107 protein-coding genes, 1 tRNA gene and 2 pseudogenes (1 of these 110 cut by a window edge) are annotated in these 113,553 nt (G+C 64.3%); 60 read left to right on the forward strand and 50 right to left on the reverse strand.

The window, feature by feature from the left end:
- Positions 1-35: the 3' end of a winged helix-turn-helix domain-containing protein gene (locus tag AB4Z44_RS02950; RefSeq protein ID WP_404712590.1), read on the forward strand. The gene continues 1,120 nt to the left of window position 1, outside the view; only the last 35 of its 1,155 coding nucleotides appear in the window; its start codon lies beyond the left edge, outside the window; its stop codon occupies positions 33-35.
- Here AB4Z44_RS02950 and AB4Z44_RS02955 read toward each other — a convergent pair.
- Genes AB4Z44_RS02955 through AB4Z44_RS02975 form a run of 5 tightly spaced genes read right to left on the reverse strand, consistent with a single transcriptional unit; the run spans position 32 to position 3,838 of the window.
- The gene (locus tag AB4Z44_RS02955) at positions 32-790 is read right to left on the reverse strand and encodes a copper resistance protein B (protein WP_404712591.1); all 759 of its coding nucleotides are present in this window, start codon (positions 788-790) and stop codon (positions 32-34) included. The genes AB4Z44_RS02950 and AB4Z44_RS02955 overlap by 4 nt on opposite strands.
- Positions 787-2,547, reverse strand: coding sequence for a copper resistance system multicopper oxidase (locus AB4Z44_RS02960; protein WP_404712592.1), 1,761 nt, complete (start codon positions 2,545-2,547; stop codon positions 787-789). The genes AB4Z44_RS02955 and AB4Z44_RS02960 overlap by 4 nt, the downstream gene beginning before the upstream one ends.
- Before the next feature lie 27 nt (positions 2,548-2,574).
- Positions 2,575-3,126 (reverse strand): RNA polymerase sigma factor, encoded by a 552-nt coding sequence (locus AB4Z44_RS02965; protein ID WP_404712593.1) that lies wholly within the window; start codon positions 3,124-3,126, stop codon positions 2,575-2,577.
- A gap of 2 nt (positions 3,127-3,128) precedes the next feature.
- Entirely contained in the window at positions 3,129-3,572 is a 444-nt protein-coding gene (locus tag AB4Z44_RS02970) for a Spy/CpxP family protein refolding chaperone (RefSeq protein WP_404712594.1), read from the reverse strand.
- Complete coding sequence (locus AB4Z44_RS02975; RefSeq protein WP_404712595.1) at positions 3,569-3,838, reverse strand: hypothetical protein; 270 nt, start codon at positions 3,836-3,838, stop codon at positions 3,569-3,571. The genes AB4Z44_RS02970 and AB4Z44_RS02975 overlap by 4 nt, the downstream gene beginning before the upstream one ends.
- A gap of 119 nt (positions 3,839-3,957) precedes the next feature.
- Between AB4Z44_RS02975 and AB4Z44_RS02980 the strand changes: the two genes are divergently transcribed.
- The gene (locus AB4Z44_RS02980; RefSeq protein WP_404712596.1) at positions 3,958-4,329 is read left to right on the forward strand and encodes a copper resistance protein CopC; all 372 of its coding nucleotides are present in this window, start codon (positions 3,958-3,960) and stop codon (positions 4,327-4,329) included.
- A gap of 103 nt (positions 4,330-4,432) precedes the next feature.
- Complete coding sequence (locus AB4Z44_RS02985) at positions 4,433-5,218, forward strand: ABC transporter permease (protein ID WP_404712597.1); 786 nt, start codon at positions 4,433-4,435, stop codon at positions 5,216-5,218.
- Positions 5,219-5,231: 13 nt separating this feature from the next.
- On the opposite strand, the gene AB4Z44_RS02990 is transcribed toward AB4Z44_RS02985, so the two are convergent.
- From AB4Z44_RS02990 to AB4Z44_RS03025, 8 genes are all read right to left on the reverse strand, one after another.
- Positions 5,232-6,419, reverse strand: a complete 1,188-nt coding sequence (locus AB4Z44_RS02990; RefSeq protein WP_404712598.1) for a serine hydrolase domain-containing protein — start codon at positions 6,417-6,419, stop codon at positions 5,232-5,234.
- The gene (locus tag AB4Z44_RS02995; protein ID WP_404712599.1) at positions 6,416-7,165 is read right to left on the reverse strand and encodes a GntR family transcriptional regulator; all 750 of its coding nucleotides are present in this window, start codon (positions 7,163-7,165) and stop codon (positions 6,416-6,418) included. Before AB4Z44_RS02995 ends, AB4Z44_RS02990 begins: the two co-directional genes overlap by 4 nt.
- Complete coding sequence (locus AB4Z44_RS03000; RefSeq protein WP_404712600.1) at positions 7,158-8,060, reverse strand: N-acetylmuramic acid 6-phosphate etherase; 903 nt, start codon at positions 8,058-8,060, stop codon at positions 7,158-7,160. Before AB4Z44_RS03000 ends, AB4Z44_RS02995 begins: the two co-directional genes overlap by 8 nt.
- 18 nt (positions 8,061-8,078) lie before the next feature.
- Positions 8,079-9,635, reverse strand: a complete 1,557-nt coding sequence (locus AB4Z44_RS03005) for a sodium:solute symporter (RefSeq protein WP_404712601.1) — start codon at positions 9,633-9,635, stop codon at positions 8,079-8,081.
- 71 nt (positions 9,636-9,706) lie between these two features.
- Positions 9,707-12,451 carry a TonB-dependent receptor domain-containing protein gene (locus AB4Z44_RS03010; RefSeq protein WP_404712602.1) on the reverse strand — a complete coding sequence of 915 codons (2,745 nt, stop codon included), beginning with the start codon at positions 12,449-12,451 and terminating at the stop codon, positions 9,707-9,709.
- Between the two features lie 230 nt (positions 12,452-12,681).
- Positions 12,682-13,770, reverse strand: a complete 1,089-nt coding sequence (locus AB4Z44_RS03015; protein WP_404712603.1) for an anhydro-N-acetylmuramic acid kinase — start codon at positions 13,768-13,770, stop codon at positions 12,682-12,684.
- Positions 13,771-13,780: 10 nt separating this feature from the next.
- Complete coding sequence (locus AB4Z44_RS03020) at positions 13,781-13,942, reverse strand: hypothetical protein (protein WP_404712604.1); 162 nt, start codon at positions 13,940-13,942, stop codon at positions 13,781-13,783.
- A 5-nt stretch (positions 13,943-13,947) separates the two neighbouring features.
- Positions 13,948-14,733: a hypothetical protein gene (locus AB4Z44_RS03025; protein WP_404712605.1), complete on the reverse strand. Its 786-nt coding sequence runs from the start codon at positions 14,731-14,733 to the stop codon at positions 13,948-13,950.
- Here AB4Z44_RS03025 and AB4Z44_RS03030 point away from each other — a divergent pair.
- Genes AB4Z44_RS03030 through AB4Z44_RS03040 form a run of 3 tightly spaced genes read left to right on the forward strand, consistent with a single transcriptional unit; the run spans position 14,725 to position 17,986 of the window.
- On the forward strand, positions 14,725-15,777 hold the full coding sequence (locus tag AB4Z44_RS03030) for an SIS domain-containing protein (RefSeq protein WP_404712606.1): 1,053 nt from the start codon (positions 14,725-14,727) through the stop codon (positions 15,775-15,777). The genes AB4Z44_RS03025 and AB4Z44_RS03030 overlap by 9 nt on opposite strands.
- Complete coding sequence (gene nagA, locus AB4Z44_RS03035) at positions 15,774-16,925, forward strand: N-acetylglucosamine-6-phosphate deacetylase (protein ID WP_404712607.1); 1,152 nt, start codon at positions 15,774-15,776, stop codon at positions 16,923-16,925. The genes AB4Z44_RS03030 and nagA overlap by 4 nt, the downstream gene beginning before the upstream one ends.
- The gene (locus AB4Z44_RS03040; RefSeq protein WP_404712608.1) at positions 16,922-17,986 is read left to right on the forward strand and encodes a beta-N-acetylglucosaminidase domain-containing protein; all 1,065 of its coding nucleotides are present in this window, start codon (positions 16,922-16,924) and stop codon (positions 17,984-17,986) included. Before nagA ends, AB4Z44_RS03040 begins: the two co-directional genes overlap by 4 nt.
- On the opposite strand, the gene AB4Z44_RS03045 is transcribed toward AB4Z44_RS03040, so the two are convergent.
- Entirely contained in the window at positions 17,973-18,845 is an 873-nt protein-coding gene (locus AB4Z44_RS03045) for a BadF/BadG/BcrA/BcrD ATPase family protein (RefSeq protein ID WP_404712609.1), read from the reverse strand. The genes AB4Z44_RS03040 and AB4Z44_RS03045 overlap by 14 nt on opposite strands.
- A 97-nt stretch (positions 18,846-18,942) precedes the next feature.
- Between AB4Z44_RS03045 and dld the strand changes: the two genes are divergently transcribed.
- Entirely contained in the window at positions 18,943-20,652 is a 1,710-nt protein-coding gene (dld, locus tag AB4Z44_RS03050) for a D-lactate dehydrogenase (RefSeq protein WP_404712610.1), read from the forward strand.
- Here dld and tcuC read toward each other — a convergent pair.
- Positions 20,576-21,877 (reverse strand): tricarballylate/proton symporter TcuC, encoded by a 1,302-nt coding sequence (tcuC, locus tag AB4Z44_RS03055; protein WP_404712611.1) that lies wholly within the window; start codon positions 21,875-21,877, stop codon positions 20,576-20,578. The genes dld and tcuC overlap by 77 nt on opposite strands.
- A gap of 157 nt (positions 21,878-22,034) precedes the next feature.
- On the opposite strand from tcuC, the gene AB4Z44_RS03060 reads away from it, so the two are divergent.
- The 4 genes from AB4Z44_RS03060 to AB4Z44_RS03075 all read left to right on the forward strand — a co-directional run bounded on the left by AB4Z44_RS03060 (position 22,035) and on the right by AB4Z44_RS03075 (position 28,474).
- Entirely contained in the window at positions 22,035-23,471 is a 1,437-nt protein-coding gene (locus AB4Z44_RS03060) for an NAD-dependent succinate-semialdehyde dehydrogenase (protein WP_404712612.1), read from the forward strand.
- A gap of 304 nt (positions 23,472-23,775) precedes the next feature.
- On the forward strand, positions 23,776-26,196 hold the full coding sequence (locus AB4Z44_RS03065) for a TonB-dependent receptor (protein ID WP_404712613.1): 2,421 nt from the start codon (positions 23,776-23,778) through the stop codon (positions 26,194-26,196).
- A 1,451-nt stretch (positions 26,197-27,647) separates the two neighbouring features.
- A complete protein-coding gene (locus AB4Z44_RS03070) occupies positions 27,648-27,890 on the forward strand; it encodes a hypothetical protein (protein WP_404712614.1) in 243 nt (80 codons plus the stop codon).
- Positions 27,851-28,474, forward strand: a complete 624-nt coding sequence (locus AB4Z44_RS03075; protein ID WP_404712615.1) for a hypothetical protein — start codon at positions 27,851-27,853, stop codon at positions 28,472-28,474. Before AB4Z44_RS03070 ends, AB4Z44_RS03075 begins: the two co-directional genes overlap by 40 nt.
- Before the next feature lie 167 nt (positions 28,475-28,641).
- Here the strand turns inward: AB4Z44_RS03075 and AB4Z44_RS03080 are convergent, their stop codons facing one another.
- Both AB4Z44_RS03080 and AB4Z44_RS03085 read right to left on the reverse strand, forming a co-directional pair.
- Entirely contained in the window at positions 28,642-29,133 is a 492-nt protein-coding gene (locus AB4Z44_RS03080; protein WP_404712616.1) for a hypothetical protein, read from the reverse strand.
- A gap of 127 nt (positions 29,134-29,260) precedes the next feature.
- Complete coding sequence (locus AB4Z44_RS03085; RefSeq protein WP_404712617.1) at positions 29,261-29,602, reverse strand: hypothetical protein; 342 nt, start codon at positions 29,600-29,602, stop codon at positions 29,261-29,263.
- Positions 29,603-29,791: 189 nt separating this feature from the next.
- On the opposite strand from AB4Z44_RS03085, the gene AB4Z44_RS03090 reads away from it, so the two are divergent.
- The 7 genes from AB4Z44_RS03090 to AB4Z44_RS03120 all read left to right on the forward strand — a co-directional run bounded on the left by AB4Z44_RS03090 (position 29,792) and on the right by AB4Z44_RS03120 (position 35,055).
- Positions 29,792-30,355 carry a hypothetical protein gene (locus tag AB4Z44_RS03090; RefSeq protein ID WP_404712618.1) on the forward strand — a complete coding sequence of 188 codons (564 nt, stop codon included), beginning with the start codon at positions 29,792-29,794 and terminating at the stop codon, positions 30,353-30,355.
- Positions 30,356-30,824: 469 nt separating this feature from the next.
- A complete protein-coding gene (locus tag AB4Z44_RS03095) occupies positions 30,825-30,995 on the forward strand; it encodes a hypothetical protein (protein WP_404712619.1) in 171 nt (56 codons plus the stop codon).
- 130 nt (positions 30,996-31,125) lie between these two features.
- Entirely contained in the window at positions 31,126-32,469 is a 1,344-nt protein-coding gene (locus AB4Z44_RS03100) for an erythromycin esterase family protein (protein ID WP_404712620.1), read from the forward strand.
- Between the two features lies 1 nt (position 32,470).
- A complete protein-coding gene (locus AB4Z44_RS03105) occupies positions 32,471-33,154 on the forward strand; it encodes a dienelactone hydrolase family protein (protein ID WP_404712621.1) in 684 nt (227 codons plus the stop codon).
- The gene (locus AB4Z44_RS03110) at positions 33,123-33,815 is read left to right on the forward strand and encodes a phosphoribosyltransferase (RefSeq protein WP_404712622.1); all 693 of its coding nucleotides are present in this window, start codon (positions 33,123-33,125) and stop codon (positions 33,813-33,815) included. The genes AB4Z44_RS03105 and AB4Z44_RS03110 overlap by 32 nt, the downstream gene beginning before the upstream one ends.
- Before the next feature lie 120 nt (positions 33,816-33,935).
- On the forward strand, positions 33,936-34,400 hold the full coding sequence (locus tag AB4Z44_RS03115) for a BLUF domain-containing protein (RefSeq protein WP_404712623.1): 465 nt from the start codon (positions 33,936-33,938) through the stop codon (positions 34,398-34,400).
- A gap of 148 nt (positions 34,401-34,548) precedes the next feature.
- On the forward strand, positions 34,549-35,055 hold the full coding sequence (locus tag AB4Z44_RS03120; protein WP_404712624.1) for a flavodoxin family protein: 507 nt from the start codon (positions 34,549-34,551) through the stop codon (positions 35,053-35,055).
- A 301-nt stretch (positions 35,056-35,356) separates the two neighbouring features.
- On the opposite strand, the gene AB4Z44_RS03125 is transcribed toward AB4Z44_RS03120, so the two are convergent.
- A complete protein-coding gene (locus AB4Z44_RS03125) occupies positions 35,357-36,004 on the reverse strand; it encodes a hypothetical protein (protein WP_404712625.1) in 648 nt (215 codons plus the stop codon).
- Between the two features lie 394 nt (positions 36,005-36,398).
- On the opposite strand from AB4Z44_RS03125, the gene AB4Z44_RS03130 reads away from it, so the two are divergent.
- Together AB4Z44_RS03130 and AB4Z44_RS03135 are read left to right on the forward strand one after the other, a co-directional pair.
- Positions 36,399-36,974, forward strand: coding sequence for a GNAT family N-acetyltransferase (locus AB4Z44_RS03130; protein WP_404712626.1), 576 nt, complete (start codon positions 36,399-36,401; stop codon positions 36,972-36,974).
- Positions 36,975-37,645: 671 nt separating this feature from the next.
- Complete coding sequence (locus AB4Z44_RS03135) at positions 37,646-38,185, forward strand: response regulator transcription factor (RefSeq protein ID WP_404712627.1); 540 nt, start codon at positions 37,646-37,648, stop codon at positions 38,183-38,185.
- Between the two features lie 89 nt (positions 38,186-38,274).
- On the opposite strand, the gene AB4Z44_RS03140 is transcribed toward AB4Z44_RS03135, so the two are convergent.
- A complete protein-coding gene (locus AB4Z44_RS03140) occupies positions 38,275-38,949 on the reverse strand; it encodes a Crp/Fnr family transcriptional regulator (RefSeq protein ID WP_404712628.1) in 675 nt (224 codons plus the stop codon).
- 238 nt (positions 38,950-39,187) lie between these two features.
- Here AB4Z44_RS03140 and AB4Z44_RS03145 point away from each other — a divergent pair, with 238 nt between their 5' ends.
- The gene (locus AB4Z44_RS03145) at positions 39,188-40,594 is read left to right on the forward strand and encodes a class I SAM-dependent methyltransferase (protein WP_404712629.1); all 1,407 of its coding nucleotides are present in this window, start codon (positions 39,188-39,190) and stop codon (positions 40,592-40,594) included.
- 481 nt (positions 40,595-41,075) lie between these two features.
- Here the strand turns inward: AB4Z44_RS03145 and AB4Z44_RS03150 are convergent, their stop codons facing one another.
- Positions 41,076-41,885 carry a universal stress protein gene (locus AB4Z44_RS03150; protein ID WP_404712630.1) on the reverse strand — a complete coding sequence of 270 codons (810 nt, stop codon included), beginning with the start codon at positions 41,883-41,885 and terminating at the stop codon, positions 41,076-41,078.
- A gap of 714 nt (positions 41,886-42,599) precedes the next feature.
- On the opposite strand from AB4Z44_RS03150, the gene AB4Z44_RS03155 reads away from it, so the two are divergent.
- From AB4Z44_RS03155 to AB4Z44_RS03170, 4 genes and pseudogenes are all read left to right on the forward strand, one after another.
- On the forward strand, positions 42,600-42,926 hold the full coding sequence (locus AB4Z44_RS03155) for a hypothetical protein (protein WP_404714336.1): 327 nt from the start codon (positions 42,600-42,602) through the stop codon (positions 42,924-42,926).
- A gap of 987 nt (positions 42,927-43,913) precedes the next feature.
- A complete protein-coding gene (locus AB4Z44_RS03160) occupies positions 43,914-44,258 on the forward strand; it encodes a c-type cytochrome (protein WP_404712631.1) in 345 nt (114 codons plus the stop codon).
- 189 nt (positions 44,259-44,447) lie between these two features.
- Positions 44,448-44,822 (forward strand): phasin family protein, encoded by a 375-nt coding sequence (locus tag AB4Z44_RS03165; protein ID WP_404712632.1) that lies wholly within the window; start codon positions 44,448-44,450, stop codon positions 44,820-44,822.
- 125 nt (positions 44,823-44,947) lie between these two features.
- Positions 44,948-45,316 (forward strand): annotated as a pseudogene (locus AB4Z44_RS03170) (phosphate acyltransferase); the annotation flags it as partial.
- Between the two features lie 102 nt (positions 45,317-45,418).
- Here the strand turns inward: AB4Z44_RS03170 and AB4Z44_RS03175 are convergent.
- Positions 45,419-45,495, reverse strand: a tRNA-Arg gene (locus AB4Z44_RS03175).
- An 80-nt stretch (positions 45,496-45,575) separates the two neighbouring features.
- Between AB4Z44_RS03175 and AB4Z44_RS03180 the strand changes: the two genes are divergently transcribed.
- Entirely contained in the window at positions 45,576-46,325 is a 750-nt protein-coding gene (locus AB4Z44_RS03180) for a queuosine precursor transporter (protein ID WP_404712633.1), read from the forward strand.
- A 7-nt stretch (positions 46,326-46,332) separates the two neighbouring features.
- On the opposite strand, the gene AB4Z44_RS03185 is transcribed toward AB4Z44_RS03180, so the two are convergent.
- Positions 46,333-47,331: a ligase-associated DNA damage response exonuclease gene (locus AB4Z44_RS03185; protein ID WP_404712634.1), complete on the reverse strand. Its 999-nt coding sequence runs from the start codon at positions 47,329-47,331 to the stop codon at positions 46,333-46,335.
- A 235-nt stretch (positions 47,332-47,566) separates the two neighbouring features.
- Between AB4Z44_RS03185 and AB4Z44_RS03190 the strand changes: the two genes are divergently transcribed.
- The 6 genes from AB4Z44_RS03190 to AB4Z44_RS03215 all read left to right on the forward strand — a co-directional run bounded on the left by AB4Z44_RS03190 (position 47,567) and on the right by AB4Z44_RS03215 (position 53,359).
- On the forward strand, positions 47,567-50,002 hold the full coding sequence (locus AB4Z44_RS03190; protein ID WP_404712635.1) for a ligase-associated DNA damage response DEXH box helicase: 2,436 nt from the start codon (positions 47,567-47,569) through the stop codon (positions 50,000-50,002).
- Between the two features lie 34 nt (positions 50,003-50,036).
- Positions 50,037-51,482 carry an FAD-dependent oxidoreductase gene (locus AB4Z44_RS03195; protein WP_404712636.1) on the forward strand — a complete coding sequence of 482 codons (1,446 nt, stop codon included), beginning with the start codon at positions 50,037-50,039 and terminating at the stop codon, positions 51,480-51,482.
- 15 nt (positions 51,483-51,497) lie between these two features.
- Positions 51,498-52,010: a sigma factor-like helix-turn-helix DNA-binding protein gene (locus AB4Z44_RS03200; protein WP_404712637.1), complete on the forward strand. Its 513-nt coding sequence runs from the start codon at positions 51,498-51,500 to the stop codon at positions 52,008-52,010.
- 17 nt (positions 52,011-52,027) lie between these two features.
- Positions 52,028-52,408 (forward strand): hypothetical protein, encoded by a 381-nt coding sequence (locus AB4Z44_RS03205; protein WP_404712638.1) that lies wholly within the window; start codon positions 52,028-52,030, stop codon positions 52,406-52,408.
- A 157-nt stretch (positions 52,409-52,565) separates the two neighbouring features.
- The gene (locus AB4Z44_RS03210; RefSeq protein WP_404712639.1) at positions 52,566-52,958 is read left to right on the forward strand and encodes a hypothetical protein; all 393 of its coding nucleotides are present in this window, start codon (positions 52,566-52,568) and stop codon (positions 52,956-52,958) included.
- Positions 52,955-53,359, forward strand: a complete 405-nt coding sequence (locus AB4Z44_RS03215; RefSeq protein WP_404712640.1) for a hypothetical protein — start codon at positions 52,955-52,957, stop codon at positions 53,357-53,359. The genes AB4Z44_RS03210 and AB4Z44_RS03215 overlap by 4 nt, the downstream gene beginning before the upstream one ends.
- 2 nt (positions 53,360-53,361) lie before the next feature.
- On the opposite strand, the gene AB4Z44_RS03220 is transcribed toward AB4Z44_RS03215, so the two are convergent.
- Entirely contained in the window at positions 53,362-54,264 is a 903-nt protein-coding gene (locus AB4Z44_RS03220) for a CmcJ/NvfI family oxidoreductase (RefSeq protein ID WP_404712641.1), read from the reverse strand.
- Between the two features lie 140 nt (positions 54,265-54,404).
- Between AB4Z44_RS03220 and AB4Z44_RS03225 the strand changes: the two genes are divergently transcribed.
- Positions 54,405-55,706: a hemolysin family protein gene (locus tag AB4Z44_RS03225; RefSeq protein ID WP_404712642.1), complete on the forward strand. Its 1,302-nt coding sequence runs from the start codon at positions 54,405-54,407 to the stop codon at positions 55,704-55,706.
- Between the two features lie 103 nt (positions 55,707-55,809).
- On the opposite strand, the gene AB4Z44_RS03230 is transcribed toward AB4Z44_RS03225, so the two are convergent.
- Complete coding sequence (locus tag AB4Z44_RS03230) at positions 55,810-56,331, reverse strand: hypothetical protein (RefSeq protein WP_404712643.1); 522 nt, start codon at positions 56,329-56,331, stop codon at positions 55,810-55,812.
- 49 nt (positions 56,332-56,380) lie between these two features.
- Positions 56,381-57,670, reverse strand: coding sequence for a phosphoribosylamine--glycine ligase (purD, locus tag AB4Z44_RS03235; RefSeq protein WP_404712644.1), 1,290 nt, complete (start codon positions 57,668-57,670; stop codon positions 56,381-56,383).
- Here purD and xseA point away from each other — a divergent pair.
- The 3 genes from xseA to AB4Z44_RS03250 are packed head-to-tail and all read left to right on the forward strand — an operon-like array spanning position 57,654 to position 60,228.
- A complete protein-coding gene (xseA, locus tag AB4Z44_RS03240; protein WP_404712645.1) occupies positions 57,654-59,084 on the forward strand; it encodes an exodeoxyribonuclease VII large subunit in 1,431 nt (476 codons plus the stop codon). The two genes, purD and xseA, sit on opposite strands and share 17 nt — an antisense overlap.
- Before the next feature lie 23 nt (positions 59,085-59,107).
- On the forward strand, positions 59,108-59,305 hold the full coding sequence (locus AB4Z44_RS03245) for a DUF2093 domain-containing protein (RefSeq protein ID WP_404712646.1): 198 nt from the start codon (positions 59,108-59,110) through the stop codon (positions 59,303-59,305).
- Entirely contained in the window at positions 59,302-60,228 is a 927-nt protein-coding gene (locus tag AB4Z44_RS03250; protein WP_404712647.1) for a M23 family metallopeptidase, read from the forward strand. The genes AB4Z44_RS03245 and AB4Z44_RS03250 overlap by 4 nt, the downstream gene beginning before the upstream one ends.
- Here AB4Z44_RS03250 and AB4Z44_RS03255 read toward each other — a convergent pair.
- Entirely contained in the window at positions 60,225-61,223 is a 999-nt protein-coding gene (locus AB4Z44_RS03255) for a TauD/TfdA family dioxygenase (protein ID WP_404712648.1), read from the reverse strand. The genes AB4Z44_RS03250 and AB4Z44_RS03255 overlap by 4 nt on opposite strands.
- 11 nt (positions 61,224-61,234) lie before the next feature.
- Here AB4Z44_RS03255 and AB4Z44_RS03260 point away from each other — a divergent pair, with 11 nt between their 5' ends.
- The gene (locus AB4Z44_RS03260) at positions 61,235-62,197 is read left to right on the forward strand and encodes a hypothetical protein (protein ID WP_404712649.1); all 963 of its coding nucleotides are present in this window, start codon (positions 61,235-61,237) and stop codon (positions 62,195-62,197) included.
- Positions 62,198-62,558: 361 nt separating this feature from the next.
- A complete protein-coding gene (locus AB4Z44_RS03265) occupies positions 62,559-65,684 on the forward strand; it encodes a TonB-dependent receptor domain-containing protein (protein ID WP_404712650.1) in 3,126 nt (1,041 codons plus the stop codon).
- 98 nt (positions 65,685-65,782) lie between these two features.
- Here the strand turns inward: AB4Z44_RS03265 and AB4Z44_RS03270 are convergent, their stop codons facing one another.
- A complete protein-coding gene (locus AB4Z44_RS03270; protein ID WP_404712651.1) occupies positions 65,783-67,438 on the reverse strand; it encodes a sulfotransferase in 1,656 nt (551 codons plus the stop codon).
- Positions 67,439-67,510: 72 nt separating this feature from the next.
- Here AB4Z44_RS03270 and AB4Z44_RS03275 point away from each other — a divergent pair, with 72 nt between their 5' ends.
- Positions 67,511-67,780: a hypothetical protein gene (locus tag AB4Z44_RS03275; protein WP_404712652.1), complete on the forward strand. Its 270-nt coding sequence runs from the start codon at positions 67,511-67,513 to the stop codon at positions 67,778-67,780.
- A 5-nt stretch (positions 67,781-67,785) separates the two neighbouring features.
- Here AB4Z44_RS03275 and AB4Z44_RS03280 read toward each other — a convergent pair whose 3' ends face one another.
- On the reverse strand, positions 67,786-68,856 hold the full coding sequence (locus tag AB4Z44_RS03280) for a hypothetical protein (protein ID WP_404712653.1): 1,071 nt from the start codon (positions 68,854-68,856) through the stop codon (positions 67,786-67,788).
- A 9-nt stretch (positions 68,857-68,865) separates the two neighbouring features.
- On the opposite strand from AB4Z44_RS03280, the gene AB4Z44_RS03285 reads away from it, so the two are divergent.
- Entirely contained in the window at positions 68,866-70,203 is a 1,338-nt protein-coding gene (locus AB4Z44_RS03285; protein WP_404712654.1) for an aspartyl/asparaginyl beta-hydroxylase domain-containing protein, read from the forward strand.
- A gap of 20 nt (positions 70,204-70,223) precedes the next feature.
- Here AB4Z44_RS03285 and AB4Z44_RS03290 read toward each other — a convergent pair whose 3' ends face one another.
- The 7 genes from AB4Z44_RS03290 to AB4Z44_RS03320 form a co-directional block, all read right to left on the reverse strand.
- A complete protein-coding gene (locus tag AB4Z44_RS03290) occupies positions 70,224-71,429 on the reverse strand; it encodes a GGDEF domain-containing protein (RefSeq protein WP_404712655.1) in 1,206 nt (401 codons plus the stop codon).
- A gap of 59 nt (positions 71,430-71,488) precedes the next feature.
- Positions 71,489-72,514, reverse strand: a complete 1,026-nt coding sequence (gene ruvB, locus AB4Z44_RS03295) for a Holliday junction branch migration DNA helicase RuvB (RefSeq protein ID WP_404712656.1) — start codon at positions 72,512-72,514, stop codon at positions 71,489-71,491.
- A gap of 33 nt (positions 72,515-72,547) precedes the next feature.
- The gene (ruvA, locus tag AB4Z44_RS03300) at positions 72,548-73,159 is read right to left on the reverse strand and encodes a Holliday junction branch migration protein RuvA (RefSeq protein ID WP_404712657.1); all 612 of its coding nucleotides are present in this window, start codon (positions 73,157-73,159) and stop codon (positions 72,548-72,550) included.
- 41 nt (positions 73,160-73,200) lie between these two features.
- Positions 73,201-73,692 (reverse strand): crossover junction endodeoxyribonuclease RuvC, encoded by a 492-nt coding sequence (gene ruvC, locus AB4Z44_RS03305; RefSeq protein ID WP_404712658.1) that lies wholly within the window; start codon positions 73,690-73,692, stop codon positions 73,201-73,203.
- A gap of 106 nt (positions 73,693-73,798) precedes the next feature.
- The gene (locus AB4Z44_RS03310) at positions 73,799-74,542 is read right to left on the reverse strand and encodes a YebC/PmpR family DNA-binding transcriptional regulator (RefSeq protein WP_404712659.1); all 744 of its coding nucleotides are present in this window, start codon (positions 74,540-74,542) and stop codon (positions 73,799-73,801) included.
- A 47-nt stretch (positions 74,543-74,589) separates the two neighbouring features.
- On the reverse strand, positions 74,590-75,297 hold the full coding sequence (locus tag AB4Z44_RS03315) for a hypothetical protein (RefSeq protein WP_404712660.1): 708 nt from the start codon (positions 75,295-75,297) through the stop codon (positions 74,590-74,592).
- A 23-nt stretch (positions 75,298-75,320) separates the two neighbouring features.
- Positions 75,321-75,560, reverse strand: coding sequence for a DUF2312 domain-containing protein (locus AB4Z44_RS03320; RefSeq protein ID WP_404712661.1), 240 nt, complete (start codon positions 75,558-75,560; stop codon positions 75,321-75,323).
- A gap of 204 nt (positions 75,561-75,764) precedes the next feature.
- On the opposite strand from AB4Z44_RS03320, the gene AB4Z44_RS03325 reads away from it, so the two are divergent.
- The 5 genes from AB4Z44_RS03325 (at position 75,765) to AB4Z44_RS03345 (ending at position 81,261) form a co-directional block, all read left to right on the forward strand.
- Positions 75,765-78,026, forward strand: coding sequence for an NADP-dependent malic enzyme (locus tag AB4Z44_RS03325; RefSeq protein WP_404712662.1), 2,262 nt, complete (start codon positions 75,765-75,767; stop codon positions 78,024-78,026).
- Between the two features lie 73 nt (positions 78,027-78,099).
- A complete protein-coding gene (gene nadA, locus AB4Z44_RS03330; protein ID WP_404712663.1) occupies positions 78,100-79,086 on the forward strand; it encodes a quinolinate synthase NadA in 987 nt (328 codons plus the stop codon).
- 19 nt (positions 79,087-79,105) lie between these two features.
- A complete protein-coding gene (locus tag AB4Z44_RS03335; RefSeq protein ID WP_404712664.1) occupies positions 79,106-79,630 on the forward strand; it encodes a DUF1993 family protein in 525 nt (174 codons plus the stop codon).
- A gap of 2 nt (positions 79,631-79,632) precedes the next feature.
- Entirely contained in the window at positions 79,633-80,472 is an 840-nt protein-coding gene (gene nadC, locus AB4Z44_RS03340; RefSeq protein ID WP_404712665.1) for a carboxylating nicotinate-nucleotide diphosphorylase, read from the forward strand.
- A gap of 57 nt (positions 80,473-80,529) precedes the next feature.
- Positions 80,530-81,261, forward strand: a complete 732-nt coding sequence (locus AB4Z44_RS03345) for a ribonuclease T (RefSeq protein ID WP_404712666.1) — start codon at positions 80,530-80,532, stop codon at positions 81,259-81,261.
- 31 nt (positions 81,262-81,292) lie between these two features.
- Here the strand turns inward: AB4Z44_RS03345 and arsC are convergent, their stop codons facing one another.
- The 4 genes from arsC to AB4Z44_RS03365 form a co-directional block, all read right to left on the reverse strand.
- Positions 81,293-81,628 carry an arsenate reductase (glutaredoxin) gene (arsC, locus tag AB4Z44_RS03350; RefSeq protein ID WP_404712667.1) on the reverse strand — a complete coding sequence of 112 codons (336 nt, stop codon included), beginning with the start codon at positions 81,626-81,628 and terminating at the stop codon, positions 81,293-81,295.
- Positions 81,625-82,986, reverse strand: a complete 1,362-nt coding sequence (gene accC / locus AB4Z44_RS03355) for an acetyl-CoA carboxylase biotin carboxylase subunit (RefSeq protein WP_404712668.1) — start codon at positions 82,984-82,986, stop codon at positions 81,625-81,627. Before accC ends, arsC begins: the two co-directional genes overlap by 4 nt.
- A gap of 5 nt (positions 82,987-82,991) precedes the next feature.
- On the reverse strand, positions 82,992-83,441 hold the full coding sequence (gene accB / locus AB4Z44_RS03360) for an acetyl-CoA carboxylase biotin carboxyl carrier protein (RefSeq protein WP_404712669.1): 450 nt from the start codon (positions 83,439-83,441) through the stop codon (positions 82,992-82,994).
- A gap of 129 nt (positions 83,442-83,570) precedes the next feature.
- The gene (locus AB4Z44_RS03365) at positions 83,571-83,978 is read right to left on the reverse strand and encodes an SRPBCC family protein (protein ID WP_404712670.1); all 408 of its coding nucleotides are present in this window, start codon (positions 83,976-83,978) and stop codon (positions 83,571-83,573) included.
- Positions 83,979-84,233: 255 nt separating this feature from the next.
- On the opposite strand from AB4Z44_RS03365, the gene AB4Z44_RS03370 reads away from it, so the two are divergent.
- The gene (locus AB4Z44_RS03370; protein ID WP_404712671.1) at positions 84,234-85,274 is read left to right on the forward strand and encodes an aspartate-semialdehyde dehydrogenase; all 1,041 of its coding nucleotides are present in this window, start codon (positions 84,234-84,236) and stop codon (positions 85,272-85,274) included.
- A 98-nt stretch (positions 85,275-85,372) separates the two neighbouring features.
- Here AB4Z44_RS03370 and AB4Z44_RS03375 read toward each other — a convergent pair whose 3' ends face one another.
- Complete coding sequence (locus AB4Z44_RS03375) at positions 85,373-86,425, reverse strand: Rieske 2Fe-2S domain-containing protein (RefSeq protein WP_404712672.1); 1,053 nt, start codon at positions 86,423-86,425, stop codon at positions 85,373-85,375.
- 82 nt (positions 86,426-86,507) lie between these two features.
- On the opposite strand from AB4Z44_RS03375, the gene AB4Z44_RS03380 reads away from it, so the two are divergent.
- The 4 genes from AB4Z44_RS03380 to AB4Z44_RS03395 all read left to right on the forward strand — a co-directional run bounded on the left by AB4Z44_RS03380 (position 86,508) and on the right by AB4Z44_RS03395 (position 91,104).
- Positions 86,508-87,044: a TetR family transcriptional regulator gene (locus AB4Z44_RS03380; protein WP_404712673.1), complete on the forward strand. Its 537-nt coding sequence runs from the start codon at positions 86,508-86,510 to the stop codon at positions 87,042-87,044.
- Positions 87,045-87,099: 55 nt separating this feature from the next.
- Positions 87,100-88,104 (forward strand): sulfur carrier protein ThiS, encoded by a 1,005-nt coding sequence (gene thiS, locus AB4Z44_RS03385; protein WP_404714337.1) that lies wholly within the window; start codon positions 87,100-87,102, stop codon positions 88,102-88,104.
- Positions 88,105-88,302: 198 nt separating this feature from the next.
- Positions 88,303-90,906 (forward strand): M16 family metallopeptidase, encoded by a 2,604-nt coding sequence (locus AB4Z44_RS03390; protein ID WP_404712674.1) that lies wholly within the window; start codon positions 88,303-88,305, stop codon positions 90,904-90,906.
- A 48-nt stretch (positions 90,907-90,954) separates the two neighbouring features.
- Positions 90,955-91,104: a hypothetical protein gene (locus AB4Z44_RS03395; RefSeq protein ID WP_404712675.1), complete on the forward strand. Its 150-nt coding sequence runs from the start codon at positions 90,955-90,957 to the stop codon at positions 91,102-91,104.
- Between the two features lie 226 nt (positions 91,105-91,330).
- On the opposite strand, the gene AB4Z44_RS03400 is transcribed toward AB4Z44_RS03395, so the two are convergent.
- Entirely contained in the window at positions 91,331-91,600 is a 270-nt protein-coding gene (locus AB4Z44_RS03400) for a hypothetical protein (protein ID WP_404712676.1), read from the reverse strand.
- Between the two features lie 126 nt (positions 91,601-91,726).
- Here AB4Z44_RS03400 and AB4Z44_RS03405 point away from each other — a divergent pair, with 126 nt between their 5' ends.
- The 4 genes from AB4Z44_RS03405 (at position 91,727) to AB4Z44_RS03420 (ending at position 95,820) form a co-directional block, all read left to right on the forward strand.
- Entirely contained in the window at positions 91,727-92,530 is an 804-nt protein-coding gene (locus tag AB4Z44_RS03405) for an HpcH/HpaI aldolase/citrate lyase family protein (RefSeq protein WP_404712677.1), read from the forward strand.
- Positions 92,531-92,608: 78 nt separating this feature from the next.
- On the forward strand, positions 92,609-94,069 hold the full coding sequence (gene guaB, locus AB4Z44_RS03410; RefSeq protein ID WP_404712678.1) for an IMP dehydrogenase: 1,461 nt from the start codon (positions 92,609-92,611) through the stop codon (positions 94,067-94,069).
- A gap of 21 nt (positions 94,070-94,090) precedes the next feature.
- Positions 94,091-95,275, forward strand: a complete 1,185-nt coding sequence (locus AB4Z44_RS03415) for an RsmB/NOP family class I SAM-dependent RNA methyltransferase (RefSeq protein WP_404712679.1) — start codon at positions 94,091-94,093, stop codon at positions 95,273-95,275.
- Between the two features lie 32 nt (positions 95,276-95,307).
- On the forward strand, positions 95,308-95,820 hold the full coding sequence (locus AB4Z44_RS03420) for a tetratricopeptide repeat protein (RefSeq protein ID WP_404712680.1): 513 nt from the start codon (positions 95,308-95,310) through the stop codon (positions 95,818-95,820).
- A 4-nt stretch (positions 95,821-95,824) separates the two neighbouring features.
- Here AB4Z44_RS03420 and rsmA read toward each other — a convergent pair whose 3' ends face one another.
- From rsmA to AB4Z44_RS03440, 4 genes and pseudogenes are all read right to left on the reverse strand, one after another.
- A complete protein-coding gene (gene rsmA / locus AB4Z44_RS03425; protein ID WP_404712681.1) occupies positions 95,825-96,673 on the reverse strand; it encodes a 16S rRNA (adenine(1518)-N(6)/adenine(1519)-N(6))-dimethyltransferase RsmA in 849 nt (282 codons plus the stop codon).
- A gap of 31 nt (positions 96,674-96,704) precedes the next feature.
- Positions 96,705-97,718, reverse strand: coding sequence for a 4-hydroxythreonine-4-phosphate dehydrogenase PdxA (gene pdxA / locus AB4Z44_RS03430; protein WP_404712682.1), 1,014 nt, complete (start codon positions 97,716-97,718; stop codon positions 96,705-96,707).
- A pseudogene (locus AB4Z44_RS03435) lies at positions 97,696-99,068 on the reverse strand (peptidylprolyl isomerase). The gene pdxA and the pseudogene AB4Z44_RS03435 overlap by 23 nt, the downstream one beginning before the upstream one ends.
- A 47-nt stretch (positions 99,069-99,115) precedes the next feature.
- Positions 99,116-101,374 (reverse strand): LPS-assembly protein LptD, encoded by a 2,259-nt coding sequence (locus AB4Z44_RS03440; RefSeq protein ID WP_404712683.1) that lies wholly within the window; start codon positions 101,372-101,374, stop codon positions 99,116-99,118.
- Between the two features lie 164 nt (positions 101,375-101,538).
- On the opposite strand from AB4Z44_RS03440, the gene AB4Z44_RS03445 reads away from it, so the two are divergent.
- Both AB4Z44_RS03445 and ndk read left to right on the forward strand, forming a co-directional pair.
- Positions 101,539-103,017: a leucyl aminopeptidase gene (locus AB4Z44_RS03445; protein WP_404714338.1), complete on the forward strand. Its 1,479-nt coding sequence runs from the start codon at positions 101,539-101,541 to the stop codon at positions 103,015-103,017.
- A 227-nt stretch (positions 103,018-103,244) separates the two neighbouring features.
- The gene (gene ndk, locus AB4Z44_RS03450) at positions 103,245-103,667 is read left to right on the forward strand and encodes a nucleoside-diphosphate kinase (RefSeq protein WP_404712684.1); all 423 of its coding nucleotides are present in this window, start codon (positions 103,245-103,247) and stop codon (positions 103,665-103,667) included.
- Positions 103,668-103,782: 115 nt separating this feature from the next.
- On the opposite strand, the gene AB4Z44_RS03455 is transcribed toward ndk, so the two are convergent.
- The 4 genes from AB4Z44_RS03455 to purM all read right to left on the reverse strand — a co-directional run bounded on the left by AB4Z44_RS03455 (position 103,783) and on the right by purM (position 106,561).
- Positions 103,783-104,415: a hypothetical protein gene (locus AB4Z44_RS03455; RefSeq protein ID WP_404712685.1), complete on the reverse strand. Its 633-nt coding sequence runs from the start codon at positions 104,413-104,415 to the stop codon at positions 103,783-103,785.
- Positions 104,412-104,732, reverse strand: coding sequence for an MmcQ/YjbR family DNA-binding protein (locus AB4Z44_RS03460; protein WP_404712686.1), 321 nt, complete (start codon positions 104,730-104,732; stop codon positions 104,412-104,414). Before AB4Z44_RS03460 ends, AB4Z44_RS03455 begins: the two co-directional genes overlap by 4 nt.
- 50 nt (positions 104,733-104,782) lie before the next feature.
- Positions 104,783-105,352, reverse strand: coding sequence for a phosphoribosylglycinamide formyltransferase (gene purN / locus AB4Z44_RS03465; protein WP_404712687.1), 570 nt, complete (start codon positions 105,350-105,352; stop codon positions 104,783-104,785).
- Positions 105,353-105,454: 102 nt separating this feature from the next.
- A complete protein-coding gene (gene purM / locus AB4Z44_RS03470; protein ID WP_404712688.1) occupies positions 105,455-106,561 on the reverse strand; it encodes a phosphoribosylformylglycinamidine cyclo-ligase in 1,107 nt (368 codons plus the stop codon).
- A 61-nt stretch (positions 106,562-106,622) separates the two neighbouring features.
- Between purM and AB4Z44_RS03475 the strand changes: the two genes are divergently transcribed.
- The 4 genes from AB4Z44_RS03475 (at position 106,623) to AB4Z44_RS03490 (ending at position 112,207) form a co-directional block, all read left to right on the forward strand.
- On the forward strand, positions 106,623-107,831 hold the full coding sequence (locus AB4Z44_RS03475; protein ID WP_404712689.1) for a heavy-metal-associated domain-containing protein: 1,209 nt from the start codon (positions 106,623-106,625) through the stop codon (positions 107,829-107,831).
- Entirely contained in the window at positions 107,828-108,448 is a 621-nt protein-coding gene (locus tag AB4Z44_RS03480) for a chromosomal replication initiator DnaA (RefSeq protein WP_404712690.1), read from the forward strand. The genes AB4Z44_RS03475 and AB4Z44_RS03480 overlap by 4 nt, the downstream gene beginning before the upstream one ends.
- Positions 108,449-108,460: 12 nt before the next feature.
- Complete coding sequence (locus AB4Z44_RS03485; RefSeq protein ID WP_404712691.1) at positions 108,461-110,632, forward strand: RNA degradosome polyphosphate kinase; 2,172 nt, start codon at positions 108,461-108,463, stop codon at positions 110,630-110,632.
- A gap of 78 nt (positions 110,633-110,710) precedes the next feature.
- On the forward strand, positions 110,711-112,207 hold the full coding sequence (locus AB4Z44_RS03490) for a Ppx/GppA family phosphatase (RefSeq protein WP_404712692.1): 1,497 nt from the start codon (positions 110,711-110,713) through the stop codon (positions 112,205-112,207).
- A 116-nt stretch (positions 112,208-112,323) separates the two neighbouring features.
- On the opposite strand, the gene rnd is transcribed toward AB4Z44_RS03490, so the two are convergent.
- Complete coding sequence (gene rnd / locus AB4Z44_RS03495; protein ID WP_404712693.1) at positions 112,324-113,490, reverse strand: ribonuclease D; 1,167 nt, start codon at positions 113,488-113,490, stop codon at positions 112,324-112,326.
- Between the last annotated feature and the right edge of the window lie 63 nt (positions 113,491-113,553).

Below are 113,553 nucleotides of genomic sequence, written 5' to 3' on the forward strand. Positions count from 1 at the left end.
CGGGCTGGCTGGGTCTCGATCGGTCGGCCACCTAAAACCAGAAACGCACGCCGGTAACAAAGCGCGCGCCGCCCTTCCGGTCACCGCCAAGACGATCCGTTCCGAACCGGTCGCGCCAGTCGACCCCGAGATAAGGCGCGAAGCGTGGCACGAACGCATAATGGAGCCGCAGGCCGAGTTCGATCGATCGATCGCCAATATCATGGTCATCCCTCGCCGCGCGGGAGCTGAGATTCAGCTCCAGCCGCGGCACAAGCAGCAGGCGTTGCGTCAGCCGCATCTCGTGCGATGCTTCGAGCCGCGCCAGAAGATCGCCTCTGGTCGAAAGAAAGACCATGGCTTCGGTCGCGATCTGCCAGCGTGCGAGCCCTTTGACGCCCAGCGCGAGTGAACTCGTCCTGCCGGGTTCGATATCCTGCCGCAGGCCGGCTTGCAGGTTGAACCAGGGGTTCACGGCGCGGCTGTAGAGCAGATCGACTTCGGCCTCGTCGGGGCGCTTGCCAAAATCGCCTTCGCCGCGCAGTTCGATCACTGCCCGGTTGCGATCACCGCCCCACCAGCCGTTCCCCTCGATCCGATAGCCGTCGCGGCCACTGCCGGGTACCAGTTCGAACAATTCGGTACCGATCATCGCATGGGTCATGCCGCCATGCTCTCGCGCCAGATCCGCCCGTACCTGTGCCATCACGGCGGGATCGTAGATCGCGTCCGCGGCATGATCGGCCGGAACCGGCGGCGCGGCGGCTACCACGTCGCTGCCCGCGAGCAGCAGTGCCAGAGCGAGGCTCACGCCGTCGCCTCGCGCACCGTTACCACGCGGAACATGCCCGCGTGCATGTGGAGCAGCATGTGGCAATGGAACGCCCAGTCTCCGAGCGCCGCGGCGGTGAGATCGAAGGTTACCTTGCCGCCGGGCAGGACGTTTACGGTGTGCTTGTGCGGCTTTTGCGTATCGTCCTCCTCGCTGGTGACCAGTTCGAAGAAATGGCCGTGCAGATGGATCGGATGCGGCATCATCGTGTCGTTGATCAGGGTCACGCGCACACGCTCGCCATGCGTAAACGCGATCGGCGTCGCGCCGTCGCTGAACTTCACCCCGTCGAACGACCACATGTAGCGATCCATATTTCCGGTAAGGTGGAGCGCGATCGCGCGCGTCGGCGTCCGCCGATCGGGATTGGGCGCGATCGACCGCAGGTCGCGATAGGTCAGCACGCGATGATCGACATCCTCCAGCCCGGTCGGTCGATCGCCGGTGCGATCGACCGGTGCGGCCGAGATCATGTCGATACCCGGGTTGAGCCTGAGATCGGGCGCAGCGGCGGGATCGCGCATGTTCATGCTGTGATGACCCATCCCGGCCTTGGGATCCGGCGCCGGCTTGCTGAGATCGAGTTCCCCGGCGGCATTGCCCATCACCATGCCGCCCATGCCCATGTCGCGCATCGTCAGCAAAGGCCGCTGGCGGCGCGGCGGCACTGTTGCTGTCATCCCCATATGCGGTGCCAGCGTCGCGCGGCAGAGACCCGATCGGTCGATCGCCTCGGCGATCACCCCATAGGCTTTGGCATCGGTGGGAGAGACAATCACGTCATAGGTTTCGGCAATGCCGATCTGGAATTCGTCGGTCTCGACCGGCACAATCGGCTGTCCGTCCGCTTCGATCACCGTCATCGCCAGGCCGGGGATGCGGACGTTGAAGTTGGTCATGGCCGAGGCGTTGATGATGCGCAGCCGCACACGCTCGCCCGGTGCGAATAGCCCGGTCCAGTTGCCCGAAGTCGTGCGGCCGTTGATCAGATAGCGGTAGGTCGCGCCGGCGACGTCGGCGATATCGGTCGGGTCCATCCGCATCCGGCCCCAGTCGAGCCGGTCGCGCAGCGGCTGATCCTTGCCGGCGATCAGGCCCGTGACGGTCTGCGCCTGTCGATTGAAATAGCCGGCTTCCTGCTTCAGCCGCAGCAGCAGTTCGTGCGGATGGAGGAAGCTCCAGTCCGACAGCAGCAGCACATAATCGCGATCGCACGGCTGCGGTTCGGGCTCGGCAGGATCGATGACGATCGCGCCGTAGAGGCCCATCGCCTCCTGCATGCCCGAATGGCCGTGATACCAATAGGTCCCGGCCTGCACGATCGGAAAATCGTAGGTGAAGGTCGCGCCGGGGGCGATGCCGGGAAAGCTGACCCCGGGCACGCCGTCCTGCTGGAAGGGCAGGAGCACCCCGTGCCAGTGGATCGAGCTCTGCTCGTCCAGTCGATTGGTGACGTGGATACGGACATTCTTCCCCTCGCGCAGACGCAGGGTCGGCCCCGGCGATCCCCCGTTGACGGTGATCGCATGCCCCGGCCCACCATCGAGGCTGATCAGCGAATGGTCGATCGCAAGCGCGATCTCGCTCCCGGACAGGGTTTCGGACATTGCACCCACATGGCCGTCATAATTCATCGCGGCCCAGGCGCTCGCGGGAAAACAGGCCGCGCCGGCGACGCCCTGAAGCAGGCGGCGGCGCGAGAGCGACAAGGATGGAAGGGGGGTGTGGTCGATCATGGCTTGTCGGGATACGCGCGCTATCGCTCAATCCCTCAGCATTTCGGTCAGTTTGATTCGCGCTCGATAGACACGCAGCTCGACCGCTTTCTCGCTGACGTCGAGCGTGAGCGCGGTTTCGGCCTGGGACAGGCCCTCGATCGTCCGCAACAGGAGGGGTGCCTTCAAGCCGGCAGGCAGCTTGGCGATGGCCTGTTCGAGCCGCTGCAAGGCGTCGCGATCTTCGGCCGTGCGATCCGGCCTTGGCGCGGGATCGCCGACGTGCAGCGCTTCGTCGATCGGGCGGGCACGGGAAAAGAAGCTGCGAACCGCGCGCCGTCGGGCCCAATCATGGCATTTGTTGATTGCAATCCGGCTCAGCCAGACGCGGAACGGCCGCGCCGGATCATAGCGCGCCAGCGCAGCAAAGGCGGCTGCAAAGACTTCCTGCGTGAGATCGAGCGCCTCGCTGGCGTCGCCGATATACGTGCGCGTCATGCGATAGACCGGCTCGCGATGTCGTAGCAGCAATTCCGAAAACGCCGCCTGCCGCCCGGCGCGCGCCTGCGCAACCAGATCGGCGTCGGTCGTGTCCCCCACCACTAATTTGCCGGCGCGGTCAGGGCCTTTGCCACGGCCTGATCGTAACGCGCGGTCTGCCCGGCATCGAGCAGGCCGCGCATGGCGAAAACGTGCTCGAGCGTGGCTTTCTGGAGCGCGCCCATATCGTGGTGCAGCCGGTCGACTGCTTGACCGACCTGCGGGCCATAACCATGCTCGCTGGCCATGGCCGACGCCAGTACGGCATTGTCCGCCCGCATCGCCGCCTCGAGCTTTTCCTTTCGATCGGCATAGCCGCGATTGAGCACGGCCAACCGACGTCGCTGATCTTCGGTGAGTGCGAGATCATGATAGAGGACGCGATGGAGTGCGGTCTCGGGCGGCTCGGCCGGCGGCCCGATGATGGTGCGGCCGAGCCATGCACCGGCAAAGGCAGCCACGCCGGTGACGATGACGACCAGCAGCAGCCAGCGGCCGCGCGTCACAGATCGACCGCGAGCAGGTGCGACGGCGCAAGTGCCAACGGCTGCGCGAGCGGCACATCGCCGCGCGGCACGAACGGCGCCGGCAACGTGGCACCGACAGCGCCCAGCCCCAACGCCGCTATCGCGACCGCGCAGAGCGCGCGCCGCCGGCTCGTGCGCTCACGCCGGACCGCAACACCGCGCATCACGCCAGGCTCGATCATGCCTAGTGCTACCGGCACTTCGGCACGTGCGAGCGCATCGAGCAAGGGATCGATCTCCATCATGTTCGCCTCCAGTCGACTCTCATACGCGCCCTGTCGGCCCACCCCTCAAACCAGTTGCGCGAATGGAGTTTTGAGGGGTGGGGCAGGCGCATGCGTATAGCCGGGGAAGGAGATTTAGCATGAGACTTTCGTTTGTTGCCGCCGTCGGCTTTGCAGCCCTGACGATCGCGGCGCTTCCCGCGCGTGCGGAGCTTCAACTGGTCGAGGCGACACCCGCACCGTCAGCAATCGCCAGCAAGGTCGACAAGATTGTGCTGCACTTCGGTGCGCCGATCGTGCCGGGGTCGCTCGCCGTCGATCTGACCATGACCGGCATGCCAGGTATGGCGCACCACAATCCGATGAAGGTCACCGGCTTCACGACCACCGTGTCGCCCGATTCCACCACCGCGACCTTGGGCTTGCCGCGTGCGCTGCCGGCCGGGACATACGAAGTCCATTGGCGCCTGTCGCCGTCTGGGGAGGGCACTTACGGGTTCACCGTCCGCTAATTTGCGGCCTTATGAGCGCCGCGCGATAGCCGCCGAGAAGAACTGGATTGTCACAGCGCGCAAAATTGCCTTGGTGCCGATCGGATTTTCCGGAGGAACGGTCATGACGACGCGGCAATCGAGCGGTTGGGGGCGCGTGCTGCGATCCCGTTGGGTGTCGCCGATCGTGTTGCTCCTTCTGTGGGAGCTGGGATCGCGTGTCGGCGTGATCCCGCCGCGCACGCTCGCAGCGCCGTCTTCCGTAATCGTGACCTTGATCGACATGATCGCGTCGGGGGAGTTGCCGCACAACCTGATCGTTTCGTGCGGGCGCGCCGCAATCGGCCTGGCGATCGGTTCCGTGCTCGGGATCGTACTAGGGCTCGCCGCCGGGCTATCTCGGCCGGGCGATGCCGCGATCGATCCGCTCATGCAGATCAAGCGCACCATACCCGTAGTGGCGCTCTCGCCGCTGTTCATCATCTGGTTCGGGATCGGCGAGACTCCCAAGATCGCGCTCATCGCCTTTGCGACCGTCTTTCCGATCTATCTCAATCTCTATCAGGGCATTCGCGGGGTCGATGTCCGGCTGATGGACGCGGCGCGCAGCTTCGGGCTGAACCGCTGGGAGTTGATCGTCCACGTCGTGCTCCCTGGCGCGCTGCCCTCGCTACTCGTCGGCTTCCGCTATTCGCTGTCGATCGCGGTGCTGATGCTGGTCATCGCCGAGCAGATCAACGCTTCGTCAGGGCTCGGCTACCTCATCAACAATGCGCGCGATTTCATGCGTACCGACATCATCGTAGTCTGCCTGATGGTCTATGCCGCCCTCGGCCTGGCGGGCGATCTGCTTGTGCGCGGGATCGAGCGGCGGGCGCTGGTGTGGCGGCCGACGTTAGTGGCCGCCTGAGTCGGCTTCCCCGTCAGTGGGCTCGCTCGATGCCATCAAGAGCCGCCAGCACAGCGGTATGGATCGCGGGCCGAGCCTGGGTGATGAGCGTGTTCGTGCGTGTCGGATTAACGCGATTGGTCAGCAGGATGACGAAGGCGTCTCGATCGGGATCGATATAGATTGAGGTGCCGGTAAAGCCGGTATGGATGACCGCGTGCGGTGCGGCGAGCGGTCCGGCGAAACTGCCCGGGGCCGCCATATCCCAGCCGAGCGCGCGCGGACTGCCGGCGGGTATGCTCTGGGCGGTCATGAAGAGTGCCGCCGTAGACGGGCGAAATAGTCGAACGCCACGATAACGACCGCCATCGAGATAGAGTTGGGCCAGCTTCGCTAGGTCGCCCGCGGTGGAGAACAGGCCGGCATGGCCGGACACCCCGCCCAGCAAGAAGGCATTCTCGTCATGCACCACGCCATGCACCAGCGTGTGGCGCAGTATGTCATCCTGCTCGGTCGGCGCGATGCGATCGAGCAATGAAGCGGAAGGCCGGAAGCCGGTGTCGGTCATGCCGAGCGGAGCGAACGCTTCCTTTTGCAGAAAGCGATCGAGCGGCAGACCCGAGATGCGACGCACGATCTCTCCCATCAGGATCATATTCTCGTCGCGATAATGATAGGCGGTCCCCGGCGCCTCGGTGACCTGCATCGTGTAGATTTGTCGAAGGATGCCGTCGCGATCGGTCGCATGCTGCCAGAGCGTGACCGGCGGCGTCAGCCCCGAACTGTGGGTCAGCAGATGGCGGACGGTGATCCTGTCATGCCCGGCGGTCCCGCCGAACTCGGGCAGATAGCGTACCACCGGCGCGTCGAGATCGAGCTTATGGCGATCGTACAGGATGGCGGCGGCGGTGGTCGTGCCGATTACTTTTGTGAGCGAGGCGAGGTCGAAGATCGTGTCGGTCGCCATCGGCGGTGCATCGGGTGCGGTCGACATGCGACCGAATGCCTTGAGCGCGATCAGCCGGCCATGCTGGCCGACGGCCAGCACCGCGCCGGGAAAAGCCTTCTGTGCGACCCAATTGTCGACTTCGGCGAAGGCATGGGCGAAGCGGCTATCCTGATCCGCCGTCGCGACCGACAAAGATGTGTCACGATTGGCCGCAGCCACCGGCTGGCAGCATAGGAGCAACCCTGCAGCAGCGGCTGCGAGCCTGCGTCTCATCCGAGCTTCGATGATGTCTGATTCCCCTTGAGATCCGAGACGAAGACGTAGCGATCGCCGCGATAGGTCGATCGGGTGAATTCGACCGGTCGGCCCGCCGCCGTCAAGGTCAGGCGCTCGATCCGCAGGACCGCCGCATCGGGCTCGGTTGAAAGGATGCCCGCTTCGGTCGGCGTCGCAAGCGAGGCGCGGATGCGCTGATTGCCCGATACCGGGCGTACGCCATTGCGATCGAGCGCGCTGTAAAGCGAGTCGCCGATCTGCTTGAGATCGGGGAGGAATTCCGCCGGTACGACAGCATGCTCGATCGCCAGCGGCTCGCCGCCCGACAGGCGGACGCGGCCGAGCCGGGCGACCTGCGACGAGGCAGCGATCTGCAGCATCGTCGCCTCCTCGTCGGTCGGCTGAGCATAGGCCTTCATGATCCAGATCACCGCCGGATCCTCGCCGCGTGACCGCGCATCGTCGCTGAAGCTGCTCAACACCGATCCGGGCGTCTCGATCCGCCGCGTGACGAAGGTGCCCGAACCCTGCTTGCGCTGGAGAACGCCCTCCTCGATCAACTGATCGATGCCCTTGCGGATCGTGACCCGCGACAGGCCGGTCATCTCGCTGAGATCGCGCTCCGACGGCAAGGCATTGCCCGGATCGATCCCGCCATTGGCGATGTGATCGCGCAGATTGCGCGCGAGCTGGAGATAGAGAGGGGTGCTGTCGTCGCTCCGCGCGGCGAGGAGTTCACGCATCGACGACGGCGTCTTTCCGCAAGGCGCGGATCGCGCCGCCGAGACTGTCGTCGTTTTCGGTCAGCAAGGTATGCGCGGCCGCGGGCGAGGCGCCGAGTGCCACCAGTACTGCAGGCTTGATCTCGAGATCGGCCGCGTCCAACGCGCGCGCGGCCGCGGCGCCGTCCACGTGCGCGATATCGCGCACCATTTCGCGCGCGCGATTGAGCAATTTATCGTTCGAAACCCGCATGTTCACCATCCGCCCCTGGTGGACCAGCCCCCGGCGCAGCATGATCGCGGTCGAAACCATATTCAAGATCACCTTCTGGGCGGTGCCAGCCTTCATTCGGGTCGATCCAGCGACAATCTCCGCTCCGGTATCGATGACGAGCCCATGTTCGGCGGCATCGAGCAAACGTGCGTTCGGATTGTTGGAGATGCCGATCGTGAGCGCGCCGGCTTGGCGCGCGGTCTCGATCGCCGAGATCGTATAGGGCGTGCGGCCGCTGGCGGCGACGCCGATCACGACATCGTTCGGGCCGACTTTTGCGTCCGCAATCTCCTGGCGGCCGGCAACCACATCGTCCTCGGCGCCTTCTGCGCTCTCCGTCAGCGCGCCGAGGCCGCCCGCCATCAGGAAGACCAGCCGCTCCTGCGGCCAGTTATAGGTCGGAAACAATTCGACGCCGTCCTGCACCGCGATCCGGCCCGACGTGCCCGCGCCGACATAGACGAGTCGCCCGATGCGGCCGAGCCGCTGGGCGGCGGCATCCGCGGCGCGCGCGATCGCGGCGACCTGGCCCTTCACCGCAGCGACGGCAGCAAGCTGGCCCTCGACCATGGCTTCCATCGCGGTCTCGGTCGGCCATTGGTCGACGTCGATATAGCGGGGGTCGATGATTTCGGTGCTCATGATGTCCTCAGTTCATACTCAAGCGACGGCTACGCGGCTGCGTCCGGCGGGGGCCGCGCAGATCAGGAAAGCGACGAAGGTGGCGATGCAAAGCTGGAAGGGGAAAGCGAGCGCGGTCAGGGCCGTGGGCAGGCCGATGATCTTCGCGATGCCGGGCTGGAGCAGCAGCACGACCACGAACCCGCCGAGCAGGGCGGCGATGACCGATCCGGTGGTCCCGCGCTGCGTGAAGATCGCGGTGAAATAGACACCAAGCAGCCCGGCATAGGAGAAGACCATCACCTGCAGCGCGAATTCGAGCAGCCCCATGCTGGTGTGGTGCTGCCAATAATAAGACAAGATCGCCGTACCGAACATCGCAATCCCGATCAGCCCCATGCCCCAACGCCCGGCATGGACATAATGATGCTCGGAGGCACCCCCGCGACGGCTACGCCATGGACGGTAAAAATCCTGCACCACCACCGCCGACATCGCGTTGAGCGCGCTGTTGGTGGTCGCGACCGCGGCGGCGGTCACGCCGACAGTGACGAGCCCGCGCAGGCCGGGCGGCACCTGCGTCAGGATATAGTGCATGAAGATGCTCACCTTCTCGCCGGCGAACTGGCTGTTGGCGGCATTGGTCGCGCCGCCCATCAGATCGGGCCGATCGTAGAAGACGTAGAGCAACAGCCCGATCGTGACGAAGATCGCCACGACCGGGATCGTCGCCACTACCGACATATAGAGCCCGCGCGCACCGGTGCGCGCATCGCGGCAGGCAAGCAGGCGCTGGGTGGTGTCCTGATCGAGCCCGGCATTGCCGACATAGAGCAAGGCCACCCCGGTGACGATCGCGAGCAGCGAGAAGGGCTTGGACAGGTCGAGCGAGAGATCGAACAGGCGCAGCTTGTTGATGCCTTCCGGCGTATGCGCCAGTCCATGGATGATCTCGGCATTCGAGGCCGGGATCGAGAGGCGCAGGAACACCAGAACCGCGATCGCCGCACCCAGATAGATGGTGAACTGGATCAGGTCGTTCCACAGGACCGATTTGAGCCCGCCAACGAAGGTGAAGAGGAAGCTAGCGATCATCAGTGCGCCTGCGGCCGCCATGATACTGCCCGCGCTGACGGTGGAGGTGACCACCATCGAGATTGCGATCGCGGCGAGATAGACGCGCGCGCCGCCCGCCAGCACCCGCCCGGCGAGGAACATGCCGCCAGCCCAGCGGGTCGCGCGCATGCTGAAGCGCTGGGTCAGCAATTCGTAGGCGGTGGTGGCGTTCAATGCATAGAAACGCGGGATCAGCACGCGCGCGACGAACACCGCGCCGATCAGGCCGCCGAGATTGGTGCCGAGGTACGAATAATCGCCGCGATAGCCATAATCGGGGCCGCCGAGGAAAGTCGCCGCAGACTGGGTCGCCGACAGCACGGAGATCGCCGCAAGCCATGCCGGCACCGCGCCGCCCGCCAAAAAGTAGTCGCGGGTGGATTTGGTCTTGCGCGGCATGAAAAACCAGCCGCCCGCGAACAGGATGCCGACATAAGCGGCGATCACGATCCAGTCCGCCAACGTGAAAGGCAGCGTCATCCGATCCTCTTCCGGCCTGAAAAATACGGCCCGGCGCGGGGGGAGCGCCGGGCCGATCCCGTCTCGCGCGTTTAGAAACGCGCGGTCAACGAGATGCCGTAGGTCCGCCCCAGCACATCATACGTGTCCGGGAAGGTGTTGAACACACCGCCGGCCGCGACGAACGGCGGGGCCTTGTCGAACAGATTGTAGATGCCACCGGTCGCGGTCAGCCATTTGGTGACGTCGTATGAGCCGCTCAGATCGAACGTATTCTGCGCGGGGATACTGTCGGTGGTGCCTGGCGCGCTATCCTTGACCTTGCCGATCCGCTGCCAGTTGAACTGGACGAAACCGCGCCCGAACGTCCACGCGACCGAGGCGTCGTGGCGATAATCGGGTTGGACCAAAGTCGTGCCGTCGCTCGAGCAGGTCGCACCAAAAGTGCCCTTGCACTGGATCCGCGCGGTCGTCGGATTGGCCTGGATGATGTAGCTGGTGACGATATTGCCCTGATAGGACAGGCGCACGCCACGGCCCGGCAGCCAATCGGGGCGGATCGTGTAGGTCGCGCCGATATCGAGGCCGCGCTGGATGATGCGGCCAAGATTCTGGTTGTTCACATAGGCATTGAGGAAATGCCCGTTCGACGGATCGCGGCTGACGAGCGCGCAGAGCGGGTTATCCGCGGTCGGGTTGGTGATGTAGCAGCTCGTGATCGCGGCGACCGGCTGGATCACCCCGACCGCACCCTTCAGGTTGAGCTCGTACCAGTCGACCGTGACGTTGAGCCGCGGAATGAAGGTCGGCGTGAAGACGACGCCCAACGTCTTGGTACGGCCGATCTCTGGCTTGATGGCGGCGTTGCCGCCATAATAATAATTACCCTCGAGGTAGCTGGGATCGAATGAATTGGCTGATCCCACCGCCGGCGCATGGAAGCGCGCGCACTGCGCGGCATTGCCCGTCCCGAGTACGCACGGATCGCCGGCATAACGCGGGGTCAGGCGAGCGACGGTGACGAGGTTGTTGAACGGCAGCGACGAGGTGGTCGCCGCGAATTCGCCGAAGTTCGGCGCACGCAAGACGCGCTGATAGGTGCCACGCAGGCGAATGCTATCGTTCACCGCCCAGTTCGCCTCGGCCTTCCAGGTGCCGTGGGAGCCGAAGAGGTTGTAATCGGAGTAGCGATAGGCGCCGCCGATATCGAGCTTCTTGATGAACGGCAGATCGTGCAGCACGGGGATCAGCAGTTCGCCGTAAAGCTCCTTGACATCGAACTCGCCGCTATAAGCCGCCTGCACGCCCTCGCGGAACGTGTTGCCGGTCAGCAGCGCGCTATCCTGCGTGATCTTCGCGGTCTCGCGGCGATATTCGGCGCCGAGCGCGAAGCCGATCGGGCCGGCGGGGAGCGCGAACAGATCGGCCGAGGTGCCGCTGATATTGGCCGAGGTGACGAGCTGGTCGCGCTTGCGATCGAAGCCGTTGATGGTCTGGCCGATCGCGCTCGCCAGCGCCGACTGGTTCGGGCCGAAGATGTTCACGGTGTTGGCGATCGAACCGAAGATGTTCTGCCCGGCTGCGTTGGTGACGAGGCCGTCGCCGGTGATCGGCGAATTCTCGGTCGAGCGGCCGTACTGGCCGTAGACGTTCCACTTGATGTTGTCGGTGATCGGCCCGCGCAGGCCGAGCTGACCCTGAAAGGTGTTGCGCTCGGTATGGTAAGTGATCAGCCCGAGCTCGGCGAGCGAGCGCGAAACGCCGACCTGCGCGACCCCGTTCACGAAGGTGAGCTGGTTGCGGATATCGCTGGTCAGGAACGGGTTGGTCGAATTGATCGCCACGGTCTGGTTGATCGTCGGCGGGTTCGGCCCGGGCGTGCCCAATTCCTGCGTGCGCGCATTGGTGTAGAGTGCGCGGCCATAGACCTCGACCGTCGGCAGCAGCTCATAATTGAACAGGGCGGCGACGTTGATGCGCTTCAGCGGCTCGATCAGCGGGTAGGAGGCGCTGATGTTCGAGGTTGCCGAGGGGCTGGTGGTGAACTGGCCGCCGTCGGTAAAGCCGAACTTGCGGCCGCTGGCGATGTCGGTGAACACGCCGCCGGTGCTGGGGATGGTCGAATTGGGGGTGATCGCCCAGTCGCGCGTGCCCGAACGGGTCAGGTCGCGCTGGGTGTAATCGAGCGCGATGACGACATGGCCCTTGTCGCCCAGCTTCGTGCCGAGCATGACCGATCCGCCATATTCCTTGCCCCCGGCCTCGGCGAAACGCCCGCCGGCCGAGACCTGCAGGCCCTCGAAATCATCGTTGAGGATGAAGTTGACGACGCCGGCGACGGCATCGGCGCCATAGACCGCGGCGGCACCGCCGGTCAGCACATCGACCCGCTTGATCAGCGAGGCGGGCAGTGCGTTGACGTCGACCGAGTTGCGGAAGCTGAACGGCACCGCGCGCGTGCCGTCGATCAGGACGAGCGAGCGGCTCTGGCCGAAATTGCGCAGATCGAGCACGTTGGCACCGAACGAGTCGCTGCCTTGCGATGCCTGGCGGACGCCGCCGGCGAGTTGGGGCAATTTGGTCGAGAAATCCTCGATCGTGAGCGCGGACTGGCGCTTGATATCCTCCTGCGTGGTCGATGCGACCGGGCTGGTGGAGGTGAGGCCGGTGCGGGGGATGCGCGACCCGGTGACGACGATCTCGGCTTCCGGCTTGGCCTGATCGGCGGCGGCTGGCGCGGCAGAGGCATCCTGCGCCACGGCGATGGCCGGCGTCTGTGCGAGGGCGACGGCGAGCACGACCCACGCACTCGCGTGGTGCAGTTGACCCAGCTTCATATCCCTTTTTCCTTCCCGATGATCCTGACTCGGCACGCAATACGTTTATAAGACCAATATGCGTGATTGGTCACATACCTGTAAAGATGTTTTGTGGCGGATGGGCTGCGCAAAGCCTTCGTCATCCCGGGCTTGACCCGGGATCCCGCTTCTTTCTCGAGCGAGAAACTCGATGATCCGTCTGGCAAAGGCAGGGGGATCCCGGGTCAAGCCCGGGATGACGATTGGTGTTATCCGCCCGGCTGGTACAGCTTGCCGCCAGTCATCGGCTGCGGCACCCCGGTCGTGCCGGGGAAGGTGATCGGCAAATCCCGAATCGATCGCGCCGCCAGGAACGCGAACGCCTCGGCCTCGATGAAATCGCCGCGCAGGCCGCAATCGTCCGCCGAACGCCATGGGCCGACCCGTTCGCCGAACATCTGCATCATCGTCGGATTGTGCCGCCCGCCACCACAGATGATCCATTCGTTGGGAGGAGCGGGCAAGGCGGCAGCAGCGATCGCGACGGCTTCCACGGTGAAGGCGGTCAAGGTGGCGGCGGCGTCTTCCAGCGAAAGGCCGGAGACCGCCTCGAGCGGGAAATCGTAACGATCGAGCGACTTGGCCCCGGTGCGTGCGAAGAAGGGCGAGGCGAGCAGGGTGTCTACCACCGCCTGATCCACCGTCCCGGCCGCGCCGAGGCGGCCACCATCGTCATAGCGCCCCGCGCCGCGCTCCTGCACGAGCAGGTCGATCAGGCCGTTGCCAGGCCCGGTATCGAAGGCGCGAACATCATCGTCGTCGCCGAACCAGGTCAGGTTCGCGACGCCGCCGATATTGAGAAAGGCGGTCGGCAAGGCCGCGCCGATCCGCTCCGCCAGCGCGCGGTGATAGACTGGCACGAGTGGCGCGCCCTGGCCGCCGGCCACGAGATCCGCCTGACGCAGATCGGCCACGACCGGAACGCCCAACGCGCGCGCCAACGCCCCTGCGTCGCCGAGTTGGACCGAAAGCTTGCGCTCGGGGCGATGCAGTACCGTCTGGCCATGGAAGCCGACCAGCGCGATCGGCGCCGGATCGGCCGCCAGCACCTCGCGCGCGGCGCGCAAATGGGTGTCGAGGATCACCGTCTCTGCCGCCGCGAACGAGGCGGGGCGAGGGCCGTTTCCGTCCCAGCGCAGCGCATCCTCGGTCGCCCCGATCAGGATCGCGCGCTCTTCGCCGCTGAACGGCAGCAAGGCGGCCGGCCCGAAATCGCCGACCCGCACGCCATCGGTCTCGATGATCGCCGCATCGACACCGTCGAGCGAGGTACCGCTCATATACCCAAGCACCCGCATGGCCGCTCCGTCAGATCTCGAGGTTGAGGAAGGTGGCATCGTCATGCACCTTCACCCGTGGGTAAAGATGGCTTGGCGCCTGCTCGATCTCGCGCAGTTGCGCCAGCCAGTGTTGCCACGAGGCCGGCGTGTCGATCGCGATCAGATCGTCGAGCGAGGCGATGTCGAACACTTCGATCAGCCGCAGGAAACCGTCGCTTGCCAGCGCGAATCTTGGCCCGGCCGGGCGGGCAGGGTGAGGGTGGCAAGATGATCGGCGGCGGCCGGCTCGGTGCCGAGCACCCAATAGCCGCCGGGCTGGTTCATCTGCCGGCGGTTGGCCTGCAATTGCGGCAACAGGCGTTCCACCAGGGTGGCGGAGGATATTTCGGGTTCGGCGGTCAGCAGTTCGCGGGTCAGCGCCAGGGTGCGCCCCTCGATCGCGTCGAACGTGGTGGAGGCGAACAATTGTGCCATGCCGTCGGCGTCGCGATAGGCGATCTTGCAGTCGGCCAATGCGGTGAGTTCCACGGAATCGCCGATCCGGCGCAGCATCGTGAAGGCGGCGGAAGGATGCTCATGCGGGCCTTCGGCGTCTCTGACGGAATTGGTGGCCAGGGCATCGCGGCAGAGGGTGATTGCTTCGCGTACCAGTTCGCGCGTCGAGATCGCTGGATCATCGCTCAGCAGAGTGCGGAAGGCTGCATCGGCGGTGCGGGCGAGCCACGATGCGTCGCTCGGCGCGTCGAGCAAAGAGGCGCCGATGCCGGTTGCACCATCGATCACCCAGGCGGCATCGCCGAAATGGCCCACGGCATCCTCGTTGATCGGCGCCCGACTGTCGGTGGCCGCAACATGGATCTTGAGCATTACCGTCTCCAGCAGCAGAGTGCGCGCTCCCTGCGCTCTTGCCGTCTTTTCTGCAACCACAATAATACCATTGTAAGCGCGTGAACCACTGGTATTAATCAGATCATGTCTCATGAACTCCTGCCGATGACGCAGATGCTGGCCGAAGCGCTCGAAGCGCCGGGGCGCTGCGAAGAGCAACTCACCCGCAACGCGAATTTGGTGCGCGAGGCCGGCGAACGCCTTCGTGCGCTGGCCCCACCCTTTGCCGCGACCTTGGCGCGCGGTAGTTCGGATCAGGCGGCGGCATTCGCCAAGCATCTGCTCGAGGTCCATGCCGGCGTGCCGACCCTGAGCCAGTCGCCGTCGATCGGATCGCTTTATCACGCCACCTCGCCGCGCTTCCGCGACGTACCGCTGATCGCGATCTCACAATCCGGACGCAGCCCCGATCTGATCGCGGCTGCCGAGGATGCGAAGCGGCAGGGCGCGATTGTGATTGCGGTGGTGAACGACGCGGCGTCGCCGCTGGCGGCATTGGCGGACATCACTATCCCGGTCCATGCCGGGCCCGAAACCAGCGTTGCCGCGACCAAGAGCTTCATAACAACCCTGGTGGCGCTGACCCATCTCGTCGCCGAATGGACGCAGGATGCAGCGTTGCTGGCGGCGCTCCCCCGCATCGGCGCATCGCTCCGCGCCGCCGCCGCGCAAGACTGGGCGGCGGCGGTGCCAATCCTGCTGCGGGCCAATGATCTGCTCGTGCTCGGCCGTGGCCCGACTTTGCCGGTCGCTGGTGAAGCGGCGCTCAAGCTCAAGGAAACCTCGGGTCTCCACGCCGAGGCGTTCAGCATCGCCGAGGTTGCGCACGGCCCGATGACCCTGGTCGAGGCGAACGATCCGGTGCTGGCCTTCGGGCCAACCGATGTCGCGGCGGAGGGGCTTAGCGATCGCCTCGCCGATTTCGCCGCGCGCGGCGCGCAGGTGATCGCCGCCGGTGCCTCCCGCGATATCGCTGCGGCGTCTTTGGTGCTGCCGACCATCCCGTCGGGCCATGCCGCGATCGATGCTATCGCCGCGATCCAGAGCTTCTACGGTCTCGCCAATGCACTCGCTGTGGCGCGCGGCCGCGATCCCGATCGCCCGCCGCATCTCGCCAAGGTGACGAAGACATTATGAGCCGGTTCGCTCTCTCAGGTGCGCGCATCGTCCTCCCCACCAGCGAGCTCGCCGGGCAGGCGCTGCTGATTGAGGCGGGCCGGATCATCGGCTGGCTGCCGGTGGGGCAGCTTCCGACGGATTGGGATCGAATCGATCTCGGCGGTGGCTGGCTCGCGCCAGGCTTCATCGACACGCAGGTCAATGGCGGCGGAGATGTGCTGCTCAATGACAGCCCGACCGTCGAAGGCATTCGCGCGATTGCGGCAGCGCATCGCCTGTTCGGCACCACCGGTATTCTGCCCACTCTGATCAGCGACTATGCGTCCGTCGTCGATACAGCGATCGAGGCAATGGAGCAGGCGCTCGCGGCGAAGGTCCCGGGCGTGCTCGGAATGCATATCGAGGGGCCGCACCTCAATCCGGTTAAGAAGGGCATTCACGACGACAAGCGCTTCGCGCCGATCGACGATGCGGTGCTCGCGCGACTTTCGCAGCCCAGCCAGGGTGTGCGCCTCGTCACCCTCGCGCCCGAACTCGCGCCGGCCGGCACAATCCGGCACCTGCGCGACAAGGGCATCTTTGTTGCCGCCGGCCACAGCATGGCCGACTACGACCAAACCCGCGTCGCGCTGACCGAGGGGCTGTCGGGCTTCACCCATTTGTTTAACGCGATGACCCAGCTTGGCAGCCGCGAGCCCGGCATGGTCGGCGCCGCGCTCGAGGATCGGGCGACGCAATTCGGGCTGATCGTCGACGGGCTTCATGTCCACCCGGCCGCGCTCAAGGTCGCGATCGCCGCGCGCGGGATCGACGGCGTGATGCTCGTCACCGATGCCATGCCCCCGGTGGGCGGCCACGCGACCGAATTCACCTTGTTCGGCCAGCATATCCGCGTCGTCGACGGCACCTGCCGTGGCCCCGACGGCACGCTCGCCGGATCGGCATTGAATATGGCGCAGGCGGTGCGGAACGCGATGGACATGCTCGGCTGCACTTTGGTCGAAGCCTCGCGCATGGCGAGCGGTACCCCGGCGGCGTTTCTGGGGCTTGCCGGCGAGACCGGATCGATCGCGGAGGGGCTGCGCGCCGATCTCGTCCATCTCGATCGGGATCGCCGCGTCACCCGCACCTGGATCGCCGGCGAGGTCTCGGAGCAAGGCGAGTGATTCCCGAACTCGGGCTGATCGAGGGGCGGTTCGGCCGGCCATGGTCATGGGCGGAGCGGGCCGACGTAATGCAGCGGCTCGCCGGCGCGGGTTATGCCTTCTACCATTATGGCCCCAAGGCCGATCGCCATCTGCGCCGGACATGGCGCGAGCCGCATCCCGCCGATGAGGTGGCGGCACTGGCCGCATTCTCCGCCCAGTGCCGGGCTGCCGGCATGCGCTTCGGCATTGCGCTGACCCCGGTCGGCGCGACCCATCCGTTCGACGCGGCCTCGCGCCACGATCTGCGCCAGCGCCTCGCCGCGTTCGATGCGATCGGGATCGACGATCTCGCCATCCTGTTCGACGATCTGCGCGGCGACCTGCCCGATCTCGCTCGCGCGCAGGCCGAGGTTGTCGATTTCTGTGCGAGCCGCACGCGGGCCACGCGCATCTATTTCTGCCCGAGCTATTATTCGGACGATCCGGTGCTTGATCTCGTCTTCGGCCAGCGCCCGCCCGATTATCTCGCCGAACTCGGCCGTCTGCTCGATCCGGCGGTACGGGTCTACTGGACCGGCGAGGAGGTCTGCTCGCGCGAGATCGGCGTCGCTCATCTCGACCGGGTCGCGGCCGATCTCGGCCGGCCGGTCTGCTTGTGGGACAATTATCCGGTCAATGACGGCGCGCGCATGTCGCGCTTCCTACACTTGCGCGCGTTCACCGGACGGCCGGCGACGATCGCCGATCGGATCAGCGGCCATGCGATCAATCCGGCGATGCAGCCCGTTCTCTCCTGCATTCCGGCCCTGACCCTTGCCGCCAATTATGCCGAGGGCGAGCAGTATGCATACGGCGCCGCCTTCGCCACGGCGGCAAGGTCGCTGCTCGGCGATGTGTTCGCCGCGATGCTGCAGCAGGATCTGCCGGCTCTACAGGATGTAGGCTGGGAGCGCCTCGGTCCACGCCGCGATCGGCTGCGCGAACGTTATGCCGCGATCGATCATCCCGCCGCGCGCGAGATCATCCAGTGGCTCGCCGGCAAGGATCTGATGACCGATGACGAGGTCAAGACCCAGTGACCGGCGTATAGCCGGCGAGCCGGAGTGCGCCATCGAGCGGATCGCCGAGCGGCTCGCTCAGCCGCGCCACCGTCCGCGCGCGCAGCCACGGCTCCATGCGCGGTGCGAGCCCGCCGACCAGCACGCAGCGTGTGGCACCGCGCTTGAAGATCGTCTCGACGAAACGCTCGATATGCAGCGCGGCATGCTCGACGATCGAGCGCGCGATGGCATCGTCGGCCTCGGCATAGTCCATCACCAGCGGAGCGAGGCTGCCATAATCCTTGGGCGTGGCCTTATCCATCCAGGCAATGGCGGTAGCGGTATTGTGATCGAACCGTTCGGCGACGGCGGTGCTCAGCGGGGTCGAGACCGTGCGCCCGTCGAGAGCGCGCAACGCATGGCGCATCGCGCTCAATCCGAGAGCGGCGCCGCTCCCCTCATCCGAAATAGGAAAGCCGTAACCGCCGATCGTGAAGCTCTGATCGGCAAGCCGGACATGTGCGATGCTGCCCGTGCCGATGATCAGGATCGCCCCTTCGCCGCCGGCATTGGCGCCGAGGTTGGCGATGTAAGCATCGGTCTCGTAGGTGAAGGACGCGAACGGGAAGGCGAATTCGTCGAGCCCGGCGCGGACGCCCGGCCGCGAAATGCCGGCAATCCCCATGCCCGCCCGGATTTCGCGGACCTCGGTCTTGCTCAAGCCCGCCTCGGCGATCGCCTGGTCGGCGACATCGCGAAGCGCGGCGTAGAGTTTCTCCAGCCCGATGCGGGCATTGGCCGGGCCGGTCGCGCCGTGGCCGATCACCGTCCCGTCCGCCGAGATGAGCCGGCTGCGGCAATTGCTGCCGCCCGCATCCACACCGAGGTAGAAGGTCATGTCCGTCCGTATCTGCTGGAAGAGTGCAGTTTCCTAAGCGCCCGGCGCCGATTCGACGCAACCCTAGAATTGGTGCGATAATCTTTTGGACTTTGTGATGAGCGACACCCAACAGACCCTGATCGCGCGCCTGCGCGGAATCGTCGGCCGTCGGCACGTGCTGACCGATCCGCGCGCGACCGCGCGTTTCCGCCGCGGCTATCGTACGGGGGAGGGCGCCGCGATCGCGGTGGCGCGGCCGGGTAATCTGGTCGAGCAATGGCGCGCGGCACAGGCCTGTGTCGCCGCGAATGTGTCGATCATCGTGCAGGCGTCGAACACCGGGCTGACCGGCGGCTCGACCCCGGACGGCAACGATTATCCCGGCGGGGTCGTGATCATCAACACCAGCCGGCTGAAGGGCGTGCACCTCATCCGCAACGGCGAGCAGGTCGTCTGCCTGCCCGGTGCGACGCTCGACGCGCTCGAACGTGCGCTGCTGCCGCTCGGTCGCGAGCCGCATTCGGTGATCGGCTCGTCCTGTCTCGGTGCATCGGTGGTCGGCGGGATCTGCAACAATTCGGGCGGTTCGCTGATCCAGCGCGGGCCGGCCTTCACCCAACTCGCCCTGTTCGGCGTCGTCGGTGACGACGGCCGGCTGCGGCTGGTCAACCATCTCGGGATTGATCTCGGCGACGATCCGGAGGCCATGCTGCGCCGGGCCGAGGCGGGCGATTTCGCGGACGTGGATGCCTGCGCCGATCGCTGGGCGCACGATCACAATTATCGCGATCACGTCCGCGATATAGAGAGCGACCGGCCGGCGCGGTTCAACGCCGATCCGCGCTGCTTGTTCGAGGCATCGGGCAGTGCAGGCAAATTGATCGTCTTCGCCGTCCGGCTCGATACGTTCCCCAGCGAAAAGGGAAGTGCCACCTTCTATATCGGCACTAACGATCCGATGCGGCTGACCGAATTGCGGCGCACGATCCTCGGCAGCTTCGCGGCTTTGCCGATCGCGGGCGAGTATCTTCATCGGACCGCGTTCGACATCGCTGATCACTACGGGAAGGACATGTTCGCCGCGATCGAACGGATCGGAACGCGCCGCCTGCCACGGCTGTTCGCGGCCAAGGCGCGGGTCGATCGGATGCGGCTGTGGGGGCCGGACTTCAGCGATCGCCTCATGCAGCGGATCGGAAGGCTACTGCCCGATCACTTGCCCCCGCGCATGCGCGCGTTTCGCGATCGCTACGAACATCATCTGATCCTGAAGATGCCCGCCGCCGCGATCGCCGACACCCGAGCCTTGCTGGCCAATACCCTCGATGGCGACGATGCCGGCTTCTTCGAATGTACCACCGACGAAGCGCGCAAGGCTTTCCTCCACCGGTTCGTCACCGCCGGCGCGGCAGTGCGTTACCGCGCCGTCCACCTCGATACGGTCGAGGATATCGTTGCGCTCGACATCGCCTTGCCGCGCAATACGCGCGAATGGCGTGAGGCGCTGCCCGCCGACATCTCCGCCGGGATCATCCACGCCCTCTATTATGGACATTTCTTCTGCCACGTCTTCCATCAGGATTATATCGTGCGGAAGGGCGTCGATCCGATCGCGCTCGAGCACCGGATGTGGGCTTTGCTCGACGAACGCGGCGCCGAATATCCGGCCGAGCATAATGTCGGCCACCTCTACCATGCCAAACCGGGCCTCGCCGATTTCTACCGGACGCTCGATCCGTGCAACCAGCTCAATCCCGGGATCGGCCATACCCCGCGTCATCGCGGGTGGAGTAACGACGGCTCAGCAAAGCAGCGCCAAGGCTGATCGCGGCGATCAGGGTGAGCCACGCGCCGGGCATCGCCGGATTGTGCGTGGTCGAGATCAACCAGGTGACGATGAAAGGGGTGAAGCCGCCGATCGCGGTGGCGAGACTGTAGGCGAGGCTGAAGCCCGACGCGCCCGCCTCCTGCGGCACGATCTCGGTCAGGTGGACCACCATCGCCGAATTGTAGCTCGCATAGAGCGCCGACAGCCACAATTCGACCAGCAGCAGGCGCAGCACGCTCGGGCTGCCGGCGAGCCACGCCATCGCCGGATAAGCGGTAAGGATCGCGAGTGCGGTGCAGGCGAGCAGGATCGGCGTGCGCACGATCCGATCCGACAGCGACCCCATCAGCGGCAGCCAAATGAGGTTGGACAGGCCGACTGCGGCGGTGATCGCCAGATTGGCGCGCTCGGGCAGATGGAGCAATTTGCCGAAGGTCGGGGTGTAGGCGGTGATCATATAGAAGCTCACCGTCGTCATCAGCACCAGGGCCATGCCGATCAGCACGCGCCCGCGTGCGCGCCACAGAAAGGCAGCGATCTCGCGCAGTTCGGGCTGGTGCGTGCGTGCGGCGAAGGTGTCGCTTTCGCGCAAATGACGCCGCATCAGGAACAGCAAGGGGATGATCAGGCAGCCGATCGCGAGCGGGATGCGCCAGCCCCAGGCGTTGAGCTCGGCTGGCGACAGCGTCATCCCGAGGACGACACCGATCAAGGCCGCGACGACGACGGCGACCTGCTGCGACGCCGATTGCCATGAGACGTAGAAGCCCTTGGCATGCGCAGGCGCGATTTCGGCGAGATAGACCGAGACATTGCCCAGTTCCGAGCCGGCCGAGAAACCCTGCAGCAGGCGCCCGAACAGCACGATGACCGGCGCCAGAATTCCGATCGTTGCATAAGCTGGCGTGAAGGTGATGGTCGCGATGCCGATGCTCATAAGGGCGAGGGTCAGGATCAGCCCCGCGCGTCGGCCGTGGCGATCGGCATAAGCGCCGAGGATGATCGCGCCCAAGGGCCGGATCAGAAAGCCGACGCCGAAGGTCGCCAGCGATTTGAGCAGGGTGCCGATCTCCGAACTGCCGGGAAAGTAGGCCGATCCAATCGCGGCGGCGAAATAGCCGAACACCATGAAATCGAACATCTCGATAAAATTACCGCTGGCGACGCGGATCACGTCCCAAGCGCGGCCGGGGCGCTGGCTGCTGGTTGTCGGGTCGGTCATCGTCGCCATTTGCCGTCAACGTCTATAGGAGCGAGCGGGTTTGTCGATCGCCCCGCTTTCCTTCGCGCGAGGCATGATGCGGTTCGCGCGCGACATCGCGGCTTTGCATGATCGCGCGCTACTTGTACCCGACGGGTAAGCCTTGGGAGATGATGAAGTGAGCGATTATAGCGCGAGACTCGGCCTCTATATTGGTGGCGAATGGCGCGGCACGGAGGGGCGCGAGGCGCAGGCCGTGCACGATCCGGCGACCGGCGCCGTGCTCGGTCGGCTCCCGCTCGCGACGACCGCCGATCTCGACGATGCGCTCGCCGCCGCCGAGCGTGGCTTCCGCACATGGCGCGCGACGCCCGCAGCCGAACGCGCGGCTGTGCTCGACCGCGCCGCTGCGTTGGTGCGCGAACGCGCCGCAGAGCTCGCGCGGATCGCAACCCTCGAGCAGGGCAAGATCGCGGCCGAAGCGAAGACCGAGCCGGGTTATGCCGTCACCCTGCTCGAATGGCATGCCGCCGAGGCCCAGCGCATCTACGGCCGCGTGCTGGAACGCCCGACCGGCACGCGCAGCTTGGTGCTACAGCAGCCGATCGGTCCGGTTGCGGCCTTCTGCGCGTGGAATTTCCCGATCGTGAACGTCGTGCGCAAGATCGCGCCCGCGCTTGCGGCCGGCTGTTCGGTGATCCTCAAGCCGAGCGAGGAGACGCCAGGATCGGCGGTTGAGATCTTCCGTATTCTCGAGGAAGCCGGCCTGCCCGGCGATGTGGCGCAATGCGTGTTCGGTGTCCCCGATACAGTCTCGCGCCACCTGCTCGCCTCGCCGGTGACGCGCAAGCTCAGCTTCACCGGATCGGTGCCGGTCGGCAAGCATCTCGCCCGGCTCGCTGCCGATACGATGATGAAGACGACGATGGAACTGGGCGGTCATGGCCCGGTGATCGTGTTCGACGATTGCGATCTCGATCGCACGATCGAGCTGCTGGTCGGGCACAAATTCCGCAATGCCGGTCAGGTGTGCGTGGCGCCGACGCGCTTCCATGTCCAGGCGGGGATCTACGATCGTTTTGCCAAGGCTTTTGCCGAGCGCGCGCAGGCGATCCGCACCGGCAGTGGTCTAGCGGCTGACAGTCAGATGGGGCCGCTCGCCAACCCGCGCCGAGTGTCCGCGATGGAGCAGATGATCGCCGATGCCGAGGCGCAGGGCGCGCGGCTACTCGCGGGCGGCGCGCGTACGGGCGACCCTGCCGCCAATTTCTTCCAGCCGACCGTCGTCGCCGATGTGCCAATGGCGGCGAAGGTGATGAGCGAGGAGCCGTTCGGCCCGATCGCTTTGCTCCATCCCTTCGAGACCGAGGAAGAGGCGATCGCCGAAGCCAATCGTTTGCCTTACGGTCTCGGCGCTTATGCCTTCACCGAGAATGGCCGCCGCCAGAACCGTATCGCCGATGCGATCGAGGCGGGCATGGTCGCGATCAACGGGGTGAGGCTGTCATGGGCCGATGCGCCGTTCGGCGGGTGGAAGGATTCGGGTTTCGGCTCCGAAGACGGTCCCGAGGGCGTCGCCGCACATCTGGTGACCAAAGCGGTCCATGTGAGTTGATGGTCGAGAGGTTGGATCCGAATCACATACAACCTTTACCGTCACCCCGGCTTTGAGCCGGGGTCCCGCTACTTTTTGCAAAACGGACGAAGCGGACCCCCGGGTCAAGCCTGGGGTGACATTTTGAAATCAATAACAGTCCAACCCTACAGTGAATGAAATATACCTATAAGCACTGCTCATTGATCAACAGCGTATAAGAATAATAAATATGCAGTTTTGCTTGGCATGGGACCAGATCATTTAAATTGTCGCTGGCTGATGGCCGCCACTACGGACCTTTTAAATCAAAAGGGACGTGGTGATGAACTTTCAGAATGCGATTTTCCGTGCGCGTCAGGTGAGGGCGGCATTGCTCTGCGGCGGTGCGCTCCTGGCGATGACCGGACCGGCGCAGGCTGCCAGGGATGCGGCGGGGGCGGATGCGGCTGCTGCGGCGCCGGCCGCGGCCGATGCGTCCGGCGATGGCGTCGGCGAGATCGTCGTCACCGCGCGATATCGCCAGGAGAGCGCGCAGAAGGTGCCGATCGGCATCACCACATTGTCGGGCGATACGATCAGCCAGCAGGGTGCCTTCAACCTCAAGCAAGTCGTCCAGCAATTCCCCAGCCTCAACATCCAGGGCTTCAGCGGCCGCAACCAGACGATCACGATCCGCGGACTCGGCACCAATGCCGGCGGCACGAATGATGGGCTGGAGCAGGGCGTCGGCCTCTATGTCGATGGCGTCTACCGCCCGCGCACCGGATCGGTGATCACCGATCTGGTCGATATCGACAATATTCAGTTGCTGCGCGGGCCGCAGGGCACCTTGTTCGGCAAGAATACGGTGGCGGGCGCGGTCGATATCAAGACGCGCCTGCCGACCTTCGAGCCCGAGGTCGTCGGCGAGATTTCCTACGGTAATTACAATGCGATCCGCGCTTATGCGAGCGTCGATGCCAAGGTGAACGACGATGTCGCCGTGCGCGTCAGCTATCTCCACTCTTCGCGCGACGGCCTGATCTACAATACGGTCTACAAACAGGATTGGGATAACTTCAACAATAACGCGGTGCGGTTCGACGCGCTCTACAAGCCGACGACCAACTTCAAGCTGCGCATCATCGCCGATTACAGCAAGCAGACCGGCGACATGGGGTTCCAGAGCGTTGCTGCGGTGCTGCCGACCGTGCTCGCCAGCGGCACTGAAGTGCGCGGCTTCTACCGCCGATCGGCCGACGTAGGCTATGTGCCGATCGCGATCGATCCGTTCGCGCGCAAGGTCGACCTCAATTCGGGCCAATATGACAAGATGCCGAGTTGGGGCGTCCAGGCACAGGCCGATCTCGATCTCGGCACGTTCAACCTGACGTCGATCTCGGCATACCGGAACTGGAAATGGCTGCCCAATTATGACGGCGATCAGTTCGGCGCCGATATCGCCACGCAGGGCATCGTCACCACCCGCCAGCAGCAGGTGAGCCAGGAATTCCGCATCACCTCGCCTGCGGGCAAGACGATCGAATATACCGCAGGCCTCTATTATTTCTGGCAGAAGGCGAATGACGACCAGCTGTCGCTCTACGCGACCGATGCGTCGGGATGGCTGACCACGCCCAATACGACCTCGCCAACAGCCGCCGCATCTGCGTTGCCCGAGGCGGCGCTCAACGGGCTCGGCGCTTATTCGAAGGTGATCCCGCAGACCTGGAGCTATGCCGCTTATAGTCAGGCGACATGGAATATCTCGCCGCGCTTCCGCCTGACCGGGGGCCTGCGCTTCACATACGAGCACAAGACCGGATCCTATAACGCTTTCCCGACGGGCACCTACGCCTCGCTTGACAGCTTCCCGCTCGCGCAACAGGCGGCGATCGCCGCACGACGCAATGTGCTTGCGCCGACCGGATCCTATTCCGCCTCCAAAAATACCAACAATCTGTCGTGGAACACTGTCGCGGCCTATGATCTCGGCGACAATATCCACGCTTATGCGAGCTACTCGCGCGGCTACAAGTCGCCCGGCATCAATCTGGTCGCGCAATCGAACGGCGTTAGCATCTTCGTCAAACCCGAGCGCGTCGACGATTATGAAGTGGGTGTGAAGAGCCGCCTGCTCAACGGTCATCTCGAGCTCAACGCCGATCTGTTCTGGGCTGACGACAATAATTATCAGGCCAATTTCGTGAACACCACAGTGACGCCGAACGTCCAGTACATCACCAATGTCGGCAAGCTGCGCTCCCGCGGTGTCGAGGTCGATGCCCGCGCGACCCCGTTCGACGGGCTCAGCCTGACGCTTTCGGGCATCTACAACGATGCTTATTATGTGAGCTACAAGAGGGCGCAGGCCCCTTATCTGCTGACGGGATCGGCTGCGTTCGTGGATCTCTCCGGTCGCCCCGCATCGGGTGCGCCCAAATGGTCGGTCAATGGAACGGCAGAATATGTCCGCCATGCCGGGCCGGTCGATGTCTATATCGGCGGCGACGGCAGCTATCGCTCCGGTTTCTATGCGGCGGTCAACCTCGATCCTTTCTCTTACGTTCCGGGCTACGCGCTCTTCGGTCTGCACGCCGGCGTGCGCGCGCAAGGCGGACGATGGGACATCTCGGGCTGGGTCCGCAACCTGACGAACAAGGACTATTTCAATACCAAGACCGTCAACAGCACCTATGGCATCGTTACTGCAGCACTCGGCGAGCCACGTCTCTACGGGCTGACGCTACGCACGCGTTTCTAGACTGACTCGGTACCCGCTTGAGGTTCAGTACGAGAGCGCTGGCGCCCAGACGGGTGAGGAGCAATGCACAGGGCCGGGAAGCGCATGTCGCTCTCGCTGAGAATGGCGGTGGTCGTCCGGCCGATCAACCGATCAGAAAAAGCAAAGAGCTGCCCGTGGTCACGGGCGGCTCCAATCACGTGGGCTGGGATCAGTAGCCTATGACGATCTTGTCCTCGACTTTGGTGACGCCGGGTACCGCCCAGGCGGTGCGTTCAGCGATATCGCGCTCGTTCCAGGCCTTTACCTATCATGGCCCGTCGAGCGGGCACGCGGGTATTGGGCGAAGCGCAGACTTAAAAAGATCGGATGGGCTGCTCGCCCCCCCTGCGACGGTCAATCCCAGAGCGTGATGAGATCTGACGTTTCCACTGTTTGGTCGGTGGATCTTCGTATAATTACTTATGTTCAGCCACGCGCGAGCTTCGCTAATTTGATTTTGTCGGTATCGAGCTGAACCCCGTTTTGGGTTGGCTGCGTAAGCAGCAACCTTGGTCAGGTACGACGCGATGAGGAACCGGCAAGGCTTGCGGCGTCTCCGAAAACATCGCCTCGCATGGGGTGACGACCACGGAGGCGCCGCGGTTCTCGATCTGCTGACGATCCGGATTTCGCAAATCTCGCGGATGGTATGAATTGATGGGATCAAGGGTGAGAAGTATGGCCTCACCAGCGCGACGGCGGCCGCCGCCAACCTCACAAGCTAAAACAGACGTACAGCCGAAAGAGCGGCTGTGGTAATGGGGGGGCGTATTGGAAGGTACGTCCTGATCCACATCATTTTCGATCCCGGTCCCCTCGACTTAAGTCCTCTTCGAGCGAAACGTAGCAGAGAATGATCGCGAATAATGCGACGCTGGCGAGCGCGCCGTAGAGATATAGGTCGCCCGTCGACATGCCCATGTCTACCTCCATGGAGATGCTTGACGCTGTCTGCCGGTAGCGGCGACATCGCTTTGACGCCGGTCAAAATCCGGGCCTTTGCACAGGATCGATGCAGCCTCGTCAGTCAAAGCAGCGCTTGAAGGACGAAGGTCGCGAACTCAGTTTGAGCCGGAAATGACGTCTCGCGACGCGCTTTACCATCGCCAAAAGGCGCGACGGCAATACTTGCTCGCGTTATCGGCCACACCCTGACTGTGGTTACGGTGGACCCCTGCGATTGCGCGCTCACGCGGCGCGTCGCTCCGACAGGCGATTTCGGGCCGCGGATCTGTTCCACGCCCTATGTCAGGAGGAAAGCCTGCTGTGGTTCGATCGACGGCCTCGGCGCGGGCGTCTGACGCAAGATCGGGTTCGCTCGGAGGGGGGCGTTGGTCCCGTCAAGTAACTAACGGAGTCCGTAAAACTGCGTATGAACTTGGCGAAGCGATCGAAGTAGCTCCGTGTTTTGCAGGATCTGGAGCTTTGCCATGATTCGGGATGTGATGGTTCTGCTTGATGGCGATGCGCCGGACCCAGATCTCACGGCGCGTTATCCGATCGCTCTAGCTGCGCTTCACAAGGCGTATCTGACCATCGCTGTACTGTCCGAGCGCCTTTTCCTGACCGCGCCGTTCAACCCGCTGCGCCCCTTTTTCCCGATCGGGAGAGCGATGATGCGCATGAGATCAGGATGCATGCGCTACAAGTCGCGGTGGACAATGCTCCTATAGAGGTGTCGATTCTCGATATCCATGTCGAGGCGTCAAGTTTGCTCGAAAGTGCCGCGTCCGCCGGGCATGAGGTCGATCTGGTCTTGATCGGTCCCGATCCGCATTGGCAAAGCAGCGCAACGCGCCGGAAGGTGATCGATGCGCTGCTCTTTCATTCGGGCAGTCCTTGCCTGCTCTATCCCGCTGACGGCACGGCGGCGCCATTCGCGCGAGCCGTCCTCGCTTGGGACGGGACGGCTGGCGCTGCGCGCGCGGCGCGTTTGCTGCCCTCGGTGATCGCGCCCAAAGCGCATGTCGACGTGCTGGTCGTCGATCCACCGACGACCGATGCCGCGGCCGAGGAACTGGCGGGCGCCCGCATCGCCGCGCATCTTAGGCGCCACCATTTCGAGGTCGATCTGCACCTCTGCCCTGCTGGAGGACGCAGCATTGCCGACGTCATCCAAGGCTTTTCGGCCAGCCGCTCGGCCGATCTGCTCGTCGCGGGGGCTTACGGGCATTCGCATTGGCGAGAAAGGCTGGCAGGCGGGGTCACGCGCGATCTGATCGACGGTCAACGGATACCTACCTTGATAGGCGGTTGACGGATACGGTGGATCGCGAATGTTCCACGCCCTGCCACTCATCTAACCGACGAATGGTTCGGCGGTAGGCCCATCGTTCAGGCGACGCGAAGTGGATCGTTGGGTTTGGCCTCGACGGCTGTGCCCGCGTGCTGGTGTTGATCGAAGGAAATTTGCCCTTCCAGCATTTATTCGACGGGCTTCGGGTCGGGGTACCAGAAGCGCAGATGGCAGGCCTCGCATACCTCGTCGAGCCGGGCTGCAGACTCACCCAGTAAGCCTGCGTCATGTGTGTTGGCCGCGCGTTTGAACTGTTCTGCGATATGCCCCAAATCACGTGCGCGATCAGCAAAGCCACCACGATCCCGATCAATGTAGCGCTTGATCTCGTTCGCTGGCGACGCCCAGGCCGATCCGTCGGTCTCGATCCTGGCCTGGGATCCCACAACATCGATCTGTGCAGGTGAGGCAAGATCGGAGGCCGCTCTGCTCAGCCTGTCTGCGCTCCGCCAGACGCGTGCCCAGTCCGCCGCCGAAAGCTTCGATGCGTCGGGCATGCCATCGGCGTTACGTGCCTGGTTACCCAATTCGGTGAGGTGCTGCGCTTCGACAGTCATCTCCCCTCTCATCATCGGGAACAGGACGACATGAACTGCCTGGCCGCTGGCGATGACGGTCATGGGTAGAAGCAGAATGCCAAGGAATAATTTTCGCATCATCTTTCCAATTGGTGCCACGCCTTTTTGCGCGGTTAGGGCAGGGGCCGAACAGGCAGGGCGCGGGTTTAAGCCCGCACGCGAAACCGACTCATCGCGTGGCCGGATCAGACGATGGGTCGGACTGCATTGTTGCCGCCCACGCCCGGTTGACGATGTTGCACGCGAACTGGGTCAATCGAACGCAAGTCTCGCGCTCCTGCAGGATAAGCTCGATCATCGGCCCACAATCCGCGTGGAAGCCGACCTCGAGAGCAATGAAGCGTTCGATCTCCTCGGGCGCCATGGCAAGCAGCGTTGGCAATGCACCGACCGGGACGGGGTATCGTTCGCTCGCCAGGGTAAGCAGCGCACTCAGTTCACGGCGTGTCGTCCCCGGCAGCTCCGTCGCCAGCCTTTCCAGCACACGTTCGATGCGGACTGCGGCACCCATGATCTCCTCCATTTGTGAGAGACATAGGCCGGGACGGGCATCATGGCGCTACGTAATGGTCACAAGCGCCCAGCCTCGCTCATATCCGGTCATCGGCGACGTGCCCGCGCCCGCCTTATTCGTAATCTACCGGATTGGCCGGCTCTGTAGCTTCGACGATCCTGGTGTCTAGTGTTTGAGGAGCCCATAATGAGCGCAGACCATGCCGCCTTTGCCGATCGGCGCGCCGCCGGACGAAGTCTTGCGGTCGAATTAGCCCACTTCGTGATCTTGCCGCCCTGCGTATTAGCCTTGTCCAGCAACGCGCTCCCGGTCGCTTTCGAGGTCGCTCGGGAATTGAGCGGGCGGCTCGGCCTGATCGGCAGCGGCGATCCTTCATCCGCATGGCGGACGGCCCCGCCCGATGATGACGAAACGGTCATTGTGGTCGACGACGGCGCGGCGGACCCCGCGACCATCCATGACGTCGTCGCAGGGCTGCGGCGAACGGGCCCGAAGACGCTGATCTATGCCACGCCGATCGCGTCGGACGAGGCCATCGCCACTGCAGCACTCTATAGCAATCTGCTAATATGCCTGCGCAAGCCGAGGCCGTTCCGCGACGCACGAACCTATTATGGCGAGTTTCACCCTGTCGAGCCTGGTGAGGTCAGACGCCTCCTCCGGGAGGCGTGCGATCCGCATGCGGCTCCCGGACCGCCGTTGGAGGCGACCACATTACACGGTCCGGTCGAGCCTCGTCAGGCGCTATGACTAACCCTGCAGTATCACATCCACGGCCACGTCATGCGCAGTCGAAATACAACCGGCCTTTCGACTTGGCTGGACGGGCGTTCAAACCTCCGGAACGGTCGCCGCCGGGCCACGTGGTTTGTCGTTCAGTCGCTGCCGCACCGCCAGCGTCAACCCGCTAAGCCAGACAATGCCGAACAAGACGTTCGCGCAATTGGCGCCCATCGCACCCATCGTTGTGACCAGCGGCCCGACCAGACCGTAGAACGTCGCGGTGGCTGCGAGAACAATCCGTAATATTGTCCGCTGATCGCCCATCGCAAGGAGGGCGGCGCGGCAACAGTGTCGACTATGTTGGCATCTACTAGGCGGCTGAAGATGGCGACCGCAGCATTGATCTGTCCGGAACCGGGGCCCGCAATATCTCCCAGACCTTCGACACGATCGCCGGCAGGACCGGCTCTACACGCGACTGGAAGCCGAGTTCGAGTTGGGCGAAAGGTCGCTCGCGATCGAACGCAAGCTGGAAGTGATTGGCGATGTGGCCGATGTGCTCCTGAACGTCGTGATCGAAAAGCGTTCCTATCGCCTTGAGATCGCTGTCATATTGCTCATCGCCTTCGAGATTGTCGTAAGTCTCGCAAGCTGGGGCAGCGCATGAGACGCATCGCCGCGTTTCCGCGAATCTACGTAAAGACGACGGGCCGGTGCCGTGGCAGGCATCGCGATGCAGGCGTTCAGATCCGGATGCGTTCCCGAACAGCGAGTTCGGGTTGAGGACGGAGGATGGTGTGGCCCAATTCGCCTTGAAAGATGCGCAAGCGCCGGACCTTTCCGATCCGCTGGTCGCGGCGCTTCGGCGATTTGCAGAGCCGTTGCCCGATCCGAGCGAGTGGGACGCCTTCGCCGCGCCGTTCGATCGTTTCGCCGATGCCCGCGTGGTGCTGCTGGGCGAAGCTACACATGGCACATCCGAATTTTATCGCGCCCGCGCCGCCATCACGCGCCGGCTGATCGAGCGGCATGGTTTCTCGATCGTCGCGGTCGAGGCGGACTGGCCCGACGCTGCGCGCATCGACGATTATGTCCGCCACCAGGCGCCGCGGCCACGGCTGGGCGATCCGTTCGTCCGCTTTCCGACCTGGATGTGGCGCAACGCCGAAGTGCTGGCATTCGCCGACTGGCTGCGTGGTTACAATGCCGCTTTGCCCGAGACCGATCGCGCATCCTTCCATGGCCTCGACGTGTACAGCCTGGGCGAATCGATCCATGCGGTTCTCGCCTATCTCAGGCGCGTTGCGCCCGAACGGGTGTCGGCTGCGCGAGCCCGCTATGCGTGCCTCGCACCTTGGCAGGAAGATCCCGCGCGCTACGGCCGCGAGGTGCTCCATGGCCTCGATACGTGCGAGAGCGGTGCCATCGCGCAGCTGCGCGAACTGCTCGACCGGCGCGTGGAATTGATACGCGCGTCCGACGGCGAGGGATGGTTCGATGCCGTTCAGAACGCGCGGATCGTGCGTGCCGCCGAGCGATATTACCGAGCGATGTATCGGGGCGCTGCCGAGAGTTGGAATTTGCGCGACCGCCACATGTTCGCCACCCTGCAGGCCCTGCTCGCGCACCGGGGCGACGGTGCCAAGGCGGTGGTGTGGGCGCACAACAGCCATGTCGGCAACGCCGCTGCGACCGCGATGGGATGGCGTGGCGAGTTCAACATCGGCGAGCTGTGCCGGATGGCGCATGGTGACGACGTCGTGGCGATCGGTTTTGGAACCGATACCGGCACCGTCGCCGCGGCAACCGACTGGGACGGGCTGATGGAGGTCAAGACGGTGCGCCCAGCGCGTAACGACAGCTACGAGCACGCCTTCAGCCGGACCGGGCTCGCCCGTACGTTGACGGAGTGGCGAGCAAAGGACCATGCGCTGCTCGCGGACCTGCTGCGCGGACCTCTGCTCGAACGTGCGATCGGGGTGATCTATCGCCCGGAAACCGAGCTCACGAGCCACTATTTCCAGGCCGTGCTGGCCGAGCAATTCGACGCATGGGTCTGGTTCGCGGTGACGACGGCAGTGACACCCCTCGGACCGGAACGTCCGCAGGGCGCTCCTGAGACCTATCCGTTCGGGCTGTAAGATGGTGAATAGCTCCAACAGGCGCCCAGTCACCGCCGTCTCGCCAAACGGCCTCGCCGCGCTCCTGGCAGTCCCCGTGCAGCCGAGTGGCATCGTGGTCTTTGCGCATGGCAGCGGGAGTGGTCGGCTCAGCCCGCGCAACAACGAGGTCGCCGATCGCCTGCATGAGGCGGGCATCGCGACGTTGCTGCTCGACCTGCTCATGGCTGACGAGGAGGAGGAGCGCGCCAATGTCTTCGATATTCCGCTTCTCGCCTCGCGTCTTGCCGGCGCCGTCGACTGGCTGACCGGATTGCCTGCGGTCAAGCATCTCCCAATCGGCTATTTCGGCGCGAGCACAGGCGCCGGTGCGGCTTTGCTGGCCGCTTCCGGCCCCGACCGTCGCATCCGCGCGATCGTCTCGCGTGGCGGGCGCCCCGACCTGGCAGGCGCGCGGGCGCTCGCGCGCGTCGAGGCGCCGACGCTGCTGATCGTCGGTGGTCGCGACACTCCGGTGATCGCGCTGAACAGGGCCGCGATGCGTCATCTGCATTGCCCAACCAAGCTGATCATCGTTCCGGGTGCGCATCATCTGTTCGAGGAACCGGGCGCGCTCGATGCAGTGATCGGTCATGCGACGCGCTGGTTCTCCAGCCATTTCGAGGAGGCATGCGATGCCATCGTCGATCAAGCCACTCTTCGCTGATAGGCGCAGCGCTGGCAAGTCGCTGGCGGCTGCGCTCCAGCGGTTCCGTTCCGACCGTCCGTGCGTGCTCGCGCTGCCGCGTGGCGGCGTTCCGGTCGCTTACGAGGTGGCGCACGCGCTTCAGGCCGAGCTCGACCTGCTGATCGTGCGTAAGATCGGCGCGCCCGGGCAGGAGGAGTTTGGTATTGGCGCGGTAGTCGACGGCGCCGATCCGCAGTTGGTGCTCGACGACGAGGCGGTACGCCAACTCGGGGTCTCGCCGGACTATATCCGCGTGGAGGCACAGCGCCAGTTGGCAGAGATCGAGCGCCGCCGCTCGGTGTATCTTGGTAGCCGCGCGCCTGTGCCGATCGCCGGGCGAACGGTGATCCTGGTCGATGACGGTATTGCCACCGGAAGCTCCATGCTCGCGGCGCTGCGCGGCGTTCAGAAGGCAGGTGCAGCCAGGATCGTGCTCGCGGTGCCGGTGGCGTCATCCGACGCCCTGCTGGCATTGCGAAGCGCCTGCGACGAAATCGTCTGCCTTGCCCAACCCGATCCCTTTTACGCGGTTGGCCTGTACTATATCGATTTTCGTCAAACGACCGATGCCGAGGTGGTGTCGTTGCTCGCCGAAGCGTCCCGTAAGCGCTCGGAGGCGCCACTTCGCGCGCAAGCATAGCCTTGCTGTCGGAGAAGTCTCGCGAATGCATCCTTTGCGATGCAGCGCGATCAATAGAATCACAGCTACTTACGTAGCGTTACGAATATTTTCGGTGCAGCGCGCGCGATAGATTTGCGAATGGTCGACGCCGTGTTGTATGTTAGTCGCAGTACGATCCCGGAAGCGGGAGCTGTCGAGCAATTTATGGACATAAAATTTACTTCACTCGCGCGGAACTCGGCACTCGACCTTACGGGATTCCTGATTGCCACGCCGGTTTATTTCGCGCAATTTTTGCAAGGAAAGGGATCATCGCTCGGCTGCGTCATGCAGAGCATTCGGCGGGACGAGCGCCACACCGAAATTGATGAGGCGCCTCTTCTCCATTTTGACGAGTTGCTTTTCCCGCGATGGCAAACAGGCTGGTTCGGCCCGGGCAGTTTTACCCATAATTACGTCGAGCGGTTGTTGGGTGAGTGTCATGGGCATTTGGCGGAACAAGGCGCCGCCGCGCTGCTTCGCTCGATGAAAACCATACTTCCCGCCGGAACATCGCGGCCATTCTGTAGGCACTCCTTCGCAAAACTCTGTAAATTTGTTTAAACGGGCACCGATGACGGCTGGGTTCCAGGCCTCGCGCTTGGGGCATGGCGTCACACGAGCCGTCTGTACTGGAGATTACGGATATTCACGGATCCAGCGCCCCATAGTTTTCCGCCATGTTCGCGTGGAAGGGGATTCGAGGATCGATATGGCACGAATTCTGGTCGTCTATTATTCGCGGACCGGGCGAACCCATGACGTCGCGCTGACCATCGCGCGTGGGTGTGGCGCCGATACGGAGCGCATTTACGACGCACGCCCGCGCGGAGGGTTGAGAGGCTGGATTCGCTCGGCCTGGGAGGCGGTGCTGCAAAGGCCGGCTGGAATCCTCGCGACCAACCGCAATCCAGCGGACTACGATCTCGTCATACTAGGCTCGCCCGTTTGGGTGGGGCACCTGTCATCGCCGATGCGACGCTACCTTAACACCCATTGTGCGGATATCGCTCGCGCCGCGCTGTTCGTTACCGAAGGGGGCCGTGGTGGTTCCGGGGCGCTCGCCGAGATGGCGGACTATTGCGAAGGGTCACCGCTCGCGACGGTCGAGCTCAGGGACGAAGATCTCGGCAGCTCGGTGTCCCGCAGACTCGACGCCTTTGTCGAGCGGATCCGTAAAGCGGTCTCTGTCAGTCAAACAAAAGAGCAGTATTTGTAAAATGGGCAGCGGCAATTGATCTATTCTACGCTTGGAGGTGGGAGTCTCGTTGTATTTGGGTTGTCTCGCGCAGCTAAGTTATATGAAATACTTAAGTAATGTCAGTGATATAAATCGCCTGAAAACGGCGTAACTTGTATTGCCTGGCTCATGGCCGCCATGCCCCAAGAAGCCATGTTTCAGTGTCTTGCCGCTATGGGGATTGGGATAAGCGTCGCAATTATAAGGCGTCGGCACTGCGGGTCGCGAGAAGCTTCCGGAGAGATGCCATGGCGCATTGGTCTATAATATGACGCTGACCTTATCCACTGCCGGGCGAGGCGACAGCCACGATCCGCGCGGGAATGTCGATCAGGGTGGCAAACGCCGCGGGCCAGAGAATGACGGTCGACGCGAAGCCGGCGAGAAGGAACATGGTCGCAAAAGCGAGGCCGTAGAGCCAGCGCCTCCCCCGCGCTTGATCGCTGCCCTGCCGCGCATCGATATGAACCGGCGCCGGGCTGGGCGCGGCAACCTCCAAATCGCCCAATTCCGTCGCATCGACGGCAGAGGCCCGCTCCGCCGGCCCGTCACGATCGGCCGGCTCGTCGGCTGGCGCGACGGCGGCCGGTCTGCCGATGCTGCGCGCGTCGCCACCCGCGAGCCCATGTTTCTCGGTCGCGATCGCGGACTTCTGGTGCCTGATGAAGGCGGACAAGGGGCCGTTGCCCGAAGCGACACCTGCCGGGGCCGCCGCCAATCCCTCGATCTCCGCGTCGAGATCGAGCAAGTCGTCGAGCGCCTGCATCGCAACGTGCCGGTTCGATTTGTGAAGGGCGAGTTGAAACCGGAGCATCGTCAGCTGGCTGGCCCGCGCCAGATCCATGCGGGTGCGCAGCGCCTGCAGGCTGTCGATCGGGGGCTCCATCGCTTCGGCGGCGGTCGACGCAGTGCTGCTTGGTGGGTTCACGAATGCCGTCCTCGATGAGATCACCCGGCAGATAGATTCCGCGCCGCTGCAAATGGAAACCGCAATCCGATCATCCGGTTGAGGATCGCGCCATGTCGCGTCCCGGCGCTATCCGGCGAGATTGCCTCATGATTTTGCGCATCGAGCGAAGAAGAGGAATGAGCAACGATTGCGCACCGGCAGCACGCACGATCGCTTCCTCTGGAAATCGGGTGCGGGCGATGATAGCGACGTGATCGTGACCAACTTTTGGGCCTCGCTCCGAAACCAAGAATCCGCTCCCATCCGGGGCGGCGAAGGTTTGCGTGCGTAGCCACTGATCCTTCCCGACCCCGCCGCTTTCGGCAGGGTCGTCACGTCTCCGAGAGCGGCAATTTCCGACCGGAGACCGTCCATGATCGATGGGAAATTCGCGCTGGCACAGCCGACATTGACCATGCTGCCGAGTTATATTGCTGCACTCTCCACGGGCTACTCGCCCGACAATATCCGCGGGCGTGTCGCCGCCGAAGAGCAGCTTGCGCGGATCGCGGCCGATGCGGCGGGCTTCGTCGCGCAGATGCAGGATCCTGAAGGGAGCGGCCCGCCGGTGCGACTGCTCGACGGGACCATGGTCCCTCGGTTGCCCGGCCTGGTCCGCTGGATGTGGGACGGCGAATTCGCCGGATCGATCGGGCTTCGCTGGCAGCCGGGGAGCAGCGAGCTCCCGCCGTATGTGCTCGGCCATATCGGCTATTCGGTGGTGCCGTGGCGGCGCCGTCGCGGCTATGCTTCACGCGCTTTGGGTTTGCTGCTCCCGATGGCGCGGACGATCGGCCTGCGCCACGTCTATCTGACTGCCGCGCCGGCGAACGCTGCGTCGCAAAAGATCATTCTCGCCAATGGCGGGGAGCTGATCGATCGTATTACCAAGCCGGCGTCGCTGGGCGGTGGGGAGAGCCTGCGGTTCCGCATCCCGCTCTCCGACTGACCGGCCACGCGGCAGGACAGGAAGGGCACGGACTCGTCCGGCGCGAACGTTACACACGTCGGGACATGCGTAACCGCTGTAATGGCCAACAAACCCTGCGTGTCGGCGCGCCTCCGAAAGGGGGAGCAGGGCAGCCCTGCTTGTCATCCTCCGCTGCTGTTACGAAAGGGCCGAGACCGTCCGGCGGAAGCAGCCCAGCGAAATCGCGAAAAGCATTTTATCGGTTGAGAGTGCACCGGCCGTTTCGCTGGGCCGCTCGGTGGCCCTATCGGAAATGGGCAGCTATTTGGCCTCGATCCAATTCACGGCAACCGTGACTCGCGGGCCTGACCGCATCGTTTCAGCGCTCGCTCTCGTCTTTTGAAGCCCGAGCTTCGAAAATCTCCGCGAGCTCGATATGTCGCTCCCGGAGGTCCTCGTTCAGAGATGCTGCGGCCTTTGCTCGCTCCTGGGCAGCACGAACGCGATTGAACGTGACTTCTGGTTCGCACGGCTGTTTTTCCGTCATGTTGGTACCTTCCTGGGCGGCGCTCTTGGTTTTCGGGAATTCGTGGCTGCGATGTCCGCAATATGTACGATAACGTACATTTCAGGAAAGCGGGCGGCCTCGATATAAGTATATCTACGAGGCGCTTGGCCTGACACACTTTACCTTTTAGAATGACGATGCCTTGAGTGAGACCGTCGGGTACTCCGGCGCCCCGAGCGTGGAGGCGATGATGCATCCAGGCATAGTCCATGTGGTTGACGACGAGCCTGCAATCCGTCGCTCGATTGGCTTCATGCTAAAGGCGGCGGGGCTTCATCCGGTTCCATGGGAGTCGGGTGATGATCTGCTTGAGCATATCGACGACCTAGAACGGGGCTGCATCCTTCTCGACATGCGCATGCCGGGGGCAGACGGGCTCGAGGTGCAGCGCCGGCTTGCCGCCCGAGGCTGCAGTCTGCCGGTGATCATCATGACCGGCCACGCCGAGGCGCACCTCACTACCCGGGCAATGAGGGCTGGTGCGATCGATTTCCTGAACAAGCCCTTCGAACGCGCGGTGCTAGTCGCGCTATGTGAAGAGGCCGAGCCTAGCTTCGTTGCCGCAAAGCTTAGCCTATCTCAAAGCAGGATCAATCTACTCCGTGCCCATGCGGTTAGCAAACTGGAGGCGCCGGATTTAGACGGTGCGTTAAAGATAATGATCGCTGCAGGATTATGTTGATAAACTATTTATGTCGAAACCGAACATGATTAGCTGACGCTTGACATCTGATGTCCTGCCAATTCGAAGATCGCTGTTCCAACAGAGGCTTAAATCGGAGTGTAGCCGCCGGGAACGAGGCGCGTGAGCGCTTCTCTGTCGGTTATGACGATGACCCCCCTGCGGACCGTCAATGCGCCCAAGCGCACTAGCGACTGGATAGTCGTGGTCACGCCAGCGCGGCGCACGTTGAGCATGATCGACAAAAGGTCGTGCGTTAGCGCGATTTCGTCGCGTCCAACCCGATCGCTGCATATCAGAAGCCAGCGGGCCAATCGCTGCTCGACGGTGTAAGTGGCATTTGCGAGCGCGGTATTCGATACCTGGGTTAGCAGGCTATAGGCGTAACCGTTAAAAACGCGGCGCGCGTCTGCGCTGGCGTTTAGAAGCCCTTTTAGCGCATCCGCGGGGACGCGGTGCGCGTAGCCGGAAACCTGGATCACGCAATAGTTCGTGCTCGCGCCGATACCGAGCACGGTCGCCACGTCCACGACGCCGTCTCGCCCGACCACGCCGGCCTCGGCTTCATGGTCATCGGAGGACGTGGCCACGATTGAGGCAATGCCCTCCTCGGGGAACCAGCAGTGCTCGATCACCTGGTTGGGAAGAACCAACTCGCACCGACGCGGCAACTCGACCCTGGTCAGGCTAACCGCCAGAGTTGCAAAATCGGAGGCGCTCAAGGCCCGCAGGAGAAGATTGCTAAGCGAAGATTGAATGATCAACCAAGGGGTGCCCCATGACAACGGGGCGAGAGAACGATTTCTCCCAGCCGGCTGCGCCCACAAAACGGCAGCCAGTCACCACCACATGGGTGTCACAGACCTAGATTGCAAAGCGGCCCGTGTCGGTGCGGTGGCGTACAAATTGGCGGCCGCGCATTCCGTTATCGCGCTATCCGAAAGATGGATTCGGGGACCCTGCTGGCAGTCTCGTGGCATAGGCGGTCGCGCCGCCACGGCATTGTACGCGCAGTCCTCAGTGAGTTTACGTAGAGACGCACCATCTGACCGCGGCATACCCCCCGGGAAACATCTCAATAGCCGTGGGGTCCGGCCGCGCTGCGCATTTTGGAGGGTCGCGATGATTGGCAAGGATCGGTCCCGGGCAAGTCTTCCGCTTCTCGACAAGCTGCTCCCGGATCTCATCCAAGGCGGCACATTGACGATCATCGACGCGCGCGGGAGACAAAGTCGGTTCGGCCCAGGCGGAGCGGGGCCCCGCGTCGCGATCCGGTTGCATGATCGCCTGCTGCCGCTCCGCCTTGCGCTGGACCCAATGCTCGCCACCGGCGAGGCCTATATGGACGGCCGCCTCACCGTCGAACAGGGCAATGTCCGCGACTTCCTGCTCGTGGCGACGACCGGACTTGAAGCGATGCACAGCGTGCGGTCGAACTGGCTGCTGCCGAAGTTGCTTCGCTTGGGCGACAAGCTGACGCCGGCAAACAATCGACACCGCGCGCGGCGTAATGTCGAACATCATTACGACCTTCCAACCGAACTCTACGATCTCTTCCTCGACAAGGACCGCCTTTATTCCTGCGCCTATTTTCGGACAGGCCAGGAAAGCCTGGAAGATGCCCAGCAGGCGAAGATGAGACACATCATGGCGAAGCTCCTGCTGGCGCCGGGGTGCCGCGTGCTCGACATCGGCAGCGGCTGGGGCGCTCTCGCAACAACCATCGCCGAGGAGAGCGGCGCATCGGTGACGGGCCTGACCCTTTCCAAAGAGCAATTGGCCGCCGCGAACACCCGTGCCACGCGCCATAACGTCGCTGACAAGGTACGGTTCGCGCTACGCGACTATCGCGATGAGCCGGAACGCTACGACCGGATCGTTTCGGTGGGCATGCTGGAGCATGTCGGCCAGCATAATCTGGACACGTATTTCGCCAAGATTGCGGCCTTGCTCGAGGAAGAGGGCGTCGCTCTCATCCATTCAATCGGCTCCGGGATCGGCCTGTCGGATCCTCGCGCCAGCAAGGACCGCTGGATGGACCGCTATATCTTCCCCGGCGGATATATTCCGGCGCTGTCCCAGGTCATGCCCGCGGCCGAGCGCGCCGGGCTGTGGATCACGGATGTCGAGATCCTGCGGCTTCATTATGCCGAAACCCTGCGCGCCTGGTGGGAGCGCTTCCAGGCGCATCGCGCGCAAGCGTGCGAATTGATGGGCGAGCGGTTCTGCCGGATGTGGGAATTCTATCTCGCATCCGCCGAGTGCGGCTTTCGCAATGGGCGCCTAATGGTCTTCCAACTCCAGCTCAGCCGCAGTCGCGAGGCCGTTCCGCTCACGCGCGACTATATCGCCGAAGCCGAACGGCGCCTTGCGAGGCTGGCCCAGCGGCAACATGCGAGCGCGGCTTGACCCGGGGGAATGCGTGGGTTGCCAGCGCAAGACGTCACGCCTTGCAGAGTGCATGATAGATATGGTCAGCCCTTTGTTGGTTCGCTGCATCCGGGGTGGCGAGCCGGCCTCGACACCGGAACGTGCGGCCTTCGAAAAGCGTGTCCGTGGCGAACTGGGGCGCTCCCTCGAAACCCTGTCCCGTTCGTTTGGACACGCGTCGGCTGAGTTGATCCGGGGCCTGATAGAAGCAGCACTATATGGTGATCGCGACGAGATCGCCGGGGGTTAGTGGCGGGGCATACGAACCCCGCCAGCATTATTCTGCACGCGTGGAGATGGCGCGCGCAACCGGGAACGACCCCCCGATTGCGGATCGCCACAGTCGTTCCGAATATCGCTAAACTCTTGGTGCCACCGACTTGGCCGCCGGTCGCCGCTTGGAAGCGGGCCGCTCCAAGGTGGGCATCGTTACATAGTTCGTACGATGCCGGCATTCGTGTCAGCGTTTATGGACCAGGAGGATTGGTATCCGGCTCTTTTCGAGCATCGTCCGGGTAACCCCGCCAAAGATCGTCTCGATAGTTCGTGAATGGCCGTACCCGCCCATCACCGCATAGTCGTATCGCCCAAGTTCGGCCTCGACGCAAAGCATCCGGCCAGGCCGCTCGATCCCAACCGGAAGCTGCTTGATCTGCGGTTCAATGTCGTGCCGGGATAGATAGCACGCAGCCTCCTCCAGCGGCACCTTCAGCGACTTGTCGTTCGCATAGACGAGCGTGACGGAACTCGCATGTTGGAGGATTGGGATGCTTGCCTGCAGGGCGGCCGCTGCGTCCGCCGAGCCGTCCCAGGCGATCATCGCCTTTCCCTGCGGCCTGAAGCTGAGCACATTCGGCGGCATCATCAGGACCGGCTTGCCGAGTTCCACAAGGAGATCGCCGACGACCTCCTTCATCCAGGGAAATATTTCCCCTTCGGCATCGGCGCTAAGAACGATCAGATCGGCCAAGCCGGCATGATCTTTGATGGTTTCGCGGACGAAGCCGACATGATCGATCCAGTCGAATGGAACGCCCTCAGATTCAAGACGTGCCAACATGCGAGCCTTGTTCGTCGCTTCCCGGGTCCGCTCCTCCGCGAGCATGACCCCGCCATCGACCAGGGCAACGGCATCACCGATGAGTTCTGGCACCATGGCGACGTCGACGCATGTGAGATGTCCCCCGAGTTGACGCGTAACGTCGAGCGCGCCCTGGTAGCGGGCCTCCTGACCGGCATCATCGTGGACAAGCAAAAGCACATTCTTCATGATTCCGCCTCCGACAGAGTGATCAAAACCGATAAAAGTGCACCTTTTGCCTAGATATTCGTGAAGTTACGTAGCGAAATTCTGGTCATGGCCGGGGAGGTCCGCTACCGCCGGCTTGCCTCAGGTATGGCGACGTCTCACGCCGATCCCGATGTCACCGCCGATTAACTTCGATACGCCGAGTTCTGCTGACGTGGCGGAGTGCCAATTCAGTCGCGTCGTCCCGACACGGGTAAGGTTCCATCGTATGGAATGCGCCGTGCCAGGCTTCATGAGACGCGGGTTCGCCAGTGATGTTCATGTCGAGCTTCGGGCGACGCAACCAATACGTAGACTTCCTGCCCCGCGGCACCCCCTTCGTAACATTACGCATAGGCGGCCTTGGTCGATGTGCGCATCCTCGCGGCAAAGGAGCGTGGCATGCACACGTTTTTTCGTGCAGTGGCGGCGACTGGTAGAAGTGACGCCGCGCGATTGTCCACCCGCGTCCATCGCGGGATCGCCGTTCATGCGGAACTGAGAAACCGCCAATACCCTCGCATATGAGGAGCATTTATCATGCCACGATCGATGTTGGTTCGGCCGGCGATAGTTCTTGCGGCATCCTTGCTGGCGGCGGCTTGCACTACGACGGGGACAGGCGTGGGGTATTCCCGCAGCGGCGCAATTAGAGCGACTTTCACCTGGTCATCCGAGGATGGCGTCCATGGCGTGATGACGGCATCCCTGTCCAATGGCGAAACCTATCAGGGGCCCTATTTCCAGATTACGCGCGAAACGCATGCCGATACGCTGTCACCGCTCTGGTTTGGATGGGAGGGGCGCGGCCGTTGGCGCGGTTGGTCCGGGTGGGGTCCCGACGAAATAACGTCGACGACCTATTCCCCGCGCGTGTTTGCCAATCTGCAGAAGCCGTCGGGCGAGCATATGCGCTGTCGGTTCACGCTCGCTCGGCCCGGCAGCGGCATGGCGGGGGGCGGACAGGGGCGTTGCCAGTTGGCGGACGGAACCGTCATCGATACGGATTTCCCTCAGCATTGAGGTGAGGCGATATGGTTTGGCTGGTGGGAAAAGCGGGAGTGCTTGCGGTCGCTAGCTGGTTCCCGCGCGGACCGGCGTCAGCACCGACAGGTACGTCCGTGGACTGATGCGGGGAAGGTTCCAGGACGCCGGGACTAAGGTCAACGCCCCGGTGCCCTGAGAGGATATTCGATGAAGGAGACATGCAATGTCGAGGAAAGTCATTGAGGTATTTGCTCTTTCGCTGATTCTGGCCGTGGCACCCGTCGCCACTTTGAATTTTTCGCAGGCGATCGCTCAAACGGCGGCACCAAACGATTACCCGTCATGTTCCAAGAACCAGACCGATCGATGCACGCAGAAGCAGACGGGCCGGCCCCACATGCGCCGCCACTCGAAGCGTCCTGGCCACCGTCGCCATGTCAGGCGATAATTGACGGTCTTCGAAGCGGTTCACGCAACGGCGCTGCTGGCCCGGAGCGTGGGTTTTCCAATATGACGTGGCAGGCACGACCCGCCATGATGCGTAACATTGCCGAATGACTTGAAGCGGCCGTCGGATGTCCTTGAATCCTCCCGTAGAGGTTCAGTTAATTCATCGGTCGCATTGATCAGGATCATACGGCTCGGTCCGGTCAACCGTCCGAGCAGGGCTGAACCGGACCTCGTTCGCACAGGCAGAGGTGACCGATGACGCAATGTCGGAGAGTTATCGCAAACGTCACCAGTCGGCCCGTCTTTACCTGCTCATGGTCGGCTTGCACCGTCGTGGCGTCGATCGAGGAAGATGGCATTTATTATTGCTCCGTCCACGCGTTGGAAAGATTGCATGGGATGGGCGCCTGTCCGGACCGGCCCGTTCGGAGCCACGGCGTGGCGGCACCCCGTGCGGCTACCATGAGCGTCCTTGAGAAGGGCCTCTCGATCGATGGACGGCGACAGGCCGGCTCTCGCGGAATGAATTGAACGCGATCGTGACCGGCCCAAAGCATGAGAAGGGATAACGACATGAAACGGCACTCAATCGCCGCCGGTATCTTCCTGGCCTTGGGGCCGGCTACTGCCGGCGCGCAGGATATGTCCGGGCCGGGCAATATACGTGCGGGCCGGGAGCTTGCGATAGCACAATGTTCCGAATGCCATGTCGTCGTTCCGCGACGCGGCACATCATGGCAAACCGGCCGACCGCCTGATTTCACGCAAATCGCGAATATGCCTGGTATGACGAGAACGGCACTCCTCGCGTTTCAGCACTCACCGCACCCAAAAATGCCCAATCTGATCTTGTCGGATCGCAAGACCGATGACCTCATTGCCTATATCCTGAGCCTGAAAAATCCTGGAGTCCGGTGAGGTCGGCGGCTGACGATGGCACATCGCGGCGCCTCCGCGGCAAACGGAATCGTCGCGGACTTGCCAAGAGCGGCGTCGTTCCAGCGGCGATCATTTCAAGTCTGATCCGCGTATTATCCCGTATAGCGGGCGGGCCCGCACTCGACGCAAACCATGTGCTGTCGTTAGCCCCGAACTGATGGAGCATTTATGACTGACACGATCGAACAAGCGGAAAGTCCGCTAGCAACGCCAGCCGACATGCTTTCCGCTTTCACACGGGCTGCACCTGACCTGGCGAAAATGTCGCTCGTTGGTCCGCACCTTCAGGCGACGGTGTTGAAGGCTGTGATTGGCCAGCAGCGTGAGACGATCGACTTCCTTGCACGGCGCTTCGACGAAGAGCTCAAATTCGCCGATGCGATGAGCCGGGCAAATTCCGCCGGCGATCTTTATGCGGCGTGCGCGGGTTTTTACGCGCGGGCTGCAGCGCAATATGTAGACGAGGCCCGCAAGATCGCCGAACTGACGTCGCGCAACGCGGTCAGCGCTGTCCAGATGCCCCAGCCCGCGGCTGCCGCCTGAGCCGAGCGCGCGCGGTTCGGGCATGAGCCGGTCTCTCTGTGTTCTCCACGGTGCTGCTTTGCGTCGGTGGCGCCAAGGTGCGGTTGCGATCGAATTCCGTGCCAGGCGATTATGTAATGAACGTGCCCGATTACAGACGTCCGATGATCTAACCGACGCAGCGATCAATATCGCGCAATATCGCGGCGATGCGCGAAGACGGACATCATTCGCAACGCCATCGCGCTCGCGCACAGCATCGGCATTGTCTGCCCGCGCGTCGCGATCCTGGCGGCCATCGAGACCGTCGACCCGCGATGGCGTTCCACGCTCGATGCCGCGGCGTTGTGCAAGATGAGATCCTGGGAGGTGTGCTGGACGGTCCGCTCGCGCTCGACAATACGATTAACGCCGATGCGGCCAAGACAAGGGCAATTGTGTAGTCCGTTGCGGGTCAGGCGGATGTTCTGGTCGTTCCCGATCTCAAGGCCGGTAACATGGTTGCCAAGCAACTCACGGGTTCAATTTCGAGAGCCATTTGGAACATTAATAAGACTGGATTTGGGGGGGCGGGCGGCGATACCGCTCACAGGGCATGAAAATCTGCAAATGGGGAGTGGCGCGCCCGGCTGGATTCGAACCAGCGACCACAGGCTTAGAAGGCATGTGCTCTATCCAGCTGAGCTACGGGCGCCCGATGCGGCGATAGCGCAATCTGGTCGTTTCGCGATAGGGCGGATTGCACGGGCCGCGAAGCGCGATAGGGTGCGTGGCATGATCGATACAGGGGACGGGCGGCCGGTTGCGGTCGAAGCGGGGGCGCTGGCGGGGCGCCAGTTCCGCTATTTCGATTTCATGATGGCGGCGTTCGTGACCATCCTGCTGCTGTCCAACATCATCGGTGCGGGCAAAAGATCGGTGATTGATCTGCCGTTTATCGGCCCTTGGCCCTTTGGGGCAGGTATCCTGTTTTTCCCGGTTTCCTACGTGCTCGGCGACGTGCTGACCGAAGTCTATGGCTACGCCTATGCTCGCCGCTGCGTATGGGCCGGGTTCGGCGCGCTGCTGTTCATGGTGTTCATGAGTGTGGTGGTGGTGGCGCTACCCCCTGACGCCGGCTGGACCGGGCAGGCGGCTTATGAGGCGGTGTTCGGCCAGGCGTGGCGGATCGCTCTCGCGTCGATCCTGGCTTTCTGGGCGGGCGAGTTCGCCAACAGCTTCGTGCTCGCGCGCATGAAGATCATGACGCAGGGCAAGCATCTGTGGACCCGCACGATCGGCTCGACGATCGTAGGGGAGGGGGTCGACAGTCTTATCTTCTATCCCGTCGCGTTTCTGTATGCCGAGGGCTGGACCGGCGCGCAGGTGGGACAGGTGTTGCTTACCCAATGGGTCCTCAAGGTGACGTGGGAGGTCGTGCTGACGCCGGTCACCTACGCGGTCGTAGGGTTCTTGAAGCGGCGCGAGGGTGTCGACGTCTATGACACCGGGACGAATTTCTCGCCGTTCAGGACGCGGGTCTAGCGCCCCCTCAATCGTCCTCGTCGTCATAATGCGCGAGCGCCAGCGCGCGCGCCTTGATCTGGCGGGTCATGCACCAGTGGACGAGGGCTTCCTCGCGCCCGTGGGTGACCCAGACTTCGCCCGGCGCAAGTTCCGCGATTGTCTCGGTCAATTCATCCCAGTCGGCATGGTCCGATACCACCAGCGGCAGTTCGACATTGCGCTGCCGTGCGCGCTGGCGGACGCGCATCCAGCCGCTCGCCATCGCGGTGATCGGATCGGGCAGGCGGCGCGACCAGCGATCGTTGAGAGCGCCTGGCGGGGCGAGGACGATGCTGCCCTTCATCTCGGCTGCCTTGATGCCGGTCGCGGGGCGGAGCTCGCCGAGTTCGACGCCCCAATCTCGGTAGAGATCGCATAATCTCTGAAGCGCGCCGTGGATGTAGATGGGATCATGGTGCCCGCGTCCGCGCATCTCCATGATCAGCCGCTGCGCCTTGCCGAGCGCATAGGCGCCAACCAGCACGCAGCGATCGGGATTGGCGTGGAGCGCTGCCAGTAGCCGATCGATCTCCGATCCGGTGTCGGGGTGGCGGAAGACGGGCAGGCCGAAGGTCGCCTCGGTGATAAAGATATCGCACGGCACCGGCTCGAAGGGCAGGCAGGTCGGATCGGGGCGGCGCTTGTAATCGCCCGACACGATGATGCGCTCGCCTTTATGCTCGAGCAGGATCTGCGCCGATCCCAACACGTGGCCTGCCGGCACGAAGGTGACATCGACATCGCCGACGCGCAGGCTTTCGCCATAGGCGACCGGCTGCCCGTGCTGCGGGCCGTAGCGGCATTCCATGATGGCGAGCGTCTCAGGCGTTGCCAGTACCGCGCCGTGCCCGCCGCGGGCGTGATCGGCATGGCCGTGGGTGACGAGTGCGCGCGGGACCGGCTGCGACGGGTCGACCCACGCGTCTGCTGCGGGCAGGTAGAGACCATGCGGGTGGGGTTCGATCCAGGCGCCGGGGCGAGGCATGATGACAATATGATCGCATCGGGCCGGGGTTCCAGTGCCACATGCGGAAACCTGCGCCTTCTGCCTTGTTTTGATCTAGGCGATGATCAGGAGTGACCAAATTCTGTGAGAGCGGGTGAGCCTTTTCCAAATCCTCCCGGAACGGGGAGGGGGACCGTTCGGCGAAGCCGAATGGTGGAGGGGGCCCACGGCGAGGGATTCGTTGCGGGCGGGCCCCCTCCACCATCGCTGCGCGATGGTCCCCCTCCCCGTGCCGGGGAGGATCTTTCTGACGCTTCCCGTTGCACTGTCGGACTGGTTCTCTCAGCGTGGCTGGGCGCCACGGCGGTATCAGCTCGAGATGGTCGACGCGGCGCGTGCCGGCGCGCATGCCTTGCTCGTCGCGCCGACCGGCGCAGGCAAGACGCTCGCCGGCTTCCTCCCCAGCCTGGTCGACCTGACCGAACATCCGCAGGAGCGCCTCCACACGCTCTACGTCTCGCCGCTCAAGGCGCTGACGGTCGACGTCCGCCGCAACCTGCTCGGCCCGATCGAGGAGATGGGGCTCGATATCACGGTCGAGACGCGCACCGGCGACACCCCCTCCGATCGCAAGGCGCGCCAGCGCGTCCGCCCGCCGAACATGCTGTTGACCACGCCCGAATCGCTGAGCCTGCTGCTCAGCCATCCCGACAGCGCGACCTTGTTCGAGACGCTCTCGACGATCGTCGTCGACGAGGTCCACGCCTTCGCCACCGGCAAGCGCGGCGATCTGCTGTCGCTGTGTATGGCGCGGCTCCAGCATTTCGCGCCGCGGCTGCGTAGGGTGGCGCTGTCGGCGACGGTGGCGGACGCCGACGCCTATCGCGCCTGGCTTGCGCCCGGCGGCGACATCGATGCCGTCACCCTCGTCAATGGCGATCCCGGTGCCGAGCCCCGGCTCCGCATCCTGCTGCCCGAGGATCGCGTTCCCTGGTCGGGCCATTCGGGCCGCTACGCTGCGCAGCAGGTGATGGCTGAGATCGAGACGCACAAGACGACGATCATATTCTGTAACACGCGTAGCCTCGCCGAGCTGATCTTTCAGGATCTGTGGCTGGTCAACGATAGGAGCCTGCCGATCGGCATCCATCACGGCTCGCTCTCTGTCGAGGCGCGGCGCAAGGTCGAAACGGCGATGGCGACGGGGCGGCTGCGGGCCTTGGTGGCGACTGCCAGCCTCGATCTGGGCGTCGACTGGGGCGATGTCGATCTCGTCATCCAGATGGGCGCACCGAAGGGGGCGTCGCGGCTGACCCAGCGGATCGGGCGGGCCAACCACCGGCTCGACGAGCCGTCCGAAGCAGTGGTCGTGCCCGGAAACCGCTTCGAATATCTCGAGGCGCGCGCGGCGCTCGATGCGATCGAGGCGGGCGAACTCGATCGCGATATCTTCCGCGAGGGCGCGCTCGACGTGCTGGCCCAGCACGTCATGGCCTGCGCCTGTGCCGCCCCGTTCGAAGAGGCGGCGATGCTGGCCGAGGTGCAGGACGCCTTGCCCTATAGCGCGCTGACCCCGGAGCGGTTCGGGCAGGTGCTCGATTACATTTCCACGGGTGGCTATTCGCTCAAGGCCTATGACCGCTTCAAGCGCCTGACCCGCGATCCCGACGGTCTGTGGCGCGTCAGCCACCCGCGTTTCGTCGACCAGCATCGGCTCAATGCCGGGATCATCGTCGAGGCGGACATGCTCACCGTCCGCTTCAGGAACGGGCGCGCACTTGGCAAGGTCGAGGAGGGGTTCGCCGCCACTCTCGTCCCGGGCGATACCTTCTTCTTCTCGGGGTTGGCCCTCGAGGTCGAGAAGATGGATACCGAGGATCTGATCGTCCACGCCACCCGCAAGCCCGCGCGTATCCCGACCTACGGCGGCGCGCGCATGCCGATCTCGACCAATCTGGCCGAGCGGGTGCGGGCCTATTTCGCCGATCCGGCGCAATGGGCGCGTTTCCCGGGCGACGTGCGCGAATGGCTGGAGATGCAGGGCCGCCGATCGGTTCTGCCGCATCCCGACCAATTGCTGATCGAGACCTTCCCGCGCGAAGGCCGCCACTACATGGTCGTCTACAGTTTCGAAGGCTGGAATGCGCATCAGTCGCTCGGCATGCTGATCACGCGGCGAATGGAGACCGCGGGGCTCAAGCCGTTGGGCTTCGTCGCGAGCGATTATGCCATCGCCACCTATAGCCTCGAACCCGTGACCGATCCGGCGGCCTTGTTTGACAAGGAGGTGCTGGAGGACGAGTTCGTCGATTGGGTCCAGCAATCCAGCCTGCTCAAGCGCGCTTTTCGCGAGGTGGCGGTGATCGGCGGGTTGGTCGAGCGCCAGCATCCCGGCAAGCGCAAGACCGGGCGGCAAGTGACCTTCTCGACCGACCTGATCTACGATGTGCTGCGCCGCTACGAGCCCGATCACCTGCTGATGCGCGCGGCGTGGGACGATGCGCGCGCGAAGCTCACCGATGTCGGCCGCCTCGTCGATCTGCTCGATCGCGCGGCGGGGACGATGCTCCACGTCAGCCTCGATCGCGTCTCGCCGTTGGCGGTGCCCGTGTTGGTGCTGATCGGGCGCGAGCGGGTCGCGCAGGGCGGCACCGAGGATGCGCTGCTGATCGAAGCGGAAGCGCTTGCCGCCGAGGCGATGGCCGAATAGTTCCGTTGCTTCCTATCTATTGAACGAGTGACCGATGAGCGAACAGGATCAGGGCAAGCCGAAGATCGCCGAGGTGCGATCGAGCGAGATCCGCATCCTCCAGTCCGATGTGTTCGAGGGCGAGGAGCGCGCCTTGCCGCCTCGCAACGGCACCGGCACCTATGAAGAGCCGGGCCGGTCGATCCCAATTTATCATTCGTGCGACGTGCTGGTCGTGGGCGGCGGCCCTTCGGGCACGGCGGCGGCATTGGCGGCGGCGCGGCAGGGCGCCGATGTCGTCATGCTCGAACGCTACAACCATCTCGGCGGCCTGAGCACCGGCGGGCTGGTCGTGTGGATCGATCGCATGACCGACTGGACAGGGCGGCAGGTGATCCGCGGTTTCGCGGAGGAGGTGCTCGATCGGCTCAAGCCCGATGGTGGGGCGGTCGGTGCGCCGCCGTCGCAATGGGGCTCGCGCGATCCGGTTCTGGCCAAACATTGGGGCCAGCGCATTTCGGCCTTCCATGGCGTCGTCGCCTGGTCGCCGATGATCGATCCCGAGAAATTGAAGGTGCTCTCGCAGGAGATGCTGCTGGAAGCGGGCGTGCGACTTGTCTTTCACAGCTGGGCGGCGTTGCCGATCGTCGAGGCCGGCACGGTCAAGGGTGTCATCTTCGAAAGCAAGAGTGGCCGCCAGGCGCTGATGGCCAAGGTGGTGGTCGATGCCACCGGCGACGGTGATATCTTCGCGCGCGCCGGCGCCGATTTCGAGAATGATATCGAGCAGGGCGACACCCACCATGCGGTCAACACCGCCTTCCTGCTCGGCGGGGTCGATATGAACCGCTGGCTCAATTACCGGCTGACGCAGCCGGAGGAGTCCGACGCCTTGCTCAAGCTCGGACGCGAGCGGTGCGGCTATTTCCAGCCGCCTTATGTGTCGTGGCGCAACGATATCGCATTGTTCCTCGGGCCGCGCCAATCGGGCCTGTCCGCGCTCGACGTCGACGACATGACCGAGGTCGAGATCCGATCACACCGCTTCATGGTGTCGCACTGCCAATTCTTTCGCGAGAATGCGCCGGGGTTCGAGCAGGCCTACATGCTCCAAAGTGCACCGCAGCTCGGCGTGCGCCATACGCGGCGGCTGGCAGGGGTGGGGCGAATCGAGCGCAGCCAGTGGGACGCCGGTGTGCCGCTTCCCGACGAAATCGGGGTCAGCCCGTCGCTCACGCTCAAATTGCCGCCGGTTTCTGTGCCTTATGGCGCGCTGGTGCCGCGCCGGCTCAACGGGCTGGTCGCCTGTGGCCGCCACGTTTCGTGCGATCCCAATTCGCACGGCTTCATGCGCGAGATCCCGCAATGCTGGCTGACCGGGCAGGCGGCCGGGACCGCCGCCGCATTGGCGGCGAATGGGGGCGTTCAGCCGCGCGCCGTTCACATCGGCGATCTTCAGGGCGCATTGCGCACGCAGGGGGTGTTTCTGCAGGATCGATAGCGACCGCGCCCGTGATTGCCGGCTTTCACCCCGCCGCCTCCCAAGGTACATACCTCCGATATGGGGGGTGATCCGATCAGCGAACTGACCGAAGCGGAGAAGGAGGTCTTGCGCCTCTATCTCACTGCGACCGATCAAAAGGAGATTGCGCGGCTGATCGATCGCAGCCCCAGCGCGGTCGAGCAGAGGCTTGCCAGCGCGCGCCGCAAGCTCGGCGTCAATCGCAGCATCGATGCTGCCCATCAACTGGCCCATGCGGAGGGGAATCCAGCCTATGGATTGGCCATATATGGCTCTTCCTCAGGTAGCGAGGCGCGGGCGTTCGCGCTGAAGCAGCCTTCGTCCGAGGGGGGCAGCAGGCTTTCCGGCCTGAGGCCTTTTCCCACGAAGGGGAGGCCCTGGAACGCGCAGCCGATCGGCATGCGATTGATCGCCATCGTAGCAGGGGTTTTCCTGCTCGTGCTTTCGGCGGTCTTCGTGGTCAGTCTGGGTGAGGCGATTTCAGCGATCCTTCGGCATCGACCCTGACCGAAAGGCCGACAGGCATGGAATCATCTGCAGCGATCGTAAGTCTGGTTGCACGTCCCTCTCCCGCGCGCATCCTTCAGAATCAGCTTCAGGGCGTCGAGGCGGCCTATGACGATGCGCTGGCCGACAGCGGCGAGATGATCGGCAAGATCATCCGCGCCGCCCGCGAAGCCGGCGTGCCGCTGGCTCGTATTCAGAAAACGCTGCGGCTGCTCAATGCCAGCATCACCAAGGGGCTGGACGCACGCGCCGACGCGCATCGCTTCCACCAGGATCTGCGCGCGATCATGGCGACGCTCGACATGCCCGAACTGGGCTGGGGCGATACCGGATCGAGCCCGGTTTCGCTCGACGAGAGCCATGACCCGGTGATCGAGCCCGCACGCGTGTCGGCTTGAGCCGCACGACGATGCGGACCGGGGGGCGGTAGGGCAGCGCCAGGTGCAGCTCCACCAACAGATATTTGCGGTCCTGACCATTGCCGCGTGCGCCTATGCGATCGCACGTGGCGGCCCCCCAGAACGCATAACGGCGATTGGCTTCCTTGGCGCCTTCGTGCTCACGAACCTGTTCAGTCGATCGGTTTGGGTCGCCTTTTCGACGATCGAATGGGAGATTGCGGCGGTCGATGCGGTCCTCGCCGCCGTGATACTCTACGTGGCATTGCGAAGTTGCCGCTTCTGGGCGCCGGCGATGGCGGTGATGATGATCGTCGACGTCCTCGGGCATCTCGCCCGCATGATGGATCCCGGCATCGTCGCGAAGGCTTATTATGCGCTCGTGGCGCTGATCAGCTATCCGATGGTCCTGCTGCTGGTGATCGGAACCTGGCGACACCGCATGCGCATACGCCTCTACGGCATCGATTATTCCTGGGTGTGGCAATTGCCGCCGGCCTACCGATTGGGCTGGCAGGTCGTGCCGCGCCGAAACGGAGACAGATCATGAATATTCCGGCGTTGAATGACGATACGCCCCCGTCGCTGGTGGTCGATCCATCGGCCCGGCAGGCCCGCCATATCCTGATGGCGCGCCGCGCCCGGCGCGATCATCTGCCCGATATCCTGTTCGGCGAACCTGCCTGGGAGTGCCTGTTACAGCTCTATATCGCCGCGTCCGAGCGGCGGCATCTCTCGGCCGAGCAATGCGTCGGACTTTCGGCCGCACCGGCAGGCACCGCCCGACGCTGGATCAAGCTGCTGGTCGCCGAAGGGCTGGCCGAGCAGGCAGAGGGCGGGTTCCTGATGCTGACCGACAAGGCGCGGCGGGCGATCAGGGCGCTGTTCGGTCAGCTTGCCGAAGGATCGTCGCCACCAGCCCGGCGGCGGCCCACCGCCCGCGGCCGGTAACTCTATTCGAAGAACGCCATCGATCGCAGTTCCACACTCTCGCGCACGCGGCGATCGGGGAAGCTCGAATCCCAGAATGCGGTATGCGGGGTGCGCCACGCAACCGAATGATCGCTGTCGTGGAATTTCAACACGATCGCCTCGTCGCGATTCATGTTGGAAAAATACCACCAGCGATGGTTCGGATTATATTCGAAGATCGCCGCCGCCGGCTGGGCATCGTCGTTCATCGGTGCGAACAACGCATCGCCTTCCGGAATCTTGTCGACGATGTGGAGCACGTTGGGCGTGCCCTCGTCGTCGCCGACGCTGCGATGATCGCAAAGCGCCAGCGGGCAATCCTGCGGGCCGGGCGAGAAGGTTCGCCAGAAGCTGGAATAGATGAAGCGCTTGTAGCCGGGGCCCTCGGGGCGGAACTTCTCGTAGATCGCGCGCGCCTGGCGATCGGCGCGGCTCGGTTCGGTATCGATATGCGCTTCGCCCGCAGGCGGCTGGACGCCGCCGGCATGGACATAAGGCTTGTCGTCCTTGGGCTGATACTCGGCGATGTCGCCCGAATTGCGGATCATCCAGCCCATCGGCACGACGAAATCGGCGCCGGTGGCCGCCTGGATATATTTTGCGGCCTCGCCCGGATAGACGCGATTCATCTCCTCCTTATCGTAGAAATCGACGATGTCGGTCGGGCAATCGGCCAGTTGGAAGCCATGGCGGTCGAGTGTGAAATGGCGCCGGATCGCGCGGCCGTCGCGCACGATGACGTCGTAAGGCGCGTATTTGCCGGTGTTCACCTCGACGCCGGCCGAAACGAAGCGGCGATTGATCGGAGTGCCGGGGAGCAGATAGTTGATCTCGGCCTTGACCGAACGGACCGTTTCTTCCGGATCAAGCAGCGGACTGTTCACTCCAGGGCTCCTCTCATTTTGTTCGTAACATCCGTTATTGATCGACAAATGCCACCATCGCGAGGCCAATGCCAGCGGCTTTGAGGCGAGTCGCTTGCGATAGCTGCTCTGCTGAGCGATATGCAGGTCACAACCCCGCTATGCCCCCACCATCCGCCATACCGCCCTTCCCCTGGATCGACGTTTTGATCGTCATCCTCCTGATGGTGGTCAACGCCGTCTTCGCCATGTCCGAACTGGCGATCGTCTCTGCCCGCAAACCGCGGCTTGAAGCGCTGGCTCGGCGCGGACGCAAAGGTGCGCGCGTGGCGATCGATCTTGCCGCCGACCCTGGCAAGTTCCTGTCGACTGTCCAGATCGGGATCACGCTCACGGCCGTGCTCGCGGGTGCCTTCTCCGGATCCGCTTTGGGACATCCGGTGGCGCTGCGACTCGAACGGCTCGGGATGAACGCCGAGGCGGCGGCGAACTGGGGTTTCGGGCTGGTGATCGTCGCGACCACTTATCTCAGCCTTGTCGTGGGCGAGCTGGTCCCCAAGCAAATCGCGCTCAACGCGCCCGAACCGATCGCGATGATCGCGTCGCGGCCGATGTTGTGGCTGTCGAGAATTGCCGCGCCACTCGTGTGGCTGCTCGAACGATCGAGCGCATTGCTGCTGCGGTTGCTGCGCGCGCATCGCAGTACCGAAAATCACGTTACCGCCGAGGAATTGCATCTCGTCGTGGCCGAAGCTTCGAGCCATGGCGTGATCGAGGAAAGCGAACGGGCGATCATCTCGGGTGTTGTGCGGCTGGCGGATCGGCCCGTGCGTGAGGTGATGACACCGCGCACGCAGGTGCAATGGATCGATCTCGACGACGAAGATCCGTTGGCGGAACCGCTTCCGCACAGCCGCATGCCGGTTGGACATGGTTCGGTCGATCAGTTGATCGGGGTGGTGCAGGCACGCGATCTGCTGGGCGTGGTGATGAGCGGCGGGAAGGTCGATCTCAAGGCGCTGATGCGCGAAGTGCCGGTCGTGCCCGATCAGATGGACGCGATGGATGCGCTCCAGGTACTGCGCGAGGCGGACGTGCCGGTCGCGTTCGTTCATGACGAATATGGCCATTTCGATGGGTTGGTGACTCCGGTCGATCTGCTCGCGGCGATTGCGGGTGCCTTCGCATCCGATCAGGACGAGGGCACCGATCCGCCTTTGGTGGAGCGTGCCGACGGAAGCTGGCTGGTGTCGGGATCCCTGCCGGCCGATCAGTTGGCGGACCGGCTGTGCGTGCCGCTGCCGGATGATCGCGACTATGCCACCGTAGCGGGCTTTGCGTTGTCGGTGCTGAAGCACCTGCCTACAGTCGGCGAGACCTTCGCTTACGACGGTTGGGATTTCGAGGTGGTCGATATGGACGGCCGCAAGATCGACAAATTGCTCGCGGCGCGAAGAGAATAAGGATTCTCCCCATGCAAGGCATGGGAGGGGGTATTTCGCAGAATTTGTGGAAGGCCTGCCATCGAAAGACGGCGGTCTGCGACCGCCGCCTGGGGAGGGCTTTTTACCCTCCCAACTTCCCGAACTTGCTCTCGAAACCCTCGGTATCGCCTGCCGCGAGAAGCTTCGCTTGCTCGACCCAGCGGTCGCGCAGGATGCGGCCCTTGAAGGCGCCCATTTGCGCGTCGATCGCCTCGACTTCCTTCTCGTCCCATGAGGCGATCTGTTCGAAATGGGTGACGCCCAGTTCCGCCAGCCGGCTCGCGGCCTTCGGGCCGAGGCCCTTGAGCGTGGTCAGCACGTCGCCCGGGGCTTCGTGGCTGGCGGGTGTCGGCTGCTGGCCCGACGGGTGGGCATCGATGCCGATGAACTGATCGACCACGTCCTCGATCGCCGCGGTCATTTCCGCGCCGACGCCTTGGCCTTCCTCGGTTGGCACTGGCGCAGGCTTGGCGACAGTCACGGGCCGTGGCGGGGCGACCTTGTCGGTCAGCGAGACATGTTGCTTGCGACTACGCAGCAGGATCACAAGCAATAGCGCGATCACGACGATCACTGCGACGACGATGATCACGGTCTGGTTCATGAATTCCCTCTTTGCGGCGTTATCAAGCCTCTAGCGACGGCAAACGCGATTAGGCAAGATCAGCTGCGCGTTCGCGCTCGACTGCGCGCCAGCCGATATCGTGGCGGTAGAACCCAGTGGGGAAATGAATCGCTTCGACGGCAGCGTAGGCGGCCTGCTGCGCGGCACGGACGCTGTCGCCCGTGGCCGTGACTGCCAATACCCGCCCGCCGTTGGCGACGATCCGGCCATCGCGCAGCGCCGTCCCGGCTTGAAACACGCGCGCGCCGGCCGCTTCAGCGGCGTCGATCCCGTCGATCGTACCGCCCTTTTGTGGCGTGCCGGGATAGCCGGCGGCGGCCATCACCACGGTCAATGCCGTCTGCGCGGCCATCGTGGGCACAGGCGCTTCCGCGAGGCGACCCTCGGCCACATCGGCGAGAAGACTGATGAGACAGCCTTCGAAGCGTGCCATGAGGACCTGGCATTCAGGATCGCCGAAGCGGCAATTATATTCGATCAGCTTGGGCCCCTCGGCGGTGAGCATCAGCCCGGCGAACAATACACCCGAATAGGGCATGCCTTCCGCCGCCATCGTCTCGACGGTCGGCCGGATGATCTCGGCCATAACCCGCGCTTCGATCTCGGGCGTGACGATCGTAGCGGGGCTGTAGGCGCCCATCCCGCCGGTATTGGGGCCCGTATCGCCGTCGCCGACGCGCTTATGGTCCTGCGCCGATCCGAAGGGCATGATCGACTTGCCGTCGGTCAAGGCGAAGAAACTCGCTTCCTCGCCGGTCATGAATTCTTCGATCACGACCTCGGCCCCGGCCGTGCCGAAGCCGCCGCCGAACATGTCTTCGATCGCGGCCTCTGCATCGGCGCGCGTTTCGGGGATGACCACGCCCTTGCCAGCGGCCAGGCCGTCGGCTTTGATCACCACCGGCAGGCCGAATTGATCGAGTCCCGCCAGCGCCGCCGCCTTGTCGGTGAAGCGCTCGTAGGCGGCGGTGGGAATGTTCGCTCGCGCGCACAAATCCTTGGTAAAGCCCTTCGATCCTTCCAGCTGCGCGGCCGCCTTGCTCGGCCCGAACACCAGCACGCCATCGGCGCGAAGCTGATCGGCGAGGCCTTCGACCAACGGCTGTTCGGGGCCGACAACCACCAGCCCGACATTCTCGTTGCGCGCGAAGGCGACGATCAATTCGACATGCAGGGGATCGAGATCGATGCATTCGGCATGCGCTGCGATGCCCGGATTGCCGGGTGCGGCGTAAAGCTTGGTCAGCCGCGGCGATTGCGCCAGCCGCCAGGCCAGCGCATGCTCGCGCCCGCCCGAACCGATGAGCAGGACTATCATGGCGTCACTCGATCTCCCCGAAACCGGCCGGCTGCTAGCCGAGGAGGCCGCCGGGGACAATGCACCCGCTTTATCCGTGTCCGAGCTTTCGGGCGCGCTCAAGCGTTCGGTCGAGGACGCTTTCTCGCATGTCCGCGTCCGTGGCGAGATTTCGGGCTACAAGCGCGTTGCGTCGGGCCACGCTTATCTGACGCTCAAGGACGATCGCGCCTGCCTCGACGGCGTGATCTGGAAGGGCACGCCGGTTGCCTTCCGGCCCGAGGACGGCGCCGAGGTGATCGCCACCGGCCGGCTGACCACATTCCCCGGCCGATCGCGCTACCAGATCGTGATCGAGCGGCTGGAACTGGCGGGGCAGGGCGCCTTGATGGCCCTGCTCGATCAGCGGCGCCGGGCGCTGGCAGCGGAGGGGCTGTTCGATCAGGAGCGCAAGCGCCGTCTGCCCTATCTGCCGCGCCTGATCGGGGTCGTCACCTCGCCGACTGGTGCTGTGATCCGCGATATCCTTCACCGCCTCGAGGATCGTTGCCCTACCCATGTCATGCTCTGGCCGGTCGCTGTGCAGGGCGAGGGAGCCGCTGCGCAGATCGCCAACGCCGTGAAGGGCATGGCCAATCTGCCGCAGCCGCCCGATCTGATCATCGTTGCGCGCGGTGGCGGGTCGATCGAGGATCTGTGGGCGTTCAACGAGGAGGTGGTGGTGCGCGCCGTCGCCGCCTCGCCGATCCCCACCATCTCCGCGGTGGGCCACGAGACCGACGTCACCTTGTGCGATTTCGCGGCCGATGTGCGCGCACCGACGCCCACGGCGGCCGCGGAAATGGCGGTCCCGGTCAGAGCCGAATTGCACGCGCAGGTGCGCGAATTGGCACTGCGGACCCAGCGTTGCGCCAATCGCTATGCCGAACGCGCGGGCGAACGGCTGGAAGCGACGGCGCGCCGCTTGCCCGCGCTCGATCGCCTGCTCGCGCCGCAACGACAGAAACTCGACGAGCTTAGCGAAAGGTTGCCGCGCGCGCTCGGTCGGCGGCTGGTCGAGGCGCGTGGCGAACTGGCCCAGGCGTCGGGCGCGCTCCGGCCCGGCCTGCTTGCCGCGCGGATTTCGCGCAGCAGGGACAGGCTGGCGGCGGCGCGACTCCGGCCTGGGCTCGTCACCGTGCGCATCGCCGATGCCCAGGATCGTCTGTCGCGGCTGTGGCGTGTCGCCGAGCAGCTCCATCCCGATAAGCCGCTGGCGCGCGGCTATGCGCGGATCGAGGGCCGCGACGGCAAGACGGTCTCTACCGCACACGCAGCACGGGCAGCCGGCGCGCTGACTTTGGTTTTTGCCGACGGGCTGGTGGCGGCACGGGTTGAGGGGACGGCCCGGGCTTCCTATGACAGGAGCAAGCCGGAGCAACCTACGTTACTCTGAGCACGTGTAGAGGATTTGAACCGATGCTGATGGCGCAAGGCCGTCCCGCCAAACTCCATTATCTCGCCAACAGCTTTCGCGTGCTGGTGCCGGGCGATCATGTCGTGTGCGCGCGATCGGGCGAGCGCGTCGCGCTTGAGGATCTGCGCTACTGGAGCGTGCGCCGGCAGGAGGCCTATGCCACCGCCGCGTTTTCGACCGAGGCGGAGCGCGCGGGTTGAGGCACGCCGCCGCGACGGCGGTATGCGTATTGCTGGTGAGCGGGTGTGCGACGGTCGTGCCGCGCGCGGTTCCGCCCGGGCCGACCACACCGTCGCCGCAGGTCAGGCAGCCGGTCGCGCCGCCGCCGCAGACGGTCTCCGCCAATCTGTTCGGCCTCAGCGGACCGGCGGGGCAGGGGGCGTTGCTTTCGGGCACCGTTCCGCAGGGCGCTGCCTTGCTGATGCTCGATGGCAAGCCGGTGCCATTTGCTGCGGATGGCCGCTTCATCATCGGCTTCGGTCGCGATGCGACGCCGAGCGCTTTGCTCGAGGCGCGCATGCAGGACGGGCGACTGCTGCGCCTGCCGTTGACGGTCAGCCCGCGTGCCTGGGACATATCGTCGCTGCCGACCTTGCCACGGGGCACTTCGCCCAGCGCCGCCTATCAGCGGATTCGTGCGGCCGAAGTCGAGCAGATCGAGGCGGCGCGCGCGCAGCAGGTGGTTAGCGACGGCTGGCGCAAGCCGTTCCGCTGGCCGGCCATCGGCCGGATCAGCACCCTGTTCGGATCGCAGCGCATCTATGCGGGGCAGCCGGGTGCCTATCATGGCGGCCTCGATGTCGCGCGCCGGCCGGGTGCGCCGGAATTGGCCGGCACGCCAGCGTTTGCACCGGGCGATGGCGTGGTGGTGCTGGCGACCGATCATCCCTTCTCGCTCGAGGGTAATATGGTGATGATCGGGCATGGCTATGGGCTGGTCAGCGTGCTGATGCACCTGTCACGCATCGACGTGCACACCGGCGATCGCGTCAACCAGGGGCAGCCGATCGGCCTGATCGGCATGACTGGCCGCGCTACCGGCCCTCATCTTCATTGGGGCATGACGTGGAACAAGGAGCGGATCGATCCGCTGCTGGTCGCGGGGCCGATGCCGCAGAACTAACCCGGAAAATCGGGCGGCAGGGGCGGCTGGAAATCGCTCCGCCGCCATGGGGCACCGGCGGGCTCCTCGGGATCGGGTTTGGCGAAGCCCAGATAGCCGAAGAAGGTCGCGATGATCCGTTCGCTAGCGTCGAAGATCGGGCTGCGGCCGTGCATGAAGCGCGTATTGTCGAGCATCAGCACATCGCCGTTGCGCCAGCGGATCGGGGTGGCGAGGCGGTCGCCGGTCGCCTTGATCGCCTGCAGCCATTGCTCGGGTACTGGGCGCCCGTCGTCGAGCACCGGATGATCGGAGCGGCCATTGTTGAAGCGCGCGAACAACAGGAAATTGCCGAAGGCGGGCGCATCGATGAACATCGGCTTGTGGAGAGCCGGGCGCGTGAAGATGCGCACCACTTCACCATCGATGCGTCGGAAGAAATAGGGGCACCAGGAGGGCGGGCTGGCGAGTTGCGCATCGGTGGGGTCGGGCGTGCCGAGCCAATATTCGAGCAGGCTCGGCCAAGTGGGCTTGATATAGAGCAAACGGCGATGCGCCAGCCCTTGCCGTACCGGTTCGGGTAGCTGTTGTACCAGCTCGACCCCATCGCAGATCGTTGTCGCGCCGCCCCGCGCCGGGGCCGAGATGCAACCGAAAAATGCGACATCGGGCTTCCACGGCTCGCGCGACAATTCCGGATGGAGATTGAACGCGCCCATCCCGCCGTCGACCGTATGGATATTGTGTTCGGGCTCGATCGGTCGGCGGCCGGGGCTCTCGTTCAGCACCGAAGTCGGGCAGAAGGCGCGGGCGAAGCGGCGGAAATCGGAGACTTCCATTGCGAAACCGCGGAACAGCAACGCGCCGTATGCCTTGTAAAGCGCGATGATCGCATCGGGCTCGATGTCGAGCAGACCATGCTCGTCGGCGGGCTCGACCAGCACGTACGGACGGCCCGGCTGGGGCAATTGAACCTTGGGCATGACGGCGGGGGATAGCGACCGATCGCCGCGCACGCTATAGCCTCATGATGGCCCTGACGCTCGGCGAGCTATACGCCTCCCCCGATCATTATCTTCATTCGTTCGATGGTGACGCGGCGGTATTCGTGCCGATGGATCGCGCGGCCTATCATCGCTCCATCTTCCTCGACGGCCGGATTTCGCCGGCGGCGGACGGCGAACTGCGCGTTCCGCTCGCGGCGCTCGGGCATGCGCCCAAGCCGTTGCCGACGGCGTGGATCTTTCACGTCGCGCATTGTGGATCAACCTTGCTCGCACGCGCGCTCGATCAAGTCGCGAGCAATCTCGTCCTGCGCGAACCTCTGGCGCTGCGCCAGAGTGCGATCCGCCCGAATCCTGGCCGGCTCGCTTTGGTCGCGGCGATGGTCTCCAAACGCTATCGCGCCGATGCCGCGACGATCGTGAAGGCCAATGTGCCGGTCAATTTTCTGCTGCCCGATCTGGCAGCGTTCGATCCCGATGCGCGGGCGATCTTCCTTCATCTCGGCCTGCGCGATTATCTGCTCGCAATCCTGCGCAGCAACAATCATCGCGAGTGGCTCGCGCGGGTTACCGGCCAGCTTTCGCCTTATCTGGGCGACATGAGCGGGTGGAGCGATGCCCGCCGCGCCGCTGCTCTGTGGCTGGCGCAGACCCGCGCTTTCGCCGGCGCGATCGCTGCAATGCCCCAGGCGCGCAGCCTGAATGCCGAACTGTTCTTTGCCGATCCCCGCGCGGTTCTACGCGCTGCGACCACCCACTTCGGCGTGGCCATGGCGCACGAGGCAATCGATCGCTGCATCGCCGGGCCGCTATTCGCGACCTATTCGAAGAACCCTGATATGGCGTTCGACAACGACGTCAGGATCGCGCGACGCGATGCGCTTGCCGGCACGATCGAGGCTGAACTTGTCGAGGCTGAGACGTGGGTCGGTGACGGTGCGATGACGGCCGAAGCGGCGCTGACAAAGGCCGGCCTGATCGAGTGAATCGGACAATCGCATCTGCTGCGTCGCAGCAAAAGTGCGCCCGCGCCGTATCTGGAAATATCGACGTTACATATCTCGCGATTGCGGAAAAAATCGCCTCGCGAAGGTCTGCCACCGCGCCTGGACGAGGAACTGTGATACATCGATTTAGCCTTAGCGGCCCTTAACCCTCTGAGGGCGTGGGCCAAGGGGTCACGGTGTGGCCCCGACGCAACATTATGGCGGAATGTTGCCTGTTTATTACTCGGTCGTTGGCGGTGCAGCAAAACTGGATTAGCCAAGGGTCAAGCGGTCATTTTCTTGTGGCCGCAAAAGTATGCCGCAAGGCCTTGATCCGAAGCGATCAAACAGGGGAAACTTGATGCTCAATCAGTACCGTTCGCGCCTGCTGACGTCGACGCTGCTCGTCAGCGCCGCGCTGGCAACCCAGCCGGCTTTCGCACAGTCGACTTCCGCGCCCGCCGCGACCGATGCGACGCCGGCCCCGACCGAGATCGTCGTCACCGGCTCGCTGATCCGCAACCCTAACCTGGTGGCGTCGACCCCGGTGAACGTTGTTGGCGCCGCAGAGATCAATCTGCGTCAGGTCAGCAACGCCGAGGAAGTCCTGCGCGATATTCCGGGCGCGGTCCCGTCGATCGGCGCGCAGGTCAATAACGGCAACGGCGGTTCGTCCTATGCCGATCTTCGCGGCCTCGGCAACTTCCGTAACGTCGTCCTGCTCGACGGCACGCGCATCACGCCCGCCAGCGTCGTCGGCCGTACCGACTTGAACAACATCCCGCTCGCGCTGATCGACCGTGTCGATACGACGACCGGCGGCGCCGCCACGACCTACGGCGCGGACGCCGTGTCGGGCGTCATCAACTTCATCACGCGCCGCGATTTCTCGGGCGTCGAACTCAATGTCGGTGAATCGATCACCGGCCAGGGTGACGGCGAGGCGCATCGCGCCGACCTGACCGTCGGTGCGAACTTCGACGATGGCCGCGGCAACGTCGTGTTGTCGGTCGGCTACCAGAAGACCCACCCGGTCTATCAGGGCGATCGTAAGATCGGGCAGAACAACTACACGTCGACTTCGGGCGGCAAGGGCGGTTCGGGTACGACTGTTCCTGGGCGTTTCGTTTTTTCAAATGGCGATAAAACGGCGACGGGATCCAATAACAACATCATCGATCCTTCGACGGGCCTCTTGCGTCCCTACAAGTCGTCTGATGGCTACAACTACAACCCGTTCAACATTTACCAGACGCCGTTCGAGCGCTACAATATCTATGGCGCTGGTCATTACGACATCTCCGACAGCATCGAAGTCTACACGCGTGGCATGTTCTCGAAGAACAAGGTCAACACGATCATCGCGCCGTCGGGTGTGTTCGCCTCGCTGTTGACCATACCCTACAGCAGCCCATACCTGCCGGCGAATACGCGTACGCAGTTCTGCACCGCCTATGGTCTGACGACCGCGCAGTGCAACGCGGCTGCGGCGGCGACTTCGCCGACCGATCCGAACTTCAAGACGTTCACGACCACGGTCGGCCGTCGTATGCCGGAAACCGGCCCGCGCGTGTCGCAATATTCGACTACGATGTTCGACTATCGTGCCGGTGCGAAGTTCAACATCACCTCGTCGATCAGCCTGGACGTCTCGGGTTCGTACGGCGAGTCCGAGAACCGCCAGACCGAGACCGGCTATGTGCTGCTGTCGCGTGTTCGCACCGCGGTTTATACGACCAGCACGACGAGCTGTAATCTGGGGTCGTCGCCGACGGTCAACAACTCCAATCCGTTGCTGCCGCCTCTCGCCAATGCTGGCGCCGGAACCACGGGCTGCGTTCCGCTCAACATCTTCGGTCCGGCCGGATCGATCACGCCTGCGATGGCTTCGTATCTGACAGGTACCGCGACAAATGCGCAGTTCGCGTCGCTGGGTCAGGCTCGCGCCTTGCTGTCGGGTGATTTCGGTGGTTACCACCTGCCTTGGGCGGATCAGCCGGTCAGCTTCGCGCTCGGTGGCGAATATCGCAACTATCGCGGCAACCAGTCGGCCGACGCTCTGTCGCAGACTGCGGGTGAACTGGGTGGCGCCGGCGGTGCCGTTCTGAACTATAGTGGCGCCTATGACGTGCGTGAGGCCTATGCCGAGTTGAACGCACCGATCGTGGCCGACAAGCCGGGCTTCAACAGTCTGACGCTCGAAGCCGGCGTTCGCTACTCCGACTATAAGGTCAAGACGACCGGCAATCCGGGCTACAACACCACCACCTATAAGGGCGGCGCTACCTGGGAGCCTGTCCGCGGCATCAAGATCCGCGGCGACTACCAGCGTGCCGTTCGTGCGCCGAACATCGCTGAGCTCTTCGCGCCGACCGTGACCGGACTGACCACTGTGGCGGTGGATCCTTGTTCGGGCAGCAAGCCGGTCAACAGCGCGGCTCTGCGCGCGGTCTGTCTTGCGCAGGGCGCACCCGCGGCGACGATCGGCAGCATCTCGAACCCGACTGCGGCACAGGCCAACATCACGACGGCAGGCGGTACCTACCTCCGTCCGGAATCGTCGGACTCCTATACGATCGGCGTGGTGCTGCAGCCCTCCTTCGTGCCCGGCCTCTCGATCTCGGTCGATTACTATAAGATCAAGATCAAGCACGCGATCTCGCAGCCGACTACGGGTGACCTTATCAACGGCTGTTTCGGGGACTCGAGCGGCAGCGGCGTAACCGCGGCCAGCCTCAGCAACCCGATCTGCGCGCTGTTCAAGCGTAACCCGGTGACCGGTGGTCTCGACGGCGATCCGGCGACGACCCAGGGCCTGATCGTGCCTTCGTCAAACTCGGGTAAGATCATGACCGACGGTATCGATGTCGTCGCCAACTATCGGCGTGACCTCGGTTTCGCGAAGCTCAACATGAGCTTCAACGGCAACTGGACCCATGCGTCGAAGTTCCAGTCGATCGTGGCGGGCTCGGTCATCCCAGTGGGGTATCCGGGCGCTGGCAGCTCGTTCGGCAGCATCGCGATTAACCGTGAGTGCGTCGGTCTCTATGGCGCGGATTGCGGTTCGCCGGGTTCGGCCGGTCCGTCGTCGTCGCCGGGCTCGCTGCAGCCTGAGTTCACCTGGAGCCAGCGCACTACGCTGACGTTCGGTGCGATCGATCTCTCGCTCAACTGGCGCCACATCAGCAAGATGCGGGTCGAAGACGGCGTGACCTACTTCGCGGGTACGATCTCGAGCGGTGCTCTTGCCGGCACGAAGGTCAATTTCGGCCGCATCCCGTCCTACAATTACTTCGATCTGTCGGGCCGCGTCGCCGTCAGCAACAACCTGGACGTGACGCTCACCGTCACCAACCTGTTCGACAAGGACCCGCCGATCGTGGGTGGTACGATCGGCACGACCTCTTACAACAGTGGCAACACCTTCCCGTCGACCTACGACCCGCTGGGCCGCCGGTTCGCGCTGGGTGCTCGCCTCAAGTTCTAAGACGCGAGCGCGACAAAAGAGAGGGGCGGATCTTCGGATCTGCCCCTTTTTTGCTTGGAACGTTTGGAAGGCGCAGGCTGCGTCGGCCGGTGGTGCGGTCAATCGGGCCGGAAACCGAAGCGCTCGACCCACGGTGCCAGGATCGGCAGCACCGGCGCGAGCTGGTCGGTATAACGACGCCACTGGCCACGCCCGTCATAGAGGCCGCGCCGGACCTGCGTTGCACTGGCGGTGCGTACGCCACGGTTTTGCGCGGTACGGTCGAACGTGCGGAAAGCCTCGGTCCACTCGAGTCCGATGAAGTGGGCGAAGCCCGTCACGGTCGCTTCGAAGTCAGCCACCAGGCGATCGTAGCGAACCTCGTGGTAGTCGAGCGCCAGCCGTTGGCGGCAAAGTTCGGTCAGGGTCATGAGCGCATCATAGTGTCGCGCGGTCTCGTCGAGCTCGCTGAACGACCAGGCGGCCGGGCTCGGCGTGAAATTGATGCGATAGCAGCTCAGCACCACATCGCGCGGATCACGCCGCATGATCAGGATCTTCGCGTCCGGGAATAAGCGGGCGATGATTGGCAGCTTGATCCCGTTGAACGGGTTCATGTCGACGAAGATCTGGCCGGACACATCGCCTGCCATCGACCGCACACGCCGCCAATAGCCAGCCCGTAGATCCGCCAACAACGCGGGATCAAGCGCGTCGAGATCGGGCATGGTGCCGTCGTTCCTGACCAGCACTTCGTCCGTGTCGGCAAGCGTGTCGCGTTCCTCCAGCGCCTTCACCTCGGGCGCGCTGGCGAGCACATTCTCGACCAACGTCGTGCCCGATCGGGGATAGCCGAGCAGAAAGACATGACCCCGGGCAGCGCCGTCGACCTCGGTGGAGACGGCCGGCCGCGCCATGACCGGCGCAGCGCGCACCTGTGCGGCGATATGATCGATGAACGTGCGATGCGACGGGCGTTCCGAGGAAGGCGAGAGAAGGGGGGCATAGATCGATCGGAAATTCGCCTGCGCAGCCTGCCAACTCGCGAATGCCTCGGCGGTGCGATCCTGCCGATCGAGCGCATCGCCAAGTAGGGTAAGCGTCCGCGTGCGATCGTCGCCCACCAGCGCCGGCCGCAACAGAGCGCGCAACTTTGCCTCGGCCGCCGCACCGTCCTTGGCCTCGATATCGATTGTCGCCAATGCCGCTATGGCGGCCGGCTCGTAAGTGTCGATCTGAAGCGCACGCACGGCAAACCGGCGCCCGGTTTCGGTTTCGCCTGCCTGGGCTGCGAGATCCGCAAGCTTGCCGAGCGCGGGTGCGAGATATGGATCGATAGCCACGGCGCGCTGGTAGCTTTCCCGCGCGCCATCGCGCTGGCGCAGCGTATCAAGCACATAGCCGCGCTCAAGCCAGCCGGCCGCATGATGGGGCGCAGCGGCTAGCACCTGATCGAGCGTTCTCAATGCTTCGTCGAGGCGCCCCTCCTTGCGCAGCACGGCACCGATCGCGCCGCGAATGAGGATGTCGCCCGGTGCGAGCGCCAGGGCCTGCAGCAGGATCCGATGCGCACCCTCATAATCGCCCATTTCCTCGCGGCGCCAAGCGACGAGATTGAGGAACATCGGATCGGATTGTCCGCGCGCCAATGCGGTCTCTGCCAGTTCCGCGGCGCGGGCGATGTCGCTGGCGGCGAGCGCCTGCTCGATCGCCGGGCGTAGATTTTGCGGCGCGGGAGCGGCCTTGCTGCCTTGCTGCCTTATTTTGCTTCGCATTCTTCGAACACTCTTCTCGCAGGCACCGGCTTGTCGTAAAAAAACCTACAGCAAATTTTTTGAGGTTCGACCATGTTCCGTACTATCGCGGCCGCCGGCCTGCTTATTCTTGGTACGTCCGCCATCGCCCAGCAGCCGCCCAAAAACGCATCCGATAGCGGCGAAAAGGCGGCGGATTCCGGCGACAAGATGATCTGCAAGAAGTTTCTCGAAACCGGATCGCTCGTCCGCGGTTACAAGGCCTGCAAGACCAAGCGCGAATGGGAGCATGCGCGCGACGATCTGCGCCAGTCGAACGTCGTGGATTCGTGCCGGGCACGGGCCGACGGCGGCGCCTGCTGATCGGTTTACCGCGAGCCGTTTTCGATCAGCGGTGCGGGAAGGGCCATGCTGATACCAGCGGCTTCCGCCACTTTCTCGGCCCAATAAGCAACTTTCTCGATCTCGTCGGCATGTGCGTCGGCGGTATGGTCCTGGTCGCGCGCGCGATCATCGGCGGCAAAGCTGTCGCCGGTCTTCGAATGACGGGTGAAAGCAGGTCCGTCGACGATCTCGCGCAATTCCGCGGCTTCGAGCGGGAGCCGATATAAAGCGGCAAGGCTGCCCATTGCGGCGACCGGCTCGCGCATCAGCGTTTCGCTGTCGATCGTCCGCACGCGTGCCGCGCCGAAGCGCTGGACCAGCCCCTGGAACAGAGCATGCTGCGCAAGCCAGCCCACCGCCGCCACCTGAAGATCGGTCTGGCCGATCAAATCGCGCGGGCTAAAGCCGAGATCGATCAGTTTGTCGTCGAGCAAGCCAAGGAGAAGGTTGCGTACCCACAAACGACCGTCGATGCCTTTGCGCGCGATTGAGCCGAGATAGACCTTGAGCGGCGCGTGGAGCAAAAGCGCGTTCGCCTGCGGCCGAAGCGTCAGCATCGCAGCGGCCAGCCCATTGACGATGTTGGTCGGCTTGACGATCACCGCCTCGTGGGGCGCGAAGGGGCGCCCGAGCAGGGTCAGTACGTCGTTCAGCACGGTCGCCATATCTGGCCCAGGATCACCCCTGCGCTTCCAGCCGACGATATCGTTGAGGATGATCGGTTCCTTGAGCCCCATCGCCCATCCGGGCCGATCGAACGCGCGCGCCAATACAGTCGAACAACAGAATGCCGAATGGAACACGAAGTGGAGCGGAGCGGGGGCGGGCGCGCCGGCCATCGCATCGACACGGCGTACGATCAGTGGTTCGAGCTTACGCGGTAGATATTCGTCGGTCAGGAAGGTAACCCGGCGATGGAGCGAACGCGGTACGGGTAGCAGGTGAATCACATCCTCGCCGGGATGATAGCGGTGAGCCAGCCACGCGGCATCAGCTGCCGCCGTCCGGATCGTTGCTGGACGTGGTAGCCGATCGGTGTCGAGCAAGGTCTCCATGGCAGGGGTTTGGGCGACGGCGGCGCCCTTTGTCCACCCCTCACCGCGCGCTATAGATCGTGCATGAATCACGCCGAAATCCAACAGAGGCTGGCAATGGCCGGCCAAGCGCAACGGGCCGGTCGGGCTGCGGAAGCGGCGCAAATCTACCGGGTCATTCTTGATCGGGCCGGCGAGCAGCCTGTAGCGCTCAACGCTCTCGGCATGGGGGCGATGGCGGCCGGTGACACGGCGCGTGCGGCCGATTTCTTCCGCCGCGCTATCGCGGCTGATCCCAATGCCCCCGAGTTGTGGATGAACCTGGCGAAGGCGCATCGCCTTGCGCACGACGACGCCGCCGAGGAGGCCGCGCTCGAAGGCGCGCTCGCGGTCGACCAACGTCACTTCATGGCCCTGGTACGGCTGGCTGAACTGCTCGAGCGAATAGGCGCGAACAAGCGCGCCGCCGATCGGTGGAGCGGTGTGTTAGCGATGGCACAGGCGATCGAGGAGAAAAGCCCCGCACTGGAAATAATGTTCGAACATGCCCGCACTTTCGTGGCCGATCAGCGTGCTGTCTTTGCGACGGCGGTCGATGAAGCGCTTCAGCGCGTGCGTGAGGGCCTCACCACCTCGCAACGGCGTCGCTTCGATGCTGGCGTCGATCACACGATGGGTCGGCGGCAAATCTACACCAATCAATGCGCCGGGCTCCATTTCCCCTTTCTGCCCGCCGATGAGTTTTTCGACCGGGACCATTTCCCGTGGCTCAGCATCCTGGAGGCTCATGCCGACACGATAAGGTCCGAACTGGAGGCGCTGCTTGCGGCGGATCAGCCGGCTATCCTGCCCTATGTCGCCATGGCGCCCGGTACGCCTGCCAACAAATGGTCGCCGCTTAACAACAAACTCGATTGGGGTGCCTTCTTTCTTTGGCGCAACGGGCAACGCAACGATGCGGCATGCGCGCGTTGCCCGCGGACGGCCGAGGTGGTCGAGTCGCTGCCGATGGCTGACATACCGGGCCGTGCTCCGACGGTGGTCTTTTCGTTGCTCCAACCCGGCGCTCGGCTGCCGCCGCATACTGGCGTCACCAACGTAAGGACGGTTATCCATCTGCCGCTGATCGTACCGCCGGGATGTGGTTTTCGCGTCGGCGGCGAAACGCGCGAATGGCGTGAGAACCAGGCTTGGGCCTTTGACGATACTATCGAGCACGAAGCGTGGAACGACAGTAATCAACTGCGCGCTATATTGATCATCGATGGCTGGAACCCGCATATCCGCGAAGAAGAGAAAGCGCTGATCCGCGCATTTTACGTCGCGGCCGATGCGAACGGCTATGATAAGACCGTGCTGGACGTGTAGGCAGGTCCTGCAGGACATCTTCACAGCCTCTGGGTGTGGCCCCTGAGTGAAACGACGTTGGCAGAGTGACTTGCGGGCTTCCCGGCGTCTGCGATTTCGATGCGATCGCGCCCGTTGGATTTCGCGCGATAGCCGGCTTGATCGGCGCGCCGCACGAGGTCCGAAAGGCTCTCGCCGGGCGCATGGCGCGCAATGCCTGCGCTCCATGTGAAGGCGGGAAGGCCGGCGATACGATGATCGCGCGTCCGCTCGCGTACCGCCTCGGCAAGGAGCAGGCCGGCCTTCAATGTCGTCTGACTGGCGAATACGACGAATTCCTCGCCGCCGGTCCGCGCGATCAGCGCGGATTTCGGTGCTACGTCGATCAGCATCCTCGCGAAAGCCTGGATGACCTCGTCTCCCACATCATGACCATGGCTATCGTTGATCGCCTTGAAATGATCGAGATCGATCACGATCGCAACGACGTTGCCCCCGTCCGTCACCTCTGCCGCCAGCAGCGCTTCGGCCTGCCGGTCGAGACCGCGACGGTTGAGCAGGCCCGACAGGTGATCGGTCTCGGATTCCCTCTTGTAGGTTTGGATGGTCGTTTGCAGGACGATGAGCAGCACGATCAGCCCCGCCGCGATAAGGAGAATGCCGGTACTTGCCTGCGAGAACAGAGCATAAGCGCTGTCGGCATAGGCCTTCGCGGTCGAGCCCGACCCGGCCAGCGCCGCGATAAACGGCTTTAGCAGGAAATTGAAGGCGATGACGCCGAACAGGCCGGCCAGAACATAGTGAAGCGGGCGCTCGCGCGCTTGATTGAGCGTGGTATGCGCGCAAAGCAGCAAGGCCAGCACGAACGGCAATTGGTAGGTGAATTCATAGGGCAGATAATCACGTGTTCCGCCCCAGATCAGGGCTCGCACCAGCAGACCGAATGTTGCCAAGCCGATGATCCACGGCCAGTTCGGCCTTGCCCGCTCGAAGATGGATAATGCAACCGACATGGCCAGAAAGCCGACCAGCAGGCTAATATAGCTGGCGAGCATGAAGGGCGCCGGAGACGCGCTCCAGCGCACGAATAGCTCGCTGACCGGGGTCACCGTTCCGATCAGATAACTGATGCCGAAGGCTATGACGGGACGCTGGCTGCGATTGAGGAGCGCTATGATGAAATAACAGAGAGCGAACATCATCGCGACAGCCGAATTCACGATGAGGAGAACGATTGCTCCGGTCATGATGAAAAGCCCCCCGCGGCGGAGTTAATCGGTCGTCGTAAATGAATCCTTAGCTTGCTCTAGCTGTCGAACAGACCGTCCTGCGATCCACTCGGCGGCTCGAGCCCGAGATGCTTCCAGGCGCGGCCCGTCAGGCACCGTCCCCGCGCGGTCCTTGCCACCAGCCCGAGCTGGATGAGGTAAGGCTCGATCACCTCCTCGATCGTATCGCGCGGTTCGCTCAGGCCGGCCGCGAGCGTCTCCACGCCCACCGGGCCGCCGCGATAGATATCGGCAATCATATTCAGATAGCGCCGATCCATCGAATCGAGCCCGAGCCGATCGACTTCCAGCCGGGTAAGCGCGCTATCGGCGTCCGCGGCGTTGACGACGTCATGGCCCGCGGCATGCGCGAAATCGCGGACGCGACGCAGCAGCCGGCCGGCGATACGCGGGGTGCCGCGCGATCGGCGCGCGATCTCGGCAGCGCCATCGGGTGCGATCGCGAAACCGAGCAGGCGGGCGGCACGGCGCACCACGAGTTCGAGCTCGTCGACCGAATAATATTGTAGCCGTACCGGGATACCGAATTGATCACGCAGCGGCGTGGTGAGCAGGCCTTGCCGGGTCGTCGCGCCGACCAGAGTGAAGCGCGGTAGATCGATCCGTACGCTGCGCGCCGACGGCCCCTCGCCGATCATCAGATCGAGCGCGCGATCCTCCATCGCCGGATAGAGGATTTCCTCTACCGCCGGCGCGAGCCGATGGATCTCGTCGATGAAGAGCACGTCGCCCTCCTCGAGATTGGTGAGCAAGGCGGCGAGATCGCCCGATTTGACGATCACGGGCCCCGATGTGGCGCGGAAACCCACGCCGAGTTCGCGCGCGATGATCTGGGCGAGCGTGGTCTTGCCCAGCCCGGGCGGCCCGAAGAACAGCACATGATCGAGCGCCTCGCCGCGTGCGCGCGCCGCCTGGATAAAGACACGCAGATTGTCGCGTGCGCCCTGCTGACCCACGAATTCATCGAGCGTGCGCGGGCGCAGCGCGGCATCGGCGTCCTCGGGCGCACGGTTCGGCGCGATCAGGCGGTCTTCGTCGGTCATGCGCGATCCGTGTAGCCCATCATCGCCCGATTGCTAGCGCGCCGCCGTCTTGCTCGCCTTGCGCAGCGCCAGCCGCACCAAAGCATCGAGGCTGGCGCCGTCGCCCAGTTCGTCGATCGCCGCGCCGACCGCTGCCGCGGCCTCTGCGGGGCGGAAGCCGAGATTGGCGAGCGCGGAGAGCGCATCGGACTGGGCGCTGCTCGCGGGCGCAGCGTTCAATGCCTTGCCCGGGGTCAGCGTCAGGCCACCGACCTTGTCCTTCAATTCCATCGCGATCCGCTGAGCGAGCTTGGGGCCGACGCCTTGCGCACGTGCGATCATCGCCTTGTCGCCGCCGGCGATCGCGCGGGTCAGTTCGTTGGGATCGAGCACCGACAGGATCGCCAGCGCTACTCGTCCGCCGACGCCCTGCACGCCGGTCAGCAAACGGAACCAGTCTCGTTCCGAGGCCGAGCCGAAGCCAAACAGGGTGATCGCGTCCTCGCGTACCTGCATTTCGGTGAACAACATCACATTGCCGCCGACCGCCCCGATCGCGGCCAGGGTACGGCTCGATGCCTGGATGAGATAGCCGACGCCGTTGACGTCGAGCACGGCATGGTCGGCGGTGGTTTCGGCGAGGATTCCGGAGAGGCGGGCGATCATTCTGGTGGATTAGCATGCTCGCCGGGCAACGCGAACATTCGCTATCGGCCCGGCACCCGCCGCTGGCTGGCGATATGATGCGCGTGGGTGATAGCCACCGCCAGCGCGTCGGCGGCATCGGGGCCCGCAATCTTGATACCGGGCAGCAGGCGCATCACCATGGCATGAACCTGCGCCTTCTCGGCCGCTCCGGTGCCGACGACCGCTTTCTTGACCAGCCGCGCGGCATATTCGCCGATCGCGATGCCTTGTGCTGCCACCGTCAACAGCAACACGCCCCGCGCCTGGCCGAGCTTCAGGGTCGATTGCGGGTTGCTGTTGATGAACACCTCCTCGACCGCGGCGCCGCCGGGGCGGTGTTCGAGTAGGATATCGGTCAAGGCGGTGTTGAGCGTGACGAGTCGCTCGGGCAGCGGTGTGCTCGCACTCGTACTGATCTGGCCATTTGCCACGTGCGAGAGGCGGTTGCCGTCCGCCGCGATGATGCCCCAGCCGGTGGTGGCGAGGCCGGGGTCGAGGCCGATGAGGATCATTTACGCCCGTCGTCCTGAACCTGTCTCAGGGTCCACCGCACCCCCGAATTGTCCGTGCGGAGGCCTGGTGGATGCTGAAACAAGGTCAGCATGACGGAGATTGGGCTCAGCCCAATTTCTCCATCACGTCGTCGGGCACATTGTAATTGCCCCACACCGTCTGGACGTCGTCATCGTCCTCCAGCGTGTCGATCAGCTTCAGCAGCAGCCCGGCGTCGGCCTCATCCACCGTCACCTCGGTCTGCGGGCGCCACGCCAGCTTGATGCCTTCGGGTTCGCCCAGCACCGGTTCCAGCGCCTTGGCGACTTCGTGGAGAGCGTCGGGGGTGGTCCAGATCGAGTGACCGTCCTCGTTGCTCTCGACGTCCTCGGCACCCGCTTCAAGCGCTGCTTCGAAAACCTTCTCGGCGTCGCCTGCGGTCGCGGGGTAGCTCACCAGCCCCATGCGATCGAACCCATGGCTTACCGATCCGGGCGCGCCGAGATTGCCGCCATTCTTCGAGAAACCGAGCCGAACGTTGGTCGCGGTGCGGTTGCGATTGTCGGTCAGCGTCTCGACGATCAGGGCCACACCGCCGGGGCCGAAGCCCTCGTAGCGGATTTCCTCGTAATTGTCGGCGTCACCGCCGGCCGCCTTGTTGATCGACCGCTCGATATTGTCCTTGGGTAGACCCTCCTTGCGTGCGGCCATGACCGCCGAGCGCAGGCGCGCGTTCATCGCCGGATCGGGCAGGCCGGCGCGAGCCGCCACCGTGATCTCGCGCGAGAGCTTGGAGAACAGGGTCGCGCGCTTCTTATCCTGCGCGCCCTTGCGGTACATGATGTTCTTGAATTTGGAATGGCCGGCCATGGTGCCTGCTCGTCATCTTTCTGGGATGGGAAGGAAGGAGCGCCGCTCTAGCGCGGGGGAGGCCCGGCTTCAATCGCCGTGGCGATCCGCCAGGCGACGACGCCAAGCGCACAGGCGAGCCCGAGTTCGAGCGCCTGGAACAGCCCATCCACCAAAGCGAGAGCGAGGCGCAGATTCGCGGTCATCACGATCCTGAGCGACACCAGTGTCATCGCCAGATGGATCGCCGTAACCGGTAGGATCAAGGCGATATAGGCGCCCCCGATCGCGCCGAGATGTCCGGCCTGCCGGCGCCAAATTTCGCTGAGCGTGGAGAAGGGCTCGCCCATTGCCAGCGCGGCGTTCCAAGCCAGCAAGCGGATCGTGAACAGCGCATAGAAAGCCAAGGCGAGGAAGCCGAACAGCCATTGCGTCGCAAGCGGAACCTCACCCGTCCCCTGAAAGATGACGCCGAGCTTGGTTGCCAGGCCGTAGCCCGCCAACAACAGCAATTGCAGAACGGCGAAGCGCGCCATGGCGATCGTCGGTCGGAACGGCTGCGCACCACCGGCGAGTTGTCTCTGCACGGCATAACTTGCCGAGAAGACGATCACGACGCGGATGATCACGGCGATCACATCGCTTACGCCGATGTCGTCATTCGGCGGTGCTGCCAAATCGAGCAGATCGACGCCGATCGTCGCGACCAGCAGCGCCCCGAGCACGTCGGGGCGGATCGACCGCAAAACCGAGAGCGTGTCGCGCCTTATGCTCATGACACGCTCCCGTTCACGCCAGATCAGCCCAGGCCCAGCGCTGCCTTATAGGTTTCGAGCAAGGCCTCCGCTTCGTCGCGGGCATGCTTTTCCATCTTCCGCAGGCGGACGATGGCGCGCATCGTCTTGGTGTCATATCCCTGCGATTTCGCTTCGCTGTAAACATCGCGGATATCGTCCGCCATGCCCTTCTTCTCTTCCTCCAGACGCTCGATGCGCTCGATGAAGAGGCGCAACTGATCGGCGGCTACGGTATCCGACATTGGTCAATTCCCGGTGATTCTGTGGATGTGATTCTGTGAAGCGGCGGGGACTAGCGGGCGGAGGCGGGTAGGGGAAGGTCGTTGCGCGCGCCGGATATGCACTTATCCGTCCCGGCATCACAGCTTGATCCTTACGGCTCCAACTCAACGGATGACGAAGCCCCGGCACGCCGCTATCGCCCGCGCAGAAGAGGTATCCAATCGATGACCGAAGGCAGCAACATCCAGTTTTCCGAGCGCGAGGCGCTCCTGTTCCACTCGCAGGGCCGCCCGGGAAAGATCGAGATCATTGCGTCGAAGCCGATGGCGACGCAACGCGATCTGAGCCTGGCTTACTCGCCCGGCGTGGCCGTGCCGGTGCGCGCGATCGCGGAGGATCCGGATAAGGCCTACGACTACACCGCGAAGGGCAATCTCGTCGCGGTGATCTCGAACGGCACAGCGATCCTCGGGCTCGGCAATCTCGGTGCGCTCGCGTCCAAGCCGGTGATGGAAGGCAAGGCGGTGCTGTTCAAGCGCTTCGCCGATGTCGACGCGATCGATCTCGAACTGGCGACCGAGGACGTCGATGCCTTCGTCAACGCCGTGGCGCTGATGGAGCCGAGCTTCGGCGGCATCAATCTGGAGGACATCAAGGCGCCCGAATGCTTCGTCATCGAGCAGGCGCTGCGCGAACGGATGAACATTCCGGTCATGCATGACGATCAGCACGGCACCGCGATCATCACCGCGGCCGGGCTGATCAACGCCTGCCATCTCACCGGCCGCAACCTCAAGGACATCAATGTCGTCGTCAACGGGGCGGGCGCGGCGGCGATCGCCTGCACCGAGCTGATCAAGGCGATGGGTGTTTCCGCCGACAAGGTAATCATGTGCGATCGGTCGGGGGTGATCTACCAGGGCCGCACCGATCAGATGGATCAGTGGAAATCGGCCCACGCCGCCAAGACCGATCGCCGGACACTGACGGAGGCGCTCGATGGCGCCGACGTGTTCCTCGGTCTTTCGGCCGCCGGCGCGCTGAAGCCCGAAATGGTCATGAAAATGGCGCCGCAGCCGATCATCTTCGCGATGGCCAATCCCGATCCCGAGATCACACCGCCCGAAGCCAAGGCGGCGCGCCCCGATGCGATCATCGCCACCGGCCGTTCGGATTATCCGAACCAGGTCAATAACGTGCTGGGTTTCCCCTTCATCTTCCGCGGCGCGCTCGATGTGCGCGCGACCGCCATCAATGAAGAGATGAAGATCGCCGCCGCGCAGGCGCTGGCCAGCCTCGCTCGTCAGCAGGTCCCCGAAGAGGTCGCAGCCGCTTATGGCGGGGCAGCCCCGCATTTCGGGCAGGATTACATCATCCCCGCGCCATTCGATCCGCGCCTGATGGAGGTCGTGCCCGCGGCCGTCGCCGAAGCGGCGATGCGTACCGGCGTCGCTCGCCGCCCGATCGAGGATATGGATGCCTATCGCGAGACGCTGAAGGGCCGGCTCAACCCAACCACCGGCGTGCTGACGATGGCCTATGCCGCCGCGCGCGCGAACCCCAAGCGCGTCGTCTTCGCCGAGGCCGAGGAAGAGGTCGTGCTGCGCGCCGCGATCGCCTTCCGCGATGGCGGTTATGGTACGCCGGTACTGGTCGGGCGCGACGATGTGCCCGATCGGCTGCGCGCGCTCGGGATCGACGATCCCAGCAGCTTCGAACTGCATAACAGCCGCCACTCGCCGCTCGTGCCGAAGATGGTCGACTATCTTTACGCCCGGCTCCAGCGGCGCGGTTATCTGCGCCGCGAAGTGGAGGCGATGGTCAATCAGGACCGCAACATCTTCGGCGCGCTGCTGCTCGCATTGGGCGAGGCGGATGCGATGATCACCGGCATCACGCGCACCTATGGCCGCACGTTGCGCCAGATCCGCCGCGTGCTCGATCCGGTGCAGGGGCGCCGCCCGCTCGGTATCCACGTCATCGTCGGCAAGCACACCGTGTTCATGGCCGACACGATGGTGAGCGAGCGCCCCGAACCCAGGGAACTCGCCGCGATCGCCGAACATACGGCAGCCGTCGCACGGCGGATGGGGCATGAACCGCGCGTTGCCTTCCTGTCCTTCTCCACGTTCGGCAACCCGCCGGGGACGTGGGTCGACAATGTGCGCGAGGCGGTCGCGATCCTCGACGGCAAGCAGGTCAATTTCGAATATGAAGGCGAAATGGCGCCCGACGTCGCGCTGGATGAGAAGGTGATGAAGAATTACCCCTTCAGTCGTCTTTCCGGCCCCGCCAACGTGCTCGTGATGCCGGGGCTGCAATCGGGCAACATCTCCGCCAAACTGCTCAAGGAAGTCGGCGGCGAAACCGTGATCGGGCCGATGCTGGTCGGCATGCAGAAGCCGGTCCAGATCGCGACGATGTCGGCCACCGCGAGCGAGTTGCTGACCTTGGCGGTGTTGGCGGCGGCGGGGATCGCGAAGTAGGGCGCCGATAAATCGTCCGCGTTGTTCGACAAAGCGGCCGCCGCTCCCTATCTGCGCGGTCGAGGAGAGAGACGTGAACGCACCGACCACGAGCCTTGCCGGCCTTGACCTGCGCGCGGAAATCGATCGGCTGCGCAAGGAGCGCAACGCCGTCATCCTCGCGCATTATTATCAGGCGCCCGAGATCCAGGATCTCGCCGATTTCGTCGGCGACAGCCTCGATCTCAGCCGCAAGGCTGCCGAAACCGACGCCGATGTGATCGCCTTCTGCGGCGTGCGTTTCATGGCTGAGGTGGCGAAGATCCTGTCGCCCGAGAAGATCGTGGTCCTGCCGGATATGGATGCCGGCTGTAGCCTCGAGGATTCATGCCCGCCCGAGCAGTTTGCGAAGTTCCGTGCCGCGCATCCCGATCATATCGCGCTGACCTACATCAATTGCTCGGCGGCGGTGAAGGCGCATTCGGACATCATCGTAACCTCCTCGTCCGCGGAGAAGATTCTTGCCCAGATTCCAATGGATCAGAAAATCATCTTCGCACCCGACAAGAACCTCGGTGCCTACTTCAACCGCACGACCGGGCGCGACATGCTGCTGTGGCCGGGCGCGTGCATCGTCCATGAGGCCTTCAGCGAAACCGAGTTGTTGAAGCTCAAGGCGCAGCATCCGGGCGCGCCGGTGGCGGCGCATCCCGAATGCCCGGCTTACATCCTCGATCATGCCGATCAGGTCGGTTCGACCCGCGCGATCCTCGAATTTGCGCTCGCCAGCCCGGCCGACACCATCATCGTCGCGACCGAACCGCACATCATCCACCAGATGGAAAAAGCGGCGCCGCACAAGACCTTCATCGGCGCGCCGGGGGCGGACGGGAACTGCAACTGCAACATGTGCCCGTATATGGCGATGAACTCGATCGAGAAGCTCTACATCGCGCTGCGCGATCTCGAACCGCGTATCAAAATGGATGAACAACTCCGCCTCGCCGCCAAGCGCCCGCTCGATCGGATGCTGGAGATGGCGTCGGGCACCGTGGGGAAAGGCGATCTCGGCAAGCGCTGAGCGACAGGAGGGGTTAGAAATGGCTTTTTCACTTTACGACGCGATCGTCCCGTCATGGCTGCAGATGCTCGGCACCGTCTCGCACCTGATCGACAAGGCGGAGGCGTGGTGCACCGAGCGTGAGGTACCGCCTGCAACTCTTATCGAGGCACGGCTGGCGGACGACATGCTGCCCTTCGCCTATCAGGTGAAGTCGACGGCGGTCCATTCGCAGGGGGCATTCGAAGGCGTGTTCCGTGGCACCTTCTCGCCGGACACGACGACACCGCCCGATAGCTTCCAAGGCCTGCGCGATCGTATCGCGGCCGCGCGCTCGGCGATCGAGGCGCTCGACCGCGCGGAGGTCGAAGCGCTGATCGGGCGTGACATGGCCTTCGTCGTCGGTGACGTGCGCCGTCTGGAATTCACCGCCGATCAATTCCTACTGAGCTTCTCCCAGCCCAGCTTCTATTTCCACGTCACCACCGCCTACGCGATCCTACGCGAGCGCGGGGTTGCGATCGGCAAGCGCGATTATCTCGGCCAGATGCGCATCAAAGGGTGACGATGAACATCCGCAATTTCGACCTCGACGCCTTCGTCCATGCAACCTTGGCCGAGGATTTGGGTGATCGCGGTGACATCACATCGGCTGCCGTCATTCCTGCGGGCGCGCGTTTCAACGGCGTGATGGAGAGCCGGGATCCGATTGCGGTTGCCGGGCTGCCGATCGCCGCTGCCTTCTTCCGTGCTCTCGATCCCGACGTGGCAATCGAGCAGGTCGTCGAGGATGGGACGCGCGTGCCCGCCGGCACGGTATTGATGCGGATATCAGGCAAGGCGCGTGCCTTGCTGACGGCGGAGCGATCGGCACTCAATACAGTCCAGCATCTCTCGGGCGTCGCGACGCTGACCGCAACCTATGTCGACGCCATTTCGGGCACCGGCGCCACTTTGCTCGACACCCGCAAGACGATCCCTGGTCTGCGTGCCCTCGAGAAATATGCGGTGCGTATGGGAGGCGGCACGAATCACCGCATGGGGCTGTGGGATTCTGCGATGATCAAAGACAATCATGTCGCGGTTGCCGGCGGAGTGGCAGAGGCGGTGCGCCGTGCGGTGGATGCCGGCATCGCGCAGATCATCGTCGAGGTGGATGCGATCGAGCAGATCGCGCCCGCGCTTGATGCTGGTGCCACCCACCTGTTGCTGGATAATATGGCGCCGCCGATGCTGCGCGAGGCGGTGGCGCTGGTCCACGGGCGGGTGCCGACCGAAGCCTCGGGCGGCGTCCGGCTCGATACGATCCGCGCCATCGCCGAAAGTGGCGTGACCTACATTTCGGTCGGACGCCTGACCCAGTCCGCCCCGGCTGCAGATATCGGCCTGGATCTTGCGGCTGCCTGAGCTTGCCGGAGCAAAAGGTTCCTGATATGTTCCTTTCGGACTCGTAAGGAACTCACCATGCAGCATGCTTTGCGTCTGGGTATGATGGCCTGTGTCATGGCGCTGACCAGCGTCCGTGCTCTCGCCGCGCCATCTTGCGACATTCCCGCCAACCTGCCGGCGCCGCACGTCGAAAGTGCGACCGACCGCGAGAAGCAGCGGCTGCTGCCGATCGGCGGTTATACATTGTCGCTGATCTGGCTACCGCAGCAATGCCGTAGCGACAGTGAGGGTTTCGCCTGTGGCAACAAGCGCTCGGCGGGCTTCGTGCTCCACGGGCTTTGGCCCGACGGCAAGGACAAGGATTGGCCGCAATGGTGCAAGCCCGCGGCTGTGCTCCCGGCGGCGACGATCGCGGCCCATTATTGCGCGACGCCGTCGCCGCAGTTGATCCAGCACGAGTGGAGCAAGCACGGCACCTGCATGAGCGACTATACGCCCGATCGCTATTTCGCGCTTTCCAACAAGCTGTTCGCCGGCTTCGTCCAACCCAAATTGCGTGGCCTGTCCTATCATCCGCAAACCGCGGCAAGCGTCCAGAAGGCGATCGCTGATGCCAATCCGGGCATTGGCGCGGACATGATGCGGCTCTATCTCGACAAGAAGGGCTGGCTGAAAGAGGTTTGGCTCTGTCTCGACACCAGGTTCAAGACGCAAGTGTGTCCGGTGCATCAGGGCGGCGCGAAGCCCGATGACAAGGTGTTGATCTGGCGCGGTGGAGACGACGCCAGAGGCAAGCGTAGAGGCTGACTGAAACTCCCTTCGCGAAAGCGAAGGACAATCAGAGGATTTCGCGTACCTTTTCGGGCGGGCGTCCCAGACGGACACCCTTGGCAGTCTCCACTAGCGGGCGTTCGATCAGGATCGGATCGGCTGCCATCGCGTCGAGGATCGCATCGTCCGCCGCATCCTTGAGCGCCTTGGCACCATCCTCCGCCATGCGCAGGCCCTGGCGCGGCGTCATGCCGGCTTTGGCGTAAAGCTCGGCCAGTTTTGCCCTGCTCGGCGGGGTTTTCAGATATTCGACGATCTCGATCTCGGTGCCGGCCGCCTGCAGTAGCGCCAGCGTCTCGCGCGATTTGGAGCAGCGCGGATTGTGGTAGATCGTCGCCTTCACGCGTCGTTCTCGATTTCGCGCGCGAGCCATTCCTCCAGCCACTTGATCGTATAATTGCCCGTCTGAAAATCGGGCTCGTCGAGCAAAGCCTGATGGAGCGGGATGGTCGTTTTGACGCCGTCGACCACGAACTCCTCGAGTGCGCGACGCAGGCGGCGGAGCGCGCCGTTGCGGGTGGTGCCGTAGACGATCAGCTTGGCGATCATCGAATTGTAATATGGCGGGATGCGGTAGCCGGCATAGAGCCCGCTATCGACGCGCACGTTCATGCCACCCGGCGCATGATATTGTTTGATCGTGCCGGGCGAGGGCGCAAAGGTGCGCGGATCCTCGGCATTGATGCGGCATTCGATCGCGTGACCGCGGAAGATCACGTCGTCCTGACGCAAGGTCAGGCCATGGCCCTCGGCGATGCGGATCTGCTCGCGCACGAGATCGAGGCCCGTGATCGCCTCGGTGATCGGATGTTCCACCTGCAGGCGGGTGTTCATCTCGATGAAGTAGAATTCGCCGTCTTCCCACAGGAATTCGATCGTGCCGGCGCCGCGATAGCCCATATCGGCCATCGCCCTGGCGACGATCCCGCCCATGCGATCGCGCTCTTCGGGCGAGATGATCGGGGAGGGGGCTTCCTCGAGCACTTTCTGGTGGCGGCGCTGGAGCGAGCAGTCGCGCTCGCCGAGATGGATCGCGTTGCCCTTGCCGTCACCGAATATCTGGAATTCGATGTGGCGCGGGTTGCCGAGATATTTTTCCATGTAGACGGTTGCGTCGCCGAAAGCGGCGGCCGCCTCGCTGCCCGCCTGGCCCATCAGGGTTTCGAGTTGATCCTCGCTGGGCACGACCTTCATGCCGCGCCCGCCGCCGCCTGAAGCCGCCTTGATCAGCACAGGATAGCCGATCTCCGAGGCAATCTTCTTGGCCTCGGCGACATCGGCGATCGGGCCGTCCGATCCGGGAACCAGCGGCAGGCCGAGCTTGGCTGCGGTCAGCTTCGCCTCGATCTTGTCGCCCATCGTGCGGATATGTTCGGGCTTGGGGCCGATCCAGATGATGCCGTGCGCCTCGACGATTTCGGCGAAGCGGGCATTTTCGGACAGGAAGCCGTAGCCCGGATGAATCGCATCGGCCCGCGAGATTTCGGCGGCCGAAATGATGTTGGCGACGTTCAGATAGGATTCGGTCGCGCTCGGAGGGCCGATACACACTGCCTCGTCGGCGAGCCGGACATGCATAGCATCGGCATCGGCGGTGGAATGTGCCGCGACCGTCTTGATGCCCATTTCATGGCAGGCGCGGTGGATGCGGAGCGCGATCTCGCCGCGATTGGCGATCAGGACCTTCTTGATCTCGGCCAAGGCGCTTACTCGACGACGACGAGCGGCTGATCGAACTCGACCGGCTGGGCATTGTCGACCAGCAACGCGGTGACCCGCCCGGTGCGTGGCGACAGGATCGGGTTCATCACCTTCATGGCCTCGATGATCACCAGCGTATCACCCGCGGCGACTTGCGCACCGACCTCCACGAACGGCTTCGATCCCGGCGAGGCGGAAAGGTAAGCGGTGCCCACCATCGGCGACTTGATCGTGCCGGGATGATCGCCGGTCGGAGCCGCCGCGACGGGAGCCGGTGCGGCCATAGCCGCCGGCGTCGCAGGCGGCGCCGCTACCGCGGCGGGCGCTGCCGCCGTCATCGTGACGGTGCGCGCGACGCGGATGCGACGGTCGCCATCCTGCACCTCGATCTCGGTGAGATGGGTTTCGTCGAGAAGCTCCGCGAGTTTGCGGACGAGATCGGTATCTACCTGCATGCTGCCGTTATCTGCTGTGTTGCTTGTTTCGGTCATCCAACGATGCCTCGCTATCAAGCGGCCGCCCATGTCAGACGTTGGCGCATCCGTCCAGCGCCGGAATGCAAGCGCGCGAAACTGCGAGAGGTTTCATGTCGCCTTTTCGGGGCTTTCGAGCAATGCTTTGAGCGTCGCCAGATCCTTGCGCACAAGTGCTTCGTCGCGATCCCACGCCGCGTCGTCCATGTCGGGCTGGCGGAACAATGTGAAGATCAGCTCGCAACCTTCCCGGTTTGCGATCAGGCGCAGCGGAATGTAGATTTCCGGCTTTCCGGGCAGCACGACATGATGGTCGAGGATGCCATATTCATTGGGTGGGCTGAAGCGCACTTCGGCTTCGCCTTCGGGCGTGTCCGCCACCCAGCGTTCGCCATCGCGGCGCAAGCTGCCGGCCATGCCCGCTGCCCATATCAGAAAATTCTCGGGATGGTGGGCGAAGGCATAGGCCTGCTCGATCGAGCAGGCGATTGGGACGCTGATGGTGCGTGTTTTGAGCATATACTCTCGCCGTATCCAACGGGGCGTCCTTTAACGCACCCAGTTTACAGGCAATGCACGGCCCATTAAGGGCCGCCATGATGTCCCGCCGCGCGATCAGCATTATTAGCCCGAAACCGACCCGCTCTTGCGGGGCTCGGACGGGTAAGCGCTGACCTAGCAAGCTTCCCGGACACAGCCCCGCCGATGCGCGGGGCCAGCCTTCTCCCAAGGTTCGACAACACCCCGCGCCTCCGCCCAAACAGGAGACGTTTCGTGGTTCAGAGATTTTCCCAGGCGCCCAGTGTCGGCATCGTCGGCGCGACCGGCCTCGTCGGCACGATGATGCGCGAGTTGCTGGCCGAGCGCGCTTTCCCGCTGGCGTCGCTGCGCCTGTTCGCCTCGGCCCGATCGGCGGGGACGAAGTTGCCATGGGCAGGCGGCGAGATCGTGGTCGAGGACGCAGCGACCGCGGATTATGCCGGGCTCGACATCGTCTTCTTCTCGGCCGGTGGATCGACTTCGCGCGCGCTCGCGCCGAAGGTCGCGGCGGCGGGTGGCCTCGTCATCGACAATAGCTCGGCATGGCGTGGCGATGCGCAGGTTCCGCTGGTCGTGTCGGAGGTCAATCCGCACGCTTTGGCCGATACGCCCAAGGGTATCGTCGCCAACCCTAATTGCACCACCATGGCGGTGATGCCGGTGCTGAAGCCGCTCCATGCCGAAGCCGGGCTCAAGCGGATGGTGGCGAGCACCTATCAGGCGGTTTCGGGCGGCGGCATCGCCGGGATCGAGGAACTGGAGGCGCAGATGCGCGCCGGTGCCGAGGGGAGCGCCGCATTCGCGCGGGATGGCGGTGCGATCGATCTGCCGCATGTGAAGAAGTGGGCGGTGCCGATCGGCTTCAACGTCGTTCCGCTCAATTATGAGCTGGTCGAAGAGGGCTATACCGAGGAAGAGATCAAGCTGCGCGACGAGAGCCGCAAGATTCTCGATCTACCCGACCTAGCCGTATCCGGCACGTGCGTGCGCGTGCCCGTCTATACCGGCCATTCGATCTCGCTGAACGTCGAGTTCGATTCCGCACTGTCGGTCGAACGCGCGCTGGAATTGCTGAGCCGGGCGCCGGGCGTGGTGCTGTCGGACGTACCCAATCCGCTCGAGGCGACCGGGCAGGATCCGGTTTTCGTCGGCCGCGTGCGCCGCGATCCCACCGTCACACATGGGCTGGCTCTGTTCGTAGTGGGGGACAATCTGCGCAAAGGCGCCGCGCTCAATGCGGTGCAGATTGCAGAGGTGCTTTGCGGGCGAGCTTAGGTCGCCGTCACGCCAGCGAAGGCTGGCATCTTGTGATGACGAGCGCCCTTCCGCCTGAGATGCTAGCCTTTCGCTGACATGCCGGCCGGGGAGGGCGCTTACGCCCCCACCGACTCCTTCGCTTCCGCATCCATCATCGCCTGCAGCATCCGGCGCGCCATCACCGCGCCGGTGTCGCTCTTGATCATGAGTTCGGTCGGGCTGCCGCCGGCGAGTGCTATCATCTTCTCGATCTCCTCGGTCGCGAAGATATCTTCCAGCAGCACGGGGTGGAGCGCCTCGCGCACCGCCTCGACCCCTCCGGGCTCATGCGAGGACATGCCGAAGAAATAATAGCAGCTCGTCTGCGTGGCCGGGGTGACCGCGTGGAAGACGCGGTTGCGCTGGATCAGTTCGCCAGGACGCTCGGGATCGTCTTCGGCATAGAAATGGTCGCCGATGCCGGCATGGAAACCCGGCAGATAGAAATCCATACCGACGACCTGATCGACCAGCCGCTCGATGCCGCGACGGTCGCGCAGCGCGGGGGTGGGTGGGCCGCCCTTGATATACCGGCGGCTGCGGAAGATGCCGGGATCCTGCGTTAGTTCCTCGGGTGTGCGCGCATTCTCCAATGTGCCGATGCTGGTACCGTGCAGGAAGGCTAGGTGGGTCAGATCGAGCAGATTGTCGTTGAGCAATTGATAGCGGCCCTGCACCTCGAAGCTGAACAGGGCACCGGGATGCATCCCTTCCTCGTCATGCCCGATCAGTTGCAGATCGGGTAGCAAGGCGGGATCGGCCTTGTCCGGATCCCCCGGCCAGATCCACAGCCACATACCATGCTCGACCAAGGGATAGGTCGGGATGCGATAGCTGCGCGGCACGAAATCCTGGCTGGGAATATCGGTGCATTGCCCGTCTGGGCCGAAGGCGATGCCGTGATAGCCGCACACGATCTCGTCGCCGCGTACGCAACTCTTGCCGAGCGGGAAGTTGCGATGCGGGCAGCGTCCGCCGACCGCCACGGCGGTACCGTCCGCCTTGCGATAGAGCGCGATCGGCAACCCGACGATCGTCCGCTGCATCGGCATATCGGTCAGATCCGCGGCGAAGGCGGCGACATACCAGCCATTGCGCACGGCGAAGGACCCATCGCGGAAAGGGTACATCGGCTTGTTCCTCTCATCCGAATCGAACGGTGTTCGGTTTGACGGTTTTGTCTTTTTGCCGTGATCAGGTCAATGAGGATCGATGTCGTTTTCCAAGCTTGATCAGGATCGCATCGTCGGAGAGGCGCTGGAGCTGCTCGGCGAGGAGGGGCTTGCGCAGGTCAGCCTGCGCAAGCTGGCCCAGCGGCTCGATGTAGGCGTATCGTCGCTCTACTGGCACGTCCGCGACAAGGGGGCGCTTTACCGCCTGATGTCGGCACGTGTCTTCCGATCCTGTGTCGATGCCGTGCCCGAGACGCGGACCTGGCAGGAGTGGTTGCGGGAGTTCGGGTTGGCATTGTGGCATGCGCAGGTCACCGTGCGCGATGCCCATCAACTCATCGCGCAGGCATCGCTGGAAGACGGTCTGCGTCATAAGGTTCGGGAAGAGATCGTGGCGACATTGGCGGGTCTTGGGCTTGCAGCCGAGATTGCCGCAGCGGCCCAGCGATCGGTGCAGGCGCTCGTCACCGGCTGGACGACGCTGAAGCCGCTGCAGGACGAAGGGGAGGATCGGCCAATGTTCGAGGATGCACTCGACGCACTCATTGCCGGCTGGGAAGCACGCGCTGGAGCGTGATCGCTCGGTTGTGGCGGTTTGCGCGCGCTTCTAAGGGAAGGCCATGACGACTCCAATCCATAGCGACGGCACGATCAGCATCATCGTCAACGGCGACCATCGGCGAGTGAAAGCCGGCATGACCATCGCGGCTCTGGCGAACGAACTGGGCCTCGTGCCCGAAAAGGTCGCGGTCGAACGCAATCTCGAAGTGGTGCCGCGCTCTACCCTGGCGCAGGTTCTGCTGGAGGATGGCGACGAACTGGAGATCGTCCATTTCGTCGGCGGCGGCGATCATGCGGCGGCGATCGACGACGATAGCTGGACGGTGGCGGGGCGCACCTTCCGCTCGCGGCTGATCGTCGGCACCGGGAAATATAAGGATTTCGCGCAGAACGCAGCAGCGCTCGAAGCGTCGGGCGCCGAGATCATCACCGTCGCGGTACGGCGCGTGAATGTCAGCGACCCCAACGCGCCGATGCTGACCGATTTCATCGACCCGAGGAAGTTCACCTATCTGCCCAACACCGCCGGCTGCTACACCGCCGAGGAGGCGATCCGCACCCTGCGGTTGGCGCGTGAGGCCGGTGGCTGGGATCTGGTCAAGCTCGAGGTGCTGGGCGAGGCGCGCACTCTCTATCCCGACATGATCGAGACGCTGCGTGCGACCGAAATTCTGGCCAAGGAAGGCTTCCTGCCGATGGTCTATTGCGCCGACGATCCGATCGCGACCAAGCGGCTGGAGAATGCCGGCGCGGTCGCTATCATGCCGCTCGGCGCGCCGATCGGATCGGGATTGGGCATCCAGAATCCCGTGATGATCCGGTTGATCGTCGAGGGCACCACCGCACCGGTGGTGGTAGACGCCGGTGTCGGCACGGCATCCGATGCGGCGGCGGCGATGGAACTGGGCTGCGATGCCGTGCTGATGAATACGGCGATTGCCGAAGCGAAGGACCCCGTAATGATGGCGGCGGCGATGAAGGCTGCGGTCGAGGCCGGGCGTCTGGCCTATCGCGCCGGGCGGATGGCGAAGCGGCGCTATGCGGATCCGTCCAGCCCGCTGGCGGGCCTGATCTAGACTCGAATTTATCCGTCACCCCGGCCTTGAGCCGGGGTCCCGCTACCTTTCGGCGAAACAGGAGAAGCGGGACCCCGGGTCAAGCCCGGGGTGACGATTTAACTCGGGTTGGACATGCTTGCGGGATCGTCGCCACGAAAACGTGCAGACGATTTCAATAGCTTCCCTTTTTCGTGAGACGGGCGCAGGAGGCGTGTTATGCGCCTGACCCACCTCCTCACGCCCCTGCTTCTCGCCACCACGGCCCCCGTGATCGCCGCACCGATCACCGTACCGCCGCTTCATTACAGCGAACGCACGCTCGCCAACGGGCTACGTGTCTTCGCGATGCCCGACAAGAGCGCGACCAGGGTCTCGGTCCAGGTCTGGTACAATGTCGGCGGCCGCGACGACCCTTATAAGCGGTCGGGTTTCGCGCACCTGTTCGAGCATCTGATGTTCAAGGCGACGCGCAACATGGCGCCCGAACAGATGATGCGGCTGACCGAGGACGTCGGCGGCGATCTCAACGCCTCGACCGATGACGATTTCACCGAATATCACGAGTCCGCACCCGCCAATCATCTCGAGCGCCTGATTTGGGGCGAGGCGGAGCGGATGGGCAGTCTCGTGATCGATCAGCCGACCTTTGCGGCCGAACGCGAGGTGGTGAAGGAAGAACTGCGCGGCGATGCCGCACGGCCCTATGACAGCCTGTTCCGGATCGAACTGCCCGAAGCGAGCTATACGACATCGACCTATGCCCGGTCCCCGATCGGCAACATCGCCGATCTGGATGCGGCGACGGTCGAGGACGTCCGCGCGTTCCACGCGCTCTATTACCGCCCCGACAATGCTGTGATGGTGATCTCGGGCAATTTCGATCCGGCGCGGCTCAATGGCTGGATCGATAAATATATGGCCCCGATCGCCAAACCGGCATGGCCGATCCCGCGCAAGATCATGGCCGAGCCGGTGCGCACCGCGGCGCGGCGCTACGTGCTGCATGCTCCCAACGTGCCATTGCCGGCGGTGCTGATAAGCTGGCAGCTGCCGCCGGGAACCGATCCGGATCGGCCGGCGGTCAACGTGCTCGATTCGATTCTATCGAGCGGCGAAAGCTCGAGGCTTTACCAGAGCATCGTCTATCGCGATCGCATCGCCAGCGATGCCGGGGTGAGCGCCGATATCCGCAAGGGCACGGGGCTGTTCACCGCTTACGCGATCCTGACAAACGGCAAGACGCCGCAAGAAGCCGAGGCGGCTCTGCGGCGTGAGATCGCCAGGGTGCGCGATACGCCCGTGACGACCGAGGAGTTGACACGCGTCAAGAACCAGCTCGTGACGGGCGTGCTCAAGCAGCGTGAGACGGCGGAGGGACGCGCCTCGACCCTCGCGAGCAATGTTGTCCAGGACGATGATCCCAACGCGTCGGACAAGCGCATTGCGGCGATCCTGGCGATCACGCCGGCCGATATCCAGCGCGTCGCACGGCGCCTGCTCGCCGACGACCGCACCGTCACCATCACCTATCTGCCGGGCAAGGAGGGTGCCGCGCCCGAGACGGTCGGCGTCGCCCCCGGCGTAGCGCCGGCGCCCTTGGTCGCGCCCGCCAACGTGCCGATCGTGACCGCGGCAAGCGTCGCCGATCGCGTCCAGCCGCCGACACCGGGGCCCGCGATCGCGCCGACCTTGCCGACGCCGGCCGAGCGGCGGCTTGCCAACGGCATGCGGCTGGTCGTGATCGAGCGCCGCGCGTTGCCGATAGTAACCGCTTATCTGGTCGCGGGCGGCGGATCGTCGAGCGATCCGGCGGCTCGCGCCGGGCTCGCCGAAACCACCGCCTCGGTCTTCACCAAGGGCACCGCTACCCGCTCGGCGCCTGAGGTGGCGCGCACGATCGAGACGCTCGGCGGCTCGATCGGCGCGGATGCGACCCGCGACGGCATGTTCATCCAGCTCACGGTCAAGTCCGACGAACTGCCCAAGGCGATGGACGTGTTCGCCGACGTGGCGATGCATCCCGCTTTCTCGACGGAAGAGTTGGAGCGGCAGCGCGCGCAGGCTCTCGATGGGCTCACTGTCGCATATCGGACGCCGGGGCAGTTGGCGTCGATGATAGCATCGCGTGCGCTCTACGGCGACGGCCCCTATGGCAAACCGGCCGACGGCACGCCCCAATCGCTCGCGACGATCACCCGCGACGATATGGTAGCGGCCTACAAGCAGCGCTGGCGTCCCGATGCGCTGACCCTGGTGATGGCGGGCGATATCAGCCCCGACGAGGCGACAAAGATGGCCAACCGCTATTTCGGCGGCTGGGCCAAGTCCGCCACGCCGCCGCCGGCGGTGCCCGCTCCGGGGCCGGCGGTGCCGCCACGCGTCGTGGCGATCGATCTGCCGCAGACCCCGCAAGCCGCGGTGATGATCGCGCGCGTGACGATCGCGCGCAGCGACCCGCTTTATTATCCGATGGTCGTCGCCGACGCGGCGCTCGGTGGCGGCTTCGGCGCGCGGCTCAACCAGGAAGTGCGTGTCCGGCGCGGGCTCGCTTACGGCGCCGGCTCGTCCTTCCAGGCGCGCCGCTCGCCCGGGCCGTTGTCCGTATCGACCAGCACGAAGAACCCGACGGTCGGCGAGGTCGTCGTGTTGATGCAGGACGAGATGCGCAAGCTCGGCACCGATCTCGTGCCGCAGAACGAACTGGATGCGCGCAAGGCGGGGCTTATCGGCGGCTTCGGCCGTGAGATCGAGACCACCGACGGACTCGCGGGGCTCGCCGCGGGGCTCGTGCTGCAGGACACGCCTTTGTCCGAGATTTAGCGTTACACGCCTGCCATTGCCGCGGTGACGCCCGAACAGGTGCGGGACGTGTCGAAGACCCTGATCGATCCCGCATCGGCAAGCGTGATCGTGGTGGGAGACGCGGCGCAATTCGGGCCGGGTCTGAAAGAGAAGGGTATCACCGCCGAGGTCATTCCGGTGGCTAAGCTGGATTTGAACAAAGCGTCGCTACGCTGAGGCTTTACAAGCCAAACCGAGCCGGTTCGCCCCGAGCGAAGTCGAAGGACGTTGTGCCAAGTGCGTTCTCGTCGCGCCCGACTTCACTCGGGGGCGAGCGGCTCAGGGCCGATCTGCTTGGTATCTCAAAACGCAATTCGCCCCTGGGATGGCAGGGGCAGCTCCAAATTTTGGGGGAGGGAGCACCCCTGCCATCGCAGGGGCGAATGAGAGAGCAGGGAAAAGCTCAGGCGATAAGGCGGATCACCTCGGCGCCCGCGACGATCAGCGCCATCCACAAGGCCGCCGATGCCGCCACGATGAAGGCCAGCGCCCGGCGCGGCGACCATTTTTCGCCGTGCGGCAGCATCTGGCTGCCTGCATGCATTTCGAGTTGCTGCTGTAGCGAGCGGGCCGGTGATGGCATCGCGGCAACGCCATCGATGTTGCCCGTCAGGCGGGTGGCAGGCTGAGCCGTCCGCGGCGCATGATCTTCACGAAGCTTACGAACCGGCATGGCAGACCTCCAAAGAGTCGTCTGCGCTGCGATTGGTTGGGGAAAAGTTAAGTCTGATGGTTACTTTGAAATTTACTATGACCGTAACCATCGCGCAGTTCTGCGGGCGGTGATAAGGCCTGCCGCATGGCCCGTACGCTCGATCATGTCCGCTCCGCTTTGTTTCTTCCAGGCTCGAACCCGCGTGCTCTGGCGAAGGCGCGGACCTTGCCATGCGATCTCGTCATCATCGATTTGGAAGATGCGGTTGCCGATGCCGACAAGGACAGCGCACGGGCAGCGGTGGTCGCCGTCGCCGGAGAGGATTGGGGCGGGCGCTTGCTCGCCGCGCGGATCAATGCGCTCGATAGCCCGTGGCACAAAGCCGATCTTGTCGCGCTATCGAGCTTGCCGGGGCTCGATTTCGTGGTCCTGCCCAAGGTCGAGGAGGCCGCAATTCCGCTGCGGCTGGGAAAGACGCTTGCCAAGCCGCTGCTGGCAATGATCGAGACTCCGGCCGGCCTCTATGCTGCACGTGAGATTGCGACCGCGGTCGCCGGGCTGATCATCGGGCCGAACGATCTCGCCGCCGGCCTGCGCCTGCCACCGGATGCAGGTCGGGCCGGGCTGGGGCTGGCCTATCAGATGGTGCTGCTCGCCGCGCGTGCCGCGGGCATCGCTGCGTTCGACGGCGTGTTCAACCGGCTCGACGATGCGGAAGGGTTCGCCGCCGATGCCGAGGCCGGCCGGATCGCCGGCTTCGATGGCAAGAGCCTGATCCATCCCAGCCAGATCGAGCCGGCCAACCGCATCTTCGGCGCCTCCGCGGCGCAAGTCGAGGAAGCGCGCGCCTTGATCACGGCTTTTTCAGGTGGCGCGGGGCGTTTCCGGGGGCGGATGATTGAGGCGATGCATGTCGAAACCGCGCGCCGGATCATCGAGCGCGGCTGAAATCAACTCCGAGTCGCCCGCTGGCGCCCAAGCCGATGCGCTCGTATAGGGCCCCGAATCCTTTTCCCGTGAGGGTTCATGAACATTCCTATCGGCCTAACTTTCGACGACGTCCTGCTTCGTCCCGGCGCGTCCGAGATATTGCCGACCGACGCCGACACCAGAACCCAGCTGACCCGCGAGATCGGGCTCACGATTCCGATCCTTTCCGCCGCGATGGACACGGTGACCGAAGCGGACATGGCGATCGTCATGGCCCAGTTGGGCGGCATCGGCGTGCTCCACCGCAATCTCGACATCGATCAGCAGGCGGCCGCGGTGCGCGCGGTCAAGCGCTTCGAAAGCGGCATGGTGGTCAATCCGATCACGCTCGCGCCAAATCAGACGCTCGCCGACGCCCGCGCGCTGATGGAGCGCCACAAGATTTCCGGTTTTCCGGTCGTCGAGGCCGACGGGAAGCTCGTCGGCATCCTGACCCACCGCGACATGCGCTTCGCCGAAAATCCGAAGCAGCGGGTCGCCGAACTGATGACGAGCCATAACCTCGTCACGGTCAAGGCCGGAGTCAGTACCGAGGAGGCGCGGCGCCTGCTGCATCAGCACCGGATCGAAAAATTGCTGGTGGTGGACGAGGCCTATCGCTGCGTGGGCCTGATTACCGTCAAGGATATCGAGAAGGCCGTCACCTATCCCACGGCCACAAAGGACGGCACCGGCCGTCTGCGCGCGGCGGCGGCTACCACGATCGGCGACAAGGGCTTCGCGCGGACAGAGGCGCTGATCGATGCCGAATGCGATCTGATCGTGATCGATACCGCGCACGGCCATAATCGCGATGTCGCGCGCGCTGTCGAGCGGGTGAAGCGCATCTCCAATTCGATCCAGATCATAGCCGGCAACGTGGCGACGGCCGAAGCCACGCGGGCTTTGATCGATGCAGGTGCCGACGGGATCAAGATCGGCATCGGCCCGGGTTCGATCTGCACCACGCGGATCGTCGCGGGCGTCGGTGTGCCGCAGCTGACCGCAGTGATGGAGGCCGCCGAGGAGGCGTGGAAATCGGGCGTTCCGGTCATCGCCGACGGTGGCGTGCGCACCTCGGGCGATCTCGCCAAGGCATTGGCGGCGGGTGCATCGAGCGTGATGATCGGTTCGCTTCTCGCCGGTACCGACGAAGCCCCGGGCGAAACCTTCCTCTACCAGGGCCGGGCATTCAAATCCTATCGCGGCATGGGCAGCGTGGGAGCGATGGCGCGTGGTTCGGCCGATCGTTATTTCCAGCAGGAAGTGCGCGATAGCTTGAAGCTTGTTCCCGAAGGGATCGAGGGTCAGGTGGCCTATAAGGGCCCGGCACGCGATGTGATCCACCAACTCGTCGGCGGGGTGAAGGCGGCGATGGGTTATACGGGATCGCGCACGCTCGCCGACCTGCGGGAGCGCGCGCAGTTCGTACGGATCACCAATGCGGGGCTGCGCGAGAGCCATGTCCATGACGTGTCGATCACGCGCGAGGCGCCGAACTATCCGACCTTCGGCTGAACCCGGCCAGGCGTTGCGCGGATGACGCCTGCAGCGCGCCTGCAGGCGTCGATCGACATCGTCGATGAGGTGATCGCCGCGGCCCGCAGTGGCGGGGCGGCGGCCGACACGTTGATCGCACGCTATTTCAAGGCGCGGCGCTATGCCGGGTCGAAGGACAGGCGTGCGGTGCGCGATCTGGCCTATGCCGCGATCCGCCGCGCGGGCGAGATACCGTCGAGCGGGCGGGCGGCGCTGATCGGGCTTGCGCAGGCGCAGCCAGATCTGGTGCCGCTCTTCGACGGATCGCCCCATGGCCCGGCGCCGATCGCGGCCGACGAGGTGGGCGCCGATGCCGGCTTCCTGCCCAAATGGCTGGCAGAAAGGCTTGCGCGCACCCTATCGGCCGACGAAATCCCGGCATTGCTCGATCGCGCCCCGCTCGATCTGCGCGTCAACCGGCTCAAGGCGACGCGCGCGGAGGTGCAGGCGCTGCTGCCCGGGGCCAAGCCCGGGCGGCTATCGCCCGATGCCCTGCGGATGCCCGAGGGCACCAATGTCGAGGGCTTGCCCGCTTTCGAACAGGGTCTCATCGAGGTGCAGGACGAGGGCAGCCAGCTGATCGCGCTCGCGACCGCCGCCACGTCCGGCAAGACGGTGGTCGATCTTTGCGCCGGAGCGGGCGGCAAGACGCTTGCGCTGGCCGGGATGATGGCGGGGCAGGGGCGGCTGATCGCCTGCGATATCGATCGGGCGCGGCTCTCCCGGCTCGCCCCGCGTGCCGAGCGGGCGGGCGCGCGCAATATCGAGACGCGGCTGCTCGATGGCGGGCGCGAGGCCAAGGCGTTGGTCGATCTGGAGGGGCAGGCGGATGTCGTCCTGATCGATGCGCCCTGCTCGGGATCGGGCACATGGCGGCGCAATCCGGAGGCGCGTTGGCGACTGACGCCGCAGCGTCTCGAGCGGCTGACCGGCATGCAGGCCCATGTCCTGACGCTAGGGGCTGCGCTCGTGAAGCCCGGCGGGCGGCTGGTTTATGCGGTCTGTTCGCTGCTGGAAGAGGAAGGCGCGGCGCAGATCGCGGCGTTCAACGCAGGCCATCCCGGCTGGCGGATCGATCCCGCGCCGGTCACGGCAGGGCTTCGTTCAGGTGACGGGCTTATACTTACCCCCGCCCATGACCATAGTGACGGGTTTTTCATCGCGGCACTCGAACGGCCATGCTAAAGTCACCGCCCAGTCCTTATCTGGAGTATTTGATGCGTATCACTCCTGCCGCTGCCGCTTTGGCATTGATGTTGGCCACGGTATCCAGCAGCAGCTTCAGCCAGAAGCCCGATAGCCAGATCGATCCGCGCAGCACCGCGCTGCTCGGACAGGCTGATGCGGCCCGCAAGGCGGGTAATCTCGCAGGTGCGCAGGATTTGATCGAGACCGCGCTGGCGGTCGATCCGCGTAACCGTGCGGCCTATGAACTGGCGGGCCGCGTCGCCTCGGCGCAGAACCTGCCCGGCAAGGCGATCCGCTTCTACCGCGATGCGTTGCTGCTCGATCCCAACAGCGTGACTGCCCTGTCGGGTCAGGGTGAAGCGATGGTGCAGAAGGGCGCGGTCGAACGCGCCAAGGTCAACCTTGCGCGCATTTCGCAGATCTGCAAGGGCGCCTGTCCGGCAAGCGCGCAATTGAGCGAAGCGATCCAGAAGGGGCCGCCGGCTCCGGTGCTGACGGCGCAGGCGGCGACCAAAGTCCCGCCGAAAGAGGCGCAGCAGTAAGTCGCTAAAAGTCTTCCCCGGGTCGGCGAGGACTTTGCATCGTCCGCGCCACTGCAACGAACTCGTCGACCGACAATGTCTCTGCCCGGCGCGTCGGATCGATCCCCACCACATCCAGTGCGGCCAGCGCCCCTGGAAGACTTTTGAGGCTCTGCCGCAGCATCTTACGCCGCTGGCCGAACGCCGCCGCCGTCAGAGCCTCCAGCGTCCTGATCCCCACACCCTCGGGCTGCTCGGTCGGCACGATATGCACCACCGCCGACATCACCTTGGGCGGCGGTACGAACGCCGACCGGTGCACAGGAAGCGCGATCTTCGGCATCGAACGCCACTGGGCGAGCACCGCCAGACGCCCGTAGGCCGGCGTATCGGGCCTGGCGACGATTCGATCGGCGACCTCCTTCTGAAACATCAGGGTCAAAGAACGCCACCAAGGCGGCCAATCCTGCGCGTCGAGCCATCGGACCAGCAAGGCGGTGCCGACATTGTAGGGCAGGTTGGCGACGATATGGGCGCCTTCGCCGACCGTGGCGCGCTCGTCGATCGCAAGCGCGTCGCCCTCGATCACGTGCAGGCGGCCGGGGGCGGCTTCGGACAGTTCGGCGAGCGCGGGCAGGCAGCGTCGGTCGCGCTCGACCGCGGTGACCTCGGCCCCCGCGCCGATCAGCGCGCGGGTGAGGCCGCCGGGGCCGGGGCCGACCTCATAGACACGCTCGCCTTCCAGCGGGCCGGGCACGCGGGCGATCCGGTCGAGCAACTGGCCGTCGAGCAGGAAATTCTGGCCGAGTGCCTTCTCGGCCGACAGGCCATGGCGGGCGATGACGTCGCGCAGCGGGGGAAGGGGAAGGCTCATCCAGCGGATGCCCGACGACGGTGGCGGGTCATCACCCCGCGCGCGCGCGATGCTCGGCGCACTGACCGGCAAGCTGGATCGCGGCAATCGTCGCGCCGGGATTGGCACAATTCCGCCCCGCGATGTTGAAGGCGGTGCCGTGATCGGGGGAGGTGCGTACGATCGGCAGGCCCAGCGTCATGTTCACGCCCTCGTCGAAATGGAGCGTCTTGATCGGGATCAGCGCCTGATCGTGATAGAGGCAGAGCGCGGCGTCATATTCGGCGCGCGCGCGGGGATGGAACATCGTGTCGGCTGCAAGCGGGCCTTCGATCTCGATCCCTTCCTCGCGCAGCCGTTCGATCGCGGGAATGACGAAATCGATCTCTTCGCGGCCCAGTGCGCCGCTTTCGCCTGCATGCGGATTGAAGCCCGCGATCGCCAGGCGAGGCCGCGATATGCCGAAATCGCGCGAGAGGCCGCGTTCGGTCGTGCGCGCTTTCGACATGATCAGCTCGATCGATATCAGGCCAGATACGTCCTTCAGCGGCACATGGGTCGTGATGGGAACGGTGCGCAGCGTCGGCCCGGCGAGCATCATCACGACATTCTCGCGCGAAACGCCGCAGCGTTCGGCGACGAATTCGGTCTGGCCGGGATGGACGAAGCCGATGCCGTAAAGCTGCGCCTTGGAAACCGGACCAGTGACGAGCGCCGCCGCCGCGCCGCCACGGGTGAGTCCGACCGCCAGTTCGAGCGAATCGAGCGAGCAGCGTGCGCCAGCCGGATTGGGTTCGCCGGCTACGATCGTGCCGGCATCCTCCACCTGGATCAGGGGAAGACCATGATCGAACGCCTCGACCGCCCTGGCGGGATCGTCGAGCCGTACGATCGGACCATTCCACACTGCCGCGATCGAGCGGGCATCGCCCACCACGAAGAAGGGAGGCAGGCGATGCGTGTGGCGAGCTTCCCACGCTTTGGCAGACACTTCCGGGCCAACGCCGGCGGGGTCGCCGAGCGCCAGCGCCAGCGGCAGGCGATCAGCGATATTCGATGACGGCATCACGTCGCAGATCGCGCAGATAACGACGGGCACGCAGGTTTACGCGCTCGTCGGACATTTGCGACGAGATTTGCTCGAACGACGGGATGGCGGCCTCCTGCGGATCGTCGCGTCCGCATAGCACCAGCGCGCGGATGCCGTCTTCGGACGAACCGAACGGCGGGGTCGATTCGCCGACGCGCAGGCCGAGCATGATGGGCTGGAGCGCGGGCGGCAGATCGCGCACCTTGACCGCATCGTTGTTGATCACCTCGGCGCCGAGCTGCTTGGCGACATCGTCGACCTTGCCGCAGCCCTGAAGATTCTTGAGCGCCTCGGCAAAAGCGCTGACCTTGGGCTGCGCGATTGCCTTGCTGGTGTTGGGGGGAAGGCGATCGCAAGCTGCTTGACCGACAGGATCGCATCGCGCGGATCGGCGGTAAGCACCTGGCGTTTGTCGAGCAGCATCACGATCGAATAGCCGCCACCGACTGCGATCGGATCGCTGACCGTGTTTGCCGGCATCTGCGTCACCGCGTTGCCGAGCGCATCGGGCAATTGCTCGGCGCGCACCCAGCCGAGATCGCCGCCGACCGCTGCGGTCGAAGCTTCCGAATATTGGCGCGCATAAGCGACGAACGAAGCGCCGCCGCGGACCTGCTGGACGATGCGGTTGGCATTGGCCAGCACCTGATCCTGCGTCGCAGGCGTCGCCGACAGATAGATTTCGTTGACATGATATTCGGGCGCGCCCTTGGCGGCCTTCAGGCGGGCAATCACCTGATTGACCTCTTCGTCGCTGACGCTGACGAAAGGCTCGACCTGGCGGCCGAGCAGGCGGCGCCAGGCCAGTTCGCCCTCGATCTGGCGCTTGAGCGAGTTTTCGGACGAGCCCGCCTTCTTGACGTAGATCGCGAACTGGGCGGGCGTCTGCTTGAATTGCTGGGCCACGCGCGCGAAGGAACTGTCGATCTCCTTCTTATCGATCGTGATCTTGTTGGCGGCGGCTTCCTGGATCTGAAGGGTCTCGTCGATCAGGTTGGAGAGTACCTGTACGCGCAGCCGCTCGCGCTCCTCGTCGGAAATCTTGCCCTGGTTGGCGAACAGCACCAGCGCGAGGCGCTGATCGACATCGGTATCGGTGATGATCGCGCTGTTGACGATCGCCGTGGCCTTGCGGACGCTGGGATCGCGTGGGCCGAGCAGGGCGACGTCGCGCGGGATCTGCAGATTGTCGGCGCTATTGCCGGGATCCTGCCCCGCATCCTGGGCCGCGAGCGCGACAGGCGCTGCGACGGTGATCGTCAGAGCGAGCGCCGCAAGCGTGCGCCAAACCACATTTCCTACCTTCAACACCCGCTCCGCAAACATGGAAAATACCCAGGGTCTCACGTGGACCGGGTCGGCTGAACCGTCCCTTAGCGACCTACGTTCTTCAACGCGAGTCGCAAGCTGAACGTACTGCCGCGTCTGGCGTCGCCGGTTGGGTTGTAATCGCGGCGCCAGGTGACGCCGAGCGACAGACATTCATTCTCGTAAAGCAGCCCCAATCGATCGCGCACTGGCTGGAACCCGTTCGAAAGGGAGGTGGGATCGTCCTTCTTGGTGGTGAGATCGATCGCTGTCGATCCGAACACCGACCAGTAGCGCGCAAGCTTGATCCGCGCCGCGAAGCGGACTTCGGACAGATCGCGCAGATCCTCGACCGACGTGTCGACGTTGCGCTTGAGGCGGAGGTAGCCGATCAGGACATAGGTTTCGTGCCCGCCGACGGTGGCGTCGATCTCGTTGCGGCGGACGGCGAAACTGTCCTTGTCGAGGCGGAAGCGCTCGGTCACCTGGAGGAAAGACCCATATTTCGCCGTCACGCGCCCGACGATATCGGAGAAGCGATCGGACAGGCCGGTGCCGGGCGGAAATATGGTCGGTTCGTTGGTCAGGCGGTAGCTCTGGCCGATCATCGCGCTCGCTTCGAGCTTGGGGCGCGAATAGCTCCACTCGCCGCCATAGGTAACGCGGCTCGAATCCTCCCAGCGGTCATAGCCCGAGAAGCGGTTGAGCGAGAACAGGTTGGTGTCTTCCAGATCCACCGCGCGGCTGTCTTCGTCCGGTAGGCTGATGTTGCGCGTCGGCGGTGTGGCGACGACCTGCACGCGCGGCACGATCATCTGCGTGCCACCGAACAGGCTGCCGATCAGCGGCCAGCGCATGTCGACCGCCAGCGCCGCGATGCCGCGCCCGTGCCACCCATCCGCGCCGCGGTAGATCGGGGTGACTGTGTCGAGCCCATTGTCGGTGTGGTAGATGTCGGCGCGGCTATAGGCGGTGAAGGTCACCTCCTGGCCTAGCGTGGTGAGCTTGCGCAGGTCCCACCGCAGCCCGGCGAAGGCGCGCTGCGTGTCCTGCCCGGCGGGCCGGGTGAGCGCCAGGCTGTTGATCTGCGCCGTGAACACGCCACCCAGCCACGGATCGGCGAAACGGCGGCGATAATCGATCTCGGGCAAGGCGATCGGCTGCTGGCCCTCGCTATAGCCGGTGCGGATATCCTGCACGAACCAGCCTGCGATCGAGAGATAGGAGTTGGCGTCGATCCTCTCGGCCTTCACCGTCGAGCGCAGCCGGTCATCGTTCGAGATGTCGTAGCGCGTCATGAAGGTGCGATCGGTTTCGGCCCGGATCGCGGCGTGGAGCGTCCAGTTGGGGCCGAATTGCCAGGTGCCGTTGGCATCGATGAAGCCGCGGATCGACTTGCTTTCGGGCGATGCGGTCGTGTCGACCGTCGCGGGCAGGCGTGATCCGTAGGTGATCTCGCCGCGTATCTGATAGGCGCCGGTGGGGCTGAGCGACCGATAGGTCATCTCCAGCGCGGGCAGTACCGCCGTGTAGAGATGCGGTGTGACCGTCAGATCTTTATTGGGGGCGATCCGCCAATAATAAGGCTGATCGATCTCGAGACCGGTGGCCTTCGAGACCTGGACGTTGGGCAGCAGCAGACCCGAACCGCCGCCGCCCTCGCCCGATCCGTCGGGATGCGAGAAAGCCGGCAGCCCCATCACGGTCATGCCGAACAGGTGGAAGCGGGCGTCGGTGTAGAAGATGCGATGCTTGCCCTGATCGAGCACGACCTTGAGTGCGGTGATCTGCCAGCTCGGGGTGCGCGGGCAGCCATCGTCGTCGGCAACGCGGCAGGGCGTGTAGGCGGCATTGTCGAAAGTGGTGCGCAGATCCTTGCGATCGCCATGCCGTGCCGCCAGCCGGCCGCCATCGGCCAATACCAGCAGCATATTGTCGGCTACGCCATTCTTCATGTCGTCGGTCAGCCTGGTGCTGTCCGAATACGCGATATCGCCCCCGGGATTGATCACCGCGACATTGCCGCTGGCGGTCATCTCGCCGGTCGCACGATTCCATACCACCTTGTCGGCGCGCAGCCGGCTGCCGGCGCGGAGCATGCGCACGTCGCCGGTCGCGGTGACGATATCGGCCCTGTCGTCATAATCGAGCTGGGCTGCCGAAAAGGTGATTTCCGCTTCGCTGGTCGCGGCCGGAGCCCCTGCGCCATCAGCGGGTGGCGGGGTGGGGCGGTCCTGCAAATTCTGAGCGATAGCAGGCGCGGCTAGGCCTACTCCCATGGCGAGGAGCGAAGCCTGTACGGCAAAAAGGGGTCGCCAGCTCATCCGCCGAAGCATCCGACCGCGCCTAACCGAGCCGGCCGTTTGCCGCAATCGTCGATGCGCATCGGCGCAGGCCCGCCGATGAACGGACGCATCGATGGGTGCTACTTTGACACAGGCGATGCTACGCCTAGATAGACATCTCGCTTAGAAAGGCCCCCTTTGTGATCAGTATTTCCTTCAGTCCCGACCGTTCGGGCGACGACGTCCTGCTGGCCCTGCCCGTCATCAGCGGCGAAGGCATCGAGGGACGCCTTCCGCCCGAATTGGCCGAGGCGGGGCCGATAGCACGCGCTGCGGTGGCAGCGGCGCGCTTCAACGGTGAGGCGGGATCGATCGTCGAGGTGCTGGCGGAAATCGGCGGCGCGGTGAAGCGCGTCTTGCTGGTCGGTGCCGGCACGGCGCTCGATGCGGAGCGCGCGGGGAGCGCGCTGATCACCAAGCTCCTTACGTCGGGCGATACGGCGCTGACGATCGATGTGCGCTCGATCGATTCGGCCAAGCGCGCCGAATTTGCCGCGCGGCTGGCGCTCGCCGCGAGCCTGCGCAGTTGGCGCTTCGATATCTATCGCACGAAGCTGCCCGCCCGGCAGAAGCCGACGCTGGAAAGCGTGACGATCATCGTCGGTGACGCGATTGGCGCCACCGAAGAGGCATGGTCGCCGCTCAAGGCATCGGCCAAGGGCGTCGCCTTCACCCGTACCCTCGTCTCCGAACCCGCCAACATCATCTATCCCGAAAGCTTTGTCGAACGCGCCCGCGCCGAACTCGAACCGCTCGGCGTCGAGATCGAAGTGCTCGACGAGGCCGCGATGCGCGAACTGGGCATGGGCGCCCTGCTCGGCGTCTCGCAGGGCTCGGAGCGCGAAGCCCAATTGCTGGTGATGAAGTGGGATGGCACCGGGGGAGCCGCCGATCCGGTCGCGTTCGTCGGCAAGGGCGTCACCTTCGATACGGGCGGCATCAGCCTCAAGCCAGGCGCTGGCATGGAGGATATGAAGTGGGACATGGGCGGGGCGGGCGCCGTGACCGGCGCAATGCGCGCGATCGCCGGGCGCAAGGCCAAGGCACATGTCGTCGGCATCTGCGGGCTGGTCGAGAATATGCCCGACGGCAAGGCGCAGCGGCCGGGTGACGTCGTCAAAACCATGTCGGGTCAGACGGTCGAGGTGATCAACACGGACGCCGAAGGGCGGCTGGTGCTGTGCGATGCGATCACATGGGTGCAGAGCCGTTTCAAGCCGAAGACGATCATCGATCTGGCGACGCTCACCGGTGCGATGATCATCAGCCTCGGGCACGAATATGGCGGCATCTTCTCGAACGATGACGCGCTGGCCGACGCGCTGATCGCGGCGGGGCGCACGAGCGGCGACAAATTGTGGCGGATGCCGCTGGGCGAGGCCTACGACAAGATGATCGACAGCCCGATTGCCGACATGAAGAATGTCGGCGAACGCGCCGCCGGATCGATCACCGCGGCGCAGTTCATCGCGCGCTTCGTCGATGAAGGCGTCAAATGGGCGCACCTTGATATTGCCGGCATGGTCTGGGCGTCAAAGCCCGGGACGTTGTGGGAAAAGGGCGCGACCGGCTACGGTGTGCGCCTGCTCGATCAATATGTGAAGGACGTGCTCGAGGCTTGAGATTACGAGCGGGGAGCGCGCCTGCACGGTGTTGCGCTCCCCGCTCGCGTCAGGCTTGTCCGAGCCTTCGTTCACTCAACGACGCCGCCAGGTTGCAACGATGTTGCGGGCGTGAGCAATTCGTCGCGTCGTGCTGCGAAACGGCGACGGGTTGCGCGTGGCGCAGTGCGCGGTTAGAGGCGCCTCCGATTTCCAATCACATTTAAACATGGAGCATGGCGCCCGTCATGGCGATCACCCGCACCTTCTCGATCATCAAGCCCGATGCCACCCGCCGCAACCTGACCGGCGCAGTCACCAAGATGCTGGAGGAAGCCGGCCTGCGCGTCGTCGCGTCCAAGCGTATCCAGATGAGTCAGGCGCAAGCCGAGGGCTTCTACGCCGTTCATAGCGAGCGCCCCTTCTTCAAGGACCTCGTCAGCTTCATGATCTCCGGCCCGGTCGTCGTGCAGGTGTTGGAAGGCGAAGACGCCGTGAAGCGCAATCGCGACATCATGGGCGCTACCAACCCCGCCAATGCCGAGCCCGGCACGATCCGCAAGGAACTGGCGGAATTGATCGAGGCGAACTCGGTCCATGGTTCGGACAGCGAAGAGAATGCCGCGATCGAGATCGCGTATTTCTTCAAACCGGAAGAACTGGTCGGCTAAATCCCTACACCGTCATTCTCGCGCAGGCGGGAATCCATCATGCTCCGAACCGGGCGTCTCAGCCGCAACGGCAGAGTTTATGGATTCCCGCCTGCGCGGGAATGACGGGTTTGCCTTATTCCTTCGCGGGCATCCGCGCCTTCCAGATCGCGTCGATCTGCTTCTGTCCGGCTTCCGCACTTGCCGCCGGCCTTTCGCGCGCCAGCCCGCGCAGATGGACCTCGGTGCCGCCGATGAAGCTATGGCTGGTGGCATAGCCGAGCTCGAACACCGCCCGATCGACCTGGGGATCGCCATCCGCCAGATAATGGGTCTCGATCACCACCGGCAGCTTGGCATCGCCCAACTTATCCTCGACCCCGGCTGCGCGTCGCGCTTTGACCAGGGCGCTGTCGAACCAGCCGCGTTCGATCCGCCCTTCGCCGCTCGTCTCAGCGGGGGACAGGCCGAGCGCGGTCGGGAACAGGATCGTCTGGTTCTGGATCGCCTGATTGTCGGCGCGCGGCGTGAGCGACAACGTCCGGCCATCCTTGTCGGCCGAAGACCGCAGGGTCAGCACCACCGCTTTCTTGGCCGATTGCGCGCTTTCGGCGGCATGCTCGGCCTCGTTGTTCTTGCGCTCCGCATAGCTGTTCCAGAACGTTAGCCCCGAAATCGCGACCGCGCCGATCGCCAGGATCTCGCCCAGGTTGAGCCAGCGGCGGCGGACGCGCGCCGCCTCGGCGCGCTCCTGGGGTGTTTCGCTCATGCAAATCGCTCCAGCAATTTCCTCGGCGCAACGAGCCGCCAGCTTGTTTCGATCCGGTCGGCGATATGATCCCAGTCGCTTTCCTGCTGATCGACACGTATCCCGACCCAGCCTTTATGGCCGATGTACGCCGGCCGGTAATGGAGAGCGGGATCGGCCTCGATGAGAATCTCCTGCTCCTCTATTCCGCTCGCCTTTATCAGCACCGCGGTGCGGTCGTCGCCATGATGGTTGTGCGCGAAGTATGCGAAGATCTTGCCTTTTTCGATGAAGAACGCTGTGGCGCCATGCGATTTTTTCTCGGCGGCGTGCGGCATTCGCATGCAGATGGCCCGGAGACGATCGAGATCGGCGTCCGGATCGGGGCTCATCGCCGGCGCACCAGATCGGCCATAGCCTTGGGGTAGAGCTTGTGTTCCTCGATCAGCACGCGTGCCGCGAGCGCATCGACATCGTCGCTCGGAAACACCGGCACCTCGGCCTGGGCGAGGATCGGCCCGTCATCCAGCTCTGCGGTGACGATGTGGACGGTTGCGCCATGCTTCGTCTCGCCTGCGTCGAGCACGCGCTGGTGGGTGTCGACGCCTTTATAGGCAGGGAGCAGGGCAGGGTGGATATTGACGATCCGTCCCGCCCATTTCGCGACGAATTCAGGCGAGAGAAGGCGCATATAGCCGGCCAACGCGACATATTCGACGTTCGCATCGCGGAGCACGCCGTCGATGATCGAATCGTATTCGACGCGTTTCATGCCTTTGTGGCTGAGCGCGAACTGCGGAATACCGTTCGCGGCGGCGAAAGCTAAGCCGGGCGCGTCAGGAACGTTCGAGATGACGAGTACAATCTCGTAGGGGCAGTCCGACGCGTGCGACGCCTCGACGAGCGAAGCCATGTTCGATCCGCGGCCCGAGATGAGGACACCGACACGGGCCTTCATTTCCCCCCTCCCGCATGGGGGAGGGCAGTGCGGCAGACGAATCGGTTGGGAGAAGCGAGTCGCTGATCTGATCCCTCCCGCAAGCGGGAGGGGAGAGCTGGGTTATCCCGCATGCGTCGACGACCAGTCGCCACGCGCGCTCCATGTCTCGGTCGAGCCCCGCACGGTGCAACCGCGCTCGCCCTCGGCGATGCCGCCGATCCGGAACACGGTTTCGCCGGCGGCTGCCAGCTTCTCCGTCACTTCGTCCACATCGGCAGCGCGCACCACCGCCACCATGCCGATGCCGCAGTTGAATGTCCGCGCCATTTCCTCGGGCTCGATCGCCCCCTGCGCCTGCAGGAAGGCCATCAACCTTGGCTGCGGCCACAGATCGGCATCGACGGTCGCATGCAGACCCTCGGGCAGGACGCGCGGGATATTCTCGAGCAATCCGCCGCCGGTGATATGCGCCAGCGCGGCGATCCTGCTGCTGCGGATCAGCGGCAGCAGCGAGCGGACATAGATACGGGTCGGCTCCATCAGCAGATCGATCAGCAATTTGTCCTGATCGAACAGGGCCGGGCGATCGAGCTTCCAGCCTTTGTCCTTCGCCAGCCGGCGGACGAGCGAGTAGCCGTTGGAGTGGATGCCCGACGACCCGAGCCCGAGCAGGACATCGCCCGCCTGCACTTTCGTCCCCGTCAGCGCCTGCGCCCGTTCGACCGCGCCGACGGCGAAGCCGGCCAGATCATAATCACCCTCGGCATACATGCCGGGCATCTCGGCGGTCTCGCCGCCGATCAGCGCGCAGCCGGCGATGCGGCAGCCATGAGCGATGCCCGCGATGACCTGCTGGGCAATGCCCGGATCGAGCTTGGCGGTCGCGAAATAGTCGAGGAAGAACAAGGGCTCAGCGCCCTGCACGATCAGATCGTTGACGCACATCGCGACCAGATCGATGCCGACCGTGTCGTGGCGCCCACTGTCGATCGCGAGCTTGAGCTTGGTGCCGACGCCATCGTTGGCGGCAACCAGCAAAGGATCCTCATAGCCCGCCGCCCTGAGATCGAAGAATCCGCCGAATCCACCGATCTCGGCATCCGCGCCGGGGCGCCGCGTCGCGCGCACCAGCGGCTTGATCGCGTTCACGAGCGCATTGCCCGCGGCGATGGAAACGCCTGCGTCGCTATAGGTGTAGGGCGAATTGCGGCGGTCTTGTTCGGTCATCGAGCCGCCCTAGACCACAACACGCTTGGATTTCCACCGGCCATTCGCCACAAGGCCAACCGTGACGCCTGCCCGCCGCATCATCCTCATCACCGGAAGCGTGGTGGCCATTGGCCTCAGCGCGCTTGGTTTTGCCCAGATCGAGGGCAATGACCGCGGTGTGCCGCCGATCGACAGCTCGGCCAATTACGAGGTGGGCGGCATCTCGGTCGATGTCGCCGCGAAGACCGCCGATCTCGCACGGATGACCGGCTGGCGAATTGCCCAGCATCGTGCCTGGCGCCAGCTTTGGGCCAAGGTGAACAACCAGCCGTCCGACGCGAACGCGCCCGATCTTTCCGACAGCCAGCTCGATTCGATCGTGGCCGGCATTGCGGTCGAGGACGAGAAGATCGGCGCGCGCCGCTATGTCGCGCGGCTCGGCGTGTTGTTCGATCGGTCGCGTTCGGCGCAATGGCTTGGCGGGGCAAGCGTCGGCGAGCGATCGGTGCCGATGCTGGTGATCCCCGTCATGTGGTCGGGCGGTGCTGCGCAAAGCTTCGAGCATCGCACCGAATGGCAGAAGGCGTGGGCGCGCTTCCGCTCGGGCGGCAGTCCGATCGACTATGTCCGCCCGGTCGGATCGGGCATCGATCCACTCGTTTTGAATGTCGAGCAGGCGGGGCGGCCCGGGCGCGGCCAGTGGCGCAAGTTGCTCGATCTCTATGGCGCGTCGGACGTCGTCGTTCCGACTGTCCGTCTCGCGCGCCAATATCCAGGCGGCCCGGTGGTGGCGACCTTTGCCGCGATCCATGGGCCTGACGGGCAGGTTATCGCTACCTTCACGCTCACCGCACCCGATGGCGATGGCCTGCCGCGCATGCTCGACGAGGGCGTCCGGCGAATCGACGATGCCTATGCCCGCGCGCTGCGGGACGGCCGGCTCCGGTACGACGCCAGTCTTGCTGCCGAGCCGACCGCGGCTCCCGATCTGCCCGAGGAGGGCGCGGTCGAGGGCGATGAGGCGTCGGCTTTGGCGACGCCGGGCGCTTCGACCTTCATCGTCCAGATCGACACGCCTGACGATGCGGGCCTTGTGCAGGTTCAGACCGCGCTCCGCGCGGTCCCCGGCGTCAGCCTCGTTAACGCCGACAGCGTGGCGCTGGGGGGCGTGTCGGTTCTGCGAGTCGCCTTTGCCGGCACGCCGGAGGCATTCCGCACCGCGCTCGCGACGGCCGGCTATTCGATCGAAGAAGCGGGGGGCGCATTGCGGCTGAGGCGCGCGCGGTGAGCCAGATCGCGCTGCCGTTCGATTGGCCGGCGGGCGCGGACGAGCGCGACTATATTGTCTCGGAAGCGAACGAGCCACTGATCCGTCATCTCGATCATTGGTCGCTTTGGCCGGTCATGGCGACGATACTCACCGGATCGCGTAAGTCGGGGCGATCTCTGCTCGGCCGCATCTTCGCCGCCAAAAGCGGGGGCGAACTGATCGACGATGCCGAACGGCACGACGAAGAAGCGATCTTTCATGCCTGGAATTGCGCGCAGGAGCGGCGCCGGCCTCTGATCCTGATTGCGGACATGCCGCCACCGGCCTGGCGCATCCGCCTGCCCGATCTGCGCTCGCGCCTCGTGGCGACTCCGACGATGCGTATCGAGGAGCCCGACGAAAATCTTTCGGCACAATTGATCGAGAAGCTCTGCAATGCGCGTGGGCTCGCCGCCCCGCCCGAGTTGATCCGTTATCTCGTGCCACGGATCGAGCGCTCCTATCTGGGCGTCACCCGCACGGTCGATGCGCTCGATACGTTGGCGTTCGAACGGCGTCAGGGGCTGACCGTCCCACTGGCCCGCAAGGCGTTGGCCGCTCTGGGTGTCATCGACGAGTCACATTTGGAGGAGTAGGGGTAAGGGGCCATGGACCACCCGAACCCCGTCAACGAGCCCGCCGACGATATTATCGGTGAAACCTCGGCGCCGCGCATCGCGCCGGCTGAACGTTACTTCAATCGCGAGCTATCGTGGATCGCGTTCAACGAGCGCGTGCTCGACGAGGCGTGCAATCCCGCCCATCCGTTGCTGGAGCGGGTGCGCTTCCTCTCGATTTCGGGCAACAATCTCGACGAATTCTTCATGGTCCGCGTCGCCGGCCTCAAGGGGCAGCAGGTACAGGGGATCGAGGATCGCTCGCCCGATGGCCTCACCCCCTCGCAACAGCTCGCCGCTATCGCCGAGCGTGCCGACCGGCTGACCGACGTGCAGCAGACGGTGTGGTTGTCGCTGCGCGATCAGTTGGCCGAAGCCGGAGTCGCGGTGCTCGAACGCGACCAGATCGTCGGCGAGACCGCCGAATGGCTCGAAAAGCATTTTCGCGAACAGATCTTTCCGATCCTGACCCCGCAGGCGCTCGATCCGTCGCATCCCTTTCCCTTCATCCCGAACCAGGGTTTCACGCTCCTGTTCGATCTCAGGCGCCTGTCCGGGGGTGAGCCGACACGAGAGCTCGTGATGTTGCCCTCGACGATCAAGCGCTTCGTCCGGCTGCCGGGGTTGCAGGCGCGCTATGTCGCAATCGAGACCTTGATCCGGCGCTTTACCGACGTCCTGTTCCCCGGCTTCGAAGTGCTGGGCGACACCAGCTTCCGGGTCATCCGCGACAGCGATCTGGAGGTCGAGGAAGAGGCGGAGGATCTGGTCCTCTACTTCAAGTCGGCGATCAAGCGGCGACGCCGTGGACGGATCATCCGACTCGAGCCGCGACCCGATATGCCCGAAGCGCTGGATACCCTGGTGCGTGAGGAGATCGGCGGGCTGGAGGACGTGATCACCGACACGCAGGAATTCCTCGCGGTCGGCGATCTGGCCGAACTGGTCGAGGAGGACCGGCCCGACCTCAAATTCCCACCCTTCACGCCGCGTTTTCCCGAACGCGTCCGCGAGCATGGCGGAGACTGTTTCGCCGCGATCCGCTCCAAGGACATCGTCGTCCACCATCCGTATGAGACGTTCGATGTCGTACTGGCCTTCCTGCGGCAGGCAGCGGCCGATCCCGACGTGGTTGCGATCAAGCAGACGCTCTATCGCGCCGGCAAGCAATCCGCCGTCATCCGGGCGCTGATCGACGCGGCCGAGGCGGGCAAGTCGGTCACCGCCGTGGTCGAATTGAAGGCGCGCTTCGACGAGGAGCAGAATATCAACTGGGCCGAGGCGCTCGAGCAGGCCGGTGTCCAGGTGGTTTATGGTTTCATCGACTGGAAGACCCATGCCAAGGTGTCGATGGTGGTGCGGCGCGAGGGCGAGCAATTCCGCACCTACTGTCATTTCGGCACGGGCAACTACCATCCGATCACAGCGCGCATCTATACCGATTTGAGCTTCTTCACCGCCGATCCGCGCGCTGGCCGCGATGCGGCGCAATTGTTCAATTATGTCACGGGCTATGTCGAGCCGCAGAAGCTGGAACTGCTGACATTGTCGCCGCATGGCTTGCGCGAGACATTGTCGGCCGGCATCGATGCCGAGATCGACAATGCCCGAGCCGGGCTGGACGCGGCGATCTGGGTCAAGCTCAACAGCCTGGTCGATCCCCTCATCATCGAAAAGCTGTATCGCGCGAGCGCGGCTGGGGTAGAGATCGATCTGGTCGTGCGCGGCATCTGCTGCCTGCGTCCCGGTGTGCCCGGCCTGTCGGAAAACATCCGGGTCAAGTCGATCGTCGGCCGCTTCCTGGAGCATAGCCGGATCATCGCGTTCGGGAATGGCGCCGACCTGCCCAATCCCAAGGCGAAATTGTACATCTCCTCGGCCGATTGGATGCCACGCAATTTCGATCGACGGGTCGAGTTCCTGATGCCGATCGAGAACCCGACCGTGCATGCCCAGATCCTCGACCAGGTGATGGTCGCCAATCTGATCGACGACGAGCAGAGCTGGATCCTCCACCCGAACGGCGAATATGAGCGGATGAAGCCGGGCAAACGGCCGTTCAATCTGCACCGCTATTTCATGACCAATCCGTCGCTTTCGGGGCGCGGTGCGGCACTCAAGAATGCCGGCTCGGTGCCCAAACTGACGATCAAGCGCGACTGAAACGTCTCCCCTGCAAAAGCCGTGGAGGATCTCGTCTGTGTTTCTTCTCCCCTAAAACCCCGCTAGGCCTGCAACCGCATGTCAGCGATTCGCTCCCTGCGCCGCGTGGATGCGCCCGTCAGGGACGCGCCGGTCGCTATCATCGATATCGGCTCGAACTCGATCCGCCTCGTCATCTATGAGGGCGAGGGGCGCATGCCCTCGATCCTGTTCAACGAGAAGATCATGGCGGGGCTGGGCAAGGGGCTCGCGCGATCGGGGCTGCTCGATACCGCGGCGGTCGAACGCGCGGTGATTGCGCTCGGGCGGTTCCGGCGGCTGGCCGAGGATATGGGCGTCAGCAGCCTGCGTACCGTCGCCACTGCGGCGGTGCGCGATGCCCGCAACGGCCCCGAATTCATCGCGCGGTTGAACGCGATCGGCCTGCCGGTCGAATTGCTGCCGGGCCGCGAGGAGGCCGCCCTTGCGGGACACGGCGTTCTCGCCGCAATCCCCGATGCGGACGGGATCGTCGGCGATCTGGGCGGCGGTAGTCTCGAACTGGTGCGGGTCGGCAACGGGCAGGTGGGGGAGGGCGTTTCGATCCCCTTCGGCGTGCTACGCATCGCCGCGCTGAAGCTCAAGAGCGCGCGCGAACTCGACCGCGCGCTGGCTTCTGCGCTCGTCAAGGTCGGCTGGAGCGATACCGCCGCCGGCAAGCCTTTCTACATGGTCGGCGGATCGTGGCGCGCGCTCGCGCGGCTGCATATGACCCTGTCGGCTTTTCCTCTGCCGATCATTCACCATTACGAGATGACCCCGGCCGAGGCACAGCGGATGGTTCGCGCGCTCGGCCAGCTCGATGCGAAGCGCATCCGCAGCCTGGCCGAGATTTCGTCCTCGCGGATCGGCGCGCTCGGCGATGCAGCGTTGCTGTTGTCCGCGCTGGCTCGCAGGCTCGCACCGAGCAGTTTGATCGTGTCGGCTTATGGCCTGCGCGAAGGCCTGCTCCATCGCAGCTTGCCGGCGCATGTCCGCACGCTCGATCCGCTGATCGAGGCGACGCGCGAGGAGGGTATGCGCCAGGGCCGCTTCGCAGAGCATGGCGATCTGCTCGACCGCTGGATTACGCCCTTGTTCGCCAATGAGCCCGCCGGCTTCGTCCGGCTGCGCCATGCCGCCTGCCTGCTGGCCGACGTGGGTTGGCGCGCGCATCCGGAATTCCGCGCCGAACGCGGCCTCGATACCGCCCTTCACGGCCATTGGGTCGGTATCGATGCGCCCGGCCGCGCGATGCTGGGCCAAGCGCTGTTCACCCATTTCGGTGGCACGGGCGTTCCGGAGATCGTCCGGCGGCTGATCGGGCTCGAGGAATGCGCGACCGCGATTCGCTGGGGGCTGGCGATGCGGCTTGGCCAGCGTTTGTCGGGCGGTGTGGCCGGTCCGCTGGAGACGAGCCGGCTCGTGCTGGAGGAGGGCACCATAACCTTGCGCCTCTCGGGCGAGGATAAAGCGCTGTATGGTGAGGCAGTCGAACGGCGGCACAAATTGCTGGCCGATGCCTTCGGGCGGAAATCTTTGGTGGTCGCGGGGTAAATGCCCATGCCGTCATTCCCGCGAAGGCGGGAATCCATATTCTCCGAACCGACCGGACAAATTCGCAGCGTTAGAGGTTATGGATCCCCGCCTCCGCGGGGATGACCACAAGGTAGCTATTCGATCTCGCTCATCACCATCTTGCCCGAGCGTACGCTGAACGCCAGGCGGCCTTCGCACAAAGCCAGGGCGTCCTTGCCGAACACCTCGTAACGCCATCCTTCCAGCATCGAGAGGCCCTGGCGCTGGCCCGCCGCCATCGCGTCCAGTTCGTCCGAACGGCAGATCAGGCGCGGCGCTACATCCGAATCGCGCGCGCGCACCTTGAGCAGCAGCTTGAGCAGGTCCGCCACCAGCGCACCGTCCTTGCCTAGCCCGGGACGACGATCCTCGCGTGGCGGCATCTCGGCCTCGGTCAGCGGCGCAGCGCTTTCGAGCGCGCTCATCAGGCGGGCTCCGATATCATTGCCCGCCCAGCTCGCCGCCAGACCACGCACCTTCGCAAGGTCGCTTTGATGGCGCGGCGGATGGACCGCGAGATCGGCGATCGTCTCGTCCTTGATCAGCCGGCCGCGCGGCAAATTCTTGCGCCGCGCCTCGCGCTCGCGGAATCCGGCGATCGCCTTGAGCCGTCCCAGCACCTCCGGCTTGCGGCTCGCCACCTTGATTCGTGTCCAGGCGAGATCGGGATCGTTCACATAATTGGCAGGATCGGCGATGCGCTCCATCTCGTGATCGAGCCACGCGCCGCGTCCGGTCTTGCGCAGCCGATCGAGCATGCGCGGGAAGATTTCGGCGAGATAGGTGACGTCGCCGATCGCATAATCGATCTGGCGCTTGTCGAGCGGGCGGCGGCTCCAATCGGTAAAGCGCGCGCCCTTGTCGAGCTTCACCCCGGTCATGCTCTCGACCAGGTTGGAATAGCCGACCTGCTCGCCCATCCCCATCGCCATCGCCGCGATCTGCGTATCGAACAACGGATGCGGCGTCTTGGCGGTCAGGTTGTGGACGATCTCGATATCCTGCCCGCCGGCATGCACGACCTTCAGCACGTCCTCATTCTCGACCATCAAATCAAGCAGAGGCTTCAGATCGATGCCGGGCGCGAGCGGATCGATCGCCGCCGCCTCGTTCTCGTCCGCGATCTGCACGAGGCAGAGTTCGGGCCAATAGGTGTTCTCGCGCATGAACTCGGTATCGACCGCGACGAAGCGGCTCCTGGCGAGCCTTGCGCAGAGTTCGGTGAGCGTTTTGGTGTCGCTGATTAACGGATGAATGATCATTGAATGCCCGCCATAGCGTCGGTGGTGCGGGTTGACAAAGGCCAGTGTGGAATCAATGCGCGG

The organism is Sphingomonas sp. MMS24-J13 (assembly GCF_044905095.1).
Lineage (GTDB): Bacteria > Pseudomonadota > Alphaproteobacteria > Sphingomonadales > Sphingomonadaceae > Sphingomonas_I.

Bases quoted from the DNA above. Each gene is read 5' to 3' on its own strand.
- AB4Z44_RS02960 (WP_404712592.1), bottom strand. From the start codon at position 2,547: ATGATCGACCACACCCCCCTTCCATCCTTGTCGCTCTCGCGCCGCCGC.
- AB4Z44_RS02975 (WP_404712595.1), bottom strand. From the start codon at position 3,838: ATGATGGAGATCGATCCCTTGCTCGATGCGCTCGCACGTGCCGAAGTG.
- AB4Z44_RS02980 (WP_404712596.1), top strand. From the start codon at position 3,958: ATGAGACTTTCGTTTGTTGCCGCCGTCGGCTTTGCAGCCCTGACGATC.
- AB4Z44_RS02985 (WP_404712597.1), top strand. From the start codon at position 4,433: ATGACGACGCGGCAATCGAGCGGTTGGGGGCGCGTGCTGCGATCCCGT.
- AB4Z44_RS02990 (WP_404712598.1), bottom strand. From the start codon at position 6,419: ATGAGACGCAGGCTCGCAGCCGCTGCTGCAGGGTTGCTCCTATGCTGC.
- AB4Z44_RS02995 (WP_404712599.1), bottom strand. From the start codon at position 7,165: ATGCGTGAACTCCTCGCCGCGCGGAGCGACGACAGCACCCCTCTCTAT.
- AB4Z44_RS03000 (WP_404712600.1), bottom strand. From the start codon at position 8,060: ATGAGCACCGAAATCATCGACCCCCGCTATATCGACGTCGACCAATGG.
- AB4Z44_RS03005 (WP_404712601.1), bottom strand. From the start codon at position 9,635: ATGACGCTGCCTTTCACGTTGGCGGACTGGATCGTGATCGCCGCTTAT.
- AB4Z44_RS03010 (WP_404712602.1), bottom strand. From the start codon at position 12,451: ATGAAGCTGGGTCAACTGCACCACGCGAGTGCGTGGGTCGTGCTCGCC.
- AB4Z44_RS03015 (WP_404712603.1), bottom strand. From the start codon at position 13,770: ATGCGGGTGCTTGGGTATATGAGCGGTACCTCGCTCGACGGTGTCGAT.
- AB4Z44_RS03030 (WP_404712606.1), top strand. From the start codon at position 14,725: ATGTCTCATGAACTCCTGCCGATGACGCAGATGCTGGCCGAAGCGCTC.
- AB4Z44_RS03025 (WP_404712605.1), bottom strand. From the start codon at position 14,733: ATGAGACATGATCTGATTAATACCAGTGGTTCACGCGCTTACAATGGT.
- nagA (WP_404712607.1), top strand. From the start codon at position 15,774: ATGAGCCGGTTCGCTCTCTCAGGTGCGCGCATCGTCCTCCCCACCAGC.
- AB4Z44_RS03045 (WP_404712609.1), bottom strand. From the start codon at position 18,845: ATGACCTTCTACCTCGGTGTGGATGCGGGCGGCAGCAATTGCCGCAGC.
- dld (WP_404712610.1), top strand. From the start codon at position 18,943: ATGAGCGACACCCAACAGACCCTGATCGCGCGCCTGCGCGGAATCGTC.
- tcuC (WP_404712611.1), bottom strand. From the start codon at position 21,877: ATGACCGACCCGACAACCAGCAGCCAGCGCCCCGGCCGCGCTTGGGAC.
- AB4Z44_RS03065 (WP_404712613.1), top strand. From the start codon at position 23,776: ATGAACTTTCAGAATGCGATTTTCCGTGCGCGTCAGGTGAGGGCGGCA.
- AB4Z44_RS03070 (WP_404712614.1), top strand. From the start codon at position 27,648: ATGATTCGGGATGTGATGGTTCTGCTTGATGGCGATGCGCCGGACCCA.
- AB4Z44_RS03075 (WP_404712615.1), top strand. From the start codon at position 27,851: ATGCATGCGCTACAAGTCGCGGTGGACAATGCTCCTATAGAGGTGTCG.
- AB4Z44_RS03080 (WP_404712616.1), bottom strand. From the start codon at position 29,133: ATGACCGTCATCGCCAGCGGCCAGGCAGTTCATGTCGTCCTGTTCCCG.
- AB4Z44_RS03085 (WP_404712617.1), bottom strand. From the start codon at position 29,602: ATGGGTGCCGCAGTCCGCATCGAACGTGTGCTGGAAAGGCTGGCGACG.
- AB4Z44_RS03090 (WP_404712618.1), top strand. From the start codon at position 29,792: ATGAGCGCAGACCATGCCGCCTTTGCCGATCGGCGCGCCGCCGGACGA.
- AB4Z44_RS03105 (WP_404712621.1), top strand. From the start codon at position 32,471: ATGGTGAATAGCTCCAACAGGCGCCCAGTCACCGCCGTCTCGCCAAAC.
- AB4Z44_RS03110 (WP_404712622.1), top strand. From the start codon at position 33,123: ATGCCATCGTCGATCAAGCCACTCTTCGCTGATAGGCGCAGCGCTGGC.
- AB4Z44_RS03115 (WP_404712623.1), top strand. From the start codon at position 33,936: ATGGTCGACGCCGTGTTGTATGTTAGTCGCAGTACGATCCCGGAAGCG.
- AB4Z44_RS03120 (WP_404712624.1), top strand. From the start codon at position 34,549: ATGGCACGAATTCTGGTCGTCTATTATTCGCGGACCGGGCGAACCCAT.
- AB4Z44_RS03130 (WP_404712626.1), top strand. From the start codon at position 36,399: ATGATCGATGGGAAATTCGCGCTGGCACAGCCGACATTGACCATGCTG.
- AB4Z44_RS03150 (WP_404712630.1), bottom strand. From the start codon at position 41,885: ATGAAGAATGTGCTTTTGCTTGTCCACGATGATGCCGGTCAGGAGGCC.
- AB4Z44_RS03155 (WP_404714336.1), top strand. From the start codon at position 42,600: ATGACGGCATCCCTGTCCAATGGCGAAACCTATCAGGGGCCCTATTTC.
- AB4Z44_RS03160 (WP_404712631.1), top strand. From the start codon at position 43,914: ATGAAACGGCACTCAATCGCCGCCGGTATCTTCCTGGCCTTGGGGCCG.
- AB4Z44_RS03165 (WP_404712632.1), top strand. From the start codon at position 44,448: ATGACTGACACGATCGAACAAGCGGAAAGTCCGCTAGCAACGCCAGCC.
- AB4Z44_RS03180 (WP_404712633.1), top strand. From the start codon at position 45,576: ATGATCGATACAGGGGACGGGCGGCCGGTTGCGGTCGAAGCGGGGGCG.
- AB4Z44_RS03185 (WP_404712634.1), bottom strand. From the start codon at position 47,331: ATGCCTCGCCCCGGCGCCTGGATCGAACCCCACCCGCATGGTCTCTAC.
- AB4Z44_RS03190 (WP_404712635.1), top strand. From the start codon at position 47,567: ATGGTCCCCCTCCCCGTGCCGGGGAGGATCTTTCTGACGCTTCCCGTT.
- AB4Z44_RS03195 (WP_404712636.1), top strand. From the start codon at position 50,037: ATGAGCGAACAGGATCAGGGCAAGCCGAAGATCGCCGAGGTGCGATCG.
- AB4Z44_RS03205 (WP_404712638.1), top strand. From the start codon at position 52,028: ATGGAATCATCTGCAGCGATCGTAAGTCTGGTTGCACGTCCCTCTCCC.
- AB4Z44_RS03215 (WP_404712640.1), top strand. From the start codon at position 52,955: ATGAATATTCCGGCGTTGAATGACGATACGCCCCCGTCGCTGGTGGTC.
- AB4Z44_RS03225 (WP_404712642.1), top strand. From the start codon at position 54,405: ATGCCCCCACCATCCGCCATACCGCCCTTCCCCTGGATCGACGTTTTG.
- AB4Z44_RS03230 (WP_404712643.1), bottom strand. From the start codon at position 56,331: ATGAACCAGACCGTGATCATCGTCGTCGCAGTGATCGTCGTGATCGCG.
- xseA (WP_404712645.1), top strand. From the start codon at position 57,654: ATGAGCAGGACTATCATGGCGTCACTCGATCTCCCCGAAACCGGCCGG.
- purD (WP_404712644.1), bottom strand. From the start codon at position 57,670: ATGATAGTCCTGCTCATCGGTTCGGGCGGGCGCGAGCATGCGCTGGCC.
- AB4Z44_RS03245 (WP_404712646.1), top strand. From the start codon at position 59,108: ATGCTGATGGCGCAAGGCCGTCCCGCCAAACTCCATTATCTCGCCAAC.
- AB4Z44_RS03260 (WP_404712649.1), top strand. From the start codon at position 61,235: ATGATGGCCCTGACGCTCGGCGAGCTATACGCCTCCCCCGATCATTAT.
- AB4Z44_RS03265 (WP_404712650.1), top strand. From the start codon at position 62,559: ATGCTCAATCAGTACCGTTCGCGCCTGCTGACGTCGACGCTGCTCGTC.
- AB4Z44_RS03270 (WP_404712651.1), bottom strand. From the start codon at position 67,438: ATGCGAAGCAAAATAAGGCAGCAAGGCAGCAAGGCCGCTCCCGCGCCG.
- AB4Z44_RS03275 (WP_404712652.1), top strand. From the start codon at position 67,511: ATGTTCCGTACTATCGCGGCCGCCGGCCTGCTTATTCTTGGTACGTCC.
- AB4Z44_RS03280 (WP_404712653.1), bottom strand. From the start codon at position 68,856: ATGGAGACCTTGCTCGACACCGATCGGCTACCACGTCCAGCAACGATC.
- AB4Z44_RS03290 (WP_404712655.1), bottom strand. From the start codon at position 71,429: ATGACCGGAGCAATCGTTCTCCTCATCGTGAATTCGGCTGTCGCGATG.
- ruvB (WP_404712656.1), bottom strand. From the start codon at position 72,514: ATGACCGACGAAGACCGCCTGATCGCGCCGAACCGTGCGCCCGAGGAC.
- ruvA (WP_404712657.1), bottom strand. From the start codon at position 73,159: ATGATCGCCCGCCTCTCCGGAATCCTCGCCGAAACCACCGCCGACCAT.
- ruvC (WP_404712658.1), bottom strand. From the start codon at position 73,692: ATGATCCTCATCGGCCTCGACCCCGGCCTCGCCACCACCGGCTGGGGC.
- AB4Z44_RS03310 (WP_404712659.1), bottom strand. From the start codon at position 74,542: ATGGCCGGCCATTCCAAATTCAAGAACATCATGTACCGCAAGGGCGCG.
- AB4Z44_RS03315 (WP_404712660.1), bottom strand. From the start codon at position 75,297: ATGAGCATAAGGCGCGACACGCTCTCGGTTTTGCGGTCGATCCGCCCC.
- AB4Z44_RS03320 (WP_404712661.1), bottom strand. From the start codon at position 75,560: ATGTCGGATACCGTAGCCGCCGATCAGTTGCGCCTCTTCATCGAGCGC.
- AB4Z44_RS03325 (WP_404712662.1), top strand. From the start codon at position 75,765: ATGACCGAAGGCAGCAACATCCAGTTTTCCGAGCGCGAGGCGCTCCTG.
- AB4Z44_RS03335 (WP_404712664.1), top strand. From the start codon at position 79,106: ATGGCTTTTTCACTTTACGACGCGATCGTCCCGTCATGGCTGCAGATG.
- nadC (WP_404712665.1), top strand. From the start codon at position 79,633: ATGAACATCCGCAATTTCGACCTCGACGCCTTCGTCCATGCAACCTTG.
- AB4Z44_RS03345 (WP_404712666.1), top strand. From the start codon at position 80,530: ATGCAGCATGCTTTGCGTCTGGGTATGATGGCCTGTGTCATGGCGCTG.
- accB (WP_404712669.1), bottom strand. From the start codon at position 83,441: ATGCAGGTAGATACCGATCTCGTCCGCAAACTCGCGGAGCTTCTCGAC.
- AB4Z44_RS03365 (WP_404712670.1), bottom strand. From the start codon at position 83,978: ATGCTCAAAACACGCACCATCAGCGTCCCAATCGCCTGCTCGATCGAG.
- AB4Z44_RS03375 (WP_404712672.1), bottom strand. From the start codon at position 86,425: ATGTACCCTTTCCGCGATGGGTCCTTCGCCGTGCGCAATGGCTGGTAT.
- AB4Z44_RS03380 (WP_404712673.1), top strand. From the start codon at position 86,508: ATGTCGTTTTCCAAGCTTGATCAGGATCGCATCGTCGGAGAGGCGCTG.
- AB4Z44_RS03390 (WP_404712674.1), top strand. From the start codon at position 88,303: ATGCGCCTGACCCACCTCCTCACGCCCCTGCTTCTCGCCACCACGGCC.
- AB4Z44_RS03400 (WP_404712676.1), bottom strand. From the start codon at position 91,600: ATGCCGGTTCGTAAGCTTCGTGAAGATCATGCGCCGCGGACGGCTCAG.
- AB4Z44_RS03405 (WP_404712677.1), top strand. From the start codon at position 91,727: ATGGCCCGTACGCTCGATCATGTCCGCTCCGCTTTGTTTCTTCCAGGC.
- guaB (WP_404712678.1), top strand. From the start codon at position 92,609: ATGAACATTCCTATCGGCCTAACTTTCGACGACGTCCTGCTTCGTCCC.
- AB4Z44_RS03415 (WP_404712679.1), top strand. From the start codon at position 94,091: ATGACGCCTGCAGCGCGCCTGCAGGCGTCGATCGACATCGTCGATGAG.
- AB4Z44_RS03420 (WP_404712680.1), top strand. From the start codon at position 95,308: ATGCGTATCACTCCTGCCGCTGCCGCTTTGGCATTGATGTTGGCCACG.
- rsmA (WP_404712681.1), bottom strand. From the start codon at position 96,673: ATGAGCCTTCCCCTTCCCCCGCTGCGCGACGTCATCGCCCGCCATGGC.
- pdxA (WP_404712682.1), bottom strand. From the start codon at position 97,718: ATGCCGTCATCGAATATCGCTGATCGCCTGCCGCTGGCGCTGGCGCTC.
- AB4Z44_RS03440 (WP_404712683.1), bottom strand. From the start codon at position 101,374: ATGAGCTGGCGACCCCTTTTTGCCGTACAGGCTTCGCTCCTCGCCATG.
- ndk (WP_404712684.1), top strand. From the start codon at position 103,245: ATGGCGATCACCCGCACCTTCTCGATCATCAAGCCCGATGCCACCCGC.
- AB4Z44_RS03455 (WP_404712685.1), bottom strand. From the start codon at position 104,415: ATGAGCGAAACACCCCAGGAGCGCGCCGAGGCGGCGCGCGTCCGCCGC.
- AB4Z44_RS03460 (WP_404712686.1), bottom strand. From the start codon at position 104,732: ATGCCGCACGCCGCCGAGAAAAAATCGCATGGCGCCACAGCGTTCTTC.
- purN (WP_404712687.1), bottom strand. From the start codon at position 105,352: ATGAAGGCCCGTGTCGGTGTCCTCATCTCGGGCCGCGGATCGAACATG.
- purM (WP_404712688.1), bottom strand. From the start codon at position 106,561: ATGACCGAACAAGACCGCCGCAATTCGCCCTACACCTATAGCGACGCA.
- AB4Z44_RS03485 (WP_404712691.1), top strand. From the start codon at position 108,461: ATGGACCACCCGAACCCCGTCAACGAGCCCGCCGACGATATTATCGGT.
- AB4Z44_RS03490 (WP_404712692.1), top strand. From the start codon at position 110,711: ATGTCAGCGATTCGCTCCCTGCGCCGCGTGGATGCGCCCGTCAGGGAC.
- rnd (WP_404712693.1), bottom strand. From the start codon at position 113,490: ATGATCATTCATCCGTTAATCAGCGACACCAAAACGCTCACCGAACTC.